Origin of the sequence: Streptomyces sp. (genome assembly GCF_035645055.1) — a bacterium.
Classification (GTDB): Bacteria; Actinomycetota; Actinomycetes; order Streptomycetales; family Streptomycetaceae; genus Streptomyces.
In genome coordinates, this window is sequence record NZ_DASQNH010000034.1 from 1 (window position 1) to 90,370 (window position 90,370).

The window sequence follows — 90,370 nt, forward strand, 5'->3', positions numbered from 1 at the left end:
ACGTGACCGACCCGCGCCGCGCCACCGGGCTCGGCGCGCCGCTCACCGACCACCGGGGCCCGGTCAACGTGCTGGCCTTCAGCCCCGACGGGAAGACCCTCGCGGGCGGCGGTGACGACGACACGGTCCGGCTGTGGGACCTCTCCGACCCGGTCGCGGGGGCCCGCGGGGCCGCCACCCTCACCGGGCACACCGAGGCGGTCGTGTCGCTGACCTTCAGCCGGGACGGCCGCACCCTGGCGAGCGGGGGCAACGACAACACGGTCCGGCTGTGGAACGTGGCGAGCCCGGCGGAGGCGGCGCCGATCGGCCAGTCGATGAGCCCGAACGCCAAGACCGGCAACTTCCTCTCCTTCAGCCCGGCCGCCCATATGCTCGGCGTGTCCAGCGGCACCGACACCGTGCGGCTGTGGAATCTCGACGTCGACACGGCGATCCGGCACATCTGCTCCACCACGCGGGGCGTACTGACCCGGGAGAAATGGAACGAGTACCTCCCGCGTCTGTCCTACGACCCGCCGTGCGACCGGTGAGCACACCCGATCGCGTGATCCCGCTCACACCTTGTCGGCGGGCCCGAGCAGTCGGCTCCCGTCACGCAGGCAGGCTTGTTAGGCTGGGTGTCAGCCCGATCGCTGGTGTATCCCCCGTCACCAGCGATCGGGCGCTGTCATGCCGGGGAACGGCCGGTCATGCCGGGGAACCGACGACCCGTCCGCCTAGGCTGGGGCGGTGTCCCAGGCGTACGAAGAGACAACGGACGCAGGACGGCCGCGGCGTGCCCCGGCCGTCCGCGACAACAGCCGCCACCAGTGGGAGAAGGACCGCGCCCGGCAGCCGAGAGACGCCCGCGCGGGCACCGGCGCCACCGAGCGCGACACCGGACTCGCCACCGACGACCTGATGTTCTCCGCGCGGTACCGGCACACGGACGCGACGCCGGAGCTGGCCGAGGCGTTCGGCGTCCCGGCCGGCACCCCCCTGCTGGAGCGCGCCTACCGCACCCGGCACACCGGTGAATCCGCCCCCCTGAGTCTCGTCACCTCCTACCTCCGCCGCGATCTGATCGAGGCCAACCCGCAGCTGCTGGACGAGTCCAACGAGCCGTGGCCGGGCGGCACCCAGAGCCAGCTGCACACCGTCGGCATCGAGGTGGACCGCGTCGAGGAACACGTCACCGCCCGCCCGCCGACCCCGCAGGAGGCCCGCGACCTGGACCTGCCGCCCGGCAGCCCGGTACTGCTGCTGCGCAAGACGTCGTACGACATCCACGGCCGCGTGGTCGACGTCGCCTTCACGACCCTGCCCGGCGACCGCACCGAACTGCGGTTCACCACGCGTCTGGAAAGGTGGTGAGCGCCGCCGTGAACCGGCGCGTCATCGTCGTCACCGCCGTGCACGCCCCGTCGGCACGGTTCCTGCCCGAGGCCTACGCGTCGCTGCGCGCCCAGCGGCTGCCCGGCGGGTGGGAGTGGCGGTGGCTGATCCAGGAGGACGGCGCCACCGACGAGGTACTCCCCCACGTCCCCGACGACCCCCGTGTCTCCTTCCGCCAGGGTCGGCCCGGCGGCCCCGGAGTCGCCCGCACCCTCGCGCTCGCGCGCGCCGACGGGGAGTACGTGAAGGTCCTCGACGCCGACGACCGGCTCACCCCGGGCGCGCTCGCCCGCGACCTCGCCGCCCTCGAAGCGGACCCCGCCCTCGGCTGGGCCACCTCCCGCGTCCTCGACCTGCTCCCGGACGGCTCCACCGCGGTCTTCCCCGGCGACCCCGACGAGGGCCCCCTCGAACCCGGCACCGTCCTCGCCGCCTGGGCGGCGAACGACTACCGCGCCCCCGTCCACCCCGCCTCCCTCTTCGCCCGCCGCGACCTCGTCCTCGCCCTCGGCGGCTGGATGGCCCTGCCCGCCTCCGAGGACACCGGGCTGCTCCTCGCCCTGGACGCGGTCAGCCGCGGCTGGTTCACCCGCGCACCCGGCCTCCTCTACCGCAAGTGGGAGGGCCAGGTGACCGGCAGCCCGGCCCACAACGACACCGCGGAACGCACCGCCCGCATGGCCGTCGCGGAGGCCCGGGCCCGGGCGCTGGCGGCGTACGGGTGGCGCTGGCCGAAGTGAGGCGGCCCGCCTCCGGCCCGCCGTCCGCCCGCCGGGTCAGGTGGTGAGGCTGATCGCCTGGGACGGGCAGCCCTCGGCCGCCTCGCGGACCTTCGGGTCGTCGGTCTCCTCCTGGCCCGGCAGGACGGCTCCGAAGCCGTCCACCGTCGTGAAGACGTGCGGTGCGCGGTAGACGCAGTCGCCGGAGCCGTAGCAGAGGCCGGGATCGACGGTGACCTTCACGCGTCCTCCAGTCCAGTCGTGAGCGGGTGCGGTGTCATCGCTGGACTGCCCTGCGGGGGCGCCGCCGAATCCCCCGCGTTCAGCGGGAGCCGGCCGCGGTGACGGGGCACTGACGCGCCGCCAGGTCACCAGGGCGTAGGTTGCTCGAGTTCGTCCGTCGATCCAAGGGTGGGGAAATGAGTTCACAGACCTACTTGTCCGGCCTCTTCTCGCTCGACGGCCGGGTCGCCCTCGTCACCGGAGGCAGTTCCGGCATCGGGCGAGCGGTCGCGGGGGCGCTGGCGCGGGCCGGGGCCCGGGTCGTGGTGATGGCGCGGCGGGAGCGGCAGCTGGCCGAGACCGTGGACGAGCTGGTCGCCGACGGGTGCCGGGCCGGGTGGGTCAGCGCGGACCTGCGGACCCGGGACGGGGTGCGGGCGGCCGCCGAGGAGGCGGCCGCGGTGTTCGGGGAGCCGGACATCCTGGTGAACTCCGCGGGGATCAATCTGCGTCCGCCGCTCGGCGAACTCGGCGACGACGTCTGGGACGCCGTCATGGCCGTCAACCTGGAGGCGCCCTTCCTGCTCGGGCAGCGCTTCGGGCCCGGCATGGCCGAGCGGGGCTTCGGGCGGATCATCCACATCAGCTCGCAGCAGGCGCACCGGGCGTTCGTGCAGAGCGGCGCGTACGGGGTGTCCAAGGGCGGTCTGGAGTCGCTGGCCCGGTCCCAGGCGGAGGCCTGGTCGCCGCACGGCGTCACCTGCAACACGCTCGTGCCCGGCTTCGTGCTGACCCCGCTCAACGAACGGCTGGCCTCCGATCCCGCCAAGGTCGCCGAACTCGCCGCCCGCACGATGAGCGGCCGCAACGGGCTCGCCGAGGACTTCGCCGGCGCGGCGGTGTTCCTGGCGAGCGGCGCCTCCGCGTACATCACCGGGCAGTCGCTGTTCGTGGACGGGGGGCTGTCCGTCCACTGAGGTACGACCGGTGGCGGGCGTCCGTCCGCGTCAGTTGTTCCAGGCCGCGTCGTACGGGTCCCTGGGCGCCGGGGCCGGACGGGCGCGGTCGACCTGAAGGTACGGCACGGGCCCCCCGTTGACGGGGTCCTCGGTGCGGCGGGCGCTGTAGGTACCGGTGACCTCCAGCCAGCCGTCGGGCTCCAGGACGGGCGGGACCCGCCCGTCGAGGGCGACCTTGACCGGCTGGGCGTCCGCGGCACAGCAGTTGAGGGTCATCCGGACGAGGTAGGGGGTGCCGTCGGGGGCGAGGGCGACGAAGCCGGTGACGCGGACGCGGCGGCCGTCGAGGGAGCGGCCGCGGTCGTATACCGCGCGGGCCGCGTAGTCGGACAGGCCCAGCCGGACCGGATCGCCCGGCGGCAACGGAGCGAAGGCGGGCGGCCGTTGCAGCGCGGTGCCGGTGCGCAGGGCGCTGTAGGAGCCCAGGGCGGGCGGGGCGACCAGGACGAGGGCGAGGACGGGGAGGAGCAGCAGCCAGGCGATCGGGGGCGCGTGACGGGCCGCGCCATGGTGAGTGTTCCCCGCCGTGCCGGGAGTCCGGTGGCGTCCGCGCTCGTACCACGCCGTGGCGCCCGCCGTCGCCACCAGCACCGCGCCCGCCGCCAGCAGCAACGGCCGCAGCCCCTCCTTCACATACCGCAGGGACACCTCACCGGCCCCCGTGTGCAGGACCACCGCTCCCAGCAGGAACAGCACCGCCGTCTGCGCCGCCCGGTTCACAGCAGCACCGCCCCGGTCAGTACCGCGCCCGCCACCGCGACCGCGAAGGTGGCGGGCGCGAAACGCAGGGCGAAGCCGCGGCCGAAGACGGCCGTCTGCATCGCGACCAGCTTCAGGTCCACCATCGGGCCGACGACCAGGAACGTCAGGCGGGCGGTCGGACTGAAGTGGGACAGGGACGCGGCCACGAACGCGTCCGCCTCCGAGCAGATCGACAGCACCACGGCCAGCAGGGCGAGCGTCAGCACCGCCACCACCGGATGACCGGCCGCCGCGCGCAGCCAGCCGTCCGGCACCACCGCCTTCAGGGTCGCCGCCGCCGTCGCGCCGAGCACCAGGAAGCCGCCCGCGTGCAGTACGTCGTGCCGGACCGACCCCCAGAACGCCGCACCCCGCCCCTGCCCCTCGTACGACCCCCGGGAGGGCGGACGCAGCCAGTCGGCGCGGCCGAGCCGCTGCCACAGCCAGCCCATCGCGCACGCGACCAGCAGCCCGGCGGCGAACCGGGCCAGGACCATCTCCGGCGCGCCGGGGAAGGCGACCGCCGTCGCGGTGAGCACCACCGGGTTGATCGCGGGCGCGGAGAGCAGGAAGGCCAGCGCGGCGGCCGGGGTGACGCCGCGCCGCATCAGCGCGCCCGCCACCGGCACCGAGGCGCACTCGCAGCCGGGCAGCACCGCGCCCGCCAGCCCCGCCACCGGCACCGCCGCCGTCGGACGGGCCGGGAGGGCACGGGCGAAGAAGGAGGGCGGTACGAGCACGGCGATCACCGCCGACAGCAGCACCCCGAGGACCAGGAAGGGCAGCGCCTGGACGACCACCGCCACGAACACCGTCGTCCAGGCCTGCATCACCGGGGCGCCGAGGGCGCGGCGGAGCGGGTCCTGGAGGAGGAACAGCAGGGGGAGGAGGAGGGCGAGGAGGAGGGAGGAGTCGAGACGTCGGGGGGTCTCTGTTCCGTAGGCGGTGTCGGTGGTGTCGCGCGTGTGGGCGGTGTCGGGCGTGTCGGTGGTGCCGGGCGTGTGGGCGGTGTCGGTGGTTTCGGCCACGTCGGTCAGTACGTCGGAGCGGGATCGGACGTTCAGACACTTCCTGGAACCACCCGCCTCATCGGGGCAGTGTTCCCTCACATGGGGAGCGTTCCGAATCAGGGTCAGCCGCGTGACACGACCGGGCACATGGTGGTGTGCGGCGACGACGGACTCGCGCACCGGCTCGCCGCCGAACTGCGGCTCGTCTACCGCGAACAGGTCACCCTCGTCGTCCCGCCCTCCGGCCGCCGGGTGCGCCGGCCGGTCGTCGGACGGGCCCGCGCCGCGTCCGCCGCGCTGCTCGACCGGATGGTGAACGCGGCGGTGGGCAGGGGTGGCAACGGCAACGGCAACGGCAGTGGCAGTGGCAGTGGCAGTGGCAACAGTGCGCCCGAGCCGGTCGGCAGTGAACGGGTCGTCCAGGCCACCGAGTTGACCGAGGCCGTGCTCGCCGAAGCCGGTGTGGAGCGGGCGACCGCGCTGGCCCTGGTGTACGACGACGACGAGACCAACATCCGCGCCGCACTCGCCGCCCGCCGCATCAACCCCCGGATCCGGCTCGTCCTGCGCCTCTACAACCGACGGCTGGGCCAGCACATCGAGGAACTGCTCGACCAGGCCGCCACCCTCGCCCTCGGCGACGGAGCCGCCCGCTACGACGCCTCCACGACCGTACTGTCCGACGCCGACACCGCCGCACCCGCCCTCGCCGCCACCGCGCTCGCCGGGACCAGCAAGGTCGTCCAGACCGAAGGGCTGCTGCTGCGGGCCGTGGAACGGCCGCCGCCCGCGCCCGGCGAAGTGGCCGATCCGGGACTGGCCACCCTCGCGCTGCTCTCCGCGACCGCCAACGACCCGGCCGGCGCCGACGGTTCCGAGGGCAGCGGGGAGCAGGGACCGCAGCTGCTGCCGGACGCGGCGACCGTGCGGGCCGCGACCGGGCGGGGCGCCGTGGTGCTGGAGCAGGTGTCGTACTCCGGGCCCGCCCAGGGCACGGGCCGCGGCGGGGCGCTGCCGTTCGCCTCGCTGTTCTCGCGGCGGCTGCGATGGTCGCTGTTCGGGCTGGTGGTGTGTGTGATCGCGCTGGCCGTGGCGCTGAAGGTGGTCACCGGCGAGCATCTGCTCCACGCCACCTACGTGACCCTGCTCGACCTGTTCGCGATCAACGAGCCCGCGCTTCAGCAGTCCACCGCACGCCAGGTGCTCCAACTGCTGTCCGGGCTGGTCGGATTACTGTTGCTGCCGGTGCTGCTCGCGGCCGTGCTGGAAGGCCTCGGCACCTTCCGGAGCGCCTCCGCGCTGCGCAAGCCGCCCCGCGGGCTCGGCGGGCATGTGGTGCTGCTCGGGCTCGGCAAGATCGGCACCCGGGTGCTGATCCGGCTGCGCGAGCTGCACATCCCGGTGGTGTGCGTGGAGTCCGATCCCGAGGCGCGCGGGCTCGCCACGGCGCGGCGGCTGCGGGTGCCGGTGGTGCTCGGTGATGTCACCCAGGAGGGTGTGCTGGAGGCCGCCAAGATCCATCGGGCGCATGCCCTGCTCGCGGTGACCAGCGCGGACACCACCAACCTGGAGGCCGCGCTGTACGCCCGGTCGGTGCGGCCCGATCTGCGGGTGGTGCTGCGGCTGTACGACGACGACTTCGCGACCGCCGTGTACCGCACCCTGCGGGCCGCGCATCCCCACGCCCTCACCCGCAGCCGGAGTGTGTCGCATCTGGCGGCGCCCGCGTTCGCCGGGGCGATGTTCGGGCGGCAGATCCTGGGGGCGATTCCGGTGGAGCGGCGGGTGCTGCTGTTCGCCGCCGTGGATGTGGGCGGGCATCCGCGGCTGGAGGGGCGGACGGTGGCGGAGGCGTTTCGGCCCGGGGCGTGGCGGGTGCTGGCGCTGGGCACCGGGGCGGTGGGGGACGGCGGGGAGGAGGGCGAGGGCTCCGCCGGGCGGTTGTCGGGGCTGGTCTGGGACCTGCCCGACGGTTACGTCCTCAAGGACGGTGACCGTGTCGTTCTGGCGGCGACGCGGCGGGGGTTGGCGGAGCTGCTGGGGCGGCGGAGCCGGGAGCGCGGCGGGCTGTGACGCCTGGTGCTTCTCGCCCCCGCGGCCCTTACCCCCTCCCGTCCCCGGGGGTCCGCCCCCGGCACGCCCACCCGAGTGCCCACTCGAGTGCCCACCCCGCGACCCCGCCAGGGGCTCCGCCCCTGAACCCCGGCGGGGCCGCCCCCCAGACCCCGTCGGCCTGGACGGCCTCGCCCTCAAGCGCCGGACGGGCTGGGATGGGTGCCCGGTGTCAGGCCGTGGCTCCCTTCAGGTGCCGCTCCGCGAAGTCCAGTTCCAGCTTGATCTGCTTGATCCGTTCGTCCACGATCAGGGAGCCGTGGCCGGCGTCGTAGCGGTAGACCTCGTGGACGGCGCCGCGGGACTGGAGGCGCTTGACGTAGTTGTCGATCTGGCGGATGGGGCAACGGGGGTCGTTGACGCCGGCGGAGATGTAGACAGGGGCCCTGACCTGGTCGACGTAGGTGATCGGGGAGGACGCCTCGAAGCGCTCGGGGACCTCCTCGGGGGTGCCGCCGAGGAGGGTGCGGTCCATGGCTTTCAGGGCTTCCATCTCGTCGTGGTAGGCGGTGACGTAGTCGGCGACCGGGACGGCTGCGATGCCGAGGGTCCAGAAGTCCGGCTGGGTGCCGAGGCCGAGCAGGGTGAGATAACCGCCCCAGGAGCCGCCGGTGAGGATCAGGCGGGCGGGGTCGGCCAGGCCCGAGGCGATGGCCCATTCGCGGACCGCCGCGATGTCCTCCAGCTCGATCAGGCCGACGCGGTGCTTCAGGGCGTCCGTCCAGGCGCGGCCGTAGCCGGTGGAGCCTCGGTAGTTGACGCGCACGACCGCGTACCCGTGGTCCACCCAGGCGGCCGGGCCGGCCGCGAAGGAGTCGCTGTCGTGCCAGGTGGGGCCGCCGTGGATGTCGAAGACGGTGGGGAGCGGGCCGGTGGCGCCGGCCGGTTTCTGCACCAGGGCGTGGATGCGGCCGCCGGGGCCCTCCACCCAGACGTCCTCGACCGGGACGGAGCCCGGGGACTTCATGCCGGGCGGGTCGAGGACGACGCCGCCGCGGGTCGACCGCACCGCCGACGGCTCGGCGGCCGACGACCACAGGTACTCCACGCTGCCGTCGGGCCGGGGCGTGGCGCCGGAGACGGTGCCGGGCGGGGTGGGGATCCTCTCCAGGCGGCGGGTGGCGAAGTCGTAGCGGAACAGCTCGCTGCGGGCCTCGAAGCTGTGGCCGATGAGCAGTCCCGAGCCGTCCGGATACCACTCGGCGCTCACGTCGCCGGGCAGCTCCAGGGCGAGGTCGGTCTCCTCGCCGGTCGCCACGTCCCACACCAGCGGCTCCCAGCGGCCCCGCCGCTGATGGCCGACGAGCAGCCGGGTGTCGTCGGCCACGGGAGCGAAGCCGAGCACCTCCAGGCCCAGCTCCCGGGTGCCGTCCTTGGTGTCGTCCAGCTCGGCGACCGTGCTGCCGTCGGGGCGCAGCACGCGCAGCGCGGAGTGCATCGCGTCGCCGTGCTCGGTGTGCTCGACGGCGATCAGCGTGCCGTCGTGGGAGAGGTCGCCGACGCCGGCGGACTCGCGGTGGCGGTAGATCTCCACCGGTGCCTCGCCCTCGCGGGCCAGGTGGATCGTGGTGCCGTCCTCGTCGGTGGAGCGGCCGATCACCGCCGTACGCCCGTCTCTGCCGAGGGCCAGGCCCGCCGGGTAGGACGGGTCCAGGCCGGGCACCGCCAGTTCGTCCTCACCGCCCTGGAAGGGCTGGCGGCGCCAGACGCCGAACTCGTCGCCGTCCTTGTCGTCGAACCACCAGATCCAGGCGCCGTCCGGGGAGAGCACGCCGTCCGTCGTGCCGTTCGGCCGGTGGGTGACCTGGCGCTGTTCGCCGGTCGCGCGGTCCCAGGCGTACAGCTCGTACGTCCCTGTCGCGTTGGACACGAACAGGGAGCGGTCCGGGGCGTCCTCCGCCCAGTCGGGCAGTGACACCCGCGGCGCCCTGAAGCGCTTCTCCCAGTCCGGCATGTCGGCCATGTCCTCGGTCCGCTGCGGCGCGGCGACCCCGTTGCTCTCACTCATGACCCCATACTGCCCGGCCACACCGACATTCCGCTGGCGCGGCCCCCAGCCTGTGGATAACTTCCCGACCCCCGCGGCGGGCGTCCCCCACCGTCCCCGTACCGTTGAGGGCGTGTACCGGTTTCTGCTGACGCCCCGCTGGTGGTGCATCAACGTCTTCGTGCTGCTCGCCATCCCCTTCTGCGTGTTCATGGGGTCCTGGCAGCTGAGCCGGTTCGAGGACCGGGTCGACAGCCATCGCGGCGCGACCGAGCAGGCCGCTTCGAACCAGCGGGAGGCGGCCCGGCCGCTGGCCGAGCTGCTGCCGGTGGACAAGGCGACCGTGGGCAAGCAGACCACCGCCACCGGCACCTACGGTGAGCAGCTGCTCGTCCCCGACCGCGAGCTGGACGGCAGGCGCGGCTTCTATGTGCTGACCCTGCTGCGCACCTTTGACGGCAAGGCCCTGCCGGTGGTGCGGGGCTGGCTGCCCGGTGCCGCCGACCCGGCGAAGGCGCCCGCCCCGCCGTCCGGCGAGGTCACGGTCACGGGGGCGCTCCAGGCGTCCGAGAACCCGGGCGAGGACGGGGTCAGCGCGGCGGGCGGGCTGCCGTCCGGGCAGACCGCCGCGATCAGCGCGGCCTCGCTGGTCAACCTGGTGCCGTACGACGTCCATGACGCCTGGATCACCCTGAACCGGGGGGACGCCGGTATGAGGACGGTGCCGGTGGCGGCGACCCCGGACACCGGTCTCGACCTGAAGGCGTTCCAGAACCTCGGCTACACCGGCGAGTGGTTCGTCTTCGCGGGCTTCGTCGTCTTCATGTGGTTCCGGCTGCTGCGGCGCGAGGCGGAGTTCGCCCGGGACGCGGAGCTGGGCCTGGTGCCGGACGAGGAGGAGCGGGTCCCCAGCCCGTCCGGCACCTGAGCGTCTTACGACGTCCGTCGCCTCACGAGGCGGGCAGCAGTCCGGTGCGGTAGACGGTCCCCGCGCACGCGTTGGGCACCGTCACGCTGGTCGCCGCGCCCGCCTCCGCGGTGTACGACACGGCCACACTGCCGTCGACCGTTCCGTCCTCGGTCAACAGCTGGGTCGTCGTCCTGGTGTCGCCGCCCGTGGAGGTGCCCTCCGTGGAGGTGTCGGGCGACTCGGTGGGCGTCGGGTCGGGCGACGGGTCGCCGGTCTCGCCCCCGGTGGGCGGCGGGCCGCTGTCGGTGGGGCAGGTCTCGGACGGCACCCAGGCGAACCGCACCTCGTACGCCGCCCCCGGCAGCAGCACCAGCTGCGGCACTTCCACGGACGGGTCGGGCAGGCTCGCCGCCGGGTCGCCGGCGACATGGGAGGCCTGGCCGATCCTGGCGGGGTCGGCCGCGCCCTGGGCGAGCGGGATCAGCGAGCCGGGGCCGCTGACGGTGCAGCTGCCGCCGGAGATGTTGGTGATCCGGAAGGTGCCGTAGACGGTCCCCATGGAGTCCGGGGCGTCGGCCCAGCCGGTGGCGCCCAGCTGGTCGACGGTGCAGGGCGCGGCCGACTCGGAGCTGGGGGCCGACGGGTCGGCACTGTCGCCGGAACCGCTCTCGGTGCTGCCGCCCTTTCCCTTGTCGTGCTCCTCCTTGCCGCCCTTGTCCTTCTCCTCCGTCTTGCCGGAGGAACCGCCGGTCTTCCCGCCCGTGCCCTCGGTGCTCTTGCCCTCGCTGGTGCCGCCCTGGGCCTGGGAGCCGTGGCCGGCGATGGAGGGGTTGGCGTCACCGCCGGTGGCGTTGGAGACGTGCACCAGGGCGGGGACGGCCGTGCCGACGAACAGCGCGGCGGCGGCCATGCCGACGACGGCCTGCCGCTTGCGCGCCCGCCGGGCGGGCACCGCCCGCCGCAGGTGCTCCAGCGTGCCGTCGCGCGGTTCGATGTCCTGCACCACGCCGTGCAGCAGCCTGCGCAGTGCCAGCTCGTCCGAGTCGAGCCCGTCGGGGCCCTGTTCATCGGGGCCGTGGTTCACAGTTCCGTTCCCAGCGTGCGGTTGGTTCGGCTGTTGCTCGTGCGCTTCGGTCAGCTCAGACGCCGTCTCGGCGGTCCCGGCCGGCTCGGCGGTCGCGGAACTCACGGAATCCGCGGAATCCGCGGAATCCGCTTCGGCCGGCTCCGGTGTCACCTCGGCCAGCTCCGGTGTCGCCTCGGTCGGATCGCGGGATTCACCCGGCTCGTGCGGGGCGCGCGGCTCGCGGCGCCCCTGTTCTTCGGGGCCCGGGCCTGTCATGCCGGCGCCTCCATCGCCACGCGGAGGGCCGCGATACCGCGGGAGCCGTACGCCTTCACCGAGCCGAGCGATATGCCGAGGGTCTCGGCTACCTGGGCCTCGGTCATGTCCGCGAAGTAGCGCAGCACCAGGACCTCGCGCTGGCGGCGCTGGAGTCCCTTCATCGCCTTGATGAGAGCGTCGCGCTCCAGCTGGTCGTACGCGCCCTCCTCGGCGCTCGCCATGTCCGGCATCGGCTTGGAGAGGAGCTTCAGGCCGAGGATGCGGCGGCGCAGGGCCGAGCGGGACAGGTTGACCACGGTCTGCCGCAGATAGGCGAGCGTCTTCTCCGGGTCGCGGACCCGCTTGCGCGCGGAGTGGACGCGGATGAACGCCTCCTGGACGACGTCCTCGCAGGAGGCGGTGTCGTCGAGGAGGAGGGCGGCGAGACCCAGCAGGGAGCGGTAGTGGGCGCGGTACGTCTCGGTGAGGTGGTCGACGGTGGTGCCGGCGGCCTTGGTCTCCTCGGCGTACTCGGCGCCGTCGCGCTGGCTGGGGATGCGGGCGGGCCGCGCTGCGGGCATGGGCGCGATCACCGGCATGCCGCCGGGCGCGCCGGGCATGCGGGTGCGAAGCGGCCGACGGACCGGCCGCAGAGCCGTGCCGCGCGTCGGCGCGGGGAAATCGAGAACCTCTGCCACGCCAGTTGGACGTGTTTCCCCCCGAGAGGGTTGTACGCGCCGAGCGTCACGTTCATTCTCGCGTCAGGCAGCACAGCCCTCGGTGCCCCAAATGCCGTCATGCGTCCCGCACTTCCCCTATGTCCGATAAGAACGACGCGTCCCCACGCCTCGTTCACGGTCCCCACACCCCGGAAGGGCGACCGCATAGACGCTCCCCGCCCTCCGCGCGGTTGCGGAAAACGAGGAGGAATTCTGTTACGCAGATCCTACAAACGGATCAGGTCATCGCCGGGAGTTTTTTCGTGAGCGGTAGCTCTCACGAAAACTCCGCGGCCACCAGCTCGGCGATCTGCGCGGTGTTCAGCGCGGCGCCTTTGCGTAGATTGTCGCCGCAGACGAAGAGTTCCAGCGCCGTCGGATCGTCCAGCGCCCGGCGCACCCGCCCGACCCACGTCGGATCGGTGCCCACCACGTCGGCGGGCGTCGGGAACTCCCCCGCCGCCGGATTGTCGTAGAGCACCACGCCCGGCGCGGTGGCCAGGATCTCCCGCGCCCGGTCCACCGTGATCTCGTCCTCGAAGCGGGCGTGCACGGTCAGCGCGTGCGCGGTGACCACCGGCACCCGGACACAGGTCACCGCGACCGGCAGCCGCGGCAGCCCGAGGATCTTGCGGGACTCGTCCCGCAACGTCAGCTCCTCCGACGACCAGCCGTCCGCGCGCGGCTCCCCGGCCCACGGCACCACGTTCAGCGCCACCGGCTCCGGGAACGGCCCGGTCCGGTCGCCGACCGCCCGGCGCAGATCGCCGGGGCTGGTGCCCAGCTCCGTACCGGCGACCAGGGACAGCTGCGCACGCAGCGTCTCCACCCCGGCCCGGCCCGCCCCGCTGACCGCCTGGTACGACGACACCACCAGCTCGCGCAGCCCGAACTCGGCGTGCAGCGCGCCCAGCGCGACGATCATCGACAGGGTCGTGCAGTGCGGGTTGGCGACGATCCCGCGCGGGCGCAGGCGCACCGCGTGCGGATTGACCTCGGGGACGACCAGCGGCACGTCCGGGTCCATCCGGAAGACGCCGGAGTTGTCGACGACCACCACGCCCTTGGCGGCGGCGACCGGCGCCCACTGCGCGGACACCTCGTCCGGTACGTCGAACATGGCGATGTCGACCCCGTCGAAGGCCTCTTCCGACAGGGCCACGACCTCGACCTGCTCGCCGCGCACGGCCAGCTTGCGGCCGGCCGAGCGCGGCGAGGCGACGAGCCGGATCTCGCCCCAGATGTCCTTGTGCTGGGACAGGATCTGGAGCATGACCGCGCCGACGGCCCCGGTCGCTCCCACGACCGCGAGCGTCGGCCCAGGTCCTGGCGTCACCTTCCCGCCTGCCGCCAGGGTCCGGTCATCGGCCGGTGCCTCCGTAGACGACGGCCTCGTCGCTGTCGGAGTCCAGCCCGAAGGCGGTGTGCACGGCGCGCACGGCCTCGTTGACGTCGTCGGCGCGGGTGACCACCGAGATGCGGATCTCGGAGGTCGAGATCAGCTCGATGTTCACGCCGGCGTCGCTGAGCGCCTCGAAGAACGCGGCGGTCACGCCCGGGTTGGTCTTCATACCCGCGCCGACCAGCGAGATCTTCCCGATCTGGTCGTCGTAGCGCAGCGAGTCGAAGCCGATGCCGGACCGGTTCTTCTCCAGCGCGTCGATGGCCTTGCGGCCCTCGGTCTTCGGCAGCGTGAACGAGATGTCCGTCAGCCCGGTGGACGCGGCGGACACGTTCTGCACGACCATGTCGATGTTGATCTCGGCATCGGCGATCGTACGGAAGATGGCGGCGGCCTCACCCGGCTTGTCGGGCACACCGACGACCGTGATCTTGGCCTCGGAGGTGTCATGCGCGACACCGGAGATGATGGCCTGCTCCACCTGCTTGTCCCCTTGGTTGATCGGCTCGCTGCTGACCCACGTGCCCTGAAGTCCACTGAAGCTGGAGCGGACGTGGATCGGGATGTTGTAGCGACGGGCGTACTCCACACACCGGTGGAGCAGCACCTTCGACCCGGACGAGGCCAGCTCCAGCATGTCCTCGAAGGAGATCCAGTCGATCTTCCGGGCCTTCTTCACCACCCGCGGGTCGGCGGTGAACACACCGTCGACGTCGGTGTAGATCTCGCACACCTCGGCGTCGAGGGCGGCCGCGAGGGCCACCGCCGTGGTGTCGGACCCACCGCGCCCCAGCGTGGTGATGTCCTTCGTGTCCTGGCTGACGCCCTGGAACCCGGCGACGATGGCGATGTTGCCCTCGTCCAGCGAGTCCCGGATACGGCCCGGCGTGACATCGATGATCCGCGCTTTGTTGTGGACCGAGTCGGTGATGACACCTGCCTGGCTTCCGGTGAAGCTCTGGGCGGAGTGGCCCAGGTTTTTGATCGCCATGGCCAGCAGTGCCATGGAGATCCGCTCTCCGGCGGTCAGCAGCATGTCGAGCTCGCGCCCGGCAGGAATCGGGGAAACCTGCTCGGCGAGATCGATCAGCTCGTCCGTCGTGTCGCCCATCGCGGAAACCACGGCGACCACCTGGTGGCCGTTCTTCTTGGCTTCCACGATCCGCTTGGCGACGCGCTTGATGCCTTCGGCATCGGCTACGGAGGAGCCTCCGTACTTCTGCACGACAAGGCCCACGTGCGCTCCTCGCTCGCTGTGTGTTCTTTCCGCATATACGACGGTGTACTGCGGGTCGGCTCAGTCTAACGAGCGTCCGAATTCCACCCCCGCGCTCCCGCATGGTGAGACGTCGGACGCCGCCAAGGACACTCCCTGCCCAGACTCGCGAAATCGATGCCCACCGGTGCGGAGGGTGGTCGTTCAGTGGCGGTGAGGAGGGGGGCGGACTCCTGGCGGAGCTGTTGCGGCGGTTGGGGGCGCGGGGGTCGGACACGGTGACCTGCGTCGGGATTCCGGCGCTGGACGGGAACACGTGACCGCCGCGGTGGTACAGCGGGCCGGCAGCGACCGCGCCGTTCGTGGCGGCGGGGACGCTGTCGGCGGTGGTGCGGAAGATGGACCCCGATCGCCGCCGGGCTAGTTCTTGACGGGCCCCAGGCCCAGTGGGCCCAGGATCTCCTGTTCCATGACCCGGCCGGCCTCGATCTCCAAGGTGTCGTCGCCCAGGCCCTGGTCCGTGTCCAGGCCGTCGAGTTCTTCCAGGGGCTGGTTCAGGCGGACGTGGGCGACCACGGACTGGAGGGCGCGCAGGGTCGCGGAGGCGGTGCCGCCCCAGTTGGAGAAGTAGGAGAACTGCCACCACCACAGGGCTTCCGTGGTGCGGCCCGCGCGGTAGTGGGCCATGCCGTGGCGCAGGTCGGTGATGACGTCGGTGAGGTCGTCCGAGATACGGGCCGGGACCGGGGCCTTGCGGGGCTCGTACGGGTCGAAGACCTCGGAGTAGACGTCGATGGGCTCCAGGAGGCGGGCGAGGTTCTCGCGGAGGTCGTCCACGTCGGGCTCGGGGCCCGGGTCGGGCTCGTAGCGATCGTCGGGGACGATGTCCTCGTGCGCGCCGAGGCGGCCCCCGGCGAGCAGCAGCTGGGAGACCTCCAGGAGGAGGAAGGGGACCGCCGAGTCCGGTTCGTCGCCCTTCGCGACCTCCGTGACGGCCACCAGGAAACTCTCGATCTGGTCCGCGATCTGGACCGCGAAGTCGTCCGGGTCCTGCGTCGTGGAGTGCAGCGTGGCGTCAGACATCTAGGAGTCGTCTCCCCTCGAAGGCGCGGCCGAGGGTCACCTCGTCCGCGTATTCCAGGTCGCCACCCACCGGGAGGCCGCTGGCCAGGCGGGTGACCTTGAGGCCCATGGGCTTGATCATGCGAGCGAGATACGTGGCCGTGGCCTCGCCCTCCAGATTCGGGTCGGTGGCCAGGATCAGCTCCGTGACCGTCCCGTCGGCCAACCGCGCGAGAAGTTCTCGTATACGCAGGTCGTCGGGGCCGACACCTTCGATGGGGCTGATCGCCCCACCCAGGACGTGATAGCGGCCGCGGAACTCGCGGGTGCGCTCGATCGCGACCACGTCCTTGGGTTCCTCGACGACGCAGATCACCGACGGGTCGCGGCGCGGGTCGCGGCAGATCCCGCAGTGCTCCTCCTGCGCGACGTTGCCGCACACCGCGCAGAAGCGGACCTTCGCCTTCACCTCCAGCAGCGCCTGGGCGAGACGGCGTACGTCCGTCGGCTCCGCCTGGAGGACGTGGAAGGCGATCCGCTGGGCGCTCTTGGGACCCACGCCGGGCAGTCGCCCCAGCTCGTCGATGAGGTCCTGGACCACGCCTTCGTACAACGGACTGCCGTCCTTCCTGGGGTGCCTTCAATACGTACGGTAGATGCCGCGTGCCCGTCTTCGAAAGGCAGGGCGGGGGACCCGGAGGTCAGAAGGGCAGGCCTGGGATGCCACCGCCGCCCAGGCCCTGGGCGAGCGGGCCGAGTTTCTGCTGCTGGAGGGACTGCGCGTTCTCGTTGGCCGCCTGGACGGCCGCGACGATCAGGTCGGCGAGGGTCTCGGTGTCCTCCGGGTCCACCGCCTTGGGGTCGATGACCAGGCCGCGCAGCTCGCCGGCGCCGGTCACCGTGGCCTTCACCAGGCCGCCGCCCGCCTGCCCGTCGACCTCCGTGTTCGCCAGCTCCTCCTGGGCGCGTGCCAGATCCTGCTGCATCTTCTGAGCCTGCTGGAGCAGCTGCTGCATGTTGGGCTGGCCACCACCGGGAATCACGATCAGCTCCTGTTTTCGTACGGCTTTTTCCACCTGGCACGAGCCTACGTGGTCCGCGCGGCCGTCGCCCCAGCACTCTTTCGAGTGAGTTATCTCCGTGGCCTATACCTGATCAAGACCCCCTTCCGGGCGGAAAAGCGATGAAAGCTTCACCTTCGCCACCCATTGGGCGGTAGGAAGGTTCCGGCACGTCAGCGTCCATCAGCAGCAGTAGGGAGTGCCGGGTGGGTCAGCCGGAGATGCAGCCCGAGGGGCCGCCTCAGGACGGGCGGGGCGAGGGGGCGGCCGGGCTGCGGCCGGGCGATCTGACCGGGCGGCCGTTTCCGCTCGGGGACTGGGCCGAACCCGCACGGCGTCTCGACGAGCTGTACCGCTGGGTGGAGCGCGGCGCCCTGGACACGGCGGCCTGGTATCTCGCCGACCGGATCTGGAAGCGGCGCGGGGCGCGGGCGCTGCGCGCGGGCGCTGCGGCGGGGGCGGTGGCGGGCGCGGCGCTGCCGCTGCTGGATCTGACCGGGGTGTTGGGCGGGGTCGCCCCTTGGGGGTATCTGGCGCTGATGCTCGCCGTCGCCTGCGTGGCCGTCGACCGGTTCTTCGGGGTCACCTCGGGGTGGATAAGGGACGTGGCCACCGCGCAGGCCGTGCAGCGCCGATTGCAGGCCCTTCAGTTCGACTGGGCCGCGGAGAGCGTGCGCGAGGTGCTGGGCCCCACCGAGGGGACGGCGAGCGAGGCGGCCGAGCGGTGCCTGGGCGTGCTGCGGCGGTTCTGCGAGGACGTGACCGAGCTGGTGCGCACCGAGACCGCCGACTGGATGGTGGAGTTCCGCACCGGGTCGGCGCCGCTGGGCCTCCAGGCGGCGGTAGCGGTGGGCCCGCGGGTGGACGCCGGGGGCCCGCACGGCCGGTTCCCGATGCCGCCCGGGCCCGCCCGGCCGAACATGCCCCGGCAGCGGCCGCCCGAGCCGCGGTGAGGTGCCCTCAAGGGTGGTCCCGGGGGGTCACTGGCGGGTGTACGTCAGCTTCTCCCCCGTGCTCGTGTTCACGCGCTGGAGCGTGTCCGGGGAGATGAGGGTGATCTCCGTGGCCTCTCCGGGGCTGCACGAGGTGCGCGGCTCGCCGACCGTCACCGTGGACGGGCCGATCGGCAGCGGGCCGTCCCCGGCGGGCTCCCCGCTCAGTTCCGCCTCGAAGACGCAGTGGTAGTCGGCGCCGTCGGCGGTGAGCGACAGCACCGCGTCGCCGGGCTCGCCCTGCCGGATGGTCAGCGTGCGGGTGTGCGTGCCGTCCGCGTTCTCGATCGTGGTGGTCCAGGTGCCCAGGTAGTCCGCCGGGATCGCGCCGTCCTGCTCCGCGGAGGAGGCCGACGGGGAGGGGGAGGGGGACGGGGTGGGCGAGGTGGGTCCGGGGGTGGTCGGGCCTCCGGTCGTGGTCGGGCTCGGTGACGGGGGCGCCTTCGCGTCGCCGTCCCCGTTCATCAGCGCGTACACCGTGCCGCCCGCCGCCAGCGCCACGACCACCGCGACGGCGACGAGCAGCGCGGTGGCCCGGCCGTTCCTGCGGGACGGCTCCTGGGACGGGGCGGACGGCGAGGTCCCGTACGGGGCGGGCCCGTACGGCGGGGTCGAGCCGAGGCCGTCGCCGTAGGGGGCGGGGTGCGGGGCGTGACCGCCGTACGGCGGTGAGGGGTACGCCTGGTTCGGCGGCTGGGGGTAGCCGTAGGCGTGCTGGGGATGGCCGTAACCCTGCTGGGGATGGCCGTAACCCTGGTGGGGATGTCCGTACGGCTGTTGCGGGGGGTGGCCCTGCGGGGACGGCCCGGCCGGGGCGGGCGGTGTCCGCGGGGTGCCGTAGGCGGGGTGGGCGGGCGGTGGGACGTCCGGGGTGGTCGGGACGGCCGGGGGTGCGGGCGGCCGGGTTCCCGGGGTGGCCTGTCCCGGGGTGGCCGGTTGGCCGGCGGTCATGGCCGGGAGGTGGTTCAGGGGCGCTCCCGCGCCCGCCGCGGGCACTCCCGTACCCGCCGCGCCGAGCGGCCCGCCCCCGCCCGGGTCTTCGGCGGGGGCCAGGGCCGGTCCGCCCGCGACGTCCGGCTCCTGCGCCGCCGTGTGCTCCGGCGGCGCCCCCGCGGTCTCCGGGTTCTCCGTGTCCAGCAGCCGTACCGCGTGCCGCCCGAGCTGGGCGACCAGGGCGCTGGGCAGCCACGGGTCGAGGGCGCGGCCGTCGGAGACGGTGTCCTCCGCGCCGGTGCGCTCCAGGACGTGGTCGAGGGTGGGGCGGGCGGCGGGGTCCTTGCGCAGGCAGTCGCGGACGAGGTCGGCGATGCCCTCGGGGACCCGCTCCAGGTCGGGCTCCTCCTGGGCGATGCGGAACATCAGGGCGTGCACGCCGCTGTCGGCGCCGCCGAAGGGCAGGGCCCCGGTGGCGGCGTAGGCGAGGACGGAGCCCAGGCAGAAGACGTCGCAGGCGGGGGTGACGCGGTCGCCGCGCACCTGCTCGGGCGCCATGAAGCCGGGCGAGCCGACCAGCGCGCCGGTGCGGGTGAGGCCGCCGTCGGTGACGGTCTCCAGGGCGCGGGCGATGCCGAAGTCGATGACGCGCGGGCCGTCGATGGTGAGCAGGACGTTGGACGGCTTCAGGTCGCGGTGCACGATCCCCGCCGCGTGGATGTCCTTGAGGGCGTGGGCGAGCCCGGCGGCGAGGATGCGTACCGAGCGTTCGGGCAGCGGCCCGTGGTCGTGACCGACGACCTGCTGGAGGCTGGGTCCGGCGACGTATCCGGTGGCGACCCAGGGCACGGCGGCCTCGGTGTCGGCGTCGAGCACGGGCGCGGTCCAGTGGCCGCCGACCCGCCGCGCGGCCCGCACCTCCTGCCGGAACCGCCCCCGGAACTCCTCCTGTGCGGCGAGCTCCTCGCGGACCAGCTTGACGGCGACGGTCCGCCCCCGGTCCGACCGGGCCAGATAGACCTGCCCCATGCCGCCGGCGCCGAGCCGCCCCAGCAGCCGGTAGACGCCGACGCGCTCGGGATCCCCGGGCCCCAGTCTCTCCATCCCCACCGCCTCCCCCTAGGTGAGCAACAGGCCGAGAATAGTGCGGCCCCCAGGGGAGTCGTACGGGGTGCCCTCTACGGTTCCGTAACAGGTGCGGACGGCGGCCCCAGTTCGTCCAGCACCCGCGACAGCCGCTCCAGAGCCGCCACCGCCGCGGCGAGTTCCGCCTCGCCGAAGACTTCCGCGAGCCGGTCGGCGTAGGCCGCGTGCCCCGGCTGGATCCGGTCGATCGCGGCCCGGCCCGCCTCGGTCGGCGCGAGGAGCTTGGCGCGGCGGTGGGCGGGGTTGGGCCGGTACTCGGCGAGGCCCCGCGCCACCAGCAGATCGGCGATGCGCTGGACGCTCTGGCGGGTGATGCCCATGGCGCGGGCGATCCCGGCCACCGGCAGCGGTTCACGCAGCACCGCGCCCAGCACCTGCCACCGGGCGGCGGTCAGCCCGGCGGGCCCGGCCAGTTCCTCGGCGACGGACAGGAACTGGCCGTTCAGCCGGAACACGCCGATCGCGCTCCGGCTGAACAGGTCCTGACGGCCCCGGCTCACAGCGCCCCGGCCTGCTCCAGGACGGCGTACGCCTCGATGTCGGAGTCGTGGAAGAGGCGGTACCAGGCGTCCAGCACCTCGCCCTCGTAGACCCCGAGCAGGCCGAGGATCTCCCGGGCGAAGGCGACCGGCTCGGTGGGACCGGCGGTGATCAGCCCGCCGTCGGTGACCGCGTCGGCGTCCACGTACTTCTCCCCGCCCCGGTAGCCGGTGGCGGCCAGGTAGAAGGAGACGGCGCTGGTGTGGGCGCGGTCGTCGAGCAGGCCCTCGCGGGCGAGTCCGGCGGTGGCGCCGCAGATCGCGGCGACGGGGACGCCGGCGTCGAGGAACTCGCGGGCCTTGCGGGCGAAGGGGGCGAGGTCGTCACTCGTGTCCCACAGGTCGGCGCCCGGGAGGATCAGCAGCGAGCTGTCCTCGGGGCGTACGTCGGCCAGGGCGAGGTCGGGCTGGACGCGCAGCCCGCCGATGGTGCGGACGGGGGCGGTGGCGGGGCCGACGGTGCGGATGTCGTGGCCCGCGCGGGCGAGGTGCGCGGTGGCGTGGCCGGGCTCCCAGTCGGCGAGGGTGTCGTAGACGGCGAGGTGGACGGGCTTGCGGCTCATGGTTCCTCCTCCAGCGGGATCCCGGTGGATTCCGATGACAGCAGGCTGTCATTTCGACAGCACCCTGTCAATAGGCTCCGGCCATCCGGTGGGCCCCGCGGTCGACAACCTGTCGCGGAACCCCCCCGACCACAGACAGGACGCCGATACCGCGTCCACATCGCGGACATTTACGCTCGGCCGCATGACCCCTCATCCCGACCCCCAGGCCGGCGCCGCCGTGAAGGCCGCGGACCGCGCGCACGTCTTCCACTCCTGGTCCGCGCAGGAGCTCATCGACCCGCTCGCCGTCGCCGGCGCCGAGGGGTCGTACTTCTGGGACTACGACGGCAAGCGCTACCTCGACTTCACCAGCGGCCTCGTGTACACCAACATCGGCTACCAGCACCCGAAGGTCGTCGCCGCGATCCAGGAGCAGGCGGCGAAGATGACCACCTTCGCGCCCGCCTTCGCCATCGAGGCGCGGTCGGAGGCGGCCCGGCTGATCGCCGAGCGGACCCCCGGGGACCTGGACAAGATCTTCTTCACCAACGGCGGCGCCGACGCCGTCGAGCACGCGGTACGGATGGCCCGGCTGCACACGGGCCGCCCGAAGGTGCTCTCCGCGTACCGCTCGTACCACGGCGGCACCCAGCAGGCGATCAACGTCACCGGCGACCCGCGCCGCTGGGCCTCCGACAGCGGCGCGGCCGGTGTCGTGCGCTTCTGGGCGCCCTTCCTCTACCGCTCCCGCTTCTACGCGGAGACCGAGGAGCAGGAGTGCGCGCGGGCGCTGGAGCACCTGGAGACGACGATCGCCTTCGAGGGGCCGCAGACCGTCGCCGCGATCATCCTGGAGACCGTCCCCGGCACGGCCGGGATCATGGTGCCGCCGCCCGGCTACCTCGCCGGAGTGCGGGAGCTCTGCGACAAGTACGGGATCGTCTTCGTCCTCGACGAGGTGATGGCGGGCTTCGGGCGGACCGGCGAGTGGTTCGCGGCCGACCTGTTCGACGTCACTCCCGACCTGATGACCTTCGCCAAGGGTGTGAACAGCGGATACGTCCCGCTGGGCGGCGTCGCGATCTCCGGCGCCATCGCGGAGACCTTCGCCAGGCGGCCCTACCCCGGCGGGCTCACCTACTCCGGGCACCCGCTGGCCTGCGCCGCCGCCGTCGCGACGATCCAGGTCATGGCCGAGGAGGGCATCGTCGAGCACGCGGCGCGGCTCGGCGCCGAGGTCGTGGAGCCGGGGCTGCGCGAGCTGGCCGACCGGCACCCGAGCGTCGGCGAGGTGCGCGGCGTCGGCATGTTCTGGGCGCTGGACCTGGTGCGGAACCGGGAGACCCGCGAGCCGCTGGTGCCGTACAACGCGGCCGGTGAGGCGAACGCGCCGATGGCCGCGTTCGGCGCCGCCGCGAAGGCGCACGGCATCTGGCCCTTCATCAACATGAACCGCACCCATGTCGTCCCGCCGTGCAACGTCACCGAGGCCGAGCTGAAGGAGGGCCTGGCGGCGCTGGACGCGGCGCTCACGGTGGCGGACGAGTACGTGGTGTAGGCCCGGCACGTACGTGGCGCAGGCCCGGCGCTCCCGGTGGGGGGACCGCGTAAGGTGGCGTGCTCATAGGCACATATGTGCCCCCGCCATTCGAACGCACGAGGGAGTTCCCCCACCATGCCCGGCACCAGCGGCAGCGGCGCTGTGACCCGTAACACCCTGCGGCAGCAGATCGCGGACGCGTTGCGGGACGAGGTGCTGGCCGGGCGGCTCCAGCCGGGGCAGGAGTTCACGGTCAAGGAGATCGCCGACCAGTACGGCGTCTCCGCGACCCCGGTGCGCGAGGCGCTGGTCGACCTGTCCGCGCAGGGCCTGCTGGAGGCCGACCAGCACCGCGGCTTCCACGTCCGCGAGTACTCCATGGACGACTTCCGCGGCCTGGTCGAGGCCCGCAGCCTCGTCACCGACGGCATGTTCCAGGCGCTCGGCGACGGCCACCGCGGCTTCCGCGACCCCGACGACCCGCGCACGGCGACCGCACTCGCGGGCGTGCGCCGACGCGGCGAGGAGGCCCAGCGCGCCGCCGCCGCAGGGGACCTCACCGTGCTCATCGGCTACGACCTGCGCTTCTGGCGCGAACTGAGCGGCCTGTTCGGCAATCCGTACCTCTCCGACTTCCTGCACCGGCTGCGGGTGCAGTCCTGGGTCTGCGCCGTGCCGTACCTGCGCCGCCTCAGCGATCTGCGCGGGCAGTTGTGGGCCGGGCACACCGAACTGGTGGACGCCCTGGCCCGCCGAGACGCCGACGGCGCGCGGGGTCTCGTCGGCGCCTACAACGCGCACTCGGTCGCCCTGATGAAGCGCCTGGCCAAAGGCTGACGGACGCCCGGCCGGCGGTTGAGGCGCGGTCCGCGGGCCATCGGCGGCTCATGTGGGTATAGGGCCGGTACGGGAGGGGACCCGTGCGGCCCCCACCCATTACGCTGCCCTGACCACACCTCGCGCGCCCCTACCCGAGGAGCCCTCTTTTGGCCTGTGACCTGTGGCTGGTCCCGCTCGTCGACGTGCTGTGCCACGCGCCGGACAACCCGTTCGCCGAGGAACTCGCGCAATACGACAAGGCGCTCGCCGAGGCGGGGTTGCCGCCGGTGCCGGTGTACCAGTACATGCCGGGCCTGTCCGGCGAGGTGGCCCCGGTCGCCGGATTCGACTACGACGCGCTGCACTTCCTGCGCCGGGCCTATCTGCTCCAGATCTGCGGGCTGCCGGTCACCCCGGTCGACGACCTGGGCGGCGACTACGAGCAGCTGCTGGAGATGTTCGAGACGACGGCCCAGCAGTCGCACCTGGTCTGGCACTACGACCACGCGGGCGCCTACCTCCCGGTCGACTTCCCGCACCCGCTCTCCAACGACGAACTCCTCGCGGGCGGCGGGCCGCTGGGCTCCTCCCGGACCCTGCTGCGCGAGCTGGAGCACGTCGCCCCCATCCTCGGCATCGACCCCGCCAATCCCCCGGCGGCCCCGCAACCCCCGCTCGGTCCCACCGAGTTGGAGGAGCCCGCCGCACCCGCCCCGTACGACCCCAGCCCGTTCGCGCGCGAACGCCACGTCTGGCTGGGGCTGCACGCGGCGGCGACGCGGAGTCTCGCGCAGGGATCGATGATCGTCTTCAGCTGAACCCGCCGGGTCCGGTCCCGCCCGGTCCGGTCAACGGCCCAGCCGGGAAAGCCCCTTGCGTACGTCGTCGAGGTTCATCACCGGGGTGTACGTGATCTCCGCGCCGAGCTGCCGTTCCGGATGGCCTCGTTGGCCTTCTCCGTGTCCATGCATGCCTTGAGCAGTACGCGCATCGCACTCACCTTCTTCTGCCGGTCCCGGCTCTGCTGTCGACGCAGACGTACACCCCTCACCCTATGCCCGATATGCGCCATATACCCTGTGGGCCCCGGGTCCCATGGAAGACATGCGGCAGACCGAGCGGACCGACAAGTCCGAGCGGACCCAGCTTCTCCCGGCGCCCGGTCCGGCGTGGCGGCCCTGGCCCGCTGAGCCGGTGCCGTTCGCCGCGCTGCGCGAGCCGACCCGCCTGCGGAAAACCCGCCGGCAGACGGCGGGTGAAACCACCGCTGGGCATCGCCGCGCTGTGACGCGCGGACGATGCCCAGCCGGGATTCTCCGGGTGTGGATCAGATGAACGAGTTGATCTCGATCGTCTCGTCCCGGCCCGGGCCCACGCCGATCGCGGAGATCGGGGCGCCGGACATCTCCTCCAGCGCCTTCACGTACGCCTGGGCGTTCTTCGGCAGGTCGGAGAAGGACTTCGCCTTGCTGATGTCCTCGCTCCAGCCCGGCAGCATCTCGTAGACCGGCTTCGCGTGGTGGAAGTCGGTCTGCGAGTACGGCAGCTCCTCGACACGCTCGCCGTCGATCTCGTAGGCGACGCAGACCGGGATCTGCTCCCAGCCGGTGAGCACGTCCAGCTTGGTGAGGAAGAAGTCGGTCAGGCCGTTCACCCGGGTCGCGTAGCGGGCGATCACCGCGTCGAACCAGCCGCAGCGGCGGTCACGACCGGTGGTCACGCCCCGCTCGCCACCGATCCGGCGCAGCGCCTCGCCGTCCTCGTCGAACAGCTCGGTCGGGAACGGACCCGCGCCGACGCGGGTCGTGTACGCCTTGAGGATGCCGATGACGCGGCTGATCCGGGTCGGGCCCACGCCGGCGCCGGTGCAGGCGCCGCCCGCGGTCGGGTTCGACGAGGTCACGAACGGATACGTGCCGTGGTCGATGTCGAGCAGGGTGCCCTGGCCGCCCTCGAAGAGCACGACCTTGTCCTCGTCCAGCGCCTGGTTGAGGACCAGCACCGTGTCGGCGACGTACGGCTTGATCTGCTCGGCGTAGCCCAGCAGCTCCTCGACGACCTGCTCCACGGCGATCGCGCGGCGGTTGTAGAGCTTGGTCAGCAGCTGGTTCTTGACGTCGAGCGCCGCCTCGACCTTCTGCTGGAGGATCGACTCGTCGTACAGGTCCTGGACCCGGATGCCCACGCGGTTGATCTTGTCCGCGTAGGTCGGGCCGATACCGCGGCCGGTCGTGCCGATCTTGCGCTTGCCGAGGAAGCGTTCCGTCACCTTGTCGACGGTCACGTTGTACGGCGTGATGATGTGCGCGTTACCGCTGATCAGGAGCTTCGACGTATCGACGCCGCGCTCGTTCAGCCCGCTCAGCTCGGAGAGCAGGACCGACGGGTCGACGACGACACCGTTACCGATGACCGGCGTGCAGCCGGGGGACAGGATTCCGGAAGGGAGCAGGTGGAGGGCGTACTTCTGGTCACCCACGACTACCGTGTGGCCGGCGTTGTTGCCGCCCTGGTAGCGCACCACATAGTCGACGGAACCACCGAGCAGGTCCGTCGCCTTTCCCTTGCCTTCGTCACCCCACTGAGCACCGAGCAGCACAAGTGCGGGCACGCGCGTACACCCCTTCCGGGTGGGGCATGTCCAAGGTCAGGGGTGTACACCACGCGTGTGCGGGTGATACACCGGCGACCTTCGTTGGCCGCAACCCGTCGGACCGGATGCCCCGGAATAGACGAAGCCCCTGGCGCAATAGCGCAAGGGGCTCTTGCACAAAGATGCTACCCGAGGAAGCGAGGCATGACCGAGGTGGCGACTTCCGCGACGTCCGAGCGGCTGTTGGTGATCATCGATCCGGTCGCCCGGCGAGTGGACCCGGAGTCCGCTCGCATCGCGAAAGACGTGCTCAGCGCGGGTGCCGCCACGAAGGTGTGCCTCCCGGACGGCCCGGAGGAATTCGCCCGGATGCTGGCCAGACGCGGCTCGCGCCGACCGGTGGTGGTCGGCGACGACCGCGCGCTGGTGCGTGCCGTGTCCCTGCTGCACCGGCAGCGGCAGCTGGCCGGATGTGTGCTGTCCCTGGTGCCGGTCGGGGCGGGATCCGGGACGCTGTCGCTGGCCCGGTCCCTCGGAGTGCCGACGGGTACGGTCGCGGCGGCGCGGGCCGTCCTCGAAGGCGCCGAGCGGCGGCTGGACCTGCTCGTCGACGACAGCGACGGGGTGGTGGTCGGCGCGGTCGGCATCCCGCCGCTCACCGGCGGGCGGGAGGTGCCGGAGGGGGCCACCGCGGTGAGCCGGCCGTGGCTGCGGACCTGTCAGTCGCTGGTCCGGACCCTGGTGCCGGCGCGTCCGGCCCGGATCACGCCCACCGCCCCGCCGGCCGCGGCCGGGCCCGCCCGGCTGCGGGTGGAGGTGGACGGCGAGACGCTGGTGGGCCTCGACCAGCCGCTGGAGGCGGTGTCGGTCGCCCTGGACGGCTCCGGGGCGGCCACCGTGGAGGTGCGGCCCCTCTCCGTCGGCGCCGCGGCGGCGCCCCTGCGCGGGACCGGGCGCCGGATCACGGTGTCCGGGGCGGACTTCCGGTACCGGGCGGACGCGGTGGTGGCGGGCCCGGTCCGGCGACGGACGTGGACGGTGTTCGAGGGAGGCCTGGGGCTCACGCTGCCGACGCCGGAGTAGGGACTGCGGCCACGCCGCCGCCGGCCGCCCGCCTCCCACGGGCTCAGCCCGGACCGAACAACTCGTCCCGCCGTACCCGCCAGCGGTCCATCAGGGTTTCCAGCTCGCCCTCCAGGAATTCGAAGAACGCCAGCGTCTCGGTGAGGCGGCGGCCCGCCGGGGTGTCGGGGCCCAGGCTCGCGACGCCCTCGCGCAGGGCGTCCTCCCAGCGCTTGATGATCGCCTCGCGGTTGGTCAGCGCCTCGTACCACTGGTCGTTGCGGACCCGGTACCGCTCCCGGCGTGATCCGGGTTCGCGCTCCCGGGAGACCAGGTGGACCTGGGCCAGGTAACGCACCGCGCCGGAGACCGCGGCAGGGCTGATCTTGAGCTGTTCGCCCAGGTCGGCGGAGGTGAGGGTGCCGCTGTCGGAGGCGAGCAGCGCGGCGAACACGCGGGCCGGCATGCGGGGCATGCCCGCCTCGACGAGCTGGGCCGCGAAGTGCTCCACGAATCGGGAGACCGTGTCGGGGTCGCGTGCCGCGCCGGCTGTGTCCGTCATGCCGTCGATCATCTCCCCTGCTCGGTCCCGCTCGCCCACGGCCCTCCGTGCCGAGTCTAGCCAGGCTTCACCTGTTTCCTTAACTTCACAAACTTCTGAAAGAAGAGTACGTTCCGAGCTATGACCAAGGCCATCACCGTCTCCCGACTGCACAAATCCTTCGGTCGGACACCCGCCCTCGACGGCCTCGACCTGGACGTGGACTCCGGCGAGATCCACGGCTTCCTCGGCCCCAACGGGGCCGGCAAATCCACCACCATCCGGGTCCTGCTCGGCCTGCTGCGCGCCGACTCCGGCGCCGCCCAGGTGCTCGGCGGCGACCCCTGGACGGACGCGGTCGAGCTGCACCGCCGCATCGCCTACGTGCCCGGCGACGTCACCCTCTGGCGCAACCTCTCCGGCGGCGAGGTCATCGACCTCTACGGCCGGCTGCGCGGCGGCCTCGACACCCGGCGGCGGGCGGAACTGATCGAGCGGTTCGAACTGGACCCGACGAAGAAGGGCCGCACCTACTCCAAGGGAAACCGGCAGAAGGTCGCCCTCGTCGCCGCCTTCGCCTCCGACGTCGACCTGCTGATCCTCGACGAACCGACCTCCGGCCTCGACCCGCTGATGGAGGAGGTCTTCCAGCGGTGCGTGACCGAGGAACGCGACCGGGGACGGACGATCCTGCTCTCCTCGCACATTCTCAGCGAGGTGGAGGAGCTGTGCGACCGGGTCAGCATCATCCGCAACGGGCGCACCGTGGAGAGCGGATCGCTCGCCGAGCTGCGGCATCTGACCCGCACCAGCGTCACCGCCGAGCTGGCCGGGCCGCCCGACGGGCTCGCCCGGCTGCCCGGCGTGCACGACCTCGACGTCCGGGGACGGCGGGTCCGGCTCCAGGTCGACAACGACCGGCTCGACGCCGTGCTGCGGCAGCTGTCCGAGTGCGGGGTGCGCTCCCTGACGTCCACCCCGCCCACCCTGGAGGAGCTGTTCCTGCGGCACTACCGGGACGAGAGCGGCGGGAGCGGTGGGCCCGGCGGGAGCGGTGGCCCCGGCGAGCGGGCGGAGGCAACCCGGTGACCGCCCTCCCCCTCGCCCCGCGGTCCGGCGGCAGGTCCGGCGGAACCCGGCAGCTGGCCGGCACCACGCCCCTGCTGCGCCTCGCGCTGCGCCGCGACCGGGTGCTGATCCCGGTCTGGGTCGGCGTGAACGCCCTCATGGTGCTGTCCATGCCGGGCACGATCAGAAGCCTGTACGGCACGGCCGCCGAACGCGCCGGCCTGCTCCGCCAGCTGGAGACCAGCGCCTCCCTGCGCGCGATGACCGGCCCCGTGTTCGGCGACTCCTACGGCGCCCTGACCGTCTGGCGGGCCGGCGTGTACGCGGGTCTGCTCGCCGCCGTGATGAGCCTGCTCCTCGTCGTCCGGCACACCCGCGACGAGGAGGAGAGCGGCCGGCAGGAACTGATCTCCTCCGCGATGGTCGGCCGCCGCGCCCCGCTGACCGCTGCCCTGCTGACCGCGGCTGTCGCCAACGCCCTCCTGGGCGGGCTGGTCACCGCCGGACTGGCGGCGCAGGGCGGCACCGGAGCGGCCGCCTTCGGGCTCGGCGTCGCCGGGCTCGGCATGGTGTTCGCGACCCTGGCGGCGATCCTCGCCCAGCTCACGGAGAGCGCCCGGTCGGCACGCGGGCTCACGGCGGCCGTGCTGGGTGCCGCGTTCGTGCTGCGCGCGGCGGGCGACTCGGCGACGGCCGACGGATCGTCCGTGCTGACCTGGCTGTCGCCCCTCGGCTGGCTGGAGAACCTGCGGGCGTTCGCGGGGGAACGGTGGTGGGTGTTGCTGCTGTTCGCCGGTGCCGCACTGCTCCAGGGCGCGCTGGCCTACGCGCTCGCCGGGCGCCGTGACCTCGGCATGAGCTTCCTGCCCGCCCGGCCCGGGCCCGCCGCGGGGCGGCTGAGCGGCGCGGGCGCGCTGGCCCGGCGGCTGCAACGCGGCTCCCTGCTCGGCTGGAGCATCGGCTTCCTGCTCGCCGGGGTGGTCTACGGCGGGATGGCGGAGGGCGCGGCCGACCTGGTCGGCGGCAACGAAGGCGCCCGGCGGATCATCGAGCGGATGGGCGGAGAGGCCGGTCTCGTCGACGCGTTCCTCTCGGCGATGACCGGGATGCTGGGGCTGGTCGCCGCCCTGTACATCGTCGCCTCGGTACTGCGGCTGCACGGCGAGGAGACCTCCGGGCGGGCCGAGCCGGTGCTGGCCGGCGCCGTGGGGCGGCTGCGGTGGGCCGCGGGCCACCTGGTGGTGGCGTTCGGCGGCACGGTGCTGCTCATGCTGCTGGCCGGGCTCGGCCTCGCCCTCGGCCACGGCCGCGACACCGGGCCCCTCCTGGGGGCCTGTCTGGCGCAGGTGCCCGCGGTGTGGGTGACCGGCGGGGCGGCGGTCCTGCTCCACGGCCTGCTGCCCCGGGCGGCGGTCGCGGCCTGGGCGGTCGCCGGGGCGGTGCTCCTCATCGGCTGGGTCGGACCCGCGCTGGACGTGCCGCGGGCGGTGCTGGACCTCTCTCCGTTCGGGCACCTGCCGAAGCTGCCGGGCGGGGAGATGGAGTGGACACCGGTGCTCGTCCTCACCGCCTTGGCGGCGGCACTGGTCACGGCGGGACTGGCGGGGCTGCGGCGGCGGGACCTGATGAGCGGTTGAGGGCTGTGGGACGGGCCCTGGGCCCTCGCCGGGGCAGCCCTCGATGCGCGACGCCGTCCCGGCCGGGCGGCTAGCCGATCTCCACGGCCAGGCCTTCCAGCCCCCGGATCACGAAGTTCGGCTTGCGGCGCGGCTCCGAGGCGAGGATCAGGGTGGGAGCCCGCTCCAGCAGGGCCCTCATGGACGCGGCCAGTTCGATACGGGCCAACGGGGCGCCGATGCAGTAGTGGATACCGGCGCTGAAGGAGATGTGCGGGTTCTCCGCGCGGGTGAGATCCAGCCGGTCGGGAGCGGTGAACACCGCCGGGTCGTGGTTGGCGGAGCCGAAGAGGAGGGCGAGTTCGGCGCCGCGCGGGATCGTCGTCCCGTCGATCTCGATCTCGTCCAGCACCCAGCGCTCGAAGAGCTGGAGCGGGGTGTCGTAGCGCATCAGCTCCTCGATCGCGGACGGGATCAGGGAGTGGTCCGCGCGCAGCGCCGCCAGCTGGCCGGGGTTGCGGAAGAGCGCCCACCAGCCGTTGACGGTGGCGTTCACCGTCGCCTCGTGGCCCGCGTTCAGCAGCAGCACACAGGTAGAGATCATCTCCTGCTCGGTGAGTCGGTCGTCCTCGTCGTGCGCCGCGATCAGCCCGGAGATCAGGTCGTCGCCGGGCTCCTTGCGGCGCTCGGCGATCAGCTCGCGGAGGTAGTCCGAGAACTCCACCGAGGCGCGGACCGCCTTCGCCGCCGTCTCCTCGGACGGGCTCAGCTCGTACATCCCGCAGATGTCCGCCGACCAGGGCCGCAGCGGTGCCCGGTCGGACTCGGGCACGCCCAGCATCTCGGCGATCACCGCCACCGGCAGCGGCTCGGCGACCTCGGCGAGCAGATCACCGCCGCCGCGCCGGACCAGCCCGTCGACCAGCTCCGCGGCCAGCGCCTCCACATACGGCTTCAGCCGCTCGACCGTGCGCGGGGTGAACGCCTTGGACACCAGGCGCCGTATCCGGGTGTGGTCCGGCGGCTCCAGGTCCAGCATCCCGTGGTCGTTGAGGGTGTGGAACGGCTCGTGCTCCGGCGGGGGCGGGGTGCGGCCGAAGTCCTCGTGCGAGAAGCGGTGCTGGTACGTCCGCCCCAGTCGGCGGTCCCGCAGCAGCGCCGAGACGTCCGCGTGGTGCGGCACCAGCCACTGGTTCGTGGCCTCGTAGTGGTGCACGCGGCCCGTGGCGCGCAGCTCGGCGTAGGCGGGGTACGGGTCCGCGAGAAACGCCGGGTCCCAGGGGTCGAAGGCTGCCATGACCGGACGCTAGCCCGGCGCACCCCTCCCTGACCAGGGCTTGCTCACCCCGGCGTGACCAGCCGCGCCTCGTACGCGAACACCGCCGCCTGCGTGCGGTCCCTGAGCCCCAGCTTCACCAGGATCCGGCTCACATGCGTCTTGATCGTGGACTCGGCGACCACGAGCCGCTCGGCGATCTCCGCGTTGGACAGACCGTGCGCGATGAGCACCAGCACCTCCGTCTCCCGGTCGGTGAGATCGCCGTACGCCTCCTGCGCCTGTGGCAGCAGCTTCGGGGCCTCGGCCAGCTTGGAGAACTCGGTGATCAGCCGCTTGGTGACCGACGGGGCGAGCAGTGCCTCGCCGGACGCCACCACCCGCACGCCCTCGGCCAGCTGGCGGGCGGAGGCGTCCTTGAGCAGGAAACCGGAGGCTCCGGCGCGCAGCGCCTGGTAGACGTATTCGTCGAGGTCGAAGGTGGTCAGCACCAGCACCTTGGCGGTGCCGTCCACGGCGACGATCTCCCGGGTCGCCTCGATGCCGTTCAGCTCCGGCATGCGGATGTCCATGAGCACCACGTCCGGCGCCAGCTCGCGGACCTTCGCCACGGCTTCCCGGCCGTTCACCGCCTCGCCGACGACCTCGATGTCCGGCATCGCGTTCAGCAGGACCGAGAAGCCCTCGCGCACCATCATCTGGTCGTCCGCGATCAGGACGCGAATGGTCATGCGTCACCTTCGCTCGTCGCCGGGACGGGCAGGAAGACCGTCACCTCGTACCCTCCCTCGTCCGTGCGGCCCGCCGTCATCTCGCCGTTCAGCATCGAGACCCGCTCGCGCATTCCGGTGATGCCGTGGCCCGCGCCCGGTGAGGGCTTCACCAGGGACGGCTCGGGCGGCGGCCCGTTGACTATGCGCAGGCCCAGGCCCCCGAGAACGTAGCCGATCTCCACGCGGGCGCTCGCGCCGGGCGCGTGCCGGAGGGTGTTGCTCAGCGCCTCCTGCACGATCCGGTACGCCGACAGCTCCACGCCCTGCGGCAGTTCGCGCACCGCGCCGGTCACCGTCTTGCCGGCGTCGAGGCCCGCGTCCCGCACATTGGCGAGCAGCGCGTCCAGGTCGGCGAGGGTGGGCTGGGGGGCGTCCGGTGCCTCGTAGTCCTCGGCGCGGACCACGCCCAGCACACGGCGCAGCTCGGTGAGGGCGGCCACCGCGTTCTCCCGGATCGTCGCGAAGGCGCGCTCCAGCTCCGGCGGCGGGTTCTCCACCCGGTAGGGCGCGGCCTCGGCCTGGATGGCGACGACCGACATGTGGTGGGCGACGACGTCGTGCAGTTCGCGGGCGATCGTGGTGCGCTCCTCCAGGAGGGTGCGCCGGGACCGCTCGTGCGCGGTCACCGTCTGCTGGGCGGTCACCTCCTGTTCGGCCTCCCGGCGTATGTGCCAGATCGTGACGGCGAGCAGGACCAGCGCGGAGACGGTCAGCATGGGCCCGGTGTTGGTGCTGTAGTGGCCCCAGCCGAAGAGGCTCTCGGCGAAGAAGCCGTACACCCCGGTCAGCACCCACATCCATGCCGCCGTGCGCGGCCGGGTGCGGATCGCGACGACCGCCAGCACCACCAGGTGGGAGACGAAGGCGCCGGGCGGCCACGGCCAGTCGCCGGAGTCCCCGCCCAGCACGGTGCCGATCAGGGTGGCGGCCATCGACGCCCAGAACGCGAGGACCGGGCGGGCCAGGGTCAGCACGACCGGGGCGAGGGCGAACAGGCCGACCAGCAGTCCCAGGTTCCCGCCGCCATGGGTCGTCGAGGAGATCACCAGCGTGAAGAAGCCGGCCGCGGCGATCATCGCGTGCGGGGTCCAGGACGCGTACTCCCTGAGCCGGCCGCGCAGCCGCCGGGTGATCGGGCCGTCCACGGCCATGCGGGGCAGCGGGCGGTAGGCGAAGGCGTCGGTGAACAGGTCCTGCCGCAGACCGCGCAGGGCGTCGGCGGCCAGCCGGTACTCGGGGCTCCGCGGCTTGTACGGGGCGTACGCGGAGTCCGCGCCGTGGGGCGGGGGCGGCGTGTGCGTCTGGGGCGTCTCGGTCACGTTCAGAACGTTAGGCCGGGCCGGGGGTCCCCGTCGTCACCAGCGAGAGGGGTCCTTCGGCATCCGTCTCAGGTACTACGGGTCGCCCCCGGAAGCTCCCCGGGCCCGGCTCAGTAGCCCGTCGGCCGCACCAGCCCCGACTCGTACGCGAACACCGCCGCCTGGGTCCGGTCCCTGAGGCCCAGCTTGACCAGGATCCGGCTGACATGGGTCTTCACGGTCTGCTCCGCGACGACCAGGTGGCGGGCGATCTCCGCGTTGGACAGGCCCCGCGCGATCAGGGCCAGGACCTCCGTCTCGCGCTCGGTGAGGTCCGCGACGCGCTCCTTGAGCGGGGTCCGGGGCGCGCCGTCCAGGCGGGAGAACTCGGCGATCAGCCGCCGGGTGATGCCGGGCGCGAGCAGCGCGTCCCCCGCGGCCACCACCCGCACCGCCTCGGCGAGCTGGTCCGCGGAGGCGTCCTTCAGCAGGAACCCGGAGGCACCGGCCCGCAGCGCCTCGTAGACGTACTCGTCGAGGTCGAAGGTGGTCAGCACCAGCACCCGGGTGCGCCGCGTCGACGCGGTGACGCGGCGGGTGGCCTCGATACCGCCCAGCTCGGGCATGCGGATGTCCATCAGCACCACGTCGGGGTCGAGTTCGGCGACCTTGGCGACCGCGTCCAGGCCGTCCACCGCCTGGCCGATCACCTCGATGTCCGGCTTGGTGTTGAGCAGCACGGTGAAGCCCTGCCGGACCATCTGCTGGTCGTCGGCGATGAGTACGCGGATCGTGCCGCTCGTCATGGGGTCTCTTCTCCTGTCGGGGGCTCGGGAAAGATGTACTGCGCACCCGCAGGGCCCTGGAAGTCCATGTCCACCAGGTCGCGGGCGACGCCGTCCCTGGGCAGGAAGGCGACGACGCTGAAGCCGCCGTGCAAGGTCGCCAGCGCGCTGACACGGCCGCCCAGCATCGCCGCGCGCTCCCGCATGCCGAGCAGCCCGTGCCCGGCCCCCGGGGAGGGCTGCACGGGCCGCTCCGGGCGGCTGTTGGTGATCTCCAGGAGCAGGCCGTCGCGCACGTGGCCGACCTGGACGCGGACGTCGGAGCCCGGCGCGTGCCGCAAGGCGTTGCTCAGCGCCTCCTGCACGATCCTGTACGCCGACAGCTCCACCCCGGGCGGATAGGGGCGGCGGGGCTCACCCTGGACGTCGGCGGTGACGCGCAGTCCGGCGGCCCTGGTGTTCTCGATGAGGGCGTCCAGGCGGTCCAGGGTGGGCTGCGGGGCGTCCGGGGCGGCACCGGCGCCGGTCTCGCCCAGGCCGTAGGGGTCCTCGGGGTTCTCGGAGCGCAGCACGCCGAGGACGCGGCGCAGTTCGGTCAGCGCCTCCAGCGCGTTCTGCCGGATGCCCGCCAGGTTCTCCTGCAGCTCCTCGGGCGGGTTCTCCACCAGGTGCGGGGCGACCTGCGCCTGGATGGAGATCACCGACATGTGGTGGGCGACGACGTCGTGCAGCTCGCGCGCGATCCGGCTGCGCTCCTCGAGAACGGTGCGGCGGGCGCGTTCCTCGGCGGTGATCGTGGCCTGCCGGCCGAGTTCGTCCCGGGCCTCGCGGCGGCCGCGCAGGGCGGTGCCGAGCAGGACGGCGACGGTGAACACGGACACCGCCACCACACCGGTCCCCGTGTAGCGCCAGGCTCCGATGACGCCTTGGAGGAGGTAGGTGGCCAGCGCCGTCACGGCCAGCGCCTCGAGGGCCACCCGGGTCGGGACCCGCAGGGCGAGCAGCAGCAGCACCAGCGCGTGCGCCGCCACGCCGGGTGCGGCCCACGGCCAGGCGACGTCCGGCGCGGTCTGCCCCGAGATCAGCTGGGACCGGGCGGCGAGGGCGATGACGACGGAGATCGCCGTGGACAGCAGCCACGCCGGTACCGGCCGCCACAGGGCCAGCACCACGGTCGCGCCCTGCCCGATCGACATCAGCAGCGCGTACTGGGGGTTCTGGCCGTAGGTCTCGCCCAGCAGTGACGCGTTGGTTCCGAGCACGATCACGCCGACCAGGCAGACCAGACCGTGCGGCAGCCAGCGCAGCCACACGAAGGCGGGCAGGGGGTCCGCGCGGAAGGTCAGCAGGTCGGCACGCAGGACGCGCAGCCACTCCCCCGGCCGGCCCCCCTCCGGGTGCCGGCCCCTCCCCGTCTCCGTCACTTGATCAACTCTAGGCATGGCGGGTCACCTTCGCCTCCGCCTCGTGCCGGTTCCGGTGGACGCGGACCACCCGGGGCGGACGGCGCGCGGCCCGTCCGGCGTGCTGCTCCCGGGAGCGGAAGGCGACCCAGCACACGGCCAGCGCGAGAGCGAACACCGGCAGCCACAGCAGCCGCTCGGCGACCCAGCCGTACCCGTCGGGCACGGTGTGCAGGCCGGGCAGGCGGCCGGCGAGGAGGGCGGTCGCCGTGGTGGCCATCAGGGCGGTCTGATGCCAGAGGAAGATCGTCATGGCGGAGAGGTTGACCAGGGCCACCGCGGCCCAGGCGACCGGCCGGCGCAGGACCCGGCGCAGCGGTCCGCGCAGCAGCAGGGCCAGCCCGCACTGGGCCATGCCGAAGGTGACGGCGGCCAGCGTCGGCGGGTTCAGATTGGAGACCGCGGCGCCCGGCACCCCGACCATCGACGCCGGATACCCCGCGCAGGCAACGAGTGCCGCCGTCACCGCCGCCCCGCCGGCCAGCAGGATCCACCCGGCCCGCCGTCGCTCCAGCTCGCCCCGGCTCCACGCCGCGCCCAGCGTGTACGGCACCAGCCAGCCGGCGGCCAGGTTGGTCCAGCCCAGCCAGGAGGGGCCGCCGAGGCCGAAACGCACCAGGTCCACATGGAGTACGACGGCCAGCGGCCACAGCGGGTGGACCCGGGTGACCAGCGGAGTCGCCGCCGTCAGCGCGGCGAAGGCCAGCAGGAACCACAGCGGGGACAGGGCCAGTTTCACCAGGGTGCGCACGGTGGTCAGGTCGGCGCCGGTCAGCAGCAGGGCCGCGGTGGCCACCGCCCACAGGGCCAGCAGGGCGGCCACCGGGGCGAACAGCCGGGCGAGGCGGGCGCGCAGCCACTGCCCGTAGCTCTCCCCACGGGCCCGGGCCGAGGCCAGCCCCCGGGCCGCCACCTGGCCGCCCACCAGGAAGAACACGGCGAGTGTCTGGAAGAGCCAGGAGACCGGGGCCAGCGCGGGCAGATGCCGCAGCGGGCTGTCGGTGCGCAGGGTGCCGCCGTCGGCGACCAGGGCGGTCACCAGCCAGTGGCCGAGGACGACGCCGAGGATGGCGAGGGCGCGCAGCGCGTCGGCCGCGCGGTCCCGTGAGGCGGGGGTGGCCGCGTCCAGGCGCGCGGCGCCCGCGAGGACTCGGGACGTCGGCTCACGCACGGGTCACCTCCGAGGTCTCGCCGAGCACGATCCGGGCGAGGTTGGCCAGACAGATCGAGCCCGGGCTGAAGTAGTCGCTGTGGCCGCCGTCGCCGGCGGCGAAGACGCGGGCGCCGAACGCCGGGGACACCGGGTCGGTGCCGAAGCCGACGGTCGTGCCGAACAGATCGGCCTCGACGTGCGGGACCTGCGCGACCCAGTCGGTGCCGCCGCGGGCCGCCCAGATCCGCGCGGAGGTGCGCAGAGCGGCGGCGGAGTCGGCACCGGTGCCGGGGCTGCCGAGGAGGGCGATGTCGGCCACGGGCGGGCCCTGGGCGGCGGAGCGGGCGCAGACGACCGAGCCGTAGGAGTGGCAGAGCAGGGAGACAGGGGTGTCACGGCCGGTGAGTCCGCGCAGCAGGCGCAGGAACTCGCCGAGGCGGGGCGCGGCTTCGTCGGCGCGGCCGGTGGTGAGGACGGCGGTGCTGACCGTGCCGGGTGTGTCGTACCCGAGCCAGGCGACGACCGCGACACGGGTCGACTCGGGGGCCCGCCGGCTGAGTTGGCGGTGCAGGGCGGTGGCCGTCGCGCGGAAGCGGCCGTAGGTGTCGAGGGTCGTGTCGGAGCCGGGGACCAGGACCGCGACGCGGTCGGCGTGGGCGAGGTCGCCGAAGACCTCGGTGGCCAGGCCGGTGCCGCGGCCGTCGAAGGCGAGGAGTTGCCCGGCCGGGGCGGCCAGGGCGCGGTCCGCCGCCGCGCGGTGCCGGTCGCCGTGGGCCTCGGCCATCCGGGCGGCCCGCGCGGCGTTGGCGCGGTTGGCCGCGTAGGCCGCTTCGAGGGTGGTCGCGGTGACGGCGGGAAGGCCGGCCGGGGGCGGGGCGGGGATCCGGGGGCGGGCGGCGGCGGAGAGCGGCAGGACCACGCCCGCGGTGATGAGGAGGGCGAGGAGGGAGCGCAGCCAGCGGGGCGTACGGCGGTCCTTCGGCGGCCCGCCGGTGGTGTCGGGGCCCGGCTCGGCAGTCGGCTCCATGGTTCGCTTCCCTCCCGGTCCGCCCGTCCATCGGGCTGGTCTGACCGGGAAGTTACGGAGCGGGAGCCGTCGCCCGCGTCACGCCGGAGAGGTGTTCACGGCCGTAGCTCTCAGGTACTACGGGTATGACAGGACCCGTACCGCATGACAGGCACCGCGCGCATGGCAGACCCCGCGCGTATGACAGGCCCCGCGCGCATGGCAGACCCCGCGCGTATGACAGGCCCCGCGCGTATGACGGGCCCCGGAGAGCCTGCCCCCTCGGGGGTCGTGAGGCCTCACCACGCCAGCTGAGCGATCTCCTCCGCCACCACCGCGCACGCGTCCGCCGCCGGGTCGATCAGCGGGAAGTGGCCGACGCCCTCCAGCAGGGTCAGTCCGACCACCTCGCCCGCCTTCGCCGCCGCGTCCGCGTACGACTCGGCGACCGCCTGCGGGACGTCCAGGTCGGTGCGGCCCTGCACCAGGGTCGTCGCGATGCCCGTCGGAAGCAGCAGCACGGGATCGGCGTACGGCCGGCGCTCGGTGAACAGCCGTTCGCCGCCGAGGAGTTGGCGGGCCGCTCCCCCGCACACGTCCAGCTTGTCCGCGACCGTGAAGTCGGCGATCGGGGCCAGGGCGACCACCCCGCGCAGAGGTGCGGGGCCGTCGGTGCGCCAGGGGGCGCCGGCGGGCAGGAGGTGCCGGGCGGCGGCCCACAGCGCGAGGTGGCCGCCGGCCGAGTGCCCGGTGGCCACCGTCCGGCGGACATCGGCCTGCGGAAGGACCTCGCGGACGAGCGCGGGGAGGGCGTCGAACGCGGCGGCGACATCGTCGAAGGTGTCCGGCCAGCGGCCCGCGACGGCCCGCTCCCCGGCGGCGCCCTCCGCCGCTCCCCGCCGGTATTCCACATTCGCCACCGCGAATCCCCTACGGGCCAGGAAGGCCGCGAACGGGCTGACGTGCCGCCGGTCGTACGGGGCGCGCCAGGCACCTCCGTGCAGGACGACGATCAGCGGGGCGGGGGAGGCGGAACCGGTGGGCTCGGTGCCGTGCGGGGCGTAGAAGTCGATCACCTGGTCGGGGTGGTCGCCGTACGCGGCGGTGGCGTCGGGGTCGACGGGCGGGTGCGAGAAGGCGGACTCCTCCTCGGCGGCGGCCCGTGCCACTGCGACGTCGTCCGTCATGCTCCAACCTCTCAGCGATGAAACGTGTGTGGCGGACCGGGTGGTGCGTCAGGCCGTTGGCGGGGACGGTACCAGGCCGGTGACGTGCGGGGACATGGGGTTGTCACACTCGGTGAGGGTTAAACGGTTCCAGTGTTTCGTTACCCTGACGGGGCGAACCGGAGGGCGACGCCCGGTGGGACCCGGAGGGGAACCCGTAGCGGGACCCGTGTGCACAAGGAGGCCGATATGTCCGCCGAACCCGGCACCGTACGTCCCGGAGGACGCACGGCGCGCGTCCGCGCCGCGGTGCTGCGCGCGGCGGGGGACGTGCTGGCGGAGCAGGGTTTCGACCAGCTCGATCTGGCGGACATCGCGCGGCGCGCGGAGGTCGGGAAGACCACCGTGTACCGGCGGTGGGGCTCGGTGACCGGGCTGGTGGCCGACCTGCTGGTGGACATGGCCGAGCAGTCGTCGCCCCGGGAGGAGACCGGATCGGTGCTCGGGGATCTGCGGGCCAACGCGTCGCTGGTCCAGCGGACGCTGGCCGACCCCCGGCAGGGGGCGCTGTTCCGCGCGGTGATCGCGGCGGCGACGTGCGACGAGCGCACGGCCGGGGCACTGCGGCGGTTCTACGAGGTGCGGGTGGACGAGTGGGCGCCGTGCGTGGAGCAGGGAGTGGCGCGCGGTGAGCTGCCGGCGGGCACGGACGCGCGAGCGGTCGTCCGGGCGGTGTCCGCGCCGCTGTACTACGGGTTGCTGACGTCCGGGGTGGTCCCCGACACCGCCGCCGCGGAACAGGCCGCACGGGCCGCCCATGCCGCGGCGGCGGCGGGGGTGTACGTCACCGGGTGAGACTCCCCGGGCCGTGCCCGGCAGAAGCGGACCCCGCCCGGCAGCCGGACCCCGCCCGGCAGAAGCACACCCCTCCCGGCGGAAGCGAGCGCACCCGGCAGCGGCGCGGGCGCGCCCGCCCGGGGGCCCGCTAGCCCACCACCTCCCCCAGCACCCGTGCCGCCCGCTCGACGTCCGCGAATCCGACGTACAGCGGCGTGAAGCCGAAGCGCAGGAGGTTCGGGGGGCGGAAGTCGCCGACGACACCTCGGTCGATCAGGCGTTTCATCACGTCACCGGCGTCGTCGCAGCACAGGGCCACCTGGCTGCCCCGCTCCTCGTGCGCGGCCGGGGTCAGGGACTCGACCCGTCCGGGGCTCACGTACTCCGCGACGCACTCCAGGAAGAAGTCCGTCAGCGCCAGCGACTTGGCCCGCACCGCCTCGACCGACACCCCGTCCCAGACCTCCAGGGCCGCTTCCAGGGCGAGCATCGACAGGATGTCGGGCGTCCCGACCCGGCCCCGCGGGGCGCCCCGCGCCGGTTCGTAGTCACCGTGCATACCGAAGGGCTCCACGTGGGAGTTCCAGCCGGGCAGCGGGGAGTCGAAACGGTCCTGGAGCTCCCGGCGCACGTACAGGTACGCCGGTGAGCCCGGGCCGCCGTTCAGGTACTTGTAGGTGCAGCCGACCGCCAGGTCCACCCCGTGCTCGTCCACCCCGACCGGCAGGGCGCCCGCGGTGTGGCACAGGTCCCAGACGGCCAGCGCGCCCGCCGCGTGGACGGCGGCCGTGAGCGACGGCAGGTCGTGCAGGCGGCCCGTGCGGTAGTCCGCGTGGTTGAGCAGCACGGCCGCCGTGCGCGGCCCGAGCACGGCCGGCACCTCGGCCGGGGTCACCGGCCTCAGCGTGCAGCCGGTCATGCGGGCCGCCGACCGGGCGATGTAGCCGTCGGTGGGGAACGTCGTGGCGTCCACGACGATCTCGTCCCGGCCGTCCCCGGCCATCCGGACCGCCGCCACCAGCGCCTTGAAGACGTTCACGCTGGTGGAGTCGCCGACCACCACCTGCCCGGCGGCGGCCCCGATCAGCGGCGCGATCCGGTCCCCGATCCGCTCGGGCGCCGTCCACCAGCCGCTCTCGTCCCAGGAGCGGATGCGCAGTTCACCCCACTGCCGGGTGACCACGTCGGCCATCCGGCCGGGGACGGCGGCGGGCAGCGCCCCGAGCGAGTTGCCGTCGAGGTAGATCACGTCGTCGAGCACGAACTCGGCGCGCTTGGAGGCGAGTTCGTCCGCCGCGTCCAGCTTCTCCGCCCGCGTCACCAGCTCGGCCGGCCCGGCCGGCCCGGTCGGCCCTGACGGCCCTGACGGCCCTGACGCCCCGGCGGACCGGGCCAACTTCGGTACCCCGACGGCCCCGACGGCCCCGACGGCCCCCGGCAGCCCAGTCGTCTCAGACATAGGACCTCGCCGTCCACAGCTCGGGGAAGACGTTCTTCCGGGCCCGCTTCTCCAGCCACGCCACCCCGGCGGAGCCGCCCGTGCCGGGCTTGGCGCCCATGGCCCTGCGGGTGGCCACCAGGTGGTCGTTGCGCCAGCGCCACACCAGCTCGGCGACATCGCTCAGCGCCTCGCCCAGCCGGGCGAGTTCGGCGCTCTCGTCACCGGAGTAGATCGCGGCCCAGACCGCCTCGACCTCGTCCGACGGTTCGTAGCGCCGGGAGACGTCCCGCCGGAGGACGGACTCGGGGACGGCGTGGCCGCGGCGCGCCAGCAGGCGCAGCACCTCGTCGTACAGGCTCGGCTCGTGCAGCGCCTTCTCCAGCTCCGCGTGGACGCGGGGCGAGCCGCGGTGCGGGACCAGCATGGACGCGGACTTGTCGCCGAGCAGGAACTCCATCCGGCGGTACATCGCGGACTGGAAGCCGGAGCCCTCGCCCAGCGCGCTGCGGTACGAGTTGAACTGCGCGGGCGTGAGCTGGCCCAGCGGCTTCCAGGAGGCGTTCAGCGCCTCCAGCTCCCGTACGGACCGTTTCAGCGCGGCGATCGCCACCGGCACGTCGTCCTTGCGGAGCGCCTTCGCGGCCGTCTCCCACTCGTGCACGACGACCGTGAACCACAGCTCCATGACCTGGGTCGTGACCAGGAAGACCATCTCTCCGGGATCGTCGGAGAGGGTGTGCTGGAGGTGGGTGAGAACATCCGCTTTGACGTAGTCCTCATAGGGGGTGGTCCCCTGGAAGTCGAGATGCGGGGTCTCGGGCTCGTGGGTTTCCTGAGCCTCGTGGGACATCGCTGTCTCCTGTTATTGCTCCGGGTAGCGGTCCGCCCCTGCCGTTACCGGCACGGGGGCCCCGGTCCCCACCCGCATCCTGCGCAAGTCCCCGCGACATCGCAAGGCCCGCCTGATCACAGACGGGCCTCACCGCGCGAACCGGGTGAAACCTAGCCGAGCGTCTGCGCCGCCGTCGGCGAGGAGTCCTTCAGGAACTGGGAGCAGCGCTCGTACTCCTCCTGCTCGCCGATCGCCTGCGCGGCGCGGGCGAGGGCGTGCAGGGCGCGCAGGAAGCCGCGGTTCGGCTCGTGCTCCCACGGCACCGGGCCGTGGCCCTTCCAGCCGCTGCGGCGCAGCGCGTCCAGGCCGCGGTGGTAACCGGTACGGGCGTAGGCGTACGACTCCACCGTGCTGCCCCGCTCGAACGCCTCGTCGGCCAGGCGGGCCCAGGCCAGCGACGAGGTCGGGTACTTCGCGGCGACCTCGGCGGCCGGGGCGCCGCCCGCCAGCAGCTCGCGCGGCTCCGGGTCGTCGGGGAGGTGGGTCGGGGGCGGGCCCCCGAGCAGGTTCTCGTGAATCGTCATGGGTTCAGTCTGTCACCGGGCGGTGCCGCCGGCCGGTGGCCCTCCAGCGGCGGGGCGTCCACCCCGCAGTGGGTACGGCACTCCGGGTGCCCGCAGTCCGGCGCGGGCCGCCGTACGGTCGCCCAGGCCAGGACCGCACCCGCCACCAGTACCCCCGCGCACCACAGCATCGCCCGGCCGAACGCGGCGTCGAAGTCGTCCGCCGAACGGTACGCCTCCGGCCCCATCCCGGCCAGCAGCGGCAGCGCCGCCACCGCGACCAGGCCCGCGGCCCGCGCGGCGGCGTTGTTGATGCCGCTGGCCAGGCCCGCCCGCGCGGTGTCGACGGAACCGAGGACGGTGGCGGTCAGCGGGGCGACCAGGGTGACCATGCCGAGGCCCAGCACCAGCAGCGCCGGCAGCACGTCGGCGGCGTACGAGGCGCCCGGCCCGACCCGCAGCATCAGCAGCATGCCCACCGCGCACAGCAGTGGTCCCACGGTCAGCGGGAGACGCGGGCCGGTCTTCTCCCCCAGCTCCCCGGAGCGGGCGGAGAACAGCAGCATGAGTGCCGTCGTGGGCAGCAGGGCCGCACCCGCGCCGAGCGCCGAGTAGCCGGCGACGACCTGGAGCTGGAGGACGGCGAGGAAGAAGAAGCCGCCGAAGGCCGCGTACACACAGAGGGTGACCAGGTTGACCGCGGTGAACTGGCGGGAGGCGAAGATGTCCGGCGGCATCATCGGGTCGGGCCGCCGCCGCTCCACGACCACGAACGCCACGGCGCCAAGCAGACCCGCGCCCGCCGTGAGCACGACGGTCGCAGCTCCCGCGTGGGCCTCGATCAGGGCGTACGTCACCAGGGCCAGCGCGAGCGCGCCGAGCGCCGCGCCCAGCACGTCGAACCGGCCGTGCGCGCCCCCGTCGGAGGACTCGGGCACGTGCCGCAGCGCGACCGGCACGCACAGCAGGGCCACCGGAATGTTGATCAGGAAGACCCAGCGCCAGCCGGGCCCGTCCACCAGCCAGCCGCCCAGGAAGGGCCCCACGGCCGCGCCGACGCCGCCGAAGCCGGACCACAGACCGACCGCCCGGCCCCGGTCGTCCGGGTGGAAGGAGGCCTGGATCAGGGCGAGGGAGCCGGGGGTGAGCAGGGCGCCGCCGACGCCCTGCAGGGCGCGGGCGGCGACGAGCACCCCGGCGTTCGGGGCGAGCCCGCACAGCAGCGAGGCCGCGGCGAACCACACCACGCCGAGCACGAAGATCCGCCGCCGGCCGAACCGGTCCCCGAGGGCGCCGCCGAGCAGGATCAGCCCGGCCAGCGTGACCATGTAGGCGTTGACCGTCCACTGGAGGACGGCGAGGTCCGCGTCCAGGTCGCGGCCGATGCGCGGCAGGGCGACGTTGACGACGGTGGAGTCCAGCAGGGCCATGCTGGAGCCGAGGACGGTGGTGAGCAGCAGCCACCGGCCCTGCGAGGAGGCCAGCCGGACGTCGGGCACCCTCCCAGGTATACAGCGAGCCCGGTGCCGTGGCACCGGGCTCGACACGTGCGGGCGTACTCGCGTACGACGCGTACGGGCGTACTACTTCAGCCTGGTGCCCGCGGACCGCAGGTTCTTGCACGCCTCGACGACACGCGCGGCCATGCCGGCCTCGGCAAGCTTGCCCCAGGTGCGCGGGTCGTAGGTCTTCTTGGAGCCGACCTCGCCGTCGACCTTCAGGACGCCGTCGTAGTTCTTGAACATGTGGTCGGCGACCGGACGCGTGAACGCGTACTGGGTGTCGGTGTCGATGTTCATCTTGACCACGCCGTTCTCCAGCGCGGTCAGGATCTCCTGCTCGGTGGAGCCGGAGCCGCCGTGGAAGACGAAGTCGAACGGCTGGGAGCCGGCCGGCTTGCCGTACTTGGCGGCGACGCCCTCGTTCAGCTCCTTCAGCAGCTCGGGACGGAGCACCACGTTGCCCGGCTTGTAGACGCCGTGCACGTTGCCGAAGGACGCGGCCAGCAGGTAGCGGCCCTTCTCGCCCAGGCCGAGCGCCTCGGCGGTGCGGATGGCGTCGTCGACGGTGGTGTACAGCTCATCGTTGATCTCGTGGGTGACGCCGTCCTCCTCACCGCCGGTGGGGGTGATCTCCACCTCAAGGATGATCTTGGCGGCGGCGGCACGGGCCAGCAGCTCCTGGCCGATGGCCAGGTTGTCGGCCAGGGTCTCCGCCGAGCCGTCCCACATGTGGGACTGGAACAGCGGGTTCTCGCCGCGCGCGACGCGCTCCTCGGAGACCGCGAGCAGCGGGCGGACGTACCCGTCCAGCTTGTCCTTCGGGCAGTGGTCGGTGTGCAGGGCGATCGTCACGTCGTACTTCTTCGCGACGATGTGGGCGAACTCGGCCAGGGCGACCGCACCGGTGACCATGTCCTTGTTGTGCTGGCCGCCCAGGAACTCGGCGCCGCCCGTCGAGATCTGGATGATGCCGTCGCTCTCGGCCTCGGCGAAGCCGCGCAGCGCCGCGTGCAGGGTCTGCGACGAGGTGACGTTGATGGCCGGGTAGGCGAACCTGCCTGCCTTCGCCCGGTCGAGCATCTCGTTGTAGACCTCGGGGGTTGCGATGGGCATCTGTCCGCTCCTTGTATGTGCGGGTGGGCGTGTGGTGCGTTTACGGCCCTGACCTAGACCATGGGGGCGACGTCATCGTCGGCCCCATCTTTCCAGACTCGGCCGGAAGGTCCACGGGGCCGTCCGAGCCGTGGGCGGCCAAGGTCGCCGGGATCAGTCGAGACCCAGCTCGTCCTTGGAGAAGGCGTACAGGTAGGGCACCCCCGCGCCCTCCTGGATCTTCTCCGCGGCGCCGGTCGCGCGGTCGACGATCGTCGCGACGGCCACCACCTCGGCGCCCGCCTCGCGCACCGCCTCGACGGCGGTCAGCGGGGAGCCGCCGGTGGTGGAGGTGTCCTCCACCACCAGGACGCGGCGGCCGGCGATGTCCGGGCCCTCCACGCGGCGCTGGAGGCCGTGCGCCTTGGCGGCCTTGCGGACCACGAAGGCGTCCAGGCGCTTCCCGCGCGCGGCGGCCGCGTGCAGCATCGCGGCGGCGACCGGGTCGGCGCCCATGGTCAGACCGCCGACCGCGTCGAACTCCAGCTCGTCGGTCAGGTCCAGCAGCACCTGGCCGACCAGCGGCGCGGCCTCGCCGTCCAGGGTGATGCGGCGCAGGTCGACGTAGTAGTCGGCCTCCAGACCCGAGGAGAGGGTCACCTTGCCGTGCACCACGGCCTTGTCCTTGATCTGAGCGAGCAGCGCCGCACGAACGTCCGTCATGCCCCACAGCTTAGAGCCGGGTCCAGCTCCAGGTCGTGGTGGCCTCCAGCGGCTCCAGCGGCGTGACCAGGCGCGGCGCGGTGTTCAGCCCGTTCGGCGGGCCGGTCTGCGGCTCCACGCACACGGCCGCCTCCTGCTCGTCGTAGACGACGACCCACTGCTCGGGGCTGGTGACCTTCAGCCGCAGGACGCCGGGCCAGGTCAGCGTCACGTCGACGCCGTCGGGCATGCCGAAGCAGTCGTCCCACGGGCCGGGCCCGGGGTCGGTCCGGCTGCCGGTCGGCAGGTGGTCGGCGCCGCGCTCCTCCTGCCAGGCGGGCTTGAAGTCGATCTCGACACCGGTGCCGCCGAGGGTGCGGTTGAACCACGGGTGCCAGCCGAGCTGCGCCGGGAAGGACGACTCGTACGTCTCGACCGACATGGTCAGCGTCAGCGCGTCCGGCGTCAGCGCGACCACCTGGGTGACCCGGCCCCGGTAGGGCCACGGATCGGTCAGGTCGTACGTGAGGACCGCCTCGTCGGCGGTGGTGCGGGCCACGGTCCATGCCGCGTCGCGGGCGGTGCCGTGGATGGCGTGGGGGGCGGCGTTGAGCGGCATCTGGTGTTCGGCGGCACCGTCGCGGAACCGGCCGTCCCGGATCCGGCCGCACCAGGGGACCATCGGGAAGCAGCCGAAGCGGTCGCCCTGGCGGAGCAGCTCGGTGCCGCCGACGCGCAGTCCCGTGACCCGGCCGCCGTTGCCGGGGGCCAGGGTCGCCTCCGCGTCGCCCGCGGACAGCGTGATGTCTTCGTTACTCACGGGACGACCCTACTGGGCCCATCAAGAGGGCGTTCCCGCCATCGGCCGGACGGTGGCTCAACGACGCCTGCGCCACGCCCGGCCCACCACGATCGCCGAGGCCACGACGAGCGCCGCCGCGGGCGCCGCCCAGCGCAGCGTGTCGCCCCGGACGACGGTCTGGGGTGCGGGCACGGGGGCGTACCGGCCGCGCGGCGGGGCGTGGTCGACCTCCTCCGCGCTGCGGCCGATCATCGTGCGGCGCGCGTGTGCGGCCTCGGCGGGCGGCTCGGCGGACTCGGCGAAGCGCCACCCGTCGGCGGCCTCCTCATCGGCGGCCTCCACGTCGTCGGCGTCCGGGTCGGTGGCCTCCACGTCGTCGGCGTCCGGGTCGAGGGAGGGGGGCGGGACCTCGGCGTCGAAGACGGAGACGTGGCCGGCGGCGTCCGCGCCGGTCGTCTCGGTCCTGTCCGCGCCGGGCGACTCGGTGGCGTCCGCGCCGGGCGACTCCGGGGCGGGGTCGGTGGCCGCCGCCGTGCCCAGGTTCTCCGCGAAGCGGTTCAGCAGCCGGGTCGTGGCGGACCGCACCGCCTCCTGCGGCAGCTCGGTGATCCGGCCGTCCGCCGTGGCCGTGCCCGCGAAGGCGAGGGCCGTGCCGTCGTCCTGGGGGCGCAGGCGGAGGGTGAGGTCGAGGGTGACCGTGCCGGTGCCGCGGGTCTCCGTGCCGTCGCCGGTGACGGCGTACGACCCGTCGTCACGCGCGGAGACCTGGACGGCACCCCGGTAGGTGATGGTGGTGCCGCCCGCCCGCAGCCTCAGCCGCCCGGCGACGGGCTCGGCGCCCGCCTCCTGCTGGAGGCCGGGGACCGCCCGGGCGACCCGCGCGGGGTCCGTGAGCGCCGCCTTCAGCCGGTCGGTCGGTACCGGTACGAACACCTCGTGTTCCATGACGTCGGAGCCTACCCAGTGACGGCTCGAACAGACCCCGTCCGGCGGCCGTCCGTCACCCGCCCGGCACGCAAGGGAGGCGGGGCGGGCCGCCCTTGCGCATGCGCGCCCGTCGCCGGTCAGCCCCGGTAGCGGGGGTGGGCCAGTGTCGACGGCGGCAGGCCCGGGATCCGGGTGGCCGCCGCCTCGGCCCGCCCGGCGGCAAGCCGCCGCGGGGTGAGGGTGTGCGGGCGCGGGGCGCCGGGGCCGGTGGCCAGCCCGAGCGGCGGGCGGAGGCCGGGGGCGGCGAGGACCAGGCCCCGGTCGCGGGCGTCCAGGTAGGGCGTGGTGTGCAGGCCCGCGGCGTGCAGGGTGCTGTCGACCGTCCACAGGACGCGGGGGCGGGCGGCCACCGGGCCGGTGTGGACCACCAGCCGGCCGCCCGGCGCCAGGGCGCGGCGGGCCAGGCCGTAGAACTCCTGGGAGTACAGCTGGGCACCGGCCGTGCGGCCCGGGCCCGGCAGGTCGGCGATCACCACGTCGTACGCCCCGTGCGGCGCCCCGCGCAGCCAGCGGAACGCGTCCGCGGCCGTCACCCGCACCCGCGGGTCGTCGTAGGCGTGGCCGTTGAGGGCGGACAGCGCCGGATCCGTGGCGGCCAGCCGCACCAGGCCCGGGTCGCGTTCCACCACCCGCACCCGCCGCACCCCGGCGAACCGCAGGACCTCCCGCGCGGCCAGCCCGTCGCCGCCGCCGAGGATGAGCACGCGGGTGTGCGGGCCGTTCATCGCGGGGTGCACCAGCGCCTCGTGGTACCGGCGTTCGTCGCGTGCGCTGACCCGCAGCCGTCCGTCGACGTAGAGGTCCAGGGGGCGGCCCCGGGTGCCACCGGTGAGGACGACCTCCTGGACGTCCGTGCGCACCGCGATCCGGACGTCCGCCCCGTACACCGCGGTGCGCGCGGCCCGCTCGAAGTCGTCGACGAGGACGGCGGCCCCGGCGAGCACGCCGAGCACGGTGAGGTTGGCGGTCAGCAGGAGCAGCCGGGCGCGCCGGGTGAGGTCGCGGCCGAACAGGCCGAGCACCAGGGCGCCGCCCGCGACGACGTTGACCGCGCCGGTGAGAAGTGCGCCGGTCAACTGGCCCATGAGGGGCAGCAGCAGGAAGGGGAAGGCGAGGCCGCCGACCAGCCCGCCGACGTAGTCCGCGGCGAACAGGTCCGCCACCGCGCCGCCCGCGTCCTGGCGGCGGATGCGCTGGATCAGCTCCATGAGCAGCGGGATCTCGGCGCCGATCAGCAGTCCGATGGTGAGCGAGAAGGCGACCATCAGGGCCCGTGGCCCGGTGGCCCACAGTCCGCCCCAGTCGCCGGTCCAGGCGAAGACGGCGTGGAGGGCCATCGCGCTGCATCCGCCGACCAGCGCGAGCACCGCCTCGATCACGGCGAACCCGACGGCGGCCCGTCGCCGCAGCCCCTTCGCGACCAGGGAGCCGATGCCCATCGCGAAGACCATGACGGACAGGACGACGGATGTCTGGGTGACCGAGTCGCCCGTCAAGTACGCCGAGAGGGCCACCAGTTCGAGTTCGTAGACCAGCCCGCAGGCCGCGCACACGAACACGCCCGCGAGGACCAGGAACCGCCCGGTTCCCGGACGGACGGGCAGCCGCGCGGGACCGCGCCAGGACGGCGGGGCGCCGGGCCGGGCCGGCGCGTGCGGTTCGATCACAACAGTGACGTTACGTCACGGGTGTGGCGCGCTTCGTCACCCACACGTGTGGACCTGGGTTTGAGCCGGGCTGCGGATGGACTGCGGCGTCAGGCGGTCACCGGCACCCGTGTCCCCACCCGGGTCCGGGTCGCCACCAACTGGCCCTCCTGCGGATACGCGTGCCACGTACGCCAGTGCACCTGGCCCTCGTGGCGCTGCGCGAGCATGGCGGTGAAGGCGTGCGGGCTGCCGGGGAAGACACCGACGAGTCCGTTGGGATGGTCGGAGACGAGGGCGAGGAGTTCCTGGGCGCGCCCCGCGAAGGAACCCGGGGACAACACCTCGACGTGGGCGGCGAATTCGTACTCCCAGTTGTCCACCCGCTTGGCCACGCCGAGCGGCAAGGGGGTGCTGCTGCCGGGGATGCACGCCACCGTCTCCGAGCAGTTGCCCCGGTCCTCCTCGAGGAGGACCTGATGGGAGGCGCCGAGCAGGCGCAACTGGAGCTTGGCGCCCTCCAGTTCGAGGTCGAGGGTGGCGAGGGCCGGCAGCGGTTCACGGCCCAGCGCCCAGGCGAGGTCGGCCGCGCGCGTGTCGGTATAGGAGGTGTTCAGGATCGTGAGCATGGATCGGCTCCGCTAGCACGCAAAGGGAGATCGACGCCGGGAGACAGGCCCGGTCAGCCCAGTCAGGAAGGGTGTCCGCCAGGACGTCCGAGGGCTGCGTTGGTGAAGTAGAGGGAATCATGAACGGTGGCGCTGCCACAGCGTTTTTACCCAACATCGGAGGGTTTCCATCCCTCAGAGGGCTGCACAGCTCAACTGTTCAACCAGGGCGTACGCCTGTGCGTCGCGAGCGCACGCCGGAGCGGGGCGCGAACGGCACGGCGCCCGCCGGTCGATTCCGGCGGGCGCCCGGTGATGCGGTTCCCCCTGTCGGAGCTCGGCTGCCCCGTGTCAGCTGCCTCCACCGCATCCGCCGCCACCGCCGCCGCAGGAGGAGGACCCGCCTCCGCAGGACGACGACGAGCCGCTCCCGCAGGAGTGCCCGCCCGAGCTGTGACCCGAGGATCCCGAGTCCGAGGAGGACGAGCCGCTGTCGCCCGCGCTCGCCGCGCCGATCACCCACCAGCTGCTGTCACCGCTGTTGTGGGTGCTGCTGCCGCCGTGTGACCCCCCGCGGCCCCCCGACCGCACCGGCCCCCGCGCCGCCGTCCGCCGGGCGCCGCGGCTCGCCAGCACGCCCACTCCGATGACGACGGCCACGACCGCCAGGATGATGCCGATGACCATGGCGTCACCCTCCTTTCCGTTCCCCCGAAGCGGCCCCCCGTGGGCGCCTCGCGTGGTGCGTGACCGGGGGATGCCCGCCGCCCGTGACGGTCAAAGCAGAGTTGAGGAAGTCCAGAGCTTCGGCGCAGGATGACCGGCATGACCTCCACCGAGCGCCCCTTCCTCAACCGCAGCCTCGCAGAGTTCGAAACGACGATCTTCGCCGAGATGTCCGCGCTGGCCGTGCGGACCGGGTCGATCAACCTGGGCCAGGGATTCCCCGACACCGACGGCCCCGAGGAGATCCGGGAGGCGGCCGTACGGGCGCTGCGGGACGGGCGCGGCAACCAGTACCCGCCGGGCCCGGGCGTCCCCGAGCTGCGCACCGCGATCACCGCCCACCAGGAGCGCCGCTACGGCCTGACGTTCGACCCGGACACCGAGGTGCTGGTGACGGCGGGCGCGACGGAGGCGATCGCCGCCGCGCTGCTGGCGTTGCTGGAGCCCGGCGACGAGGTGGTGGCGCTGGAGCCGTACTACGACTCCTACGCGGCCTGCATCGCGATGGCGGGCGGGCGGCGGGTGCCGGTGACGCTGCGGCCGGACGGCGACGCGTTCCGGCTCGACCTGGACGAGCTGCGCGCCGCGGTCACCGACCGCACCCGGCTGCTGCTGATCAACACCCCGCACAATCCGACCGGCACCGTGCTGACCCGCGCGGAGCTGGCGGCGATCGCGGAGCTGGCGGTGGAGCGGGACCTGCTGGTGATCACCGACGAGGTGTACGAGCACCTGGTCTTCGGCGACGCCGAGCATCTGCCGCTGGCGGCCTTCCCCGGCATGCGGGAGCGCACGGTCACCATCGGCAGCGCCGGCAAGACTTTCTCGTTCACCGGCTGGAAGGTCGGCTGGGTGACGGCGGCGCCCGCGCTGGTCACGGCCGTACGGTCGGCGAAGCAGTACCTGACCTATGTGGCGTCGGGGCCGTTCCAGTACGCGGTCGCCGAGGCGCTGGCGCTGCCCGAGTCGTACTTCGCCGCCTTCCGCGCGGACATGCTCGCCAAGCGGGATCTGCTCGCGGCGGGCCTGGCGGAGGCCGGCTTCGGCGTCTTCCGCACCAGCGGCACCTACTTCATCACCACCGACATCCGCCCCCTCGGCGAGAGCGACGGCTTCGCGTTCTGCCGGGCGCTGCCCGAGCGGGCGGGCGTGGTGGCCATCCCCAACGCGGTCTTCTACGACCACCGGGAGGAGGGCGCGCCGTTCGTCCGGTTCGCCTTCTGCAAGCGGACCGGGGTGCTGGAGGAGGCCGTACGGCGGCTGAAGGCGCTCGCGGGCTGAGTCCACCGGGTTTCCCACAGGCTGTGGAAAGGCGGGCGGTGCCGACGGCACCGCCCGCCCGGGTCCCGCGGCGGAAGCCGGGACTACTCGTCCTCGGGCTTGTCCGCCTCGTCGATCTCCTGCTCCAGACCCAGCTGCTCGACCAGCCACTTGTCGAACTCGATGGCCGCGCGCACCCAGCTGACCGTCGAGGAGACGAAGAACTCCAGGTTGACCCCGGGGCCGATCAGCATCTGCGCCTCGCCGATGAGGCGGACGGTGCCGTCGTCGTGGGTGTGCGTGTAGACCTTCGGCCACAGGGTGCGGCGGTTCCAGTCGTCGATCGACTCCAGCAGCTGGGGCTTGTCGTCGATCGGGTGCGGCCGGTCGTAGAACGTCCGCACCGAGAAGACCTGCTGGTCACCCTCGCCGCGGAACATGAAGTACGTACGGAACAGCTCCCACGGGGCCGCGAGGTCGCCTTCCTCGTCGACGACGTACTTCAGCTCCATCTGGTCCAGGAGCTGCTTCACAAGGTCCTGATTCGGGACGACGGGGCCCGCCGGTCCTTGGGGCTGCGGCTGGGGCTGGCCCCCGAAGTTCGGAATCGAGGACGGGTCGATGGTCACCGTGAATTTCCCTTCGTACGGATTCCGCCATCCTCCCCCATGCGGGGCGGGGCGTGGCAAGCCCCGCCGCGGCCTGTCAGCCGTCGGCTGACATGATCCAGCCGGTCAGGGCAGCGCCGGTGAGCCGGCCGGGGCACGGAAGAAGGCGCCGGGCGCCGGGCCCGTGCCCCACGGTGCCGGGCCGCTCAGAGCGTCTTGCCCAGGTCCGCCGGGTCCGGGGTGGCCGGGCCGACGATCAGGCCGTCGCCGAAGGTGTCGACGCGGACCGTGTCGCCGTCCTTGATCTCGCCGGACAGGATCTCCCGGGCCAGGCGGTCGCCGATCGCCGTCTGGACCAGGCGGCGCAGCGGGCGGGCGCCGTAGGCCGGGTCGTTGCCCTCGTCGGCGAGCCAGGCCAGCGCGTCCTCGGTGATCTCCAGGCCGAGCCGGCGTTCGGTGAGCCGCTTGGCCAGGCGGTCGATCTGGAGCCGGGCGATCCGGGCCAGCTCCTCCTTGGTCAGGGCGGAGAAGACCACCAGGTCGTCCAGGCGGTTGAGGAACTCCGGCTTGAAGGAGGCCCGGACCACCTCCAGGACCTGCTCCTTCTTCTCCGTCTCGCTGCTGAGCGGGTCGACCAGGAACTGGCTGCCGAGGTTGGAGGTCAGCACCAGGATGGTGTTGCGGAAGTCGACCGTGCGGCCCTGGCCGTCCGTGAGCCGGCCGTCGTCCAGCACCTGGAGCAGGATGTCGAAGACCTCGGGGTGGGCCTTCTCCACCTCGTCCAGCAGGACCACCGAGTACGGGCGGCGGCGGACCGCCTCGGTGAGCTGGCCGCCCTCCTCGTAGCCGACATAGCCGGGCGGGGCGCCGACCAGCCGGGCCACGCTGTGCTTCTCGCTGTACTCCGACATGTCGATGCGGACCATGGCCCGCTCGTCGTCGAAGAGGAAGTCCGCGAGCGCCTTGGCCAGCTCGGTCTTGCCCACGCCCGTCGGGCCCAGGAAGAGGAAGGAGCCGGTGGGGCGGTCGGGGTCGGCGATACCGGCCCGGGAGCGCCGGACGGCGTCGGACACGGCCTGGACCGCCTCCGTCTGGCCGATCAGCCGCTTGCCCAGCTCCTCCTCCATGCGCAGCAGCTTCTGCGTCTCGCCCTCCAGCAGGCGCCCGGCGGGGATGCCGGTCCAGGCGGCGACGGTGTCGGCGATGTCGTCGGCACCGACCTCCTCCTTGACCATGGTGTCCTTGGCGGCCTCCTCGGCCTCGGAGGCGGCCTCCAGGTCGCGCTCCAGGGCCGGGATCTGGCCGTAGAGCAGCTTGGACGCGGTGTCGAAGTCGCCGTCGCGCTGGGCTCGTTCGGCCTGCCCGCGCAGCTCGTCCAGCTTCTCCTTCAGCTCGCCGACCCGGTTGAGGGACTGCTTCTCCTTCTCCCAGCGGGCGGTCAGGCCGCGCAGTTCCTCCTCCTTGTCGGCGAGGTCGCGGCGCAGCTTCTCCAGGCGTTCGCGGGAGGCCTCGTCGGTCTCCCGGCTGAGCGCCAGCTCCTCCATCCGCAGCCGGTCGACGGCGCGCTGGAGTTCGTCGATCTCGACGGGCGAGGAGTCGATCTCCATGCGCAGCCGGGAGGCCGCCTCGTCGACCAGGTCGATGGCCTTGTCGGGGAGGAAGCGGGAGGTGATGTACCGGTCGGAGAGGGTGGCGGCGGCGACCAGCGCGCTGTCGGCGATCTGCACCTTGTGGTGGGCCTCGTAGCGGCCCTTGAGACCGCGCAGGATCGCGATGGTGTCCTCGACGCTCGGCTCGGCGACCAGCACCTGCTGGAAGCGCCGCTCCAGCGCCGGGTCCTTCTCGATCCGCTCGCGGTACTCGTCGAGGGTGGTGGCGCCGACCATGCGCAGCTCGCCGCGGGCCAGCATCGGCTTGAGCATGTTGCCCGCGTCCATGGCGGAGTCGCCCCCGGCGCCCGCGCCGACGACGGTGTGCAGCTCGTCGATGAAGGTGATGATCTGCCCGTCGGAGTCCTTGATCTCCGCCAGGACGGTCTTCAGACGCTCCTCGAACTCGCCGCGGTACTTGGCGCCCGCGACCATCGCGCCCAGGTCCAGCGCGACCAGCCGCTTGTCCTTCAGCGACTCGGGCACGTCCCCCTTCACGATCCGCTGGGCGAGCCCCTCGACGACGGCGGTCTTGCCGACGCCGGGCTCGCCGATGAGGACGGGGTTGTTCTTCGTACGGCGGGACAGCACCTGGACGACCCGGCGGATCTCGGTGTCCCGGCCGATGACCGGGTCGAGCTTGCCCTCGCGGGCGGCGGCCGTGAAGTCGGTGCCGAACTTCTCCAGCGCCTTGTACTGGCCCTCGGGGTCCGGGGTGGTCACGCGGCGTCCGCCACGCGTCTTCCGGAAGGCCTCCTGGAGCTTCCTCGCGCTCGCGCCCTGCTGACCGAGCAGCTCGGCGACCTGGCCGCCCTTGGCGGCGAGGCCGAGCAGCAGGTGCTCGGTGGACAGGTACTCGTCGCCCAGGTCGCGGGCCCGCGCCTGCGCGTCCGCGATGACCGCGAGCAGCTCGCGGTTGGGCTGCGGCGGCGCGACGGTCGATCCGGTCACGCTGGGCAGCCCGGCGAGGATCTTCTCCGCTCCGGCGCGCACGGCGGCCTGGTCGGCCTCGACCGCGGTGAGCAGGTCGGTGATGTTCTCGTTGTCCTGCCCCTGGAGCAGCGCCAGCAGCAGGTGGGCCGGGGTGAGGTCGGGGTGGCCCTCGGTCACGGCCCGGTTGCCGGCCGCGTTGATGGCGTCCCGGCTCCGGTTGGTCAGCTCGGCGTCCACGTTCGCGTTCTCCTCCTGGCGTCGGCCCGTCATCCCGTACTGACGTGGGCAACGTACACAAAGTTGAGTCTATTCCACTCAAGGAGCGAGGGGGAGGGCTCCGGCCGGGGGATACGGCCCGGGATCGGCTAGGTTCCGGACCATGGCCACACACTCCACGGACCCGGGTGCCCCGGACCCGCAGTACCTCAGCTTCTGGCGGGAACGGCATCTGTGCACGCTGACGACCCCGCGCCCGGACGGCAGCCCGCACGTGGTGCCGGTCGGGGTGACCTACGACCCCGCGGCGGGACTCGCCCGCGTGATCGCGAGCGAGTCGAGCACGAAGGTGCGCAATGTGCTGGCCGCCGGGCCGGACGGAGCACGGGTGGCCGTGTGCCAGGTGGACGGCCGGCGGTGGGCGACGCTGGAGGGCCGGGCCTTCGTGCGCACCGAGCCGGAGCGGGTGGCGGAGGCGGTACGCCGGTACGCCGAGCGCTACGGGCGGACGCCGGGCCCGAACCCGGCCCGGGTGGTCGTCGAGATCGAGCTGACCCGGGCCATGGGCAGCCGGATCCGCTGAGGACGCCCGAGGCCGGCGGAGACGGGCGGGGGCCGGGCCGCGGACAGCAGGCCCGGCGAGGTACGGGTTTCAGCCAACCGCCGATCCGGCGGAAACCCGCGCAGACCACGTAAAACACAGCGGCGTCACCGTGTTCAGGTCACGGTGACGCCGCTGCGGGGGGAAGTACCTGAGCGATCTTTTACGACGGGGGAATCGCGTCAGGCACTGCGGGGGGTGGCCGAGATGGTCATGGGGTCCGGGGTCTCCGGCTCCGCCAACCGGTGGTCACGCTGGTCAAGGTTGACAAAGATCATTCCGTACCGGATGGCACACCGTACGGGCTGGGGCGCGCCCCGGGGGCGGCGCAGGCACCGGTACGCCCGTACGTCTCCGTCCTCGTCCCGGGTGACGACGACCGGCTCACCGAACACGGTCACCATGAGTGAGTCACCGTTGTGGGGGATGGCGGTGGCCAGATCGATGAAGTGCCAGCCGGAACGGTACGCGGTGGCCATTTCACGCCGGAAGGACCGGTCGTCGGGTGGGGTGGTCATGCGTCCGCGCCCACCGGCTCCGACCAGCCGACGTCCTCGCCGCCGGCCACGACGCTCCAGCCGACGTCGCCGGGCACGGCCTCGACGGACCAGCCGACGTCCCCGGTCACGCCCGCCGCACTCTCCACCTGGGCAGCAGTCCGCCAGCCGACGTCGAGAGGACCGGCCGCACCGAAGGCCAGCGCCAGAGCAACGACGGCAGTAGCAAGCACCGAGCGAAGCATTCTCTTATTCATGGTCGGCTTCGTCCTCACTTGATGGCTTCCTCTCCCCCGCGAAACAAGACGATGGCTCATTCAGGCACGTCAATGCCACCAGGGAGATGCATCATGTTCCTGCACGTTCAGGACCCTGGGGGGTGGAGATTTGTCACCGAAGAGCACAAACCCGACACATCCTCACGGCATTACTGAGCTGTGCGCCGAAGGATCGCGGCTCTACGCCGCCGCCCTCAGCTCCGGGCGAATAGCCCGCGACGAGGTCAAGCCCGCTCCCTGCCTGCTTGAATTCGCCCTCCTCCACCCCGACCCCGATGACGCGAACTGGCTGCGCCCCGTCCCCCCGTCCATCGTGCTCGCCCAGCAACTCCAGCCGCTGGAACGGGAGATACAGGACCGCCGACGGCTCAGCGTCGACCTCACGGACACCTTTCAGCCCTTCCTCGCCATCAGTGCCCAGCAGCCGGCCGCCACCCACGCCATCACCGTCCTGGAGGGCATCGACCGGATCCACGCGGCCCTGGACGTGGCGATAGCCGAGGCCCGCACCGAGGTGCTCACCGTGCAGCCCGGCGGCAGCAGGCCGGAACACATCCTCAGCCAGGCCCTCAAGCGCAGCAAACCCCTGATCGAACGCGGCATCTCGGTGCGCACCCTCTACCAGCACACCGTGCGGCACAGCCAGAGCACCTTCGCGTACATGGAGGGCATGGCCGGCGCCAAGGTGGAGATCCGCACCCTGGAAGAACTGATCGAACGGCTCATCATCTGCGACACCACCGTCGCCTTCATCCCCGCCCAGGACGACCGGCAGGTCGCCCTGGAACTGCGGCACCCCGGGCTGGTGCAGTACCTCATCAGGGTCTTCGAGCAGTTGTGGCAGCGGGCCGTGCCGCTGATGGAGGAAGTGCCCTACGAATCAACCCCGGAGGGCATCACCGGCGTCCAGCGCTCGATAGCGAAACTGCTCATCGAAGGCCACGTCGACGAGGCCATCGCCCGCCGCCTCGGCATGAACGTCCGCACCTGCCGCGCCCACATCGCCAAGCTCGCCGCCGCCCTCGGCAGCGGCAGCCGCGCCCAGCTCGGCTACCTCATCGCCCAGTCGGGGATCCTGGACCGGGACCGCTGAGCCGGCGCCGCGACCGAACGGGTCCCGGGTGAGGACCGCGACACACCGCCACGAGGCGGAAGAGGTGTGCGAGGCGGGCCTCGCCCTGTACGCCCGGGCGCTCCAGGCCGGCCGCGTCCCGGCGGCGGAGGCCGAACAGGCGCCCTGCGCGCCCGCCCGGGGCCTGCTCCGGCCGGACGCCGAGGACAGCGCGTGGCGGGCCCGCGGCCCCCTCGACGGCCCTGCCGCGGCTGCTGCACGCCGAGGAGGACGGCATCGCCCGGCGCCGGCGTCACGAGGCCTGGCCGGCCCAGGCGTTCGCGGCGCTGCCGCCCCGACGCCTCGACGACCCGCGCTGCGGCAGCCCGAGAACCCTGCCCCGTTCGCCCTGGACGCCCTCACCGGACGCTCGGTGACTCCCGGCCCGGAGCGGTGAGTCCCGCGTCGCGTGGGGGGCCGTCCAGGCCCACCTGGGCGATCCGGACGCCGAGCTGGGTGCGGCTGGCCGCGCCCAGCGTCTCCGACAGCCGGGCGATATGGGCCCGGCAGGTCCGCACGCTGATGCCGAGCCGCTCGGCGATCACCGCGTCCTGGTGGCCCTCCGCGAGCAGGGCCGCGATGGACTGCTCCCGGTGCGAGATGCCCTCGATCCCGGTGTCGGGCAGGGCGGCGGTGAGCGGGATGGCCAGCCGCCACAGGCGCTCGAAGACGGTCACCAGGTACGCGACCAGGCCGGGGTGGCGCAGTTCCAGGGCCATCGTGCGGTCGGCGTTGGCGGGGATGAAGGCGACCGTGCGGTCGAAGAGGATCAGCCGGTCGATCACCTCGTCGAGGGTGCGGGCCTCGACCGCGTCGCCCATCAGCTCCAGATAGTTGAGCAGGCCCTGCCCGTGCCGGGCCACATGGTTGTACAGGTCCCGCATCCGTACGCCCCGCCCGCGCAGCGCCAGCGCCCGGTGCAGGCCCTCGGACAGCTCGTGCTCGCGCCGGATGCCGCCCGGCTGCACGGTCAGCACCTCGGTGGTGCAGGCCGCGGTCGCCTCGTCCAGCGCCGCCTGGATGCGTGCCGGGCCGTCCAGCACCCGGATCGCCGCCGTGCCCTCACCGCCGGACGCGGAGGGCCCGCCCAGGCCCGCGTACCACTCGAAGGCGGCCACCGCGGAGCCCACCCGCCGCTGGCTCGCGCTGATCTCGTCGTACACCCCGCGCAGCAGCCGGGTCATGACCTCCTGCGGGGAGGTCGGCACCAGCCAGTCCATGTCGTCGGGATCGGGATGCAGCAGTGCCAGCTCCAGCAGGCAGGGCACCGCCTCGGCGTCGCGGCGGGGTACGCGTCCGCGCCGTACGGCCCGGGAATACACCCGATCCCCGGCCTCGCACAGTCGGTCAGCACCGTGTGGATGCTCGTCCGTCCCGTGCCCGGCCATCGCCCATCCCACCCCCGGTTTCCACGTCTTCCGCAGCGCAACTATGCGCGGAGCGAACCTGCTCCGCAACACGCCTCTCTCCACTGTGACCGCCGGAAACCACCGGTATGCGGGAGTTCGCACCCACCCCGGTCCGTCACATTCCGACAACAGATGGCAACCGCTCGTTGCCCGCCCCCGGCGATTCCTCCGAAAAGCACCCCGCCGCACCCCGCTTCGGGCAGGAAAAAGGGGAGTTCATCCCAGTACGGCGAGAACTCCCCTTGACGCCGGGCGGCCGTGCACCGGCTCCGCCCCCGCGGCTACCGCAGACCCAGCTCCGCGCAGGCCGCGCTGTACTCCGCGGCGCAGATCTCGGAGACCTTGTAGATGCCGTCGGAGACGACCGTCTGCTTGATGTTCTCCCGGGTCAGCGCGACCACGGACACGAGCTGCGCCGGGATGCCCTTGTGGGTGGGGCTGTCGACCCGGTCCCGGGTGAGGGCGTCGAACTGGATGTCCTTGCCCTGCACCTTGGCGACGGCCATCTCGGCGGCGGCCTCGGCCTCGGCCGGGTAGGACTTGTAGACGCTCATGTACTGCTCGCCGCTGACGATCCGCTGCACGGCCGCCAGCTCCGCGTCCTGCCCCGTGACGGGCGGCAGCTTCGTCACCCCGGCGGCCTCCAGAGCCTTGATGACGCCGCCCGCCATGCCGTCGTTGGCGGAGTAGACACCGGCGATGTTGCCCGCGCCGATCACCTTGATCGCCTCGGCCATGTTGGCCTGGGCGTTCTCCGGCTTCCAGTCCTTGGTGTCGAAGGACGAGGCGATCGTCACCCGGCCGTTCAGCTCGGACAGCGCGCCGGACTTGAACTGCTTGGCGTTCGGGTCGGTGGGCGAGCCGTTCATCATGACGATCTTGTCGGACGTGTCGACCTCCGGCCCCATGGCCTCCAGCAGGGAACGGCCCTGCACCTCGCCGACCAGCTCGTTGTCGAAGGAGATGTACGCGTCGATCGGGCCCTCGGCCAGCCGGTCGTACGCGATGACCGGAATGCCCGCGTCCTTGGCCTTCTGCACACTCGCGGCGATGGCGTGCGCGTCCACCGCGTCCAGCAGGATGACGTCCACCCGGTCGTCGATCATCTGCTGCATCTGCTGCGCCTGCTTGGCGGCGTTCTGCTCGGCGTTGGCGTACTCGACCTTGCCGCGGTTCGCCGTGAGCGAGGCGACCTTCTCCCGGATGATGGGGTAGTCGAACTTCTCGTAACGGGTGTTCGCCTTCTCCGGCAGCAGCAGCCCCACCGTGACGTCGTTGCCCTTGGTCGGGGTCGCGTCACCGCCGTCGCTCGTGGCCCCCAGCATGCCGCAGCCGGCGAGCGGCAGGGCCAACGAACAAGCGGCCACGGATATGGCGATACGACGACGCATGGAGGAACTCACTTCTGCTGTCTTCCGGGGGGTGACTTCCGGACTCGGGCGCACCCTTGCGACCCATGTGACTGAAAAGCCAACGCGGCGGCGGGCCCCAGCGTCAAGGGAAACCACTTAACGAGATGACAACACCACATTCCGTTTCACCTCGTACAACCAAACCCGTCCGGCACGCGTCGTGATCACGAGGACCGCCCCGCAGGCGGCCCGATCCCGACCAGAGGACCGAATGAACCCAGCCAGACGCACCACGGCCACCGCCCTGGTACTCGCCACAGCGGGCGGCGTGCTCACCACGGCCGCGACCACCGCCACCGCGGCCACCAGTTGCACGTCCCCCGTGTTCGAGCGGCAGTTCTTCGCGAACACGACATTCTCCGGAACTCCGAAGAAGACGGACTGCGACAGCGCCATCGACCAGAACTGGGGCAACGGCGCACCCGCCTCCGGCGTACCGTCGAACAACTTCGGCGTCCGCTGGACCGTCACCCGCGACTTCGGCTCCGGCGGCCCCTTCGCCTTCTCCGCCGCCGCCCAGGACGGCATCCGCGTCCACCTCGACGGCGTCCGCAAGGTCGACCTGTGGAAGAACGTCTCCACGACCGCCAAGAAGACGGTCAACGTGACGATCCCGTCCGGCAAGCACACCCTCCGCGTCGACTTCGTCAACTGGACCGGCGCAGCCGACGTCAAGTTCACCTACGCGCCGCGGACCTCCGCCACCGTCGACAAGGTCAGGCCGCTCACCCCGGCCGGTGCCGCCGTCTCGTACGACACCGCCACCGGCAAGGCCAGGCTCACCTGGTCCCGGAACAAGGAGATGGACCTCGCGAACTACCGGGTCTACCGGCGGCTCAAGGGCGCCTCCTTCGGCAGCACGCCGCTCGCGACGACCACGTCCACGTCGTACACCGACAGCACCCTCCCCAAGACGGGCGCCGGTTACTACTACGAGGTCCGCGCCGTCGACAAGGCCGGCAACGTCTCCGGCGGCAGCGCCGACCAGCTCGTCACCACCGTCGACAGGACCCCGCCCGCCGCCCCGTTCGTGGAGATCGACGTCTGCGCGGACGATGCCACGGTCGCCGGTCCCGAGCTGGTCACCACCGCCGCGAACCAGGCCGACATCGCCGAGTACCAGGCACAGCGCCAGGACCCGGCGACCGGGACCTGGACGACGGTCTACACGGGCGCGAAGGGCGCGTTCTGCGACCGTGGCCGCGCCGCCGACGGCACTCGGGCCACCTACCGGGGCCGGGCCAGGGACGCGGCCGGGAACTGGTCGGTGTACTCCGCCGCCACCACGGTCAAGGTCACCGACGGGGTGCCGCCGGCGGTCCCGGCGAACGCCCGGGTCGCATACCGGTCCGGCGTTCCGCACCTGGTGTGGGAGGCCGCCCCGGACGCCGTCCGCTACGAGGTGCTCCAGCACGACCCCGCGACCGGCGGCTGGCTCAAGGCCCTCGGCGACACCGCCGCCACCACGCGGAACGACGTGGTGCCGCTGCAGCAGTCGGCCGTCGCCGACGAATACCGGTACGCGGTGCGCGCGTTCGACGCCGTCGGCAACGCCTCCGCGCCCGCCGTGATCACGTTGAAGATGGCGGAGCGCCCCGAGGCCATCGCGCCGTACCAGCTCACCGCGGGCCGCTGGGGCGACGCCGTCTCGCTGTCCTGGCGCAGCACCGACCCGTGGGCGGTGAACGACGCCAACCTGCCCACGTACGAGATCGTGCGGACGGATCCGGCGACCGGCGAGAGCACGACCGTCGAGCAGTGCTCGCCGATGGACGGCACGAGCGCCCCGCAGCCGCCGTCCACGCACATCGTCCCGGCCCGCGACGACCTCGACCCGGCCTACGTCACCTGGCCCAACGCGGTGGTGTACGCCTCCTGCGTGGAGGGTTCGGGCGCCTCCGAGACCACGTACGAGTACCGGATCGTCGCCGTCGACCGCCACGGGCACCGCTCCGCGGCGAGCGCGCCCGTCACGGCCGCCATGGGCGACACCGTGCGGCCCGCCCCGGTCGCCGATCTGAAGGCCGAGGTCGTCCCGATGGGTGTCCGGCTCACCTGGAACCCGCCGGCCGACGACGACGTCATCGAGTACTACGTCTGGCAGGGCACCGCCGACCCGGAGACGGGCGGGACGGTGTGGACGAGGAACTGCGTGACGGGCGACTCGCTGGCCGAGACCGAGATCCTCTGCCCGACGCTGCCGGACGGGCGCGAGCACGTCTACCGGGTGGCCGCCACCGACCGGGTCTACCTGGACGAGGGTCCGGACACCTTCCACCCGGCGGAGGTGCGGGTCACTCTGCCCGACACCCGCCCCGCGGGCTGGACCGGCACCTGGATCGGCACGGACCAGTACCCGGAACTCGCCGTCCGCTGCGGCCAGGTCCTCGGCGACCCGCCGTGCGAGAGCTGGACCGAGGCCCGTCTGGAGCGGTGGGACCCTGCCACCGCCTCGTGGATCACGCTCGCCACGGGCCCGGTGGACACGACCCTGTCCCATATGGACCAGACCGTCCACGACGACCGTCTCGGGCTGTACTACTACCGGGCCGTGTTCCGCGACGGCGCGGGCAGCGAGAAGGTCACGTGGGAGCGGGCGTACGGCATCTGGGACAGCTGGCTCTGACCGCCTGACACGTCACGAGGGCCCGGAGGTTCGGCTGAACCTCCGGGCCCCTTCGTGTGTCACGGTCAGTCGGACGACTGCTGCTGCCGCTTCGGCCGCCACACCACCAGCGCGCTGGTCTGCTGTACCTCCTGGTACGGCACCAGATCGCGCCGGTAGGAGGCGTGCACGGCGGCCTCCCGCTGACGCATGGCCGCCGCCGCCCCGTCCAGCGCCGCCTCCAGCTCCGCCACCCGGGACTGCAACGCCGCGACCTGGTTCTCCAGTTCGATGATCCGCTTGATGCCGGCCAGGTTGATGCCCTCGTCCTGCGACAGCTGCTGCACCTGGCGGAGCAGTTCGATGTCACGGGCCGAGTAGCGGCGGCCGCGGCCGGCGGTGCGGTCCGGGGAGACCAGACCCAGGCGGTCGTACTGGCGCAGCGTCTGCGGGTGCAGGCCGGACAGCTGGGCCGCCACCGAAATGACGTAGACCGGGGTCTCGTCGGTCAGTTCGTACGGGGAAAAACCCCCGCGCTGGCGGGGACGACGGCCATCCATCTGACTCATGCTCCCTTCGCGGCCTCGAACAGCTCCGCCCGCGGGTCCTCGCCCGCGGTCGCCTCGCGATACGCCTCGAGTGCGTCACGAGCCTTCCCCGACAGGTCCCCCGGAACACTCACCTCCACGGTGACCAGCAGGTCCCCGCGGGTGCCGTCCTTGCGGACCGCGCCCTTGCCGCGCGCCCGCATGGTGCGCCCGTTGGGCGTGCCCGGCGGCAGCTTCAGGGTGACGGCCGGGCCGCCCAGGGTGGGCACCCGGACCTCGCCGCCGAGGGCCGCCTCCGCGAAGGTGACGGGGACGGTGACGGTGAGGTTGTCGCCCTTGCGGCCGAAGACGGGGTGCTCCTTGACGTGCACGACCACATACAGGTCGCCCGCCGGTCCGCCGCGCTCGCCCGGCGCGCCCTTGCCGCGCAGCCGGATGCGCTGCCCGTCGGAGACGCCCGCCGGGATACGCACCTGCATGGTCCGCGACGACTTGGCCCGTCCGCTGCCCAGGCAGACGTCACACGGCTGCTCGGCGATCAGACCGCGGCCCTTGCAGTCCGGGCAGGGGTCGGTGAGCGAGAAGCCGCCGCCGGAGCCGCGCGCCACCTGGCCGGTACCGACGCAGGTCGGGCACACGCGCGGTGTGCCGTTCTTGTCGCCGGTCCCGGAACAGGCCTTGCACGGCGCCTGGGAGGACATCCGCAGCGGGACGGTGGCGCCCTCGATCGCCTCGGTGAAACTCAGGGTGACCTCGGACTCGATGTCCTGGCCACGACGGGGCTGGGTGCGCGTGGTGCCGGCCCCGCCCCGGTTGAACAGGCCCCCGAAGACGTCACCGAGCCCGCCGCCGAAGCCGCCGCCCGCCCCGCCCTGGGCGCCGCCGAAGAGGTCGCCCAGGTCGAAGTTGAACGTGCCGCCGGCGGCGCCGGGGCCGGGCCGGAAGCCGCCGTTGCCGAAGAGCGCGCGTGCCTCGTCGTACTCCTTGCGCTTCTTCGGGTCGCCGAGGACGTCGTTCGCCTCGGAGATCTCCTTGAAGCGTTCCTCGGCCTTGACGTTGCCCTTGTTGGCGTCCGGGTGGAACTCGCGGGCGAGCTTCCGGTACGCCTTCTTGATCTCGGCCTCGGTGGCGTCCTTGGGGACGCCGAGGACCTTGTAGTAGTCCTTCTCGATGAAGTCCTTGGTGCTCATCCTCGACGTCCCTCCTCTCCTGCGTGCGTGATTACGTCAGCCCTCCTCCGGGCCACCGTTCTCCTTGTCGTCGGCCTTCTCCGCACCCGCGGCGCCCTCGGCGTTCTCCGGGTCCTCGGCCTTGACCGTCTGCGCGCCCGGCTGGGGCTCGGCGACGGCGACCCGCGCGGGGCGGATGGTGCGCTCGCCGATGCGATACCCCGGCTGGAGGATCGCGACGCAGGTCGTCTCCGTGACGTCCGGAGCGTAACTGTGCATCAGGGCCTCGTGGATCGTCGGGTCGAAGGGCTCGCCCTCCTTGCCGAACTGCTGGAGGCCCATCTTGGCCGCGACGGTCTCCAGCGACTCCGCCACCGACTTGAAGCCGCCGACGAGTTCACCGTGCTCCCGCGCGCGCCCGATGTCGTCGAGGACGGGCAGCAGCTCGGTCAGGAGGTTCGCGATCGCGATCTCCTTGACCGCGATACGGTCGCGCTCGACCCGGCGGCGGTAGTTCTGGTACTCGGCCTGGAGCCGCTGGAGGTCCGCCGTCCGCTCGCCCAGCGCCGTGCGCACCTGGTCCAGCTGGGCCACCAGACCCGCCGTCTCGTTCGCGTCCCCGGCCGGGGCCGCCCCCTCCTCCGGAGAGGGGGAGGCGGCCTTCGGCTCGGCGTCGTCAGGGGTGGCGCCGGAGGGGACGTCGGGCTTCTCCTCGAAACCCGGGGTCTCCTCCGTCACGCGGCACCGTCCTTGCGCTCGTCGTCCACGATCTCGGCGTCCACGACGTCGTCGTCGGCCTTGCCCTCACCGGCACCGGCGTCGGCGGAGGCGCCGCCGGCGGCCTGCGCGCCCTGGGCGTCGGCGTACATCGCCTGGCCCAGCTTCTGCGAGACGGCCGCGACCTTCTCGGTGGCGGTGCGGATCTCGGCGGTGTCCTCGCCCTTGAGCTTCTCCTTCAGCTCGGCGACGGCCTCCTCGACCTCGGTCTTGATCTCGCCGGGGACCTTGTCCTCGTTGTCCTTGAGGAACTTCTCCGTCTGGTAGACCAGCTGCTCGCCCTGGTTGCGGGTCTCGGCGGCCTCGCGGCGCTTGTGGTCCTCCTCCGCGTAGCGCTCGGCCTCCTCGCGCATGCGGTCGACCTCTTCCTTGGGGAGCGAGGAGCCGCCGGTGACGGTCATCTTCTGCTCCTTGCCGGTGCCGAGGTCCTTCGCCGTGACGTGCATGATGCCGTTGGCGTCGATGTCGAAGGAGACCTCGATCTGCGGGACGCCGCGCGGCGCCGGGGGCAGACCGGTCAGCTCGAACATGCCGAGCTTCTTGTTGTACGCCGCGATCTCGCGCTCGCCCTGGTAGACCTGGATCTGCACGGACGGCTGGTTGTCCTCGGCGGTGGTGAAGATCTCGGACCGCTTGGTCGGGATCGTCGTGTTCCGCTCGATGAGCTTGGTCATGATGCCGCCCTTGGTCTCGATGCCGAGGGACAGCGGGGTGACGTCGAGCAGCAGGACGTCCTTGACCTCGCCCTTGAGGACACCGGCCTGGAGCGAGGCGCCGATGGCGACGACCTCGTCCGGGTTCACACCCTTGTTGGCCTCCTTGCCGCCGGTCAGCTCCTTGACGAGCTCGGCGACGGCGGGCATACGGGTGGAGCCACCCACGAGGACGACGTGGTCGATCTCGTTGATGGAGATGCCGGCGTCCTTGATGACGTTGTGGAACGGCGTCTTGCAGCGCTCCAGCAGGTCCGCGGTCAGCTGCTGGAACTGGGCGCGGGTCAGCTTCTCGTCGAGGTGCAGGGGGCCCTCGGCGGAGGCGGTGATGTAGGGAAGGTTGATCGAGGTCTCCGTCGAGGACGACAGCTCGATCTTGGCCTTCTCGGCGGCCTCGCGCAGACGCTGCAGGGCCATCTTGTCCTTGGACAGGTCCACGCCGTGACCGGACTGGAACTGCTTGACCAGGTAGTCGACGACGCGCTGGTCCCAGTCGTCACCACCGAGGTGGTTGTCACCGTTGGTGGCCTTCACCTCGACGACGCCGTCGCCGATCTCCAGCAGCGAGACGTCGAACGTACCGCCACCGAGGTCGAAGACCAGGATGGTCTGGTCGTCCTTGTCGAGGCCGTACGCCAGGGCGGCGGCCGTCGGCTCGTTGACGATGCGCAGCACGTTCAGACCGGCGATTTCGCCGGCCTCCTTGGTGGCCTGACGCTCGGCGTCGTTGAAGTACGCCGGGACGGTGATGACCGCGTCGGTCACCTTCTCGCCCAGGTAGGCCTCGGCGTCCCGCTTGAGCTTCTGCAGCACGAAGGCGCTGATCTGCTGCGGGTTGAAGGGCTTGCCGTCCAGCTCGATCTTCCAGTCGGTGCCCATGTGGCGCTTGACCGACCGGATGGTCCTGTCGACGTTGGTGACCGCCTGGCGCTTGGCCACCTCGCCGACCAGCACCTCGCCGTTCTTGGCGAAGGCGACGACGGACGGCGTGGTCCTGGCGCCCTCGGCGTTGGTGATGACGGTGGGCTCGCCGCCCTCCAGAACGCTGACGACGGAGTTAGTCGTGCCCAGGTCGATGCCGACCGCACGTGCCATGGTTGATTCCTCCAGCGACTTGAGTGGAACAGGCTCAAGTGTGCCTGACGCTCACCGCTGGGTCAACAGACCTGAGCCAAGCGGACTCAACTCTTATCCACCGCTTACACGCAACCGGCTCCCGCTCGACCGGACGACACCATCGGCACCGGGAGCGCAAAACATTGACCTGGCGCCGTATGCCCCATTTTGATACGAGTAACGTCCTTCAGTCGACCCACCAGGTCCCCCGCAACGCTGAGGCAAGCCTCAGCGATTCAGATCACCCCGCGCCCGGCTACAGTGCGGCGGAAGATACGGGTAGTCTCAGACGGACTGCATAAGTTACCGCTTAGTAATCTCCCTCGCAGGCCCGAGGAGCCCCCAATGCAACTCGCCGCGATCATCGTGTCGCTGGTCCTGACCGTGGTCGGCGTGGCGCTGCTCGCACGCGCGATCGGCCAGTTCGTCAGGTACTTCAAGCTGGGACAGCCGGTCCCCGCAGGCACCCGCACGGACAACCCCTACCAGCGCAGCGTGACCCTGGTCCGCGAGTTCCTGGGGCACACCCGGATGAACCGCTGGGGCATCGTCGGCGTCGCCCACTGGTTCGTGGCCATCGGCTTCCTGACGCTGCCGCCGACGATCATCACCGCGTACGGCCAGCTCTTCCAGGCCGACTGGACCCTGCCGGTGCTCGGCGGCTTCCTGCCGTACGAGATGTACATCGAGTTCATCGGCGCGATGACCACCCTCGGCATCGCCGTGCTGATGGTGATCCGCCTGCTGAACCTGCCGTCCCGGCCGGGCCGCAAGTCCCGCTTCGCCGGCTCGAAGATGGGCCAGGCCTACTTCGTCGAGTGGATCATCCTCACCATCGGCCTGGCCATCTACATGCTGCGCGCCCTGGAGGGCGCCCTGCATCACGTCGACCACTACGAGGCCGCGTACTTCGCCTCGTACCCGGTGATCCTGGCCCTGAAGGGCCTGAGCGTCTCCACGCTCCAGACGCTGGTCTACCTGTTCGCCATGATCAAGCTGAGCACGACCATGATCTGGATGATCACGGTCTCGCTCAACACCAACATGGGCGTGGCCTGGCACCGCTTCCTGGCCTTCCCGAACATCTGGTTCAAGCGCAACGCGGACGGCTCCACGGCCCTCGGCGGCCTCCAGCCCATGACGTCGGGCGGCAAGCCGATCAACTTCGAGGACCCGGGCGACGACGACGTCTTCGGTGTCTCCCAGGTCGAGCAGTTCTCCTGGAAGGGCCTGCTCGACTTCTCCACCTGCACCGAGTGCGGCCGCTGCCAGTCGCAGTGCCCCGCGTGGAACACCGGCAAGCCGCTCTCACCGAAGCTGCTGATCATGTCCCTGCGGGACCACGCCCACGCCAAGGCGCCGTACCTGCTGGCGGGCGGCGGCAAGACGATGGAGGGCGAGGAGAAGGCGTCCGCCGAGGCTTTGCAGGACGTCCCCGCGTCCGCGCTGGCCGAGGCCGAGCGCCCCCTGATCGGCACCCTCGAAGAGAACGGCGTCATCGACCCGGACGTCCTGTGGTCCTGCACCACCTGCGGCGCCTGCGTCGAGCAGTGCCCGGTGGACATCGAGCACATCGACCACATCGTCGACATGCGCCGCTACCAGGTCATGATCGAGTCGGCCTTCCCCTCCGAGGCGGGCACGATGCTCAAGAACCTGGAGAAGAAGGGCAACCCCTGGGGCCTGGCGAAGAAGCAGCGCCTGGAGTGGACCAAGGAGGTCGACTTCGAGGTCCCGGTCGTCGGCAAGGACATCGAAGACCTCTCCGAGGTGGAATACCTGTACTGGGTCGGCTGCGCCGGCGCCCTGGAGGACCGCGCGAAGAAGACCACCAAGGCCTTCGCGGAACTCCTCCACATCGCGGGCGTCAAGTTCGCGATCATGGGCGGCGACGAGAAGTGCACGGGCGACTCCGCCCGCCGCCTGGGCAACGAGCCGTTGTTCCAGGAACTGGGCATGGAGAACGTGATGGCCCTGAACACGGCGTTCGGCGAGGAGCTGGACGACGAGGGCAAGGTCGTCCCGGAGTCCGCGAAGCCCAAGTCGGCGAAGAAGATCGTCGCCACCTGCCCGCACTGCCTCAACACGCTCGGCAACGAGTACCCGCAGCTCGGCGGTGACTACGAGGTCATCCACCACACCCAGCTGCTCCAGCACCTCGTCGACGAGGGCAAGCTGATCCCGGTGACCCCGGTCGAGGGCATCATCACCTATCACGACCCGTGCTACCTGGGCCGCCACAACAAGATCTACACGCCTCCGCGCGAGATCATCGGCAAGGTTCCCGGCCTGCGCAACGAGGAGATGCACCGCCACAAGGAACGCGGCTTCTGCTGCGGCGCCGGCGGCGCGCGCATGTGGATGGAAGAGCGCATCGGCAAGCGCATCAACAACGAGCGCGTCGACGAGGCGCTGTCGGTGAACCCCGACATCGTCTCCACCGCCTGCCCCTTCTGCCTGGTCATGCTCACCGACTCGGTCAACGGCAAGAAGAACGACGGCAAGGCCAAGGAGTCCATCCAGGTCGTCGACGTCGCGCAGCTCCTCCTGGACTCGGTCAAGACCCCGGCCGACCCGGCGGACGAGCCGGAAACCGAGAACGAGCCGGAGCCGGAGCCGGTGAAGTAACCGAGCCGTTCGGTACGACCGACGCCCCCGTCGCCTTAACGGCCGCGGGGGCGTCGCCGTTTGCCGCGGTTCGCAGAGGCCGCCCTCGATCGGCCCGCGCAGTCGTCTCGTTCCCGCCCCGGAACCCACTCGTCAAGTACTAAAGTTTCGCTGTGCAGTTAGTGTGCGCCACGTCACAACGGGTGGGGCCCGTACTGACGTGCGCTTTTGGGGTGGGGGGTCATGTACGAGTTGATCAAGGGTGCCAACGTGGGTTTGGCGGCCCTCAGTGAAAGCGCCGAGTCCGTCATCGTGAGCCTGGACTGGACCAGCCCGACGGGCGAGGGCGACGCGGACGTCTCCGTGCTGTTGTTGAACACGGACGGCAAAGTGCGCAGCGACGCCGATTTCTACTTCTACAACAACCCGGTTGCCGCCGACGGGAGCGTGCAGCTCCTGGGCAAGGCCCCCACGGGGAGCGGCAATCAGGACCGGATCAGTTTCGACCTGACGGCGGTCCCGCAGGAGATTGACCGGATCGTCGTGGCGGCCAGCCGGTACGACGGGGCGCACTTCGGGGAACTGAACGACCTGCAGCTCACGTTGGCCGACAGCTCCGGCGAGAGCCTGCTCAGGTTCGCGATCGTTGATCCGGGATCGGTGAGCGCGTTCATCTTCGGAGAGCTGTACCGCCGCGGCGGGGAGTGGAAGCTCCGGGCCGTCGGGCAGGGCTACGAGTCGGGCCTCGCGGGTCTGGCGACCGACTTCGGCGTGGACATCGAGGACGATGCCGCCGGTGAGACGGTGGACGACGCGGGTGGTGACGACCAGTCAGAGTCCATGGCGGCGGCACCCCCGGCTCGGCAGCCGGCCGTGTTGGAGGCTGTCCCGGCCCCCAGGCGACCTGTCGCCGACGAGGAACCGAAGAAGGGTTCCGCACGGCCGCGCACCGCCAAGAAGAAAGTCACCCTGCCGAGGGTGACCAAGGCGTCCCTCTCGGAGAACGACTCCTGGAAGGCGGCTCGGCTCTTCCCGGTCTCGGCGCTCAAGAGCGACCGGGACCGCGAAATGCGTGCGACCTCGGTGCTGCTGTCGGTGATGGCGCAGATCCCGGAATTCGGCAGGCGACTCACCGCCGCGTTCGGAGCGCCGGCCGGCCGCATGGAGACATTCGCCGAAGTCTCGCTGCCGCACGGTGACACGCCTCGGCGGCCGGACGGAGTGATCCGGGTCGAGCGGGCCGGCAAGCTGTGGACGGCCCTGGTCGAGACCAAGACCAACGGGAACGCCCTCAAGGCCGAACAGGTCCAGGCGTACATGGACATCGCCGCGCGCCGCGGCTACGAGGCCGTCATCACGTTGTCGAACGACGTCGCGCTGGACGGCATTCCGCTGGTCGACGTCAAGGTCGACGGGCGGCGCAAGCACAAGGTGGCGCTCTGGCATCTGTCCTGGGCGGAGGTCGCCCACCAGGCGCAGATGCTCATCCGGCACGAAGGCGTGGGCAACATGGCCCATGCCTGGCTGCTCCAGGAGCTGCTCAACTATCTCCAGCATGAGAATTCCGGATGCCACGGCTTCCAGAACATGGGCTCGTCCTGGGTGCCCGTACGCAACGGCATCGACGACGAAACACTGTGCCACGGGGACCCCCGAGCCCTCGAAGTGGTGGAGAACTGGGAGCGGCTGATCCGTCAGGTGTGTCTGCGCCTCGGTGGCGAACTCGGTCAGAAGGTGCTCCCGGTCAAGCGCACCAAGCGCGGAGTCGATCCTGGCACCCGGCGCGCTCTCCTGGCCGACCAGCTCTGCCTCGAAGGAAAGCTGCACGCCGAACTTCGCATCGAGGGCACGCCCGGCGTACTCGCCGTCGCGGCCGACCTCCGCACCGGAAAGCTCCGCACGTGCATCGACATTCCGGCGCCGACTCAGGGTTACCCCTTGAGCTGGGCGAAGCGTCTGGTCAGGCGGCTGGCCGAGGCCCCGGCCGACCTCCACGTCGAAACGCTGGTCGAAGGTGAGACGGGAGGGCCGCGAGGCACATTGGAACGCCTGCGGCCCGAGCCGGGGGACATGCTGCCGAAGAACGGCGCGCAGATCACCGGCTTCCGGCTCTCCCTCTTCAAAGGCATGGGCAGCAGCCGCGGCAACGCCGAGTCCGGCTTCATTCGCAGTGTCGACGACGCCGTGCACCGGTTCTACGCCACGGTGGTGGCCCATCTGGACCGCCCTCCGTCCCGACGCGCGTCGTCGGAGGAAATGGCTGCCACGGGTTGAGGCTTCCGTCGACAGCGGCAACTCCGCCTCGCCCGGCCCCGATCACGGTGCGCCGGGCGGAGTGGGGTGGCGATAGAAGAACGAGGATGGCCGGCGGGCTCACAGCTTGCCAAGGCGCGGAAGACGACTGACGATCTTCAACCAGACGTCCAAGCGGTCGGCTTCTCCCTTGTAATTCTTGCGTCCCGGCCCGGACGGCTTCGGTGAAACCACCTGGTACGCCGCGACGAGTTCATCGGCCGCGGCCCTGATCATGTGGCGGAACGCGTCATTGCCCTCGTCCGTTCCCCACCTGAAGCCACCTCCGCCATCGCGGTGCAGCTCGTCGAGGGGCAGGCGTCGGGCCGCCGTCCAGATGACGAGGTCGGGCGCGTACTTGATCAGATGCCGGTGACCGGCCACGGACCAGTTGTTCAGTCGCGCGATCTCGCGCAGCGCCGCGGAGTAGGTCTCCAAAGCCCGCTGGACACCCACCGCTTGTACGCCGTCGTTCATGAGCGCCCGATAGGCGCGGTCGTCGAGATCGGACCACGTTGCGTCGAGCCCCTCGTCGGTCCCCACTCTGTGGATCAGCTCCGGGCCGGCGGTGCCGTGGAAGCAGGCGAGAGCACGGAACACCATGCCGATGTCGTAGCTGCCCGTGTGAGGTCCGGCAACGACTCCGCGACGCCAGTCGAAGTCGATCCCATCGTCCTGATACTGCGCGCGGATGCGGGCGAGATGGGCACAGCGTGACAGGTTGTCCTGCGGCCGGACCGCGTTGGAGTACAGACGGGATTCGTAATGCAGGCGCCGCAGCCGAGCGAGGTCTTCCTCAGGGCCTGTGACCACGTCTACACGTGCGAACGCCCGGTCCAGCCGCGCCGGCTCCAGCTCCCTGCCGCAGTGGGCGATCGTGGTGAGCGACTGAAACCCGTTGACGCATTCCGGCCCATGAAGGTGAAGGGTGATGCGGGAACCGGGGTGCCTGGAGACCTCGATGTGCCTGGCCCACAGGACGATCGGCTCACCCGCCGCTCCGAAGTCTTCGGGCCGGTGACGCAGCATCTCGGCCAGGCGCCTGTTCTCGTCGCTGTCGTGCAGAAATCCCCGCGTGGCGTTGAGCGTGGTCGCCGCATCGGGCTTCGCCGCGATATGCGTGAGAGCGGATGCGCGAACCCAGCCATGCCAGTTGCCCCTCCGCGGATGCAGATCTGCGGCGTCCGCCGTCAGATGGACGGTGCCCACGGGCGGGGCCCACGTCAGGTAAGGGCGGTGCGGCAGTGTCGGAAGGGAGCCGACCGTACTGGTGTGAATCATGATCGGATCAACGGCTGAGGCAGACGACGGTGACGCTCGGCACCGACCACAGCCGACTAATTCCGCAGGAGGGGGACCCTGAGGGGGACAACACGTCCCACACCTCACCGCCGCCCGCACTCCCCACCATCGCGCGGTCCGGCCCCGCAGGGGGCAGGAGTGCGGCTCAAGCCTCAGTCCGCGGCGGGTGAGGCCGTCTCGTCGGCCTTGATGTCGAAGTTGATGCGGTCTCCCTCCACCGAGGAGACAGTGACCGTCACGCCCAGGGTGCTGCCGTCACCGGCGGTCAGGGTGCAGCGGGTAGTGGTGCCCGCCTTCCCGGGCAGGTCCTCGGGGCAGGTGACATCCGGCTCCGGCTGACCGGTGGTGTCCGCAAGTTTCTCGGCCACCGTGTCGGCGAGCTTGTCGGAGGACAGCTTCGGCTCGGCATCACCGGCACTCGCCGATATCGAGCAGCCGGCCAGCAGCGCGCCGACGCCCACGGTCACGAGGCTCCGGACTGCTGCGGTCGAACGCGCGGGGGCCATGGCTGCTCCAGTCCGTTCGAGGGATCAGCGAAATAGGGCAGGACGGCGGAAGCATAGTCGGCTCGGCGTCCCTCCAGGGCTCGGCGAACGGCGTACAGCCGACGACGGGGACCTCTAACCTCGGATGTTCAATGCGTTGATGCCGGAACGCGGGGGTGGGATGACCGGGGCGGAGACGACCGACGGGCCGTGGTTCGTCAGTCACGCGGGGGCGGACCGGGCGTGGGCCGAGTGGGTGGCGTGGCAGCTCGTCGACGCCGGTCACCAGGTCGAGCTGGACTACTGGGACTGGGGCGCGGGCGACAACTTCGTCCTGAAGATGAACGCCGCGCTGGAACGCGGCCGCTTCCTCGCGCTGTTCTCCCCGGCGTACTTCGAGCCGGGGCGGTTCACCACGCCCGAGTGGACCTCGGTCGTGGCGATGAAGGAGAAGATCACTCCGGTCCGGATCGCCGAGGTCGTGGCGCCGCCGATCCTGCGCCCCCTCGTCGCCCGCGATCTGTACGGCCTGGACGAGGACGCCGCCCGCCGCGCCCTGCTCGCGGCCGTCGACGGACCGAGCCGCCCCGCCTCCCGGCCCGCCTATCCCGGCGGCGCGTTACGGCAGTTGGGCGCGACCGGTCCCCGCCTGCCCGGCTCCCTTCCCCGGGTCTGGAACGTGCCCGCCCGCAACGCCTCCTTCACCGGCCGCGACTCCCTTCTCGTCCGGCTGCGCCAGGCCCTCGCCGCCGACTGCCGGGTCGCCGTCCAGGCCCTGCACGGGCGCGGCGGTGTCGGCAAGACCCAGCTCGCCATCGAGTACGCGCACCGCTTCGCCGGTGAGTACGAGCTGGCCTGGTGGATCCCCTCCGAGGACCCCGCCCTCGTCCCCGACCAGCTCGCCGCCCTCGCCGCCCGTGTCGGCGCGGCCCCGGCCGGCGCGCCGGCCGCCGATGCCGTGGACGCGCTGCTGGGCGAACTGCGCACCCGGTCGCGCTGGCTGCTGGTCTTCGACAACATCGAGAATCCGGAGGCTCTGACTCCGTACCTGCCGGGCGGCAGCGGCCACGTGCTCATCACCTCCCGCAACCCGCACTGGCACACGCACGCGACTCCGCTGGGCATCGACGTCTTCACACGGGCGGAGTCGCGTGCGCTGCTGCATGCCCATCGCAGCACCCTCGACGAGGCGGACGCCGACCAACTCGCCGACGCGCTGGACGACTTGCCCCTCGCCGTCGCCCAGGCCGCGGCACTTCTGTCCGGGGGCCTGTCGGCGGCCGATCTGGCGGACGAGCTGGGCCGCAGCACGGCCAGCGTCCTGGCCGAGGGACGTCCCGCCAATTACCCCACCTCGCTGGCCGCCCAGGTGCATCTCACGTTCGAGCGCCTGAAATCCGACCATCCCGGTGCCGCCGCCCTGCTGCTCGCGCTCGCCCTGCTCGCTCCCGAGCAGTTCCCCGTCACCGCCTGCGCCGGCCGTCTCCCCGGCAGCCTGCCGGGCCCCATGACGGAGGCGCTGGCCGGCCGGCTGTCCACCAGCACCGCCCTGCACGCCATCACACGGCACAGCCTGGCCCGCGTCCAGGACGGCGCCGTCCAGCTGCACCGCCTGACTCAGAACGTCCTGCGTGATCAGCTCACGCCGGACGAACGCCGACGGGCCGGGCGGGACGCCGAAGCCCTTCTGATCTCGGCCGACCCCGGACGGGTCACCGACCCTGCGGGCTGGCCCGGCTGGAGTGCGCTCCTCCCCCACTGCCTCGCCGTCGAGCCCGGCTTCATCACCACGGAACACGGACGGGACGTGGTGCGCAGCGCCTGCTGGTACCTGCTCGACCGCGGCCAGGCCCTCCCCGCCCGGGACCGGCTCCAGCAGTTGTACGACTCCTGGGTCCAGCAGTTCGGTCCCGATCACGAGGGCACTCTGTGGACCGCCCAGTACCTGGCCCGGGCCCACAACGACACCCAGGACGACGAGCGTGCCCGGACCCTCGACGAGGACACGCTGCGGCGCCGTCGGCGGGTCCTGGGCGAGGACCACCCGGACACCCTGTCCACCGCCGCCAGCCTGGCGGTCGATCTGGCGCGACTGGAGCGCACGGAGGAAGCCCGCACCCTGACCGAGGACACCCTCACCCGCCAGCGACGGGTCCTCGGCGAAGACCACCCCAACACCCTGAACACCGCCGCCAATCTGGCCGCCACCCTGGCGAGACTGGGGCGCGCGGAAGAAGCCCGCGCCCTGACCGAGGACACCCTCACCCGCCAGCGACGGGTCCTCGGCGAAGACGATCCCGACACCCTGAGCACCGCCTACAACCTGGCCACCCACCTGGCGGGGCTGGGACACGCGGAAGAAGCCCGCACGCTGGGCGAGGACACCCTCACCCGCCAGCGGTGGGTCCTGGGGGAAGACCACCCCAACACCCTGAACACCGCCTACAACCTGGCCGCCCAGCTGGGGAAACTCGGTGAACTGGAGGGAGCCTGCGCGCTGGGCGAGGACACCCTCACGCGCCAGCGACGCGTTCTGGGAGAAGACCACCCCGACACCCTGGACACCGCCTACAACCTGGCCGCCGACCTGAGGACGCTCGGTGAACTGGAGGAAGCCCGCAAGCTGGGCGAGGACACCCTCACCCGCCAGCGACACGTGCTGGGACGAGACCGCCCCGACACCCTGACCACCGCCTACGGCCTGGCCATCGCCCTGGCGGGGCTGGGGCGGGTGGAGGAGGCCCGCGCGCTGGGCGAGGACACCCTCACCCGCCGGCGACGCGTGCTGGGCGCGGATCACCCGCACACCCTGAAGGCGATGAGACTGCTCGACCACCTGCGCGAGGAGGCGGACGGTTCGTTCGATGCCGGTGCGGCCGAGGAGTGAGCGGCTGCGCACCCCCCGGCCGTGGTCCCGGCTACTCCCCCTTCGGCCCCGCCTGCTGCACCACCTCGAACGACCACAGCGTCGACCCGGAGGCGGCCGGCTTCGGGCGCTCGCCCGCGGTCTCGCCGCCGCCCTGGTGCGCCGCCTTCATCGGGCCCTCCATCCACGCCTGGAAGGACTCCTCGTCCCGCCACCGGGTGTACACCAGGTAGGTGTCGGTGCCCTCGACCGGGCGGAGGAGTTCGAACCACTCGAAACCGTCGGAGGACTCGACCGCGTGCGCGCGGGACGCGAACCGCTTCTCCAGTACCTCCCGCTGCTCGGCGGGAACGGTCAGCACGTTGATCTTCACTACGCTCATGGGTCCATCCTGCCGGACGCCCCCCGGCGGGTGGGCAGTGCCAGGCCCAGGCCCGGTACGGCGAGTCCGCACCACGAGGCGGCCGGCAGGTCGCCGAGGACGGCCACGCCCAGGACCGCCGCGGCGGCCGCGCCGAGCAGCCCGCCCATCATCGCGCCGCAGTGGTGCCCGAGGCTGCCCGGCCTGCCGCCGGTGAGCGAGTGGCCGGCGTACGAGCGAGCAGGGGCGCACGGCAACACCCTGACGGGTGGCCTCCCCCTACAGGTACTCGAAGAACCTCGTCCACCACGTCACCGGAGACCCGTCGCCGGTCTCGGCCTCAGCGAGCCAGGTCACCCCGTCGTACTCGCGCTGGAGCAGCGGCAGCGGCACGATCTGGTACTCCATCTCGGACAGCACCGTCTCCACCCGCTCGCGGTCCCGTACGGACAGGGCGCCGGCCGCGACCGCCGCGTCCAGGTCCCGGTGGCTCTCCGGGCGGGGGGTGGTGATGACCACGAGGTCGCCGTAGTTGCTGAGGCGGAGGCAGATCCACTCGTCGGCCTCCGTGGCGCGGGGCGGGATGCGCACGCCGAAGTAGTAGGACGCGTCCTGGATTCTGTCGTCCAGGCGGCAGGGGGTCTCGTGTTTCCCGTCGCCGAACTCGTCGTTCAGCCGTTTCCTGAGCTGAATGGCGCGCATCCGGGCCCGGTTGAGGTCGAACCCGTCGGGGAATTCGAGATGCTCGGGCCCGGGGAGACGGTCCAGGGCATGGAGCAGGTCGAGTACGCGCCGGTCGTCGTCGTCCATGACGGCAAGACTAGAGCGGCTCGCGGGGCGCGCAGGGCGACTTTCGCACCGTATCCCCCGCCGAACCGCGTCGTGGTACCGCCGTAGCCGCGCATTCCGGTCAAGGGCACACGGAGTCGCCTCCCGGGCTGTCCCCACCCCTCGAACGCGTGCATCATTACCCAGTCGTTGTCGAAGAGGTGTGCGAGGTGAAGCGATGCGCCTGCGAGGTGCCGGGGCTCTGGTGACCGGCGTCCTGCTCCTCACCGCCTGCGGGCCCGCCCCGGCGGAACCGGACGGCGCGGGCGGGACACCCGTGCGGAAGGCCGCCGAGGCCCCGCCCCTCCTGCCCGTCCCCCGCGGCAAGGGCAGTGACGTCCCCGACGACTTCAACGGCGACGGCCACCGCGACCTCGTCCTCAACGACCTGGTGAAACAGCAGAGTCACGCCGACGACGCGGGCATCGGCATCGTCTACGGCGGCGGCCCGCGCGGCCTCAGCCCCGGCTCCCGGCAGCTGATCAGCCCGGCCCGGCAGGGCGCCCGTACGGCCGGGCAACTGCCCGCCGTCTTCGACGCCGAGGCGGCCTGCGACCTCGACGGCGACGGGTTCACCGACCTCGTCGTCTCGACGGACCCGCCGTACGACGGACAGGGGCAGCCCCCGGTCCCCCTCCAGCTGCTCTTCGGCTCCCCGGAGGGTCTGACCGGCCGCGCCGTGAAGCTGGTGATCCCGGCCCGCGCCCGGGCCGGCAAGGACTGGCCGGACCAGCCGGTGTGCGGCGACTTCGACGGCGACGGGGCGCGTGACCTGGTCGTGCACGCCTCCGAGCAGCAACTCAGCTATCTGCGCGGCCCCTTCACCCGTAAGGGTGCCCCGAAGAGCGCTGGTGCCCCGCTCGCCGCGCCCGGCAACGTCCCCGTCGGCCCGGCCGCCGACATCGACGGGGACGGCGCCGACGACCTGGTGGTCCGCGCCGCGGAGAGCGAAGGCCCCTCGGCCGTGGTGCTCGGCGGCCCGGCCGGCCCGGCCCGCACCGGCGTCACCCTGCCCTCCGGCGTCGATGTCGCGCTCGGCCGCTTCGGCATGGGCGAGGCACTGGACGCGGCGGTGGGAACGCCGGGCGGGACGGCCCTGCGCTACGACCTCCCGGCCCCCACCCGCGCCACCCTCCCCTCCCCCGGCACCCTGCTCGACACCGCCGACTTCGACGGCGACGGCCTCAGCGAACTCATCAGCGGCGGCTCGTCACTTCGGGTCTTCCACGGCCGTACGGAAGGCCTCTCGGCGGCCGGTCCGGTGACCGTCGCACCGCCCGCCGACGGCACCACCCGGGTCCTCGCGGCCGGCGACTTCGACGGGGACGGGCGGGACGATCTCGCCGTACGGACCCACCGGGGGGAGACGGAGGACACCGTGGCCGTGTACCCCGGGGCGGGGACCGGGCTGCTCGCCCGGGAGCCGGCGGTCACCTTCTCGACGTCCGGGTTTCTGCCCTCTTAGGACCGGCGCAGGACCGGCGCAGGACCGGCGCAGGACCGCCGCGGGTCTCCCCTAGGGGATACGGCCCCGGCCTCCGTAAGGGATGTCACAGTCCGGCCGCAAAGCCGGGCCCGGAGCCCCGGCCCCCGCACGCCACTCTCCGGGACCAGGTACGTTCGATGACGTGGCTGGATTCAGGATCGGACGCGGCGGCCGGAACGACCGCGCCCCGCACACGCGACCGCAACACCCCCCGTACGGACAGCAGGCCCCGCAGGGTCCGTCGTACGGCCATCCCCCCGCGCCGCAGCCGCACCCGTACCCGGGGCAGCAGGGCTACGGCGGGAGCGGCGGCGGCCCGTGGCCGCCCTCGGGCGGAGGCCACGGCGGCTACGGCGGCCATGGAGGTCCCGGGGGGCACGGGGGTCACGGGGGTCACGGCGGCGGTGAGCCGGAGTACTTCGGCGACGACGGCTCCTCCTACCCGCACCCCGGCACCCCGGACCCGTACGCGGCCAACAACCCCGGCCACACCCAGGCGTTCTCCATCGGCGAGGACCCGTACCAGCAGGGCGGGACCTACCAGGCGGGCGCCGTGGCCCCGGCCGCGCCGATCGGCCCGCGGCTGCACTGGAAGGACCTGCTGCGGGGCATCGTCCTCGCCCCCAACCAGACCTTCCTCCAGATGCGGGACTACACGATGTGGGTCCCCGCCCTCGTCGTCACGTTCCTCTACGGCCTGCTCGCCGTCTTCGGCTTCGACGGCGCCCGCGAGGACGCGATCAACGCCACCCTCTCCAACGCCGTACCGATCGTCCTGACCACCGCGGTCGCCCTGGTGCTGAGCGCCTTCGTCCTGGGCGTGGTCACCCACACCCTGGCCCGCCAGCTCGGCGGTGACGGCGCCTGGCAGCCGACGGTCGGCCTCTCCATGCTGATCATGTCCCTCACGGACGCGCCCCGCCTGGTCGTCGCGATGTTCCTCGGCGGCGACGCCCCCTTCGTCCAGATCCTCGGCTGGGCCACCTGGGTCGCGTGCGGCGCCCTGCTCACCCTGATGGTCTCCCGGTCCCACGACCTGCCCTGGCCGAAGGCCCTGGGCGCGTCGGCGATCCAGCTGATAGCCCTGCTGTCGATCGTGAAGCTGGGCACGTTCTGACGTCCCGCGGGCGGACGCGGACAAGGACCCCCGGCGCTGCGCCGGGGGCCCTTCTCATGCACCCTGGAAGAGGGGCCGCAGGGGGGATGCGACCGGAGTAGGCGGGAGTAGGAAAATGGCCGGCTCAGACCTGCAAGCCTTCCTGGAGATGACGGGCAACGCCGTCACCGCCCGGATCCGGAACGTGGACGCGTCCGACTCCGTGACCACGGACGACGCCGTCTCGGTCGTCCTCGCGGTGGACACCGCGGACGACACCCACTTCGAGTTCATCCGCCCGATCGACGCACTCACCCCGGGCGATTCCTGGGAGCACACCTGGACCATCCAGAGCCCGGTGCGCCACGCGGACGCGAACGTCCGCGACGGCTCCGGCTCGGTCCTGGCGACGGCATCGGCCGACGCCTAGGGCCTCCGGTCGTCGATCGACTCAGGCGTCGAGAACCTGCCCGGCCCGCTTCACCACGGGCGGCTCGACGGACCAGGCTGACTTGACTCTATGACCGTAGTAGTCTGCCCCCTGCTCGAATGGCAGGGGAGGCCCGATCTTGGCACGCAGGGTGGGGATCTACACCCGCATCTCGCGGGACGACGAAGGCGATGCCCTCGGTGTCGCCCGGCAGCAGCAGGACTGCGAGCGTCTGGCGGACCTGCGGTCGTGGCAGGCCGTGAAGGTCTACGAGGACAACGACGTGTCGGCGTTCAAGCGCAACGTCGTGCGCAACGAGTTCGAGCTGATGCTGAAGGACCTCCGCGCCGGCCTCATCGACGGCATCGTGGCCTACGACCTCGACCGGCTCGCCCGGCAGCCAAGAGACCTTGAACGCCTCATCGAGATCTACGACGAGCGCCCGCGGCTGGAGTTCGCCACCGTCACCAACGACGTCAACATCGGATCCTCCGACGGCCGCACTATGGCGCGCGTCATGGTCGCCTTCGCCAACAAGTCGTCGCACGACTCATCCCGCCGCATCAAGCGCAAGCACTTGGAGCTGGCCCAACAGGGCAAGGACAGCGGAGGGCCGGCGCCGTACGGATGGCGGAAGGACGACCGGACCAAGACCGACCCGGAAGCGGTCAAGGCGATTCGCGAGGCACAGCGCGAGATCCTGGCTGGCGTCCGCATCGGCACCATCCGCACGAGGTGGCAGGAGCAGGGCTTGGGCAACCCACGCGAGGGCACCAAGCGCATGGCCCACCACCACGTCGAGCACATCCTGACCAATCCCAGGTTGGTCGGCTACCGGACCTACCGCGGGGAAATCCTGTACGGCGAGGACGGCCAGCCCGTCATGGGCGAGTGGGAGCCGATCAACACGCTCGAAGAATGGGAGGCGGTGTGCGCAGCGATCGCCGAGCGGAAACAGAAGCACCCCGGAAGGTCGCTCGCCCGCAAGTACCTACTGTCGGGAATCGCCCGCTGCGGGCTGTGTAAGACCAAGATCCGAGGCCAAATCAACCAGCGCTGGAAGCCGGGATCGAAGGCCGCCAGATTCACCTATCGGTGCTCTGTGGTGAACGGTGGCTGCGGCAAGGTCGGCCGTACCGGTGAGCCCGTCGACCGGCTGATAGCTCAACTCGTGTTGGAGGAGCAGCGCGCGCGAGCGTCGGTGACGGGTGTACCTGTTGACCAACGGTGGCCGAAAGAGGACGAGTTGGAGCAGGTGAACGAGGACATCGCCCAACTGGTCGAGGCCGAGCGGACGAAGCAGATCACGGTAGCCACTCTCTTGCAGCTCTTGCCGACCAAGGAACGGTTGCGCGACGAGCTGAAGCTGGAACGTGCCCGGTTCTACAAGGAACAGAAGCAGGCGGAGGCCAAGGGCGAGACAGCGAACCTGACGGTTGATGAGTTCTTCGGGCTACCGATCGAGCGGCAACAGGAGATCGTGTTGCACAGTCTGTCGGCAGTGATCATCCACCCGGCAGGCCGGGGGCGCCGCAAGTTCGACCCGAGCTTGATCGAGCCCGTCTGGCATTGACGATCAGGCCCGTCCCTGCAGCACGAGCGCCCGGCGAACCCATTCCTCGTCCCGCTCGGGAGCCCGACGGAGATGCATCTGGATCCACTCCTCCGTCGTCATGACCTTCTGCTCCGTCGCGTCCTTACGGGACTGCCGCTGCTTAACGTTCGTGCTCATCGAGCACACCTCCTGCCAGTTCCTCGCGGGCGAGTTCGCGGCTTTGGTGGATGTCGCGGCGGATGTTGGCGGCGAGCCAGGACTCGCCGGGGGTGTGGCCGTGGCCGGCGTACGTCCAGTGGGCGAGGGTCAGGGTGGTTGCTTCCTCGTCGTGGGGGTCGGGCAGGCCGAGGGCGGCGCGTTGCTGGGCGGCGCGGTAGTCGGCGCGGACCTGGCGGAGGGCGCCGAGGGTGGTGGAGTAGCGGCGGGACTTGGTGGAGAAGTGGCCGCGGAAGCCGAGCATGTGGGCCCAGTCGCGGAGCTTGCGGTCGGGGTAGAGCGGGTGGAGGTCGAGGCAGGCGGCGATGAGCCGGGCCGGGTGGTCGGGGACGCCGAGGAGGGCCAGGGCCTCTTTGTTGCCGATGCGGCGGTCGACGGTGCCGGTGGTCTCGGCGGCCTTGGTGGCGTACTTGGCGACGTAGGAGGCGACGGCCTGTTCGGTGATCTCTGCGCCGTCGCCGAAGGCGCGGATCGGGCGGATGTCGAGCTGGGTGCCCCAGCGCAGGGTGCGGGCGGGCTGGTCGCCGGAGGCGGGAACGTCGACCTGGACGCGGGCTGCTGCGGCGTGGATGGCGTCGGTGAGCAGGTCGAGGTTGGCCCAGGCCGGGGGCGGGCTGTCTGGTCCGTCGGGGCCGTCGAAGCGGATCACGGCGTGGAAGTGGACGGCGCCGCGCTTTTGGTATTCGGCGACCTTGCCGAAGGAGACGCGGGACTGTTCGTGGGCGGTCTTCTGGGTGAGCCCGGCGCGGCGGGCTATCTCGCGGCGGAGGTAGATCGTGAAGTAGCGCCACAGGTCGGAAGCGTGGTTGTTCCACAGCACGGCACCCGCGTAGTCGTAGGTGTCCGGGTCGAGGGGGGTGCCGAGTTCGGGGGCGTCTTCCGGGTGGCGGGTGCCGCAGGCGCAGGGCCGGTTGCCGGGGCGGTTGTGGACGGGGCCGAAGGAGGGGGCCGTGAGGGTGGCGAAGACGCGGGGGTGATCGCGGATCGTGTCCGGGGTGCCCTTGGCGGGGTCGCCGATGAGGCCGGCGCGGATGAGGTGGTAGGTGTCGCCCGCGTAGGTCCAGGCGCATGCCGGGCAGCGCGAGGCGCGGCGGTTGCCGCACGCGATACGGAGCCGTCCGCCAGGCTCGGTGTCGGTGGAGTAGCGGTGCAGGACGTGCCGGGTCTCTTTGTCGCGGACGACGACGGAGCCTTGCAGGTGGATTGGGTCGGCGCAGCCGCCGGTGCGACGGAGACCGCTGTGCGACGTGTTCGCGGGTCTGCCTGCACCGCAAGTCGCCAGGGATCTCTCCCGACTCGCCGCGGAACACGATCCGGAGCTTCGAGCCAAGCTGACCGGCGTTTCCGATCCGCTAGAGGTTCTGCGCCTCATCCACGACTTGGATCAATCGCTGAGCCGCAGGGTCGAGGAAGCCTTGATCGCGGCGGAGATCGAGGCCGTGCAGGTCGCCGGTGATCCAATCGAGGGCGGGGTGGAGGCCATGGACGCGGTCAGGCGGTCCGGCCGACCGATCACAGTGGTCACGAACAACTCTACAGACTGCGTCCATAGCTTCTTCGATCTCCACGGGCTGTCCTATCTCGTGGACGCTGTGGTCGGGCGCGTCCCCCACCGACCGGACCTCATGAAGCCAAACCCGTGCGCGCTGCTTCGCGCCGCCGAAGCAGTCGACGTGGCGCCAACCGCCTGTGTGCTGATCGGCGACTCCGTGACGGACATCCCGGCCGCGCATGCGGCGGGAGGAACAGCCATCGGTTATGCCAACAAGCCCCACAAGCGGGAGGCGCTGACCGAGGCCGGGGCCGAAGCCGTAACCGAGGACATGCGCGCCATCGCACACGTGCTGCGCCACGCGGTTGAGGACTGATCAACCGACCCAAGTCCGGGCATCCCGCGCCGCGCCGAAAATGTGCGCGACCTGATCAGGCGAGAGCGTCGGCGACAGCCCTGACAGGACTCGACCGAGGTGTTCAACCTCCAGGACGAGCACCGGTGGGTTCGCGCCCTTGACCGTGAGCTTCGCCGCGTGCACCACGGAGATCACAGGGCGGACGGGAACGTCGAATCCACAGCGTGTGGACAGGGCCCGCGAGATGCGCCGCGCTTCGGACTGGCTGACGGCGATGTGGCGGGTTGGGGAGCCGTTCACTGTGACGGCGGTGTCGCCGTACCAGACAGTCTTCCCTCGGTGCCGCTTGGAATTGATGGAGAAGACGCCGGCGGGGCCGATGGCGAGGTGATCGATGTCCGCGCCGCTCGCCCACTGAATCGCATGGAGAGTGAACCAGCCACGGCCGCGGAGCTTGTCCAACTGCCGCCCAGTAAGGCGCTCTCCAGTTAGACCGTCCGCCCAACTATGGATGTCCGAACCGGTGCGCCGCCGGTCAATTAGCCTCAGCACCGGGTTCGGCTGCAACTCCCGGATCTTGCGGCGCACCGCGTCGCCCGGCCGGTTCCGTGCCAAGTCATCCGGTAACGGCTGCACCCTGCCCCCCTCGCGCGTGCCTTTTCCTGCCAGACCACCACGGAGGCATCAGCAGAGCCAAGAGCCGTATCGGCCATGAGCTGTTACAGGTTTCTCTACCTCATCAAGCCCCGGCTGCGCTCCGCTCCGCCGGGCGCGCTTCCCGGCTCCGCTCCGGGCGCCGCTCCTGCCTTCGGCCCGCTCCGCCCGCGCTGCGCCGACGCGCGCCCACATGTGGATAGGGCCAGAGGCCATGAGTCGATCACCGCATAGAGCGGCCCGCAGTCAAAGACGATGCCTCCGGCGGGGGATCGGCCGGCACCGGGATGGAGGGGGCGCCGTCGCCGACTGCGGGTCCGTTGGGGCTGCGCGGGGAGCTCCCATCCCGTCCACCGTCGACCCAGGCAGAGCCGAGCAGACGCGGCCCAGGGCGTCCAGGTCGTTCGTACAGTGGCGCGCTCCACCTGGACGCCCTGAACCACGCCCGCTCCACGGTGTGTGGGTCGACGGCGGACGGGATGGGAGCTGGGGTGAGTGGTGGGTAAGGCGGAGCGGCGAGTTCTCGCTATCTCACTCCGAGGCATGAGTACTTGCACCTTTGTTTCCAAGCCACCCCTCGATCTCGCTGCGCCTCCAATACAGGCGGTACAAGATTCGGTGTGGTGACGGGAACGGTCGTCTCTTTGGCCCCTTACGCGCCAACCAGCTAGTGATCGTTTTCGGGCTCACCCGTGCAAGTGCAGCGGCTCCAGCAGTATCAACCCAAACATCGTCGTCGGGCAGCTCCGGCAAGCCGAACAACCGCCCTGCCGGGATCTCCTCGGCTTCGACCAGGGCCTCCAGCAGCGACTCATGGTGGACGGCTAGCGTCACGCTTCGCTCGTTCATACGCCCCTCCCTTGCAGTTTCAAGACTGCACTCCAAGCTACACCACCCTCACCCAGGAAATCGTTGGTTTCAAATGGCCGTGTTGGCTATTCCTGCGTAGCGCCCGGTTCGGCGCCAAGCTCACGGAATACTGAGGCCACCTGGTCGTCAGGGATCCGCTGAAGCATCTGCTGCTTCAGCTCTCGGTCTGCCCGCTTACTCCTGTGGTCGAGGATGTCGCGAATAATGCATCGCAGCACCCATGCCACTCCGGGAAGAGATCCCAATGACGCCAGTTCACCAAGGATTTGCACCTGGGTCTCCTGGGGTGAGAAACGGCCCGGCCGACCAGTCGCCGACCGAGCCCGTTGAGTCGCCAGTCCCGCTGGGGAAAAATGGCAACAAAAAAGCCCGAACTTTGGGTTCGGGCAACAAAAAAGACGGAGAGTCAACTCTCCGTCTTCAGCCTCCGGGCATGCCGGGGCTGCCCCCCACTATGCGACAACTGCCATCAGGTGTCAACGGCGACCCAAGCACAGCAGGTCAGGAGTGTCGCTGCGCCTGTCCTCAGACACAGCAGCCCCCGTCGTGTGACAACTACGCTTGTCACCATGCCTCTACCGACGGACGACCCCATCACCCTGTACCTGTACGGCATCGCGTGGGAGAAGGCTATGGAGCGACTCCCAGGACCACCTCACAGCACGTCCGGCCCGGCGACAAGTGCGGAGCACCTGGCGCTACTCGCTACGCTGGCCGACTTCTCCGCAGGGCTGGAAACCAACATTCTTACCGCGACTTATTATGCCTGTGAATTTAAGGTATCCCAGGCAGAGATTGGGCGTAGCTGTGGAATATCTCGTCAAGCAGTCCGTCAGCGACTAGCAAAGGCTGTAGCCATGAGAAAAAAGCATCAGCGAGACTCACCTTACTGGGATTACGATTACGACTACCCGGAGGACGAGTAAGGTTAAGTAATCACATGCCCAGGAATAGGAGGCTCGATGAGAGTGTGTCGGTCGCGTCGAACCGAGTGTCCCCAGCCGTTTGAACACGATCACGGCCGGTCGGCGTCGGCCCCAGGTTGTATGCCTCACGGCAGGTTGCCGAAGCCGTAGCGGTAGTCGCTGGGCAGGGCCGTTCTGACCAGGGTTTCCCCAAGACCGGGCCCTGCCCCCCGTGAGTGCCGCCAGGCCATCCCCGGGCCGTGCGAGAGGGGGGCCATGCTCGTCGCAGTCAGCGGTACAGCAGCGAAGTACCGCAACCACAGCAACCAGCAGCGAGCCACCGCGTCCGTCTAGAGCCATGTAGCGGCCGGTATGACCGTCACAGACCGACCCACATAGAGCTATGGATCAGATGCTGAGCCTCTGTAGCAGGCATCATGAGCCCGTGGGGATAGACGTGGAGCTGCACTCAGCACGGCCAACCCGTAACTGGCGCAAGTCCCGAGTGACGCTGCTGCAGAGTTCGTACGGGCATGGGGACGCGTTGGCCGATGCGATCGGGTCGCTCCGGCTGCTCGGTGTGCCTGGACGGCTGACCACCGTGGATCCGTACGGGGATGCTCTGATGAACGAGCAGGACGCTGCCGTTGCTCTCGGCGAGATCCCCGATCTACGGCAGCGGTGCACCGATGAGCGTCAGCTAGCCGCCTTGGACGACCTTGCAAGGTTGCTGGAGCAGTGCGCCGGCATTCCAGGCAGCTATCTGTGGTTCCAGGGCGACTGAAGCCCGTGCCCCATCCGTGCCCGATAGACCGGGAACTCACGGGGGACCACGGTCACTAGCAGGCACCGCCCGTGGCGAGGCCCCCGACCGATGCTCCTGGTCAGGGGCCGTTCGCCTGTGCGGTGGGTGTGGGATTTGAACCCACGGTGGCTCGCGCCACGACGGTTTCCAAGATCGATCGTCTGAGCGTTCAGCGGGCGGCTCGCTGCAGGTCAGAGGGCTTCCTTGTTCTCCTTCGGCGCCTCACCCGACTTATGTACTGGAGGCAACACACTCCACGGGAAGTTGATCCACTCGTCGGTGCGCTTCCACACGTACTCGCACTTCACCAGCGAGTGCGACTTCTCGTAGATCACCGCGGAGCGCACCTCGGCGACGTGCTCCAGGCAGAAGTCGTGCACCAGCTTCAGCGTCTTGCCGGTGTCGGCGACGTCGTCGGCGATCAGCACCTTCTTGTCGGTGAAGTCGATCGCGTTGGGCACGGGGGCGAGCATGACCGGCATCTCGAGCGTCGTACCGACACCGGTGTAGAACTCGACGTTGACCAGATGAAGATTCTTGCAGTCCAGCGCGTAGGCGAGCCCGCCCGCGACGAAGACGCCACCGCGGGCGATGCTGAGCACGATGTCCGGCTCGTACCCGTCGTCGGCGATGGTCTGCGCGAGCTCGCGGATGGCCGTGCCGAACCGCTCGTAGGTCAGATTCTCCCGTACGTCGCTCACGCTGCTCACACCTGCGTCCTGTGGAAGTTGAGGAAGGAGCGGGACGCGGTCGGACCGCGCTGCCCCTGATACCTGGAGCCGTACCGCTCGCTGCCGTACGGATGCTCGGCCGGCGAGCTGAGCCGGAACATGCACAGCTGGCCGATCTTCATGCCGGGCCACAGCTTGATCGGCAGGGTGGCGAGGTTCGACAGCTCGAGCGTCACATGCCCGGAGAACCCCGGATCGATGAACCCGGCGGTGGAGTGGGTGACCAGCCCCAGCCGCCCCAGCGAACTCTTCCCCTCCAGCCGCGAGGCGAGGTCGTCGGGCAGCGTGATGACCTCGTACGTGCTGGCCAGCACGAACTCACCGGGGTGCAGGATGAACGGCTCGTCCCCCTCCGGCTCCACGAGCCGGGTCAGATCCGCCTGCTCGACGGAGGGGTCGATGTGCGGGTACCGGTGGTTCTCGAACACCCGGAAGAAGCGGTCCAGCCGCACGTCGATGCTCGACGGCTGCACCATGGATTCGTCGTAGGGATCGATCCGTACCCGCCCGGCGTCGATCTCGGCCCGGATGTCCTTGTCTGAGAGAAGCACGCCCCGAGGATACGCAAGGCGCGCGGAGCCCCCGTAATCGCGACGGCTCCACGCGCCCATGACGTACCCGTATGCCTCTGCCCGCTCACGCCCGGCTACCGGCTGCTGTCTCCCCGGTCACCGGCCGCCGGCGGCGGCTAGTGCTTCTCCAGCACCACCGGCACGACGCTCCGCAGCCGCGCACAGCGCGGACAGCGGACGAGCCGGCCAGGGCCGAGGCGCTCGGCCTGCTGCATCGGGAACGAGGCGGTGGTGAACACGTGCCCTTCGGCACAGCGGACGACGGTGCGCTCCATCAAGTCGCTTGAGTCCCTTCCCCAAGAGCCGCGTCAGGCTGCTGCTCGCCTGACGACAAAAGCCACACTACGGGATCAAAGGGACGGCCCTCCAGGCGGCACCCCGGTCCCGCCGGACCCCTCAGCGACGCCTCCACCGTACGCCCCAACTCCCGGCCCCCGCAGCCGCCTCTACCCCGCCGAAACGAACTCAGGCCCCTCGGCTCGAACACCGGGGGCCTGCGGTTTGGTACAGTGGGCGCGCGTCGCGACACCGACCTCGGTCGGCGTCTTACGCGGGTGTAGTTTAATGGTAGAACATCAGCTTCCCAAGCTGAGAGCGCGAGTTCGATTCTCGTCACCCGCTCCA

Annotated in this window: 84 protein-coding genes and 1 tRNA gene; 29 read left to right on the forward strand and 56 right to left on the reverse strand. The window is 71.7% G+C overall.

The window, feature by feature from the left end:
• The 3 genes from VE614_RS11280 to VE614_RS11290 all read left to right on the forward strand — a co-directional run.
• Positions 1–533, forward strand: a 533-nt coding sequence (locus VE614_RS11280; protein ID WP_414719558.1) for a WD40 repeat domain-containing protein, incomplete at its 5' end; no start/stop codon positions are given.
• 199 nt (positions 534–732) lie between these two features.
• Positions 733–1,356: a UTRA domain-containing protein gene (locus tag VE614_RS11285; RefSeq protein WP_324935332.1), complete on the forward strand. Its 624-nt coding sequence runs from the start codon at positions 733–735 to the stop codon at positions 1,354–1,356.
• An 8-nt stretch (positions 1,357–1,364) separates the two neighbouring features.
• Entirely contained in the window at positions 1,365–2,117 is a 753-nt protein-coding gene (locus tag VE614_RS11290; protein ID WP_324935474.1) for a glycosyltransferase family 2 protein, read from the forward strand.
• Positions 2,118–2,153: 36 nt separating this feature from the next.
• On the opposite strand, the gene VE614_RS11295 is transcribed toward VE614_RS11290, so the two are convergent.
• Positions 2,154–2,339, reverse strand: a complete 186-nt coding sequence (locus tag VE614_RS11295; protein ID WP_324935334.1) for a ferredoxin — start codon at positions 2,337–2,339, stop codon at positions 2,154–2,156.
• A 176-nt stretch (positions 2,340–2,515) separates the two neighbouring features.
• On the opposite strand from VE614_RS11295, the gene VE614_RS11300 reads away from it, so the two are divergent.
• A complete protein-coding gene (locus VE614_RS11300; RefSeq protein ID WP_324935336.1) occupies positions 2,516–3,295 on the forward strand; it encodes an SDR family NAD(P)-dependent oxidoreductase in 780 nt (259 codons plus the stop codon).
• Positions 3,296–3,325: 30 nt separating this feature from the next.
• Here the strand turns inward: VE614_RS11300 and VE614_RS11305 are convergent, their stop codons facing one another.
• On the reverse strand, positions 3,326–4,057 hold the full coding sequence (locus VE614_RS11305) for a TIGR03943 family putative permease subunit (RefSeq protein ID WP_324935337.1): 732 nt from the start codon (positions 4,055–4,057) through the stop codon (positions 3,326–3,328).
• Positions 4,054–5,106 (reverse strand): permease, encoded by a 1,053-nt coding sequence (locus VE614_RS11310; protein WP_324935339.1) that lies wholly within the window; start codon positions 5,104–5,106, stop codon positions 4,054–4,056. Before VE614_RS11310 ends, VE614_RS11305 begins: the two co-directional genes overlap by 4 nt.
• A gap of 129 nt (positions 5,107–5,235) precedes the next feature.
• Between VE614_RS11310 and VE614_RS11315 the strand changes: the two genes are divergently transcribed.
• Positions 5,236–7,161 carry an NAD-binding protein gene (locus VE614_RS11315; protein ID WP_324935476.1) on the forward strand — a complete coding sequence of 642 codons (1,926 nt, stop codon included), beginning with the start codon at positions 5,236–5,238 and terminating at the stop codon, positions 7,159–7,161.
• Positions 7,162–7,372: 211 nt separating this feature from the next.
• Here the strand turns inward: VE614_RS11315 and VE614_RS11320 are convergent, their stop codons facing one another.
• Positions 7,373–9,208 (reverse strand): S9 family peptidase, encoded by a 1,836-nt coding sequence (locus VE614_RS11320; protein ID WP_324935341.1) that lies wholly within the window; start codon positions 9,206–9,208, stop codon positions 7,373–7,375.
• Positions 9,209–9,320: 112 nt separating this feature from the next.
• Here VE614_RS11320 and VE614_RS11325 point away from each other — a divergent pair, with 112 nt between their 5' ends.
• Positions 9,321–10,115, forward strand: a complete 795-nt coding sequence (locus tag VE614_RS11325) for an SURF1 family protein (protein WP_324935343.1) — start codon at positions 9,321–9,323, stop codon at positions 10,113–10,115.
• 22 nt (positions 10,116–10,137) lie between these two features.
• Here the strand turns inward: VE614_RS11325 and VE614_RS11330 are convergent, their stop codons facing one another.
• The 7 genes from VE614_RS11330 to VE614_RS11360 all read right to left on the reverse strand — a co-directional run bounded on the left by VE614_RS11330 (position 10,138) and on the right by VE614_RS11360 (position 16,863).
• Positions 10,138–11,181 carry a hypothetical protein gene (locus tag VE614_RS11330; RefSeq protein WP_324935345.1) on the reverse strand — a complete coding sequence of 348 codons (1,044 nt, stop codon included), beginning with the start codon at positions 11,179–11,181 and terminating at the stop codon, positions 10,138–10,140.
• A 254-nt stretch (positions 11,182–11,435) separates the two neighbouring features.
• A complete protein-coding gene (locus VE614_RS11335) occupies positions 11,436–12,041 on the reverse strand; it encodes a SigE family RNA polymerase sigma factor (RefSeq protein ID WP_414719559.1) in 606 nt (201 codons plus the stop codon).
• Positions 12,042–12,417: 376 nt separating this feature from the next.
• Positions 12,418–13,476, reverse strand: a complete 1,059-nt coding sequence (locus tag VE614_RS11340) for an aspartate-semialdehyde dehydrogenase (RefSeq protein ID WP_324935349.1) — start codon at positions 13,474–13,476, stop codon at positions 12,418–12,420.
• A 25-nt stretch (positions 13,477–13,501) separates the two neighbouring features.
• Positions 13,502–14,779 carry an aspartate kinase gene (locus VE614_RS11345; protein ID WP_086170279.1) on the reverse strand — a complete coding sequence of 426 codons (1,278 nt, stop codon included), beginning with the start codon at positions 14,777–14,779 and terminating at the stop codon, positions 13,502–13,504.
• A gap of 399 nt (positions 14,780–15,178) precedes the next feature.
• Positions 15,179–15,841: a DUF5063 domain-containing protein gene (locus VE614_RS11350; RefSeq protein ID WP_324935352.1), complete on the reverse strand. Its 663-nt coding sequence runs from the start codon at positions 15,839–15,841 to the stop codon at positions 15,179–15,181.
• Complete coding sequence (recR, locus tag VE614_RS11355; protein ID WP_324935354.1) at positions 15,834–16,433, reverse strand: recombination mediator RecR; 600 nt, start codon at positions 16,431–16,433, stop codon at positions 15,834–15,836. Before recR ends, VE614_RS11350 begins: the two co-directional genes overlap by 8 nt.
• Before the next feature lie 88 nt (positions 16,434–16,521).
• Positions 16,522–16,863, reverse strand: a complete 342-nt coding sequence (locus tag VE614_RS11360; RefSeq protein ID WP_324935478.1) for a YbaB/EbfC family nucleoid-associated protein — start codon at positions 16,861–16,863, stop codon at positions 16,522–16,524.
• A 224-nt stretch (positions 16,864–17,087) separates the two neighbouring features.
• Here VE614_RS11360 and VE614_RS11365 point away from each other — a divergent pair, with 224 nt between their 5' ends.
• The gene (locus tag VE614_RS11365; RefSeq protein WP_324935356.1) at positions 17,088–17,834 is read left to right on the forward strand and encodes an SLATT domain-containing protein; all 747 of its coding nucleotides are present in this window, start codon (positions 17,088–17,090) and stop codon (positions 17,832–17,834) included.
• A gap of 27 nt (positions 17,835–17,861) precedes the next feature.
• On the opposite strand, the gene VE614_RS11370 is transcribed toward VE614_RS11365, so the two are convergent.
• From VE614_RS11370 to VE614_RS11380, 3 genes are all read right to left on the reverse strand, one after another.
• Entirely contained in the window at positions 17,862–19,910 is a 2,049-nt protein-coding gene (locus tag VE614_RS11370; RefSeq protein WP_324935358.1) for a serine/threonine-protein kinase, read from the reverse strand.
• A gap of 74 nt (positions 19,911–19,984) precedes the next feature.
• Entirely contained in the window at positions 19,985–20,452 is a 468-nt protein-coding gene (locus tag VE614_RS11375; RefSeq protein WP_324935360.1) for a MarR family winged helix-turn-helix transcriptional regulator, read from the reverse strand.
• Positions 20,449–21,054: a type 1 glutamine amidotransferase family protein gene (locus VE614_RS11380; protein ID WP_324935362.1), complete on the reverse strand. Its 606-nt coding sequence runs from the start codon at positions 21,052–21,054 to the stop codon at positions 20,449–20,451. The genes VE614_RS11375 and VE614_RS11380 overlap by 4 nt, the downstream gene beginning before the upstream one ends.
• 184 nt (positions 21,055–21,238) lie before the next feature.
• Between VE614_RS11380 and VE614_RS11385 the strand changes: the two genes are divergently transcribed.
• From VE614_RS11385 to VE614_RS11395, 3 genes are all read left to right on the forward strand, one after another.
• Positions 21,239–22,594: an aspartate aminotransferase family protein gene (locus tag VE614_RS11385; protein ID WP_324935364.1), complete on the forward strand. Its 1,356-nt coding sequence runs from the start codon at positions 21,239–21,241 to the stop codon at positions 22,592–22,594.
• A 117-nt stretch (positions 22,595–22,711) separates the two neighbouring features.
• Positions 22,712–23,413, forward strand: coding sequence for a GntR family transcriptional regulator (locus VE614_RS11390; RefSeq protein WP_324935366.1), 702 nt, complete (start codon positions 22,712–22,714; stop codon positions 23,411–23,413).
• A 149-nt stretch (positions 23,414–23,562) separates the two neighbouring features.
• The gene (locus VE614_RS11395) at positions 23,563–24,213 is read left to right on the forward strand and encodes a hypothetical protein (protein ID WP_324935367.1); all 651 of its coding nucleotides are present in this window, start codon (positions 23,563–23,565) and stop codon (positions 24,211–24,213) included.
• A 30-nt stretch (positions 24,214–24,243) separates the two neighbouring features.
• Here VE614_RS11395 and VE614_RS11400 read toward each other — a convergent pair whose 3' ends face one another.
• Complete coding sequence (locus tag VE614_RS11400) at positions 24,244–24,366, reverse strand: hypothetical protein (protein ID WP_324935488.1); 123 nt, start codon at positions 24,364–24,366, stop codon at positions 24,244–24,246.
• Positions 24,367–24,722: 356 nt separating this feature from the next.
• On the reverse strand, positions 24,723–26,006 hold the full coding sequence (locus tag VE614_RS11405) for an adenylosuccinate synthase (RefSeq protein WP_324935369.1): 1,284 nt from the start codon (positions 26,004–26,006) through the stop codon (positions 24,723–24,725).
• Positions 26,007–26,192: 186 nt separating this feature from the next.
• Here VE614_RS11405 and VE614_RS11410 point away from each other — a divergent pair, with 186 nt between their 5' ends.
• Entirely contained in the window at positions 26,193–27,071 is an 879-nt protein-coding gene (locus VE614_RS11410; protein ID WP_324935371.1) for a diacylglycerol kinase, read from the forward strand.
• Between the two features lie 43 nt (positions 27,072–27,114).
• Here VE614_RS11410 and VE614_RS11415 read toward each other — a convergent pair whose 3' ends face one another.
• Entirely contained in the window at positions 27,115–27,612 is a 498-nt protein-coding gene (locus tag VE614_RS11415; RefSeq protein ID WP_324935373.1) for a GbsR/MarR family transcriptional regulator, read from the reverse strand.
• Between the two features lie 120 nt (positions 27,613–27,732).
• On the opposite strand from VE614_RS11415, the gene VE614_RS11420 reads away from it, so the two are divergent.
• Positions 27,733–28,680 (forward strand): ABC transporter ATP-binding protein, encoded by a 948-nt coding sequence (locus tag VE614_RS11420; RefSeq protein ID WP_324935375.1) that lies wholly within the window; start codon positions 27,733–27,735, stop codon positions 28,678–28,680.
• Positions 28,677–30,296 carry an ABC transporter permease gene (locus VE614_RS11425; RefSeq protein ID WP_324935377.1) on the forward strand — a complete coding sequence of 540 codons (1,620 nt, stop codon included), beginning with the start codon at positions 28,677–28,679 and terminating at the stop codon, positions 30,294–30,296. Before VE614_RS11420 ends, VE614_RS11425 begins: the two co-directional genes overlap by 4 nt.
• Positions 30,297–30,366: 70 nt before the next feature.
• Here VE614_RS11425 and VE614_RS11430 read toward each other — a convergent pair whose 3' ends face one another.
• The 8 genes from VE614_RS11430 to VE614_RS11465 all read right to left on the reverse strand — a co-directional run bounded on the left by VE614_RS11430 (position 30,367) and on the right by VE614_RS11465 (position 39,216).
• Positions 30,367–31,572, reverse strand: coding sequence for a cytochrome P450 (locus tag VE614_RS11430; protein ID WP_324935379.1), 1,206 nt, complete (start codon positions 31,570–31,572; stop codon positions 30,367–30,369).
• 44 nt (positions 31,573–31,616) lie between these two features.
• Positions 31,617–32,282 carry a response regulator transcription factor gene (locus tag VE614_RS11435; protein WP_324935381.1) on the reverse strand — a complete coding sequence of 222 codons (666 nt, stop codon included), beginning with the start codon at positions 32,280–32,282 and terminating at the stop codon, positions 31,617–31,619.
• Positions 32,279–33,643: a sensor histidine kinase gene (locus VE614_RS11440; RefSeq protein WP_324935383.1), complete on the reverse strand. Its 1,365-nt coding sequence runs from the start codon at positions 33,641–33,643 to the stop codon at positions 32,279–32,281. The genes VE614_RS11435 and VE614_RS11440 overlap by 4 nt, the downstream gene beginning before the upstream one ends.
• A 110-nt stretch (positions 33,644–33,753) precedes the next feature.
• Complete coding sequence (locus VE614_RS11445; protein WP_324935385.1) at positions 33,754–34,428, reverse strand: response regulator transcription factor; 675 nt, start codon at positions 34,426–34,428, stop codon at positions 33,754–33,756.
• Positions 34,425–35,849: a sensor histidine kinase gene (locus VE614_RS11450; protein WP_324935386.1), complete on the reverse strand. Its 1,425-nt coding sequence runs from the start codon at positions 35,847–35,849 to the stop codon at positions 34,425–34,427. The genes VE614_RS11445 and VE614_RS11450 overlap by 4 nt, the downstream gene beginning before the upstream one ends.
• Positions 35,842–37,041 (reverse strand): acyltransferase, encoded by a 1,200-nt coding sequence (locus VE614_RS11455; protein ID WP_324935388.1) that lies wholly within the window; start codon positions 37,039–37,041, stop codon positions 35,842–35,844. Before VE614_RS11455 ends, VE614_RS11450 begins: the two co-directional genes overlap by 8 nt.
• Entirely contained in the window at positions 37,034–38,050 is a 1,017-nt protein-coding gene (locus VE614_RS11460) for an alpha/beta hydrolase (RefSeq protein ID WP_324935390.1), read from the reverse strand. The genes VE614_RS11455 and VE614_RS11460 overlap by 8 nt, the downstream gene beginning before the upstream one ends.
• A gap of 278 nt (positions 38,051–38,328) precedes the next feature.
• Positions 38,329–39,216, reverse strand: a complete 888-nt coding sequence (locus tag VE614_RS11465) for an alpha/beta hydrolase (protein ID WP_324935392.1) — start codon at positions 39,214–39,216, stop codon at positions 38,329–38,331.
• 228 nt (positions 39,217–39,444) lie between these two features.
• Between VE614_RS11465 and VE614_RS11470 the strand changes: the two genes are divergently transcribed.
• Positions 39,445–40,050, forward strand: coding sequence for a TetR/AcrR family transcriptional regulator (locus VE614_RS11470; RefSeq protein WP_324935394.1), 606 nt, complete (start codon positions 39,445–39,447; stop codon positions 40,048–40,050).
• A gap of 130 nt (positions 40,051–40,180) precedes the next feature.
• On the opposite strand, the gene kynU is transcribed toward VE614_RS11470, so the two are convergent.
• From kynU to VE614_RS11520, 10 genes are all read right to left on the reverse strand, one after another.
• A complete protein-coding gene (gene kynU / locus VE614_RS11475; RefSeq protein WP_324935396.1) occupies positions 40,181–41,353 on the reverse strand; it encodes a kynureninase in 1,173 nt (390 codons plus the stop codon).
• A 130-nt stretch (positions 41,354–41,483) separates the two neighbouring features.
• Entirely contained in the window at positions 41,484–42,323 is an 840-nt protein-coding gene (locus VE614_RS11480) for a tryptophan 2,3-dioxygenase family protein (RefSeq protein ID WP_324935398.1), read from the reverse strand.
• A gap of 152 nt (positions 42,324–42,475) precedes the next feature.
• The gene (locus VE614_RS11485; RefSeq protein WP_324935400.1) at positions 42,476–42,889 is read right to left on the reverse strand and encodes a DUF3151 domain-containing protein; all 414 of its coding nucleotides are present in this window, start codon (positions 42,887–42,889) and stop codon (positions 42,476–42,478) included.
• Entirely contained in the window at positions 42,886–44,367 is a 1,482-nt protein-coding gene (locus tag VE614_RS11490; RefSeq protein ID WP_324935402.1) for an MFS transporter, read from the reverse strand. The genes VE614_RS11485 and VE614_RS11490 overlap by 4 nt, the downstream gene beginning before the upstream one ends.
• 84 nt (positions 44,368–44,451) lie before the next feature.
• On the reverse strand, positions 44,452–45,483 hold the full coding sequence (gene fbaA, locus VE614_RS11495) for a class II fructose-bisphosphate aldolase (protein ID WP_324935404.1): 1,032 nt from the start codon (positions 45,481–45,483) through the stop codon (positions 44,452–44,454).
• Between the two features lie 153 nt (positions 45,484–45,636).
• Positions 45,637–46,185 carry an orotate phosphoribosyltransferase gene (pyrE, locus tag VE614_RS11500; protein ID WP_324935406.1) on the reverse strand — a complete coding sequence of 183 codons (549 nt, stop codon included), beginning with the start codon at positions 46,183–46,185 and terminating at the stop codon, positions 45,637–45,639.
• A gap of 10 nt (positions 46,186–46,195) precedes the next feature.
• A complete protein-coding gene (locus VE614_RS11505; protein WP_324935408.1) occupies positions 46,196–46,984 on the reverse strand; it encodes an aldose 1-epimerase in 789 nt (262 codons plus the stop codon).
• Between the two features lie 57 nt (positions 46,985–47,041).
• Positions 47,042–47,911: an SRPBCC domain-containing protein gene (locus VE614_RS11510; protein WP_324935410.1), complete on the reverse strand. Its 870-nt coding sequence runs from the start codon at positions 47,909–47,911 to the stop codon at positions 47,042–47,044.
• Positions 47,912–48,030: 119 nt separating this feature from the next.
• Positions 48,031–49,620, reverse strand: a complete 1,590-nt coding sequence (locus VE614_RS11515; RefSeq protein ID WP_324935412.1) for a polyamine aminopropyltransferase — start codon at positions 49,618–49,620, stop codon at positions 48,031–48,033.
• A gap of 89 nt (positions 49,621–49,709) precedes the next feature.
• Positions 49,710–50,228, reverse strand: a complete 519-nt coding sequence (locus VE614_RS11520; RefSeq protein ID WP_324935414.1) for a DUF2617 family protein — start codon at positions 50,226–50,228, stop codon at positions 49,710–49,712.
• Between the two features lie 795 nt (positions 50,229–51,023).
• Between VE614_RS11520 and VE614_RS11525 the strand changes: the two genes are divergently transcribed.
• A complete protein-coding gene (locus tag VE614_RS11525; RefSeq protein ID WP_324935416.1) occupies positions 51,024–52,214 on the forward strand; it encodes a pyridoxal phosphate-dependent aminotransferase in 1,191 nt (396 codons plus the stop codon).
• An 83-nt stretch (positions 52,215–52,297) separates the two neighbouring features.
• On the opposite strand, the gene VE614_RS11530 is transcribed toward VE614_RS11525, so the two are convergent.
• Entirely contained in the window at positions 52,298–52,822 is a 525-nt protein-coding gene (locus tag VE614_RS11530; RefSeq protein ID WP_324935419.1) for a YbjN domain-containing protein, read from the reverse strand.
• 185 nt (positions 52,823–53,007) lie between these two features.
• Complete coding sequence (gene clpB, locus VE614_RS11535) at positions 53,008–55,620, reverse strand: ATP-dependent chaperone ClpB (protein ID WP_324935480.1); 2,613 nt, start codon at positions 55,618–55,620, stop codon at positions 53,008–53,010.
• Positions 55,621–55,762: 142 nt separating this feature from the next.
• On the opposite strand from clpB, the gene VE614_RS11540 reads away from it, so the two are divergent.
• Positions 55,763–56,182 (forward strand): pyridoxamine 5'-phosphate oxidase family protein, encoded by a 420-nt coding sequence (locus tag VE614_RS11540; RefSeq protein ID WP_324935421.1) that lies wholly within the window; start codon positions 55,763–55,765, stop codon positions 56,180–56,182.
• Positions 56,183–56,382: 200 nt separating this feature from the next.
• Here VE614_RS11540 and VE614_RS11545 read toward each other — a convergent pair whose 3' ends face one another.
• On the reverse strand, positions 56,383–56,718 hold the full coding sequence (locus tag VE614_RS11545; RefSeq protein ID WP_043502721.1) for a hypothetical protein: 336 nt from the start codon (positions 56,716–56,718) through the stop codon (positions 56,383–56,385).
• Positions 56,715–56,930, reverse strand: coding sequence for a hypothetical protein (locus VE614_RS11550; RefSeq protein ID WP_324935424.1), 216 nt, complete (start codon positions 56,928–56,930; stop codon positions 56,715–56,717). The genes VE614_RS11545 and VE614_RS11550 overlap by 4 nt, the downstream gene beginning before the upstream one ends.
• 154 nt (positions 56,931–57,084) lie before the next feature.
• Between VE614_RS11550 and VE614_RS11555 the strand changes: the two genes are divergently transcribed.
• Positions 57,085–58,068, forward strand: a complete 984-nt coding sequence (locus tag VE614_RS11555) for a helix-turn-helix transcriptional regulator (RefSeq protein ID WP_324935426.1) — start codon at positions 57,085–57,087, stop codon at positions 58,066–58,068.
• A gap of 377 nt (positions 58,069–58,445) precedes the next feature.
• Here VE614_RS11555 and VE614_RS11560 read toward each other — a convergent pair whose 3' ends face one another.
• Positions 58,446–59,474, reverse strand: a complete 1,029-nt coding sequence (locus VE614_RS11560) for a helix-turn-helix transcriptional regulator (RefSeq protein WP_324935428.1) — start codon at positions 59,472–59,474, stop codon at positions 58,446–58,448.
• 302 nt (positions 59,475–59,776) lie between these two features.
• On the reverse strand, positions 59,777–60,886 hold the full coding sequence (locus VE614_RS11565; RefSeq protein WP_324935430.1) for a sugar ABC transporter substrate-binding protein: 1,110 nt from the start codon (positions 60,884–60,886) through the stop codon (positions 59,777–59,779).
• Positions 60,887–61,118: 232 nt separating this feature from the next.
• On the opposite strand from VE614_RS11565, the gene VE614_RS11570 reads away from it, so the two are divergent.
• Positions 61,119–63,533, forward strand: coding sequence for a PA14 domain-containing protein (locus tag VE614_RS11570; RefSeq protein WP_324935432.1), 2,415 nt, complete (start codon positions 61,119–61,121; stop codon positions 63,531–63,533).
• A gap of 65 nt (positions 63,534–63,598) precedes the next feature.
• Here VE614_RS11570 and VE614_RS11575 read toward each other — a convergent pair whose 3' ends face one another.
• The 4 genes from VE614_RS11575 to dnaK are packed head-to-tail and all read right to left on the reverse strand — an operon-like array spanning position 63,599 to position 67,814.
• Positions 63,599–64,072, reverse strand: a complete 474-nt coding sequence (locus VE614_RS11575) for a heat shock protein transcriptional repressor HspR (RefSeq protein ID WP_043502711.1) — start codon at positions 64,070–64,072, stop codon at positions 63,599–63,601.
• Positions 64,073–64,077: 5 nt separating this feature from the next.
• Positions 64,078–65,250 (reverse strand): molecular chaperone DnaJ, encoded by a 1,173-nt coding sequence (gene dnaJ / locus VE614_RS11580; RefSeq protein ID WP_324935434.1) that lies wholly within the window; start codon positions 65,248–65,250, stop codon positions 64,078–64,080.
• A 36-nt stretch (positions 65,251–65,286) separates the two neighbouring features.
• Positions 65,287–65,967: a nucleotide exchange factor GrpE gene (gene grpE, locus VE614_RS11585; RefSeq protein WP_324935436.1), complete on the reverse strand. Its 681-nt coding sequence runs from the start codon at positions 65,965–65,967 to the stop codon at positions 65,287–65,289.
• A complete protein-coding gene (gene dnaK, locus VE614_RS11590; RefSeq protein WP_324935438.1) occupies positions 65,964–67,814 on the reverse strand; it encodes a molecular chaperone DnaK in 1,851 nt (616 codons plus the stop codon). Before dnaK ends, grpE begins: the two co-directional genes overlap by 4 nt.
• A 366-nt stretch (positions 67,815–68,180) precedes the next feature.
• Between dnaK and VE614_RS11595 the strand changes: the two genes are divergently transcribed.
• Both VE614_RS11595 and VE614_RS11600 read left to right on the forward strand, forming a co-directional pair.
• The gene (locus tag VE614_RS11595) at positions 68,181–70,463 is read left to right on the forward strand and encodes a (Fe-S)-binding protein (RefSeq protein WP_324935440.1); all 2,283 of its coding nucleotides are present in this window, start codon (positions 68,181–68,183) and stop codon (positions 70,461–70,463) included.
• Between the two features lie 222 nt (positions 70,464–70,685).
• Complete coding sequence (locus VE614_RS11600; protein ID WP_324935442.1) at positions 70,686–72,716, forward strand: TerD family protein; 2,031 nt, start codon at positions 70,686–70,688, stop codon at positions 72,714–72,716.
• Positions 72,717–72,815: 99 nt separating this feature from the next.
• Here VE614_RS11600 and VE614_RS11605 read toward each other — a convergent pair whose 3' ends face one another.
• Both VE614_RS11605 and VE614_RS11610 read right to left on the reverse strand, forming a co-directional pair.
• On the reverse strand, positions 72,816–74,015 hold the full coding sequence (locus VE614_RS11605) for an AIPR family protein (protein ID WP_324935444.1): 1,200 nt from the start codon (positions 74,013–74,015) through the stop codon (positions 72,816–72,818).
• 173 nt (positions 74,016–74,188) lie between these two features.
• The gene (locus VE614_RS11610; protein ID WP_324935446.1) at positions 74,189–74,542 is read right to left on the reverse strand and encodes a DUF4333 domain-containing protein; all 354 of its coding nucleotides are present in this window, start codon (positions 74,540–74,542) and stop codon (positions 74,189–74,191) included.
• Positions 74,543–74,681: 139 nt separating this feature from the next.
• Here VE614_RS11610 and fxsT point away from each other — a divergent pair, with 139 nt between their 5' ends.
• On the forward strand, positions 74,682–77,408 hold the full coding sequence (gene fxsT, locus VE614_RS11615; protein WP_324935448.1) for an FxSxx-COOH system tetratricopeptide repeat protein: 2,727 nt from the start codon (positions 74,682–74,684) through the stop codon (positions 77,406–77,408).
• Positions 77,409–77,439: 31 nt separating this feature from the next.
• Here the strand turns inward: fxsT and VE614_RS11620 are convergent, their stop codons facing one another.
• Genes VE614_RS11620 through VE614_RS11630 form a run of 3 tightly spaced genes read right to left on the reverse strand, consistent with a single transcriptional unit; the run spans position 77,440 to position 78,558 of the window.
• Positions 77,440–77,769, reverse strand: a complete 330-nt coding sequence (locus VE614_RS11620; protein ID WP_324935450.1) for an antibiotic biosynthesis monooxygenase — start codon at positions 77,767–77,769, stop codon at positions 77,440–77,442.
• Positions 77,766–78,005: a hypothetical protein gene (locus VE614_RS11625; RefSeq protein WP_324935452.1), complete on the reverse strand. Its 240-nt coding sequence runs from the start codon at positions 78,003–78,005 to the stop codon at positions 77,766–77,768. Before VE614_RS11625 ends, VE614_RS11620 begins: the two co-directional genes overlap by 4 nt.
• Before the next feature lie 22 nt (positions 78,006–78,027).
• A complete protein-coding gene (locus tag VE614_RS11630; protein WP_324935454.1) occupies positions 78,028–78,558 on the reverse strand; it encodes a hypothetical protein in 531 nt (176 codons plus the stop codon).
• 196 nt (positions 78,559–78,754) lie between these two features.
• Here VE614_RS11630 and VE614_RS11635 point away from each other — a divergent pair, with 196 nt between their 5' ends.
• From VE614_RS11635 to VE614_RS11650, 4 genes are all read left to right on the forward strand, one after another.
• Positions 78,755–80,041, forward strand: a complete 1,287-nt coding sequence (locus tag VE614_RS11635; RefSeq protein WP_324935456.1) for a VCBS repeat-containing protein — start codon at positions 78,755–78,757, stop codon at positions 80,039–80,041.
• An 82-nt stretch (positions 80,042–80,123) separates the two neighbouring features.
• Positions 80,124–81,179: a Yip1 family protein gene (locus VE614_RS11640; protein WP_324935458.1), complete on the forward strand. Its 1,056-nt coding sequence runs from the start codon at positions 80,124–80,126 to the stop codon at positions 81,177–81,179.
• A gap of 115 nt (positions 81,180–81,294) precedes the next feature.
• A complete protein-coding gene (locus VE614_RS11645) occupies positions 81,295–81,588 on the forward strand; it encodes a hypothetical protein (protein ID WP_324935460.1) in 294 nt (97 codons plus the stop codon).
• 139 nt (positions 81,589–81,727) lie between these two features.
• The gene (locus VE614_RS11650; protein ID WP_324935462.1) at positions 81,728–83,161 is read left to right on the forward strand and encodes a recombinase family protein; all 1,434 of its coding nucleotides are present in this window, start codon (positions 81,728–81,730) and stop codon (positions 83,159–83,161) included.
• A gap of 3 nt (positions 83,162–83,164) precedes the next feature.
• Here VE614_RS11650 and VE614_RS11655 read toward each other — a convergent pair whose 3' ends face one another.
• Both VE614_RS11655 and repSA read right to left on the reverse strand, forming a co-directional pair.
• Positions 83,165–83,320, reverse strand: a complete 156-nt coding sequence (locus VE614_RS11655; RefSeq protein WP_324935463.1) for a hypothetical protein — start codon at positions 83,318–83,320, stop codon at positions 83,165–83,167.
• Positions 83,304–84,641: a replication initiator protein RepSA gene (gene repSA, locus VE614_RS11660; protein ID WP_324935483.1), complete on the reverse strand. Its 1,338-nt coding sequence runs from the start codon at positions 84,639–84,641 to the stop codon at positions 83,304–83,306. Before repSA ends, VE614_RS11655 begins: the two co-directional genes overlap by 17 nt.
• Between repSA and VE614_RS11665 the strand changes: the two genes are divergently transcribed.
• The gene (locus tag VE614_RS11665) at positions 84,607–85,227 is read left to right on the forward strand and encodes an HAD family phosphatase (RefSeq protein ID WP_324935465.1); all 621 of its coding nucleotides are present in this window, start codon (positions 84,607–84,609) and stop codon (positions 85,225–85,227) included. The two genes, repSA and VE614_RS11665, sit on opposite strands and share 35 nt — an antisense overlap.
• Here VE614_RS11665 and VE614_RS11670 read toward each other — a convergent pair whose 3' ends face one another.
• Positions 85,228–85,845, reverse strand: coding sequence for a nuclease-related domain-containing protein (locus VE614_RS11670; RefSeq protein WP_324935467.1), 618 nt, complete (start codon positions 85,843–85,845; stop codon positions 85,228–85,230).
• 1,520 nt (positions 85,846–87,365) lie between these two features.
• Here VE614_RS11670 and VE614_RS33740 point away from each other — a divergent pair.
• Entirely contained in the window at positions 87,366–87,659 is a 294-nt protein-coding gene (locus VE614_RS33740; protein WP_414719560.1) for a sigma factor-like helix-turn-helix DNA-binding protein, read from the forward strand.
• 424 nt (positions 87,660–88,083) lie between these two features.
• On the forward strand, positions 88,084–88,422 hold the full coding sequence (locus tag VE614_RS11675; RefSeq protein ID WP_324935469.1) for a hypothetical protein: 339 nt from the start codon (positions 88,084–88,086) through the stop codon (positions 88,420–88,422).
• Between the two features lie 212 nt (positions 88,423–88,634).
• On the opposite strand, the gene VE614_RS11680 is transcribed toward VE614_RS11675, so the two are convergent.
• From VE614_RS11680 to VE614_RS11690, 3 genes are all read right to left on the reverse strand, one after another.
• Positions 88,635–89,144, reverse strand: a complete 510-nt coding sequence (locus VE614_RS11680; RefSeq protein ID WP_043506750.1) for a phosphoribosyltransferase — start codon at positions 89,142–89,144, stop codon at positions 88,635–88,637.
• Positions 89,145–89,149: 5 nt separating this feature from the next.
• Positions 89,150–89,725, reverse strand: a complete 576-nt coding sequence (gene dcd, locus VE614_RS11685) for a dCTP deaminase (protein ID WP_043502688.1) — start codon at positions 89,723–89,725, stop codon at positions 89,150–89,152.
• Positions 89,726–89,862: 137 nt separating this feature from the next.
• Complete coding sequence (locus VE614_RS11690) at positions 89,863–90,021, reverse strand: hypothetical protein (RefSeq protein ID WP_173883099.1); 159 nt, start codon at positions 90,019–90,021, stop codon at positions 89,863–89,865.
• Positions 90,022–90,296: 275 nt separating this feature from the next.
• On the opposite strand from VE614_RS11690, the gene VE614_RS11695 reads away from it, so the two are divergent.
• A tRNA-Gly gene (locus tag VE614_RS11695) sits at positions 90,297–90,370 on the forward strand.

What these genes read in the sequence shown, in the direction of transcription:
- VE614_RS11300 (WP_324935336.1), top strand. Translation starts at nt 2,516, where the DNA reads ATGAGTTCACAGACCTACTTGTCCGGCCTCTTCTCGCTCGACGGCCGG.
- VE614_RS11315 (WP_324935476.1), top strand. Translation starts at nt 5,236, where the DNA reads ATGGTGGTGTGCGGCGACGACGGACTCGCGCACCGGCTCGCCGCCGAA.
- VE614_RS11320 (WP_324935341.1), bottom strand. Translation starts at nt 9,208, where the DNA reads ATGAGTGAGAGCAACGGGGTCGCCGCGCCGCAGCGGACCGAGGACATG.
- VE614_RS11335 (WP_414719559.1), bottom strand. Translation starts at nt 12,041, where the DNA reads ATGCCCGGCGCGCCCGGCGGCATGCCGGTGATCGCGCCCATGCCCGCA.
- VE614_RS11350 (WP_324935352.1), bottom strand. Translation starts at nt 15,841, where the DNA reads ATGTCTGACGCCACGCTGCACTCCACGACGCAGGACCCGGACGACTTC.
- VE614_RS11370 (WP_324935358.1), bottom strand. Translation starts at nt 19,910, where the DNA reads ATGGAGAGACTGGGGCCCGGGGATCCCGAGCGCGTCGGCGTCTACCGG.
- VE614_RS11380 (WP_324935362.1), bottom strand. Translation starts at nt 21,054, where the DNA reads ATGAGCCGCAAGCCCGTCCACCTCGCCGTCTACGACACCCTCGCCGAC.
- VE614_RS11385 (WP_324935364.1), top strand. Translation starts at nt 21,239, where the DNA reads ATGACCCCTCATCCCGACCCCCAGGCCGGCGCCGCCGTGAAGGCCGCG.
- VE614_RS11390 (WP_324935366.1), top strand. Translation starts at nt 22,712, where the DNA reads ATGCCCGGCACCAGCGGCAGCGGCGCTGTGACCCGTAACACCCTGCGG.
- VE614_RS11400 (WP_324935488.1), bottom strand. Translation starts at nt 24,366, where the DNA reads ATGCATGGACACGGAGAAGGCCAACGAGGCCATCCGGAACGGCAGCTC.
- VE614_RS11410 (WP_324935371.1), top strand. Translation starts at nt 26,193, where the DNA reads ATGACCGAGGTGGCGACTTCCGCGACGTCCGAGCGGCTGTTGGTGATC.
- VE614_RS11415 (WP_324935373.1), bottom strand. Translation starts at nt 27,612, where the DNA reads ATGACGGACACAGCCGGCGCGGCACGCGACCCCGACACGGTCTCCCGA.
- VE614_RS11420 (WP_324935375.1), top strand. Translation starts at nt 27,733, where the DNA reads ATGACCAAGGCCATCACCGTCTCCCGACTGCACAAATCCTTCGGTCGG.
- VE614_RS11430 (WP_324935379.1), bottom strand. Translation starts at nt 31,572, where the DNA reads ATGGCAGCCTTCGACCCCTGGGACCCGGCGTTTCTCGCGGACCCGTAC.
- VE614_RS11435 (WP_324935381.1), bottom strand. Translation starts at nt 32,282, where the DNA reads ATGACCATTCGCGTCCTGATCGCGGACGACCAGATGATGGTGCGCGAG.
- VE614_RS11445 (WP_324935385.1), bottom strand. Translation starts at nt 34,428, where the DNA reads ATGACGAGCGGCACGATCCGCGTACTCATCGCCGACGACCAGCAGATG.
- VE614_RS11450 (WP_324935386.1), bottom strand. Translation starts at nt 35,849, where the DNA reads ATGCCTAGAGTTGATCAAGTGACGGAGACGGGGAGGGGCCGGCACCCG.
- VE614_RS11460 (WP_324935390.1), bottom strand. Translation starts at nt 38,050, where the DNA reads ATGGAGCCGACTGCCGAGCCGGGCCCCGACACCACCGGCGGGCCGCCG.
- VE614_RS11465 (WP_324935392.1), bottom strand. Translation starts at nt 39,216, where the DNA reads ATGACGGACGACGTCGCAGTGGCACGGGCCGCCGCCGAGGAGGAGTCC.
- VE614_RS11470 (WP_324935394.1), top strand. Translation starts at nt 39,445, where the DNA reads ATGTCCGCCGAACCCGGCACCGTACGTCCCGGAGGACGCACGGCGCGC.
- VE614_RS11480 (WP_324935398.1), bottom strand. Translation starts at nt 42,323, where the DNA reads ATGTCCCACGAGGCTCAGGAAACCCACGAGCCCGAGACCCCGCATCTC.
- VE614_RS11485 (WP_324935400.1), bottom strand. Translation starts at nt 42,889, where the DNA reads ATGACGATTCACGAGAACCTGCTCGGGGGCCCGCCCCCGACCCACCTC.
- fbaA (WP_324935404.1), bottom strand. Translation starts at nt 45,483, where the DNA reads ATGCCCATCGCAACCCCCGAGGTCTACAACGAGATGCTCGACCGGGCG.
- pyrE (WP_324935406.1), bottom strand. Translation starts at nt 46,185, where the DNA reads ATGACGGACGTTCGTGCGGCGCTGCTCGCTCAGATCAAGGACAAGGCC.
- VE614_RS11510 (WP_324935410.1), bottom strand. Translation starts at nt 47,911, where the DNA reads ATGGAACACGAGGTGTTCGTACCGGTACCGACCGACCGGCTGAAGGCG.
- VE614_RS11520 (WP_324935414.1), bottom strand. Translation starts at nt 50,228, where the DNA reads ATGCTCACGATCCTGAACACCTCCTATACCGACACGCGCGCGGCCGAC.
- VE614_RS11525 (WP_324935416.1), top strand. Translation starts at nt 51,024, where the DNA reads ATGACCGGCATGACCTCCACCGAGCGCCCCTTCCTCAACCGCAGCCTC.
- VE614_RS11540 (WP_324935421.1), top strand. Translation starts at nt 55,763, where the DNA reads ATGGCCACACACTCCACGGACCCGGGTGCCCCGGACCCGCAGTACCTC.
- VE614_RS11545 (WP_043502721.1), bottom strand. Translation starts at nt 56,718, where the DNA reads ATGACCACCCCACCCGACGACCGGTCCTTCCGGCGTGAAATGGCCACC.
- VE614_RS11560 (WP_324935428.1), bottom strand. Translation starts at nt 59,474, where the DNA reads ATGGCCGGGCACGGGACGGACGAGCATCCACACGGTGCTGACCGACTG.
- VE614_RS11565 (WP_324935430.1), bottom strand. Translation starts at nt 60,886, where the DNA reads ATGCGTCGTCGTATCGCCATATCCGTGGCCGCTTGTTCGTTGGCCCTG.
- VE614_RS11570 (WP_324935432.1), top strand. Translation starts at nt 61,119, where the DNA reads ATGAACCCAGCCAGACGCACCACGGCCACCGCCCTGGTACTCGCCACA.
- VE614_RS11575 (WP_043502711.1), bottom strand. Translation starts at nt 64,072, where the DNA reads ATGGATGGCCGTCGTCCCCGCCAGCGCGGGGGTTTTTCCCCGTACGAA.
- dnaJ (WP_324935434.1), bottom strand. Translation starts at nt 65,250, where the DNA reads ATGAGCACCAAGGACTTCATCGAGAAGGACTACTACAAGGTCCTCGGC.
- dnaK (WP_324935438.1), bottom strand. Translation starts at nt 67,814, where the DNA reads ATGGCACGTGCGGTCGGCATCGACCTGGGCACGACTAACTCCGTCGTC.
- VE614_RS11595 (WP_324935440.1), top strand. Translation starts at nt 68,181, where the DNA reads ATGCAACTCGCCGCGATCATCGTGTCGCTGGTCCTGACCGTGGTCGGC.
- VE614_RS11600 (WP_324935442.1), top strand. Translation starts at nt 70,686, where the DNA reads ATGTACGAGTTGATCAAGGGTGCCAACGTGGGTTTGGCGGCCCTCAGT.
- VE614_RS11605 (WP_324935444.1), bottom strand. Translation starts at nt 74,015, where the DNA reads ATGATTCACACCAGTACGGTCGGCTCCCTTCCGACACTGCCGCACCGC.
- VE614_RS11610 (WP_324935446.1), bottom strand. Translation starts at nt 74,542, where the DNA reads ATGGCCCCCGCGCGTTCGACCGCAGCAGTCCGGAGCCTCGTGACCGTG.
- fxsT (WP_324935448.1), top strand. Translation starts at nt 74,682, where the DNA reads ATGCCGGAACGCGGGGGTGGGATGACCGGGGCGGAGACGACCGACGGG.
- VE614_RS11620 (WP_324935450.1), bottom strand. Translation starts at nt 77,769, where the DNA reads ATGAGCGTAGTGAAGATCAACGTGCTGACCGTTCCCGCCGAGCAGCGG.
- VE614_RS11630 (WP_324935454.1), bottom strand. Translation starts at nt 78,558, where the DNA reads ATGGACGACGACGACCGGCGCGTACTCGACCTGCTCCATGCCCTGGAC.
- VE614_RS11635 (WP_324935456.1), top strand. Translation starts at nt 78,755, where the DNA reads ATGCGCCTGCGAGGTGCCGGGGCTCTGGTGACCGGCGTCCTGCTCCTC.
- VE614_RS11640 (WP_324935458.1), top strand. Translation starts at nt 80,124, where the DNA reads ATGTCACAGTCCGGCCGCAAAGCCGGGCCCGGAGCCCCGGCCCCCGCA.
- VE614_RS11645 (WP_324935460.1), top strand. Translation starts at nt 81,295, where the DNA reads ATGGCCGGCTCAGACCTGCAAGCCTTCCTGGAGATGACGGGCAACGCC.
- VE614_RS11655 (WP_324935463.1), bottom strand. Translation starts at nt 83,320, where the DNA reads ATGAGCACGAACGTTAAGCAGCGGCAGTCCCGTAAGGACGCGACGGAG.
- VE614_RS33740 (WP_414719560.1), top strand. Translation starts at nt 87,366, where the DNA reads ATGGAGCGACTCCCAGGACCACCTCACAGCACGTCCGGCCCGGCGACA.
- VE614_RS11690 (WP_173883099.1), bottom strand. Translation starts at nt 90,021, where the DNA reads ATGGAGCGCACCGTCGTCCGCTGTGCCGAAGGGCACGTGTTCACCACC.